The 94,884-nt window shown below is 51.4% G+C and carries 92 protein-coding genes, 1 tRNA gene and 2 pseudogenes (1 of these 95 only partly in view); 82 read left to right on the top strand and 13 right to left on the bottom strand.

Annotated features, from left to right (window positions below; genetic code table 11):
• Positions 1-300 precede the first annotated feature (300 nt).
• Positions 301-1,908 carry a malate synthase A gene (gene aceB, locus BZG72_RS01515; RefSeq protein WP_077665918.1) on the top strand — a complete coding sequence of 536 codons (1,608 nt, stop codon included), beginning with the start codon at positions 301-303 and terminating at the stop codon, positions 1,906-1,908.
• A gap of 78 nt (positions 1,909-1,986) precedes the next feature.
• Positions 1,987-3,291 carry an isocitrate lyase gene (aceA, locus tag BZG72_RS01510; RefSeq protein WP_046075020.1) on the top strand — a complete coding sequence of 435 codons (1,305 nt, stop codon included), beginning with the start codon at positions 1,987-1,989 and terminating at the stop codon, positions 3,289-3,291.
• A 57-nt stretch (positions 3,292-3,348) separates the two neighbouring features.
• Here aceA and BZG72_RS01505 read toward each other — a convergent pair whose 3' ends face one another.
• Complete coding sequence (locus BZG72_RS01505; RefSeq protein WP_077665917.1) at positions 3,349-3,789, bottom strand: CBS domain-containing protein; 441 nt, start codon at positions 3,787-3,789, stop codon at positions 3,349-3,351.
• A gap of 215 nt (positions 3,790-4,004) precedes the next feature.
• Between BZG72_RS01505 and queA the strand changes: the two genes are divergently transcribed.
• From queA to secF, 5 genes are all read left to right on the top strand, one after another.
• The gene (queA, locus tag BZG72_RS01500) at positions 4,005-5,057 is read left to right on the top strand and encodes a tRNA preQ1(34) S-adenosylmethionine ribosyltransferase-isomerase QueA (RefSeq protein WP_077665916.1); all 1,053 of its coding nucleotides are present in this window, start codon (positions 4,005-4,007) and stop codon (positions 5,055-5,057) included.
• 112 nt (positions 5,058-5,169) lie between these two features.
• Complete coding sequence (gene tgt / locus BZG72_RS01495; protein WP_077579559.1) at positions 5,170-6,291, top strand: tRNA guanosine(34) transglycosylase Tgt; 1,122 nt, start codon at positions 5,170-5,172, stop codon at positions 6,289-6,291.
• Positions 6,292-6,327: 36 nt separating this feature from the next.
• Positions 6,328-6,657: a preprotein translocase subunit YajC gene (gene yajC, locus BZG72_RS01490; protein ID WP_046075016.1), complete on the top strand. Its 330-nt coding sequence runs from the start codon at positions 6,328-6,330 to the stop codon at positions 6,655-6,657.
• A 27-nt stretch (positions 6,658-6,684) separates the two neighbouring features.
• Positions 6,685-8,538 carry a protein translocase subunit SecD gene (gene secD, locus BZG72_RS01485; RefSeq protein WP_077665915.1) on the top strand — a complete coding sequence of 618 codons (1,854 nt, stop codon included), beginning with the start codon at positions 6,685-6,687 and terminating at the stop codon, positions 8,536-8,538.
• Between the two features lie 12 nt (positions 8,539-8,550).
• The gene (gene secF / locus BZG72_RS01480; protein WP_046075014.1) at positions 8,551-9,498 is read left to right on the top strand and encodes a protein translocase subunit SecF; all 948 of its coding nucleotides are present in this window, start codon (positions 8,551-8,553) and stop codon (positions 9,496-9,498) included.
• Between the two features lie 154 nt (positions 9,499-9,652).
• Here secF and suhB read toward each other — a convergent pair whose 3' ends face one another.
• Positions 9,653-10,456 carry an inositol-1-monophosphatase gene (suhB, locus tag BZG72_RS01475; RefSeq protein WP_046075013.1) on the bottom strand — a complete coding sequence of 268 codons (804 nt, stop codon included), beginning with the start codon at positions 10,454-10,456 and terminating at the stop codon, positions 9,653-9,655.
• Between the two features lie 222 nt (positions 10,457-10,678).
• On the opposite strand from suhB, the gene trmJ reads away from it, so the two are divergent.
• From trmJ to der, 19 genes are all read left to right on the top strand, one after another.
• Positions 10,679-11,443 (top strand): tRNA (cytosine(32)/uridine(32)-2'-O)-methyltransferase TrmJ, encoded by a 765-nt coding sequence (gene trmJ / locus BZG72_RS01470; protein ID WP_046075012.1) that lies wholly within the window; start codon positions 10,679-10,681, stop codon positions 11,441-11,443.
• 122 nt (positions 11,444-11,565) lie between these two features.
• Positions 11,566-12,087 (top strand): Fe-S cluster assembly transcriptional regulator IscR, encoded by a 522-nt coding sequence (iscR, locus tag BZG72_RS01465; RefSeq protein ID WP_077579558.1) that lies wholly within the window; start codon positions 11,566-11,568, stop codon positions 12,085-12,087.
• A 30-nt stretch (positions 12,088-12,117) separates the two neighbouring features.
• On the top strand, positions 12,118-13,332 hold the full coding sequence (locus tag BZG72_RS01460) for an IscS subfamily cysteine desulfurase (protein ID WP_046075010.1): 1,215 nt from the start codon (positions 12,118-12,120) through the stop codon (positions 13,330-13,332).
• A 53-nt stretch (positions 13,333-13,385) separates the two neighbouring features.
• A complete protein-coding gene (gene iscU / locus BZG72_RS01455; protein ID WP_046075009.1) occupies positions 13,386-13,769 on the top strand; it encodes a Fe-S cluster assembly scaffold IscU in 384 nt (127 codons plus the stop codon).
• A gap of 20 nt (positions 13,770-13,789) precedes the next feature.
• Positions 13,790-14,113, top strand: coding sequence for an iron-sulfur cluster assembly protein IscA (gene iscA / locus BZG72_RS01450; RefSeq protein ID WP_046075008.1), 324 nt, complete (start codon positions 13,790-13,792; stop codon positions 14,111-14,113).
• A 13-nt stretch (positions 14,114-14,126) separates the two neighbouring features.
• A complete protein-coding gene (hscB, locus tag BZG72_RS01445) occupies positions 14,127-14,639 on the top strand; it encodes a co-chaperone HscB (RefSeq protein WP_077665914.1) in 513 nt (170 codons plus the stop codon).
• Between the two features lie 43 nt (positions 14,640-14,682).
• On the top strand, positions 14,683-16,533 hold the full coding sequence (gene hscA / locus BZG72_RS01440; protein WP_077665913.1) for a Fe-S protein assembly chaperone HscA: 1,851 nt from the start codon (positions 14,683-14,685) through the stop codon (positions 16,531-16,533).
• 2 nt (positions 16,534-16,535) lie between these two features.
• Positions 16,536-16,874: an ISC system 2Fe-2S type ferredoxin gene (fdx, locus tag BZG72_RS01435; RefSeq protein ID WP_046075005.1), complete on the top strand. Its 339-nt coding sequence runs from the start codon at positions 16,536-16,538 to the stop codon at positions 16,872-16,874.
• Between the two features lie 29 nt (positions 16,875-16,903).
• Positions 16,904-17,104 (top strand): Fe-S cluster assembly protein IscX, encoded by a 201-nt coding sequence (iscX, locus tag BZG72_RS01430; RefSeq protein WP_046075004.1) that lies wholly within the window; start codon positions 16,904-16,906, stop codon positions 17,102-17,104.
• A 201-nt stretch (positions 17,105-17,305) separates the two neighbouring features.
• Positions 17,306-18,601 (top strand): aminopeptidase PepB, encoded by a 1,296-nt coding sequence (gene pepB, locus BZG72_RS01425; RefSeq protein WP_077665912.1) that lies wholly within the window; start codon positions 17,306-17,308, stop codon positions 18,599-18,601.
• 150 nt (positions 18,602-18,751) lie between these two features.
• A complete protein-coding gene (gene ndk / locus BZG72_RS01420; protein WP_077579555.1) occupies positions 18,752-19,180 on the top strand; it encodes a nucleoside-diphosphate kinase in 429 nt (142 codons plus the stop codon).
• Between the two features lie 248 nt (positions 19,181-19,428).
• Complete coding sequence (locus BZG72_RS01415; protein ID WP_046075001.1) at positions 19,429-20,550, top strand: bifunctional tRNA (adenosine(37)-C2)-methyltransferase TrmG/ribosomal RNA large subunit methyltransferase RlmN; 1,122 nt, start codon at positions 19,429-19,431, stop codon at positions 20,548-20,550.
• A 24-nt stretch (positions 20,551-20,574) separates the two neighbouring features.
• Positions 20,575-21,330, top strand: coding sequence for a type IV pilus biogenesis/stability protein PilW (gene pilW, locus BZG72_RS01410; protein ID WP_077665911.1), 756 nt, complete (start codon positions 20,575-20,577; stop codon positions 21,328-21,330).
• Positions 21,320-22,318: a cytoskeleton protein RodZ gene (gene rodZ, locus BZG72_RS01405; RefSeq protein ID WP_077665910.1), complete on the top strand. Its 999-nt coding sequence runs from the start codon at positions 21,320-21,322 to the stop codon at positions 22,316-22,318. Before pilW ends, rodZ begins: the two co-directional genes overlap by 11 nt.
• A gap of 15 nt (positions 22,319-22,333) precedes the next feature.
• Positions 22,334-23,461 (top strand): flavodoxin-dependent (E)-4-hydroxy-3-methylbut-2-enyl-diphosphate synthase, encoded by a 1,128-nt coding sequence (gene ispG / locus BZG72_RS01400; RefSeq protein ID WP_077579552.1) that lies wholly within the window; start codon positions 22,334-22,336, stop codon positions 23,459-23,461.
• A 52-nt stretch (positions 23,462-23,513) separates the two neighbouring features.
• Positions 23,514-24,782: a histidine--tRNA ligase gene (gene hisS, locus BZG72_RS01395; protein WP_046075050.1), complete on the top strand. Its 1,269-nt coding sequence runs from the start codon at positions 23,514-23,516 to the stop codon at positions 24,780-24,782.
• An 11-nt stretch (positions 24,783-24,793) separates the two neighbouring features.
• Complete coding sequence (locus tag BZG72_RS01390) at positions 24,794-25,387, top strand: YfgM family protein (RefSeq protein WP_046074997.1); 594 nt, start codon at positions 24,794-24,796, stop codon at positions 25,385-25,387.
• 9 nt (positions 25,388-25,396) lie between these two features.
• Complete coding sequence (bamB, locus tag BZG72_RS01385) at positions 25,397-26,554, top strand: outer membrane protein assembly factor BamB (protein WP_077665909.1); 1,158 nt, start codon at positions 25,397-25,399, stop codon at positions 26,552-26,554.
• Between the two features lie 93 nt (positions 26,555-26,647).
• Positions 26,648-28,153, top strand: coding sequence for a ribosome biogenesis GTPase Der (gene der, locus BZG72_RS01380; RefSeq protein ID WP_046074995.1), 1,506 nt, complete (start codon positions 26,648-26,650; stop codon positions 28,151-28,153).
• 403 nt (positions 28,154-28,556) lie between these two features.
• Here the strand turns inward: der and xseA are convergent, their stop codons facing one another.
• Positions 28,557-29,945 (bottom strand): exodeoxyribonuclease VII large subunit, encoded by a 1,389-nt coding sequence (gene xseA, locus BZG72_RS01375; RefSeq protein WP_108743003.1) that lies wholly within the window; start codon positions 29,943-29,945, stop codon positions 28,557-28,559.
• A 214-nt stretch (positions 29,946-30,159) separates the two neighbouring features.
• On the opposite strand from xseA, the gene guaB reads away from it, so the two are divergent.
• From guaB to BZG72_RS01355, 4 genes are all read left to right on the top strand, one after another.
• Entirely contained in the window at positions 30,160-31,623 is a 1,464-nt protein-coding gene (gene guaB, locus BZG72_RS01370) for an IMP dehydrogenase (RefSeq protein WP_046074993.1), read from the top strand.
• 75 nt (positions 31,624-31,698) lie between these two features.
• Positions 31,699-33,276, top strand: a complete 1,578-nt coding sequence (gene guaA / locus BZG72_RS01365) for a glutamine-hydrolyzing GMP synthase (protein ID WP_046074992.1) — start codon at positions 31,699-31,701, stop codon at positions 33,274-33,276.
• Between the two features lie 313 nt (positions 33,277-33,589).
• A complete protein-coding gene (locus BZG72_RS01360) occupies positions 33,590-34,588 on the top strand; it encodes a type IV toxin-antitoxin system AbiEi family antitoxin (RefSeq protein ID WP_077665907.1) in 999 nt (332 codons plus the stop codon).
• The gene (locus BZG72_RS01355; protein ID WP_077665906.1) at positions 34,542-35,375 is read left to right on the top strand and encodes a nucleotidyl transferase AbiEii/AbiGii toxin family protein; all 834 of its coding nucleotides are present in this window, start codon (positions 34,542-34,544) and stop codon (positions 35,373-35,375) included. The genes BZG72_RS01360 and BZG72_RS01355 overlap by 47 nt, the downstream gene beginning before the upstream one ends.
• An 81-nt stretch (positions 35,376-35,456) precedes the next feature.
• Here BZG72_RS01355 and BZG72_RS01350 read toward each other — a convergent pair whose 3' ends face one another.
• Complete coding sequence (locus BZG72_RS01350) at positions 35,457-36,317, bottom strand: pirin family protein (protein ID WP_077665905.1); 861 nt, start codon at positions 36,315-36,317, stop codon at positions 35,457-35,459.
• 349 nt (positions 36,318-36,666) lie between these two features.
• Here BZG72_RS01350 and BZG72_RS01345 point away from each other — a divergent pair, with 349 nt between their 5' ends.
• Together BZG72_RS01345 and tadA are read left to right on the top strand one after the other, a co-directional pair.
• Complete coding sequence (locus BZG72_RS01345) at positions 36,667-38,181, top strand: AbgT family transporter (RefSeq protein WP_046075047.1); 1,515 nt, start codon at positions 36,667-36,669, stop codon at positions 38,179-38,181.
• 98 nt (positions 38,182-38,279) lie between these two features.
• Positions 38,280-38,822, top strand: coding sequence for a tRNA adenosine(34) deaminase TadA (tadA, locus tag BZG72_RS01340; protein ID WP_046074989.1), 543 nt, complete (start codon positions 38,280-38,282; stop codon positions 38,820-38,822).
• On the opposite strand, the gene BZG72_RS16285 is transcribed toward tadA, so the two are convergent.
• Together BZG72_RS16285 and mltF are read right to left on the bottom strand one after the other, a co-directional pair.
• Positions 38,819-38,980 (bottom strand): hypothetical protein, encoded by a 162-nt coding sequence (locus tag BZG72_RS16285; protein ID WP_167369481.1) that lies wholly within the window; start codon positions 38,978-38,980, stop codon positions 38,819-38,821. The genes tadA and BZG72_RS16285 overlap by 4 nt on opposite strands.
• Positions 38,981-38,987: 7 nt before the next feature.
• On the bottom strand, positions 38,988-40,508 hold the full coding sequence (gene mltF / locus BZG72_RS01335; protein WP_227486536.1) for a membrane-bound lytic murein transglycosylase MltF: 1,521 nt from the start codon (positions 40,506-40,508) through the stop codon (positions 38,988-38,990).
• 402 nt (positions 40,509-40,910) lie between these two features.
• Here mltF and purL point away from each other — a divergent pair, with 402 nt between their 5' ends.
• Positions 40,911-44,801: a phosphoribosylformylglycinamidine synthase gene (gene purL, locus BZG72_RS01330; protein WP_077665903.1), complete on the top strand. Its 3,891-nt coding sequence runs from the start codon at positions 40,911-40,913 to the stop codon at positions 44,799-44,801.
• Positions 44,802-44,951: 150 nt separating this feature from the next.
• Complete coding sequence (gene glnB, locus BZG72_RS01325; protein ID WP_046074987.1) at positions 44,952-45,290, top strand: nitrogen regulatory protein P-II; 339 nt, start codon at positions 44,952-44,954, stop codon at positions 45,288-45,290.
• Positions 45,291-45,394: 104 nt separating this feature from the next.
• On the opposite strand, the gene BZG72_RS01320 is transcribed toward glnB, so the two are convergent.
• Positions 45,395-46,012 carry a YitT family protein gene (locus BZG72_RS01320; protein ID WP_046074986.1) on the bottom strand — a complete coding sequence of 206 codons (618 nt, stop codon included), beginning with the start codon at positions 46,010-46,012 and terminating at the stop codon, positions 45,395-45,397.
• A gap of 522 nt (positions 46,013-46,534) precedes the next feature.
• Here BZG72_RS01320 and glyA point away from each other — a divergent pair.
• The 9 genes from glyA to pgpA all read left to right on the top strand — a co-directional run bounded on the left by glyA (position 46,535) and on the right by pgpA (position 53,931).
• The gene (glyA, locus tag BZG72_RS01315; protein WP_046074985.1) at positions 46,535-47,785 is read left to right on the top strand and encodes a serine hydroxymethyltransferase; all 1,251 of its coding nucleotides are present in this window, start codon (positions 46,535-46,537) and stop codon (positions 47,783-47,785) included.
• Between the two features lie 182 nt (positions 47,786-47,967).
• On the top strand, positions 47,968-48,417 hold the full coding sequence (nrdR, locus tag BZG72_RS01310) for a transcriptional regulator NrdR (RefSeq protein ID WP_046074984.1): 450 nt from the start codon (positions 47,968-47,970) through the stop codon (positions 48,415-48,417).
• A complete protein-coding gene (gene ribD, locus BZG72_RS01305) occupies positions 48,414-49,544 on the top strand; it encodes a bifunctional diaminohydroxyphosphoribosylaminopyrimidine deaminase/5-amino-6-(5-phosphoribosylamino)uracil reductase RibD (protein ID WP_077665902.1) in 1,131 nt (376 codons plus the stop codon). The genes nrdR and ribD overlap by 4 nt, the downstream gene beginning before the upstream one ends.
• Positions 49,545-49,549: 5 nt before the next feature.
• Positions 49,550-50,212: a riboflavin synthase gene (locus tag BZG72_RS01300; RefSeq protein ID WP_077606530.1), complete on the top strand. Its 663-nt coding sequence runs from the start codon at positions 49,550-49,552 to the stop codon at positions 50,210-50,212.
• Between the two features lie 10 nt (positions 50,213-50,222).
• Entirely contained in the window at positions 50,223-51,332 is a 1,110-nt protein-coding gene (gene ribBA / locus BZG72_RS01295) for a bifunctional 3,4-dihydroxy-2-butanone-4-phosphate synthase/GTP cyclohydrolase II (RefSeq protein ID WP_046074981.1), read from the top strand.
• Positions 51,333-51,455: 123 nt separating this feature from the next.
• Positions 51,456-51,926: a 6,7-dimethyl-8-ribityllumazine synthase gene (gene ribH, locus BZG72_RS01290; protein ID WP_046074980.1), complete on the top strand. Its 471-nt coding sequence runs from the start codon at positions 51,456-51,458 to the stop codon at positions 51,924-51,926.
• Complete coding sequence (nusB, locus tag BZG72_RS01285; protein ID WP_046074979.1) at positions 51,927-52,391, top strand: transcription antitermination factor NusB; 465 nt, start codon at positions 51,927-51,929, stop codon at positions 52,389-52,391.
• Between the two features lie 63 nt (positions 52,392-52,454).
• Complete coding sequence (gene thiL, locus BZG72_RS01280; protein WP_077665901.1) at positions 52,455-53,444, top strand: thiamine-phosphate kinase; 990 nt, start codon at positions 52,455-52,457, stop codon at positions 53,442-53,444.
• Positions 53,431-53,931, top strand: a complete 501-nt coding sequence (gene pgpA / locus BZG72_RS01275) for a phosphatidylglycerophosphatase A (protein ID WP_046074977.1) — start codon at positions 53,431-53,433, stop codon at positions 53,929-53,931. Before thiL ends, pgpA begins: the two co-directional genes overlap by 14 nt.
• 15 nt (positions 53,932-53,946) lie before the next feature.
• On the opposite strand, the gene BZG72_RS01270 is transcribed toward pgpA, so the two are convergent.
• Positions 53,947-54,022: transfer RNA gene (locus tag BZG72_RS01270), tRNA-Arg, on the bottom strand.
• Between the two features lie 50 nt (positions 54,023-54,072).
• Positions 54,073-55,206 (bottom strand): flagella assembly protein FlgT, encoded by a 1,134-nt coding sequence (locus BZG72_RS01265; protein WP_046074976.1) that lies wholly within the window; start codon positions 55,204-55,206, stop codon positions 54,073-54,075.
• A gap of 210 nt (positions 55,207-55,416) precedes the next feature.
• On the opposite strand from BZG72_RS01265, the gene BZG72_RS01260 reads away from it, so the two are divergent.
• Positions 55,417-56,052: a FlgO family outer membrane protein gene (locus tag BZG72_RS01260; protein WP_046074975.1), complete on the top strand. Its 636-nt coding sequence runs from the start codon at positions 55,417-55,419 to the stop codon at positions 56,050-56,052.
• 24 nt (positions 56,053-56,076) lie between these two features.
• The gene (locus BZG72_RS01255; RefSeq protein ID WP_077665900.1) at positions 56,077-56,511 is read left to right on the top strand and encodes an LPP20 family lipoprotein; all 435 of its coding nucleotides are present in this window, start codon (positions 56,077-56,079) and stop codon (positions 56,509-56,511) included.
• A 301-nt stretch (positions 56,512-56,812) separates the two neighbouring features.
• On the opposite strand, the gene BZG72_RS01250 is transcribed toward BZG72_RS01255, so the two are convergent.
• The 3 genes from BZG72_RS01250 to flgA form a co-directional block, all read right to left on the bottom strand.
• A complete protein-coding gene (locus BZG72_RS01250) occupies positions 56,813-57,247 on the bottom strand; it encodes a flagella synthesis protein FlgN (protein WP_046074973.1) in 435 nt (144 codons plus the stop codon).
• A 16-nt stretch (positions 57,248-57,263) separates the two neighbouring features.
• Entirely contained in the window at positions 57,264-57,587 is a 324-nt protein-coding gene (gene flgM / locus BZG72_RS01245) for a flagellar biosynthesis anti-sigma factor FlgM (RefSeq protein WP_046074972.1), read from the bottom strand.
• A gap of 89 nt (positions 57,588-57,676) precedes the next feature.
• Positions 57,677-58,369, bottom strand: a complete 693-nt coding sequence (gene flgA, locus BZG72_RS01240) for a flagellar basal body P-ring formation chaperone FlgA (protein WP_077665899.1) — start codon at positions 58,367-58,369, stop codon at positions 57,677-57,679.
• A gap of 125 nt (positions 58,370-58,494) precedes the next feature.
• On the opposite strand from flgA, the gene BZG72_RS01235 reads away from it, so the two are divergent.
• The 13 genes from BZG72_RS01235 (at position 58,495) to flgL (ending at position 71,242) form a co-directional block, all read left to right on the top strand.
• A complete protein-coding gene (locus tag BZG72_RS01235; protein ID WP_046074970.1) occupies positions 58,495-59,418 on the top strand; it encodes a chemotaxis protein CheV in 924 nt (307 codons plus the stop codon).
• Between the two features lie 26 nt (positions 59,419-59,444).
• Positions 59,445-60,272, top strand: coding sequence for a protein-glutamate O-methyltransferase (locus BZG72_RS01230; RefSeq protein WP_046074969.1), 828 nt, complete (start codon positions 59,445-59,447; stop codon positions 60,270-60,272).
• Positions 60,273-60,458: 186 nt separating this feature from the next.
• Positions 60,459-60,854, top strand: a complete 396-nt coding sequence (gene flgB / locus BZG72_RS01225; protein ID WP_046074968.1) for a flagellar basal body rod protein FlgB — start codon at positions 60,459-60,461, stop codon at positions 60,852-60,854.
• A 3-nt stretch (positions 60,855-60,857) separates the two neighbouring features.
• Entirely contained in the window at positions 60,858-61,271 is a 414-nt protein-coding gene (flgC, locus tag BZG72_RS01220; RefSeq protein WP_046074967.1) for a flagellar basal body rod protein FlgC, read from the top strand.
• 14 nt (positions 61,272-61,285) lie between these two features.
• A complete protein-coding gene (gene flgD, locus BZG72_RS01215; protein ID WP_046074966.1) occupies positions 61,286-62,029 on the top strand; it encodes a flagellar hook assembly protein FlgD in 744 nt (247 codons plus the stop codon).
• Positions 62,030-62,053: 24 nt separating this feature from the next.
• Positions 62,054-63,367 (top strand): flagellar hook protein FlgE, encoded by a 1,314-nt coding sequence (gene flgE / locus BZG72_RS01210; RefSeq protein WP_046074965.1) that lies wholly within the window; start codon positions 62,054-62,056, stop codon positions 63,365-63,367.
• A gap of 174 nt (positions 63,368-63,541) precedes the next feature.
• A complete protein-coding gene (flgF, locus tag BZG72_RS01205; RefSeq protein ID WP_046074964.1) occupies positions 63,542-64,291 on the top strand; it encodes a flagellar basal-body rod protein FlgF in 750 nt (249 codons plus the stop codon).
• Positions 64,292-64,313: 22 nt separating this feature from the next.
• Positions 64,314-65,102, top strand: coding sequence for a flagellar basal-body rod protein FlgG (gene flgG, locus BZG72_RS01200; RefSeq protein WP_046074963.1), 789 nt, complete (start codon positions 64,314-64,316; stop codon positions 65,100-65,102).
• 20 nt (positions 65,103-65,122) lie between these two features.
• Positions 65,123-65,917, top strand: a complete 795-nt coding sequence (locus tag BZG72_RS01195) for a flagellar basal body L-ring protein FlgH (protein WP_101494468.1) — start codon at positions 65,123-65,125, stop codon at positions 65,915-65,917.
• A 58-nt stretch (positions 65,918-65,975) separates the two neighbouring features.
• Positions 65,976-67,031: a flagellar basal body P-ring protein FlgI gene (locus tag BZG72_RS01190; RefSeq protein WP_369795706.1), complete on the top strand. Its 1,056-nt coding sequence runs from the start codon at positions 65,976-65,978 to the stop codon at positions 67,029-67,031.
• A gap of 8 nt (positions 67,032-67,039) precedes the next feature.
• Entirely contained in the window at positions 67,040-67,990 is a 951-nt protein-coding gene (flgJ, locus tag BZG72_RS01185; protein WP_077665898.1) for a flagellar assembly peptidoglycan hydrolase FlgJ, read from the top strand.
• Positions 67,991-68,159: 169 nt separating this feature from the next.
• Positions 68,160-70,037 carry a flagellar hook-associated protein FlgK gene (gene flgK, locus BZG72_RS01180; RefSeq protein WP_046074960.1) on the top strand — a complete coding sequence of 626 codons (1,878 nt, stop codon included), beginning with the start codon at positions 68,160-68,162 and terminating at the stop codon, positions 70,035-70,037.
• Positions 70,038-70,048: 11 nt separating this feature from the next.
• Positions 70,049-71,242 carry a flagellar hook-associated protein FlgL gene (gene flgL, locus BZG72_RS01175; protein ID WP_046074959.1) on the top strand — a complete coding sequence of 398 codons (1,194 nt, stop codon included), beginning with the start codon at positions 70,049-70,051 and terminating at the stop codon, positions 71,240-71,242.
• Positions 71,243-71,348: 106 nt separating this feature from the next.
• Here the strand turns inward: flgL and BZG72_RS01170 are convergent, their stop codons facing one another.
• Positions 71,349-73,451, bottom strand: a complete 2,103-nt coding sequence (locus tag BZG72_RS01170; RefSeq protein ID WP_077665897.1) for a tetratricopeptide repeat protein — start codon at positions 73,449-73,451, stop codon at positions 71,349-71,351.
• Between the two features lie 445 nt (positions 73,452-73,896).
• Between BZG72_RS01170 and BZG72_RS01165 the strand changes: the two genes are divergently transcribed.
• The 24 genes and pseudogenes from BZG72_RS01165 to fliR all read left to right on the top strand — a co-directional run.
• Positions 73,897-75,039 carry a flagellin gene (locus BZG72_RS01165; RefSeq protein WP_046074957.1) on the top strand — a complete coding sequence of 381 codons (1,143 nt, stop codon included), beginning with the start codon at positions 73,897-73,899 and terminating at the stop codon, positions 75,037-75,039.
• A 268-nt stretch (positions 75,040-75,307) separates the two neighbouring features.
• Positions 75,308-76,432 carry a flagellin gene (locus BZG72_RS01160; RefSeq protein WP_077578001.1) on the top strand — a complete coding sequence of 375 codons (1,125 nt, stop codon included), beginning with the start codon at positions 75,308-75,310 and terminating at the stop codon, positions 76,430-76,432.
• An 86-nt stretch (positions 76,433-76,518) separates the two neighbouring features.
• A complete protein-coding gene (locus tag BZG72_RS01155; RefSeq protein WP_274532472.1) occupies positions 76,519-76,917 on the top strand; it encodes a flagellar protein FlaG in 399 nt (132 codons plus the stop codon).
• Positions 76,918-76,935: 18 nt separating this feature from the next.
• Positions 76,936-78,294 (top strand): flagellar filament capping protein FliD, encoded by a 1,359-nt coding sequence (fliD, locus tag BZG72_RS01150; protein WP_046074954.1) that lies wholly within the window; start codon positions 76,936-76,938, stop codon positions 78,292-78,294.
• The gene (locus BZG72_RS01145) at positions 78,294-78,599 is read left to right on the top strand and encodes a hypothetical protein (RefSeq protein ID WP_077606536.1); all 306 of its coding nucleotides are present in this window, start codon (positions 78,294-78,296) and stop codon (positions 78,597-78,599) included. Before fliD ends, BZG72_RS01145 begins: the two co-directional genes overlap by 1 nt.
• A gap of 12 nt (positions 78,600-78,611) precedes the next feature.
• A complete protein-coding gene (gene fliS / locus BZG72_RS01140; protein WP_046074953.1) occupies positions 78,612-79,016 on the top strand; it encodes a flagellar export chaperone FliS in 405 nt (134 codons plus the stop codon).
• A 163-nt stretch (positions 79,017-79,179) separates the two neighbouring features.
• Positions 79,180-80,664, top strand: coding sequence for a sigma-54 dependent transcriptional regulator (locus BZG72_RS01135; protein ID WP_046074952.1), 1,485 nt, complete (start codon positions 79,180-79,182; stop codon positions 80,662-80,664).
• 138 nt (positions 80,665-80,802) lie between these two features.
• Complete coding sequence (locus BZG72_RS01130) at positions 80,803-81,852, top strand: sensor histidine kinase (protein ID WP_046074951.1); 1,050 nt, start codon at positions 80,803-80,805, stop codon at positions 81,850-81,852.
• A pseudogene (locus tag BZG72_RS01125) lies at positions 81,849-83,006 on the top strand (sigma-54-dependent transcriptional regulator); the annotation flags it as partial. The gene BZG72_RS01130 and the pseudogene BZG72_RS01125, both read left to right, overlap by 4 nt.
• A 78-nt stretch (positions 83,007-83,084) precedes the next feature.
• Positions 83,085-83,258 (top strand): annotated as a pseudogene (locus tag BZG72_RS16575) (helix-turn-helix domain-containing protein); the annotation flags it as partial.
• Between the two features lie 110 nt (positions 83,259-83,368).
• Positions 83,369-83,680, top strand: coding sequence for a flagellar hook-basal body complex protein FliE (fliE, locus tag BZG72_RS01120; RefSeq protein WP_046074949.1), 312 nt, complete (start codon positions 83,369-83,371; stop codon positions 83,678-83,680).
• A gap of 15 nt (positions 83,681-83,695) precedes the next feature.
• The gene (fliF, locus tag BZG72_RS01115) at positions 83,696-85,471 is read left to right on the top strand and encodes a flagellar basal-body MS-ring/collar protein FliF (protein ID WP_077578003.1); all 1,776 of its coding nucleotides are present in this window, start codon (positions 83,696-83,698) and stop codon (positions 85,469-85,471) included.
• Positions 85,461-86,516: a flagellar motor switch protein FliG gene (gene fliG, locus BZG72_RS01110; RefSeq protein ID WP_046074947.1), complete on the top strand. Its 1,056-nt coding sequence runs from the start codon at positions 85,461-85,463 to the stop codon at positions 86,514-86,516. Before fliF ends, fliG begins: the two co-directional genes overlap by 11 nt.
• A gap of 22 nt (positions 86,517-86,538) precedes the next feature.
• Entirely contained in the window at positions 86,539-87,501 is a 963-nt protein-coding gene (locus BZG72_RS01105) for a flagellar assembly protein FliH (protein ID WP_077665895.1), read from the top strand.
• Entirely contained in the window at positions 87,501-88,820 is a 1,320-nt protein-coding gene (gene fliI / locus BZG72_RS01100) for a flagellar protein export ATPase FliI (protein WP_046074945.1), read from the top strand. Before BZG72_RS01105 ends, fliI begins: the two co-directional genes overlap by 1 nt.
• Before the next feature lie 3 nt (positions 88,821-88,823).
• Positions 88,824-89,279 (top strand): flagellar export protein FliJ, encoded by a 456-nt coding sequence (fliJ, locus tag BZG72_RS01095; protein ID WP_046074944.1) that lies wholly within the window; start codon positions 88,824-88,826, stop codon positions 89,277-89,279.
• A gap of 88 nt (positions 89,280-89,367) precedes the next feature.
• Positions 89,368-90,996 carry a flagellar hook-length control protein FliK gene (locus BZG72_RS01090; RefSeq protein ID WP_077665894.1) on the top strand — a complete coding sequence of 543 codons (1,629 nt, stop codon included), beginning with the start codon at positions 89,368-89,370 and terminating at the stop codon, positions 90,994-90,996.
• 22 nt (positions 90,997-91,018) lie between these two features.
• The gene (gene fliL, locus BZG72_RS01085) at positions 91,019-91,510 is read left to right on the top strand and encodes a flagellar basal body-associated protein FliL (protein ID WP_077606541.1); all 492 of its coding nucleotides are present in this window, start codon (positions 91,019-91,021) and stop codon (positions 91,508-91,510) included.
• Positions 91,511-91,518: 8 nt separating this feature from the next.
• The gene (gene fliM, locus BZG72_RS01080) at positions 91,519-92,589 is read left to right on the top strand and encodes a flagellar motor switch protein FliM (protein WP_077578008.1); all 1,071 of its coding nucleotides are present in this window, start codon (positions 91,519-91,521) and stop codon (positions 92,587-92,589) included.
• Positions 92,590-92,618: 29 nt separating this feature from the next.
• Positions 92,619-93,017, top strand: coding sequence for a flagellar motor switch protein FliN (gene fliN, locus BZG72_RS01075; protein WP_046074940.1), 399 nt, complete (start codon positions 92,619-92,621; stop codon positions 93,015-93,017).
• An 8-nt stretch (positions 93,018-93,025) separates the two neighbouring features.
• Positions 93,026-93,409, top strand: a complete 384-nt coding sequence (gene fliO, locus BZG72_RS01070; RefSeq protein WP_158010009.1) for a flagellar biosynthetic protein FliO — start codon at positions 93,026-93,028, stop codon at positions 93,407-93,409.
• Complete coding sequence (gene fliP, locus BZG72_RS01065; RefSeq protein WP_077665893.1) at positions 93,406-94,245, top strand: flagellar type III secretion system pore protein FliP; 840 nt, start codon at positions 93,406-93,408, stop codon at positions 94,243-94,245. Before fliO ends, fliP begins: the two co-directional genes overlap by 4 nt.
• 11 nt (positions 94,246-94,256) lie before the next feature.
• Complete coding sequence (gene fliQ, locus BZG72_RS01060; protein ID WP_046074938.1) at positions 94,257-94,526, top strand: flagellar biosynthesis protein FliQ; 270 nt, start codon at positions 94,257-94,259, stop codon at positions 94,524-94,526.
• A gap of 11 nt (positions 94,527-94,537) precedes the next feature.
• Positions 94,538-94,884, top strand: the beginning of a protein-coding gene (gene fliR / locus BZG72_RS01055) for a flagellar biosynthetic protein FliR (RefSeq protein WP_046074937.1). The gene runs 436 nt beyond the window's last position; only the first 347 of its 783 coding nucleotides appear in the window; its start codon is at positions 94,538-94,540; its stop codon lies off the right edge, out of view.

Raw genomic sequence — 94,884 nt, 5'->3', positions numbered from 1 at the left:
GTGTGTAATTTAATTACGTAACTGATTACAAAGTGGTGACAAAATTATGATCCCCGTAGCAGTGTTATATCATTCTGATAATGGACATAAAAAAGCGCATTCGAGCTTATACTCTAAACTATTTAAGTGATTGTTTTTAAATTGTTTTAATAATTCATCCTTCCGTTTTGGTTTTGTTGTTGGTTGATTTTTACGCGAATGTAAGCCAACGTAAGAACACAAGTGCTGCACGAGAGCCCAAGCGCGTGTAGTAATAATAGTGTTGTGATTGGATTACAAATGATAAGCCAGGGAGGCGATATGACGGAAGCGTGCTCAACCTTACGCGAATCGTTGGTGATTAACGAGACAGTCACCGCAGAGCAGGCAGAAATCTTAACCGATGATGCATTGTGCTTTTTAGCCAGTCTCGCTGAGCGTTATGCGGCGCGCGTACCCACACTGTTAGCGGCGCGTGAGGCGCGTCAACAACGCATTGATGCGGGAGAGCTGCCCGACTTTCTTCCGGAGACGCAATCGATCCGCCAAGCGGATTGGACCATCCGTGGCATTCCCGAGGATTTACAAGATCGGCGGCTAGAAATTACCGGACCGGTAGACCGGAAGATGGTGATCAACGCACTCAACGCTAACGTGAAAGTTTTCATGGCGGACTTTGAAGACTCCTTTGCGCCGGCGTGGCCACAAGTGGTTGAAGGACAGCGTAATTTGCGCGATGCCGTGAATGGCACCATCAGTTATCAGCACCCTGATACAGGCAAACGCTATCAGCTAAATGAGGACCCAGCACGCCTTATTTGTCGTGTGCGTGGCTTGCACCTGACCGAAAAACACGTGACGTGGCAGGGTAAACCAATTCCAGGTGCCCTGTTCGACTTCGCTCTTTACTTTTTCCATAACTACCGTCGTTTACTCGAGACGGGATCGGGGCCTTATTTCTACCTGCCTAAACTTCAAGCATATCAAGAAGCCGCGTGGTGGAGTGAGGTGTTTTCCTTTGCCGAAGACGAGTTTGGGCTAAGCCGTGGCACCATCAAAGCGACCGTGCTGATTGAAACCTTGCCCGCCGTGTTCGAAATGGATGAGATTTTGTATCACCTTCGTGATCACATCGTCGCCCTTAACTGTGGTCGCTGGGATTATATCTTTAGCTATATCAAAACATTGCGTAATCATCCGGACCGCGTGTTGCCGGACCGCCAAGTGGTGACCATGGATAAGCCTTTCCTTAACGCTTACTCGCGTTTACTGGTCAAAACGTGCCATAAGCGTGGCGCGTTGGCGATGGGTGGCATGGCAGCCTTTATTCCCAGTAAAGACCCGGCTGAAAACCAGCAGGTGCTAGAGAAAATTGAAAAGGATAAAACCTTAGAAGCCAATAATGGCCACGATGGCACCTGGATTGCGCATCCAGGGCTGGCTGACACGGCTCGCGCGATTTTCGACCGTGCACTTGGCGATAAGCCGAATCAACTTACGGTGACCCGCGAGCAAGATGCTGAGATTACTGCTGCAGAGTTGCTGGCGCCTTGCGATGGCGAACGCACAGAGGCGGGAATGCGACATAACATTCGCGTGGCGGTGCAGTACATTGAAGCGTGGATTTCAGGTAACGGTTGTGTGCCTATTTATGGCTTGATGGAGGACGCGGCCACGGCTGAAATTTCACGTGCGTCGATTTGGCAATGGATTAAGCATCAAAAACCACTGAGCAACGGCAAGGTGGTGACCAAGGCGTTGTTCTCTCAGTATCTTGCCGAGGAAATGGCGGTGCTTGAAAAAGAGCTAGGGGCAGCGCGCTTTGCGCAAGGACGGTACCGGCAAGCGGCAACCTTGATGGAAACGCTCACTACCAGTGATGAGCTGGTTAACTTTTTAACCTTACCGGGTTATGAGTATTTGCCGTAATGGGCATGGAAGCACAATAACAAACATGGAATGACAGTAAGGGGCTGGTACAGCCCTGCTAACAAAGAGGAATGGAACATGACTTTGACTCGCCAACAACAAATCGCTGAACTGGAAAAGGATTGGGCGGAAAACCCGCGCTGGAAACAGGTTAAGCGCCCCTACACGGCTGAAGAAGTGGTCAACATGCGTGGCTCGTTTGTGCCGGAGAATACCGTCGCTAAGCGGGGAGCTGCCAAACTATGGGATTTGGTCAATGGCAGTGCCAAAAAAGGCTACGTCAACTGCTTGGGCGCATTGACAGGCGGTCAAGCGGTGCAGCAAGCCAAAGCGGGTATTGAGGCGATTTATCTGTCTGGTTGGCAGGTGGCGGCTGACAACAACACAGCCTCGAGTATGTATCCAGACCAGTCGTTGTATCCGGTTGATTCCGTTCCCGCTGTCGTTAAGCGCATTAATAATGCGTTTCGCCGAGCGGACCAAATTCAGTGGTCGAAAGGGGGCTCACCGGAAGAGGGCACCGACTATTTCTTACCGATTGTAGCGGATGCCGAAGCAGGCTTTGGTGGTGTGCTTAACGCCTACGAGCTGATGCGTAACATGATTGAAGCTGGCGCTGCCGGTGTTCACTTTGAAGATCAGCTCGCCTCAGTGAAAAAATGTGGCCACATGGGCGGAAAAGTGTTGGTGCCAACCCAAGAGGCGGTACAAAAATTGGTCGCGGCGCGCTTAGCTGCCGATGTGGCGGGCACCGATACGCTGGTCATTGCGCGTACTGATGCCAACGCGGCCGATCTATTGACCTCAGATTGCGACCCATACGACAAGGACTTCATCGTTGGTGAGCGCACAGCCGAAGGCTTCTATCGCGTGCGTCCTGGGATTGAGCAAGCCATTTCTCGAGGCCTAGCTTATGCGCCGTATGCCGATTTGATTTGGTGCGAGACCGCGAAACCGGACTTGGAAGAAGCACGACAGTTTGCTGAAGCCATTCATGCTCAGTATCCAGACCAGCTTTTGGCTTATAACTGTTCACCGTCTTTCAACTGGGAGAAAAACCTGGACGCCGAGACGATAGCGCGTTTCCAACAAGAACTGTCTGATATGGGCTATAAGTACCAGTTCATTACCTTAGCGGGTATTCATAACATGTGGTACAACATGTTCGACTTGGCGCATGCTTATGCGCAAGGTGAGGGCATGCGTCACTACGTTGAAAAGGTGCAGCGTCCAGAGTTCGCTGCCGCTGAGCGTGGCTATACCTTTGTCGCGCACCAGCAAGAAGTGGGTACTGGGTATTTTGATCAGATGACCAATATTATCCAAGGTGGGCAATCATCGGTCACGGCATTAACGGGCTCGACGGAAGAAGATCAATTCTAATCGCGCGATACCGGTTATCAACCTGATAAAAAGGGAGTCTCACACTCCCTTTTTTATTTATTCTCCCTCTTCAACCGGCTCACTTTCTTCTTGGATCTCCAGCAATGTTGACGCGATGGCGACAAAATCACTGTCGGTGATGATCCCAACCAAACGTTGGTGCTTCACCACCGGTAAGCAGCCTATTTTACGCTCGAGCATGGTTAGCGCTGCAGCCCGTAGTGACGCCCCGGGGTCGACTGTGACCAGTTGCCGCTCGATAAAGTGTGATAGGGGAGTATGGATCTGGTGATCGCCATTGGTCGTTTTGCCTAGTGAAGAGGCTTGTGCTGACAGCACATCTCTTTGTGTGACCAGTCCTAACAAACGCTCATCATTGTCAACGATGGGGAGATGGCGAAAGCGCTCGGCGCGCATTAAACGGTGCGCGTCGTCCAGGGTATGGTCAGGGCTAAGCGTGTGTGGATGCCGGGTCATCATATCATCAACAATAAACATGGCACCTCCTTGTCATCAGTACACAGGGATACTTTTACTGTAGTGCAGTTGTACCGGGTTAGGCGTGATATGCATCAAGATAACCACGCGCATCGAGGCAAATGTTGTGTTCATTGGCGCCTGTGTAAACGATGCCTGAATCAAGCATCCAGCTTGCTTGATCTTCACGGTGGGCTACCTATACTAGCGGCCTGCTTTTTATCTAGGCAAATGTCATGCAATTATCCGATTTTCACTTTGAACTCCCCGATGAGTTAATTGCGCGCTATCCGCAACCGGATCGCAGTGCAAGTCGCTTATTGTCACTCGATGGCACAAGCGGTGAGGTGGTACATCGTCAGTTTAAGGATATCCTCGATCTGGTTGAGCCTGGGGATTTGATGGTGTTCAACAATACGCGTGTTATCCCCGCGCGCGTGTATGGCCGCAAAGCGTCGGGAGGTAAAATAGAGGTGCTGGTGGAGCGCGTGCTCGACGAACGTCGTTTCCTCGCCCATGTGCGCGCCTCTAAAGCACCTAAACCCGGCGCCGAATTATTCCTCGGCGATGACGGACAGGTCCCAGCAAAGATGGTGGCACGCCATGATGCTCTGTTCGAAATCCAGCTACACGGCGATAAAGGCGTGGTAGATACGCTTAACGACATCGGCCATATGCCGTTGCCGCCATACATCGACCGCCCTGATGAAGAGAGCGATAAAGAACGCTATCAAACCGTGTATAACCAAAAGCCTGGGGCCGTCGCTGCGCCAACGGCGGGGTTACACTTTGACGATGCCATTATGGCAGCGCTTAAAGAAAAAGGCGTCAATATTGCTTTTGTCACCTTGCACGTGGGAGCCGGAACGTTCCAACCGGTTCGGGTCGACAACATTGAAGAGCACACCATGCATGCTGAGTATGCTGAAGTGCCGCAAGAGGTGGTCGATGCGGTCAATCAAACGCGAGCACAAGGTAAGCGCGTGATTGCGGTGGGAACCACCTCGGTGCGTTCACTGGAAAGTGCGGCACAGGCGGCCAAGCAAAAAGGTGAGCCACTGTCCCCGTTTTTTAATGACACCCAGATTTTTATCTATCCGGGGTATGAATGGCAGCTAGTGGATGTATTGGTGACCAATTTTCACTTGCCGGAATCTACCTTGATCATGTTGGTAAGCGCGTTTGCCGGTTATCAGCATACCATGGCCGCTTATCGTGCGGCGGTTGAAGAACGCTATCGCTTTTTCAGCTATGGCGATGCCATGTTTATTACCCGTCAGCACCACTGACGACATGATGAGAACACGGGCTCTTATGTCCGTGTGCGCTATGCTTGCGGCAGGGTAAACCTGTTAGCATAAGACACACGCCAGACTGTTTCTCTGGCACTGAGGAGGATTCGTGGAATACGAACTGAAAAAAACCGACGGACGCGCTCGCCGTGGCCGCTTAATCTTTGAACGCGGCACTGTGGAAACGCCGGCTTTTATGCCGGTGGGTACCTATGGCACCGTCAAAGGGATGACGCCTGAAGAAGTGAAAGGGACTGGGGCGGAGATCCTATTAGGGAACACTTTTCATCTATGGCTACGCCCAGGTCAGGAAATTATGCGACTGCACGGGGATTTGCATGACTTTATGCAGTGGCATGGCCCTATTTTGACCGACTCTGGCGGTTTCCAAGTGTTCAGTTTGGGCGATATCCGTAAAATCACCGAAGAAGGGGTGCACTTTCGCAACCCAGTGAACGGCGATCGCATCTTTATGGACGCGGAAAAATCGATGGAGATCCAATATGACTTGGGATCAGACATCGTGATGATTTTTGATGAGTGTACGCCCTATCCTGCCACGCATGACGAAGCGAAAAAGTCGATGGAGATGTCACTACGCTGGGCAAAACGTAGCCGCAATCACTTTGACAAATTAGGTAACAAAAATGCCTTGTTTGGTATTGTACAAGGCGGCGTGTACGAGGACTTGCGTGATGTCTCTGTAGAAGGTCTTACCGAGATCGGTTTTGATGGGTATGCCGTTGGCGGCCTAGCGGTCGGGGAGCCGAAAGAAGACATGCACCGGATCTTGGAGCACACTTGTCCGCAGCTGCCAGAAGATAAACCGCGCTATCTGATGGGCGTGGGGAAACCTGAAGATTTGGTCGAAGGGGTTCGTCGTGGTGTCGACATGTTTGATTGTGTGATGCCGACACGAAACGCACGTAATGGCCACTTGTTTATTACTGGCGGTGTGATCAAGATCCGTAATGCGAAACATAAAAGTGATACCTCGCCTCTGGATCCCGAGTGTGACTGTTACACTTGCCGCCACTACAGCCGTGCTTACCTCTACCATTTAGACCGCTGTAATGAGATCCTAGGCGCGCGACTCAACACCATCCACAACTTACGCTACTATCAGCGCGTGATGGAAGGTTTGCGTAACGCGATTGACGAAGGTAGATTAGATGCCTTTGTAGCGGATTTCTACGCGCGTCGTGGCAAGGAAGTGCCGCCGCTCGATTAATTTCGAATTCAACAACTAGAACGAGGACGTGATTGAATGTTTATCTCACAAGCTCACGCAGCCGCTGAAGCCGCACCACAAGGTGGCGGAATGCAGCTTTTTATCATGCTTGGTCTCTTTGCGGTGATTTTTTACTTTATGATCTACCGCCCGCAATCTAAGCGTGTCAAAGAGCACAAAAACCTTATGGCATCTATGAGCAAAGGAGACGAAGTGCTAACCGGAGGTGGTTTAGTGGGTAAGATCACTCAAATCGCTGAAGACAATGACTTTATTGTGATTGCACTCAACGATAATAACGAAGTGACCATCAAAAAAGACTTCGTGACGGCAGTACTGCCTAAAGGTACTATCCAGTCTCTCTAATTCTCGCAACCATAAAGGATGCATGCTGTGCTAAACCGTTATCCTTTGTGGAAGTACATCATGGTGCTAATAACACTGGTTATTGGCATCGTGTATGCGCTTCCCAATTTATACGGTGAAGATCCAGCAGTACAAATTTCCGGGGCGCGTGGCGCCTCGGTAGATATGACTGCGTTGGACTCCATCAAACAGACCCTCGAATCGAACGACCTTTCCTACCAATCCATTGCGCTCGAAGACGGTACCGTCTTAGCCCGCTTTAAAGACACGGAAGCACAAATCAGTGCCCGTGATGCCTTGATGTCGCGTTTCGACAGTGATGACTATGTGGTTGCCTTAAACTTGGCGCCTGCAACGCCATCGTGGCTGGATACACTGGGTGCTACCCCGATGAAGCTTGGCCTAGACCTACGTGGTGGGGTGCACTTCCTGATGGAAGTGGACATGGATGCAGCATTAGAAAAGCTGATCACCCAGCAAGAAGACAGCTTCCGCACCGACTTACGTGAAGCGCGTATCCGTTATCGTGGTTTACGAATAGAAGATAACACCCGTGTTGTGGTGAATCTGCGTAATGCCGAAGACACCAATAAAGCGCTAGAACTGCTCTCGAACAACTACCTCGACATGAACTTTTCTGTCGATGAAGATGAAGGGCGATTAGCCGCGGTTTACAAAGAAGAGCGCCTCAAAGAAATTCGTAACTACGCGGTGGCGCAAAACATTACGATTCTGCGCAACCGTGTGAATGAACTGGGTGTGGCCGAGCCTTTGGTGCAACGTCAGGGCGCAAGCCGTATTGTGGTTGAACTCCCCGGTGTGCAAGACACGGCACGCGCGAAAGAAATTCTTGGTGCCACCGCGACCTTGGAATTCCGCGAAGTGGATCAGGACGCTGACCTATCTGCCGCCATGGCAGGCCGAGTGCCACCGGGCAGCGAGTTGATGCGTACTCGAGATGGTCGTCCCGCCGTGCTGAAAAAGCGGGTCATTTTGACGGGCTCGCACATTACTGACGCCAGCTCCTCCCGCGATGAATACAGCCGACCACAAGTTAACATCTCTCTCGACAGTGAGGGTGGTGACAAAATGGCTGATTTCAGTAAGCGCAATATTGGTGAGCTGATGGCCACCGTGTTTGCAGAATACAAAGACAGTGGCGAGCGTGACGAAGACGGCAAAGTGATCTTGGAAAAACACGAAGAAGTGATTAACCAAGCCACGATCCAGTCTGCTTTGGGACGTAATTTCCGCATTACCGGCATTGATTCTGCCGCCGAAGCACATAACTTGGCGCTGCTGCTGCGCGCAGGTGCCTTGATTGCGCCTATCTCGATTGTTGAAGAGCGCACCATTGGTCCATCAATGGGTCAGCAAAACATCAATATGGGTGTGCAAGCCTGTATCTGGGGCTTGGTGGCGGTGATGCTCTTCACCTTGATTTACTACCGCCGCTTTGGTCTGTTTGCTAACTGTGCCTTGCTCGCCAATATCATATTGATCATCGGTATTATGTCTCTGATCCCAGGGGCGACCATGACACTGCCTGGTATTGCCGGTATTGTCCTGACGGTGGGGATGGCGGTCGATGCCAACGTGCTGATTTTTGAGCGGATCCGCGAAGAAATCCACGAAGGCCGTAACCCTCAACATGCAATCGACCGTGGTTATTCTAACGCGTTTAGTACCATCGCCGATGCCAATATCACCACGCTGATCACCGCAATCATCTTGTTTGCTGTGGGAACAGGCGCGATAAAAGGCTTCGCGGTGACACTGTCGATCGGTATTTTGACCTCGATGTTTACCGCCATCATTGGTACGCGTGCACTGGTTAATCTGGTGTACGGCGGTAAGCGCGTCAAGAAGCTGTCGATTTAAGGGAGTCCAAGCATGTTTCAAATATTTAAACCGGACATGTCGATCAACTTTATGCGTTGGTCTAAATTGGCCTTCGTGTTGTCCATCGCCATGATTGCCGCGTCTGTCGTCACCCTATCCACTAAGTGGCTTAACTGGGGGCTCGACTTTACCGGTGGTACCTTGATAGAAGTGGGCTTTGAACAGCCTGCTGACTTACCGCAAATTCGTGAGTCACTGGCGGCTGACGGCTTTGGTGACGCCGTGGTACAAAACTTCGGTAGTGCCACTGATGTGATGGTGCGCCTGCGTCCGCGTGATGATATGGAAGGCGAAAACCTCGGTAACGAGGTGCTCAATGCCATCAAAACAGGTACGGGTGACCAGGTAGAAATGCGCCGCATCGAGTTTGTTGGCCCGAATGTGGGTGACGAGCTGACCGAAGCGGGTGGGTTGGCGATTATTATCGCGCTGGTCTGTATCCTGATCTACGTGTCGTTCCGTTTCGAGTGGCGCTTGGCGGCTGGCGCGGTGATGGCACTGGCGCACGATGTGATCATTACCTTGGGTATTTTCTCCTTGTTCCAAGTCGAAGTGGACTTGACCATTGTCGCTGCGTTGCTGACGGTGGTGGGGTACTCGTTGAACGATACCATCGTGGTGTTCGACCGTATTCGTGAAAATTTCCGTAAGCTGCGTAAAGGTGAGTCAGATGAAATCATTAATGCGTCTGTCTCTCAGACCCTCAGTCGAACCACCATTACCTCGGGCACGACTTTGTTTGTGGTGATTGCACTGTTCACCTTGGGTGGAACCATGATCCACGGCTTTGCGATGGCCTTGCTGATTGGTATCACTGTGGGTACCTACTCTTCAATCTACGTGGCGTCTGCTCTGGCATTGAAGCTGGGTATTGCGCGTGAGCACCTGTTGGTGCCAGAAGTGGAAAAAGAAGGGCAAGAGTTTGACGCGATGCCTTGATGCGCTCGCCCCGCGTCTGTTGCGGGGCGAATTGCACACTCGGTGTGCGTCGCAGCCAGTATGGCACTCAGTGTTAAAGAGACAGCCGATGATTTGACGGCATAAAAAAAGCGACGCTCACCGAGCGTCGCTTTTTTATACCCAGAGGGAAGCATTATTTTTTCATCGACTCAGGGGCGTTCTCGCGCACTTTGGCCAGCATGCCTTTTACGACGCGTGGTGCACCGCTTACCACGTTACCGCTACGCATGTAGTCGGTTCCGCCGTTAAAGTCGGTACAAATCGCCCCAGCTTCACGGGCAATCAATTCGCCTGCCGCGATATCCCACGGTTTCAGGCCAAGCTCAAAAAAGCCATCAACACGGCCTGCGGCCACATAGCAAAGATCCAACGCGGCAGAGCCGGTGCGACGGAAATCAGCACAATCAACGAATAACGCGCTCACGACCGCCATAAAGCCTTCAGCGTGTTGCTTTGCTTTGAAGGGGAAGCCCGTCGCTAAGATGGTGCCGTCGAGCTCTTTGGCGCTACCGGTACGAATACGCTTGTTATTGAGTTGTGCGCCAGCACCACGTTGTGCGGTGAATAGCTCATTACGGATAGGGTCGTAAACGCAGCCGATCTCAGTGCGGCCTTTAATACGCACCGCGATAGACACGCTGAAATGGGGAAAGTCGTTAACGAAGTTGGTGGTGCCATCCAGTGGGTCGATGATCCATTGATAGTCGCTATCTTTCCCTTCAGCCACGCCTGACTCTTCGCCAACGATGGTGTGGTCCGGGTAGGACTTTTTGATGATGTCGATGATGATTTGTTCTGCCGCTTTGTCGACATTAGTGACAAAGTCATTACTGCCTTTTTGCGCGGTTTCGATGTTGTCTCTGTTTTCTGCAGATTTGGCGATAAAGTCGCCAGCCTTCCGTGCAGCACGGACGGCGATGTTTAGCATCGGATGCATACGGTTTTCCCAACGGATGTTAAAGAACGAAAGCGGGGCGGAGTATAACAGAGCCAGAGCAAAAGGAAAGTGGGTATTTTTTGACCGCCGCGACGTCCGTGAACTGGCGCGACACGCTTAGCTGAGAAGTATTATCGATTGCACTGTGATAAACTGCGCAGATCTAAAAGACACCTGCCCACCCCACCAAGGGTGCACAGCGTAAGAGACGAAAACAACATCATGCTAGATCAAATCCGCGTCGTATTGGTGGGAACTTCCCATTCCGGTAATATTGGCTCAGCCGCTAGGGCAATGAAAGTCATGGGGCTTAGCAATATGACCCTCGTGGCCCCCGAATGTGAAGTGGATGGCCAAGCCATTGCGTTGGCGGCCGGTGCCAGTGATATCGCCAACAATGCGCGGGTCGTCGGTACCTTAGAAGAGGCAGTGGCAGACTGTGGCCTTGTGGTGGGAACCAGTGCAAGAAGCCGGACACTCGAGTGGCCGATGCTCGATGCGCGCGAATGCGGTAAAAAGGCCGTGGAAGAGGCGAGCACTCACCCGGTGGCGATTGTCTTTGGTCGCGAGCGCACTGGCTTGACCAATGAAGAGCTGCAGACCTGCCATTATCATGTGTCGATTCCGTCCAACCCAGACTATAGCTCGTTGAACTTGGCGATGGCGGTACAAACCCTGTGCTATGAAATGCGCGTCGCTTGGCTAGACAGTCAAGCCTATCAAGGCCCCACGCTGGAACAAACCTACCCTTTAAATGAAGAGCTTTCACGGTTTTATCAGCACCTAGAAACGGTCCTTAGCAAAACCGGATTTATCCGTACTCAGCATCCCGGGATGGTGATGACCAAGTTACGTCGGCTCTTTAACCGAGCGCGACTTGAGAGCCAAGAGTTAAATATTTTACGGGGGGTGCTGTCATCCATCGAAAAAGTGACCCAACAAGCGGCATCGCGCGAGCAAAATACCGATAATCATCGCGCTCAGTGATCCTTTCAACCGAGCATGCGTAACTTAGGGTGAAAACCTGACAAAAATACTCAGGTAAATACTTGACCAAATTACTCGGGTATGTAACTATCTGAGCATCTATTCACCACAGGTAGCGTGTTATGAGATTGACTTCGAAAGGCCGTTATGCGGTTACCGCCATGCTCGATGTGGCGCTTCATGCCGAGCAGGGTCCTGTACCACTGGCGGACATCTCTGAGCGTCAAGGCATTTCCTTGTCTTATCTTGAGCAACTTTTTTCACGGCTCCGCAAGTCGGGGTTGGTGACAAGTGTACGTGGTCCCGGCGGCGGCTATCGCCTCGGTATTGCGGCAAGTGACATTGCCGTGGGGGCCGTGATTGCTGCCGTTGACGAATCTGTCGACGCGACCAAGTGTCAAGGTAAAGCGGATTGCCAAGGCGGCACCCGTTGTTTAACACATACTCTGTGGCACGACTTAAGTGCCCGAATTAGCGGCTTTTTAAACGACATCACGCTCGGTGAGCTGATGCATGATAACGAAGTGAAGCAAGTAGCAGATCGTCAGGACGCTAAACTGGATGCCTCATTGGCGCCCAGAAACACATTTAGCTCGAAGGTCAAACAAGATAGCGCCACCATAGGCGTAAACGTTCGCTCCTGATGACCAATGTCGGTGTAATTGGAGAAAAACATGAAATTGCCCATTTATTTTGATTATTCAGCCACGTGTCCGGTGGATCCGCGCGTTGCTGAAAAAATGAGTCAGTACCTGACCATGGACGGGTTTTTTGGTAACCCGGCCTCTCGTTCACACCGCTTTGGCTGGCAAGCAGAAGAAGCGGTTGATACAGCGCGTGAGAACATTGCCAATTACTGCAATGCCGACCCACGTGAGATCGTGTTTACCTCTGGCGCGACTGAGTCAGACAACTTGGCTATCAAAGGTATTGCTAATTTCTACTCCAAGAAAGGCAAGCACATTATTACCTGCAAAACAGAGCATAAAGCCGTGCTTGACCCTTGCCGTCAACTGGAGCGTGAAGGCTTTGAGGTGACATATCTTGAGCCAGAAGAAAACGGCCTGGTCGATCTGAAGAAGCTCGAAGCGGCGATGCGTGATGACACGATTTTAGTGTCAATCATGCACGTGAATAACGAGATTGGTGTGATTCAAGATATCTCTGCGATTGGCGAGCTTTGTCGTGAACGTAAAATTATGTTCCACGTCGATGCGGCTCAGTCAGTGGGTAAAGTGCCACTGGACGTCAAAGAGATGAAAATCGATTTGATCTCATTCAGCGCACACAAAGCGTACGGCCCTAAAGGCATTGGTGCCTTATACGTTCGCCGTAAGCCACGCGTACGCATTGAAGCGCAAATGCATGGTGGTGGTCACGAGCGTGGTATGCGTTCAGGCACATTGCCTACTCACCAAATTGTGGGCATGGGTGAAGCGTTCCGTATCGCGAAAGAAGAGCGCGAGAAAGACTTCCAACATGCGCTGGCATTGCGCGAGCGTTTTTATGAAGGCGTGAAAGATTTAGAAGAAGTTTACGTCAATGGCGATTTGGAACAGCGTGTTCCACATAACCTAAACGTGAGCTTTGCCTTTGTTGAAGGCGAGTCATTGCTGATGGCACTGAAAGATCTGGCGGTATCGTCAGGGTCTGCGTGTACCTCAGCAAGCCTTGAACCTTCCTATGTGCTTCGTGCGCTTGGACGCGACGATGAGCTCGCACATAGCTCGCTGCGCTTCTCATTTGGTCGCTTTACGACGGAAGAAGAAGTGGATTATGCGATTGAGAAAGTGCGTGAAGCAGTTAACAAGCTGCGTGAAATGTCACCACTTTGGGACATGTACAAAGACGGTATCGATCTAAGTACCGTTGAATGGGCGCACCACTAATTCGAATAACGCGCCAGCTGGCAACAGTGAGCAATCATATTGAGGAAACGATTATGGCTTACAGCGATAAAGTAATTGACCACTACGAAAACCCACGTAACGTTGGCTCGTTTGAGAAAGGCGACCCATCGGTTGGTAATGGCATGGTTGGTGCCCCTGCGTGTGGCGACGTCATGAAACTACAAATCAAGGTGAATGACGAAGGCATCATCGAAGACGCCAAGTTTAAAACATACGGCTGCGGCTCGGCGATTGCCTCGAGCTCACTGGTTACCGAGTGGGTGAAAGGCCGCTCGATTGACGACGCTGCTGCGATCAAAAACTCTGAGATCGCAGAAGAATTAGAGCTACCACCCGTCAAGGTGCACTGCTCTATCTTGGCGGAAGACGCCATTAAAGCGGCGGTCAGTGATTACAAGAAAAAACACCAGCAGTAAAACGAAGGGGTTGTTGATATATGGCTATTACCATGACACAGGCGGCAGCAGATCGCGTCAGAGCGTTTCTCAATAACCGTGGCAAAGGCATTGGCTTGCGCCTGGGCGTGAGAACGTCAGGGTGTTCAGGCATGGCCTATGTACTCGAATTTGCGGATGAGCTGCAAGAAGGCGATCAGGTTTTTGAGTACGATGATGTCAAGGTAATCGTCGATGGTAAGAGCTTGCTCTATCTCGAAGGGACAGAGCTGGATTTTGTTAAAGAAGGCCTGAATGAAGGTTTTCAATTCAACAACCCTAACGTGAGTAGTGAATGTGGTTGTGGCGAAAGCTTCAACGTGTAATCCGTGAGAGCACATGAATCATTTTGAACTTTTCGAGCTACCGTATCAGTTTGAGCTGGACGGTAGCTCGCTTTCTTCAACGTTTCGGGAATTGCAGCGTCAGTACCATCCCGATAATGTTGCTAGCCAAGACGAGAAAACCCGTCTGCAGGCGGTACAGAAAGCATCGCAAGTGAATGACGCGTTTCAGACGTTAAAAGATCCGGTTCGACGCGCTGAGTATATGCTGACGTTGCAAGGTATTGAATTAAAAGACGAACAGCAAACCATGCAGGATCCTGAGTTCCTGATGCAGCAAATGACGTTGCGTGAGGAGCTCGAGTCGATTACCGATAGTCAAGATGAAGCGGCGCTGTTTGATTTTGGTGAAAAAGCCCAGTCACTCTACGACGCATTGATTCTAGAGGTTAAACAGGCATTGGCTGCGTCACAGTGGCAAGAGGCCGCCGTGATTGTGCGTAAACTCAAGTTCGCAGAAAAGCTTCGCCATGAAGTGGAGCGTGTCGAAGATCAGCTGATGAGTTGATCGCCCTTTCGCCTGTCAACGCAGTAAAGTTTAAGGATTAGACATGGCACTGTTACAAATTTCAGAGCCCGGTCAAAGTGCCGCGCCGCATGAGCACAAGCACGCGGTCGGCATCGATTTGGGTACCACCAACACCTTGGTGGCCACGGTACGAAGCGGTACCGCAACCACCTTGAACGACGAACAAGACCGACCACTGATCCCTTCTGTGGTCCATTACGGTGATGATGCCATTTCCGTGGGCTATGACGCCCTCCCACACGTGCAAACGGATAGCGCCAATACCTTGGTGTCTGTCAAACGCATGATGGGGCGTTCATTAGACGATGTGCAAGCCCGTTATCCGCAACTTCCTTATCAGTTTTCACAAACCGAAAATGGCTTGCCACAAGTGGAAACCCGCCGTGGCGCGATTAACCCAGTGCAGGGCTCGTCCGATATCTTACGCACCGTTCGCGAACGTGCGGAAAAAAGTTTGGGCGACGCGCTTGAAGGTGTGGTGATCACCGTACCCGCCTATTTTGATGACGCACAACGTGCGGGGACTAAAGATGCGGCGAAGCTGGCAGGCCTAAACGTGCTGCGTTTGCTTAACGAGCCTACCGCTGCGGCGATTGCTTATGGCCTTGATTCGGGCCAAGAAGGGGTGATTGCGGTCTATGATCTAGGTGGCGGCACCTTTGATATCTCGATTCTACGCTTGTCTCAGGGCGTGTTTGAGGTCATGGCGACCGGCGGCGATTCCGCATTGGGCGGAGACGACTTTGACCATCTACTCGAGCAATGGATCTGTGAGCAAGCCGGGTTTGACACCCTCAGTGGCGATCAGCGCCGTACCGTGCTGCACGCCGCCACGCAGGCGAAAATTGCCCTTTCTTCTGCTGACAGCGCGTCCATCGATGTGCTGGGGTGGCAAGGCGAGTTGAGCCGTGAAACGTTCGATCAATTGGTTGCTCCACTTATTAAGAAAACCTTGATGTCATGCCGCCGCGCATTAAAAGATGCCGGTGTCAGTGCCGATGAGGTGCTGGAAGTCGTGATGGTGGGCGGTTCTACCCGTGTTCCCGCCGTGCGTGAACAGGTTGGTACGTTTTTCGGTCGCGAGCCACTGACCAGCATCGATCCAGATAAAGTGGTTGCCGTTGGCGCCGCGACACAAGCTGATATTTTGGTGGGCAACAAACCAGACTCTGACATGTTGCTGTTGGATGTGATCCCGCTTTCTCTTGGTATCGAAACCATGGGCGGTTTGGTGGAGAAAATTATCCCACGCAACACCACCATTCCTGTGGCAAAAGCGCAAGAATTCACCACGTTTAAAGATGGCCAAACCGGCATGAAAGTGCATGTGGTACAAGGTGAGCGTGAAATGGTAGACGATTGCCGCTCATTAGCACGTTTTAGCCTCAAAGGCATCCCACCGATGACGGCGGGGGCGGCCCATGTTCGCGTGACTTATCAAGTAGATGCTGATGGCTTGTTGTCCGTGACGGCGATGGAAAAATCCACCGAAGTGGAAGCGTCTATCCAAGTGAAGCCCTCTTATGGCTTGAGTGACGATGAGATTGCCACCATGATCAAATCGTCATTTACCCATGCGGAAGAAGACAAAGATGCCCGCTACTTGGCGGAGCAGCGTGTGGAAGCCGATCGTGTGATCGAAGGCTTGCTGGTTGCCATGCAACAAGACGGGGATAACCTGCTCAACGCTGATGAGCAGCAAGCTTTGGTGAAAGAAATAGAAGCCTTGATTGCCTTGCGCAACGGTGATGATGGCGCCGCCATTGAAGCCGGGATCAAAGCATTAGACAAAGCCAGCCAGACCTTTGCGGCACGCCGCATGGATCAATCGATTCGTCATGCGTTGGCCGGCCAATCCATTGATGAGGTGTAATCATGCCTAAGATTATTGTTCTGCCGCACCACGAGTTATGCCCAGAAGGTGCGGAATTGGAAGCGAAAGAAGGGGAAACAGTCCTCGACGTGGCGTTGAAAAATGGCATTGGCATTGAACATGCGTGTGAAAAGTCGTGTGCGTGTACCACCTGCCATGTGGTGATCCGTGAAGGATTCGACTCGTTAGACGAAAGTGATGAGCTAGAAGATGACATGCTCGACAAAGCGTGGGGGCTTGAGCCGGAGTCACGCTTGGGTTGCCAAGCAAAAATTACCGATGAAGATTTGGTGGTTGAGATCCCGCGCTATACCTTGAATCACGCAGCCGAAAACCATTAATCCAAGGCTGTAACGGACGGAGAAGCAAGATGAGCTTAAAATGGACAGACTCGCTCGATATTGCAATCGAGCTTTGTGACGCCTACCCAGATGTCGATCCAACAACGGTTCGTTTTACTGATTTGCATCAGTGGATCACTGAACTGGATGATTTTGACGATGACCCAGAGCGTTCCAATGAGCGCATCCTCGAGGCGATCATCATGTGCTGGATGGATGAGAGAGACTGAGGGCTAGCTCTCGCGAGTGATTGATAATACTTGTGTTATCGTCTCCGGCTCGGCACAGTACCTGTGGCCAATAAAACATACATTCAAAGCGGGCCAATGGGCTCGCTTTTTTCATATCGCTGAGGCGTCCAGGCGTTTGTCTGAGGGCTCAGTGAAACACGCTGTACAGTAAAAGCAGCGAGACAGTACAAGGAGTGCAATATGTCAGATTCATTAAACGTTATCCTGTCGCATCAGCCGGCGGCGCCACAGTGGGGCGATAACGCGCTGGTCTCCTTTGACGCTGACAACGCGGTGATCCATGTGTCGAGCGATGCCAACCCGCGAGACAAGGTGCAACAAGCGGCGCGCAAGCTTGAAGGGCAAGGTATGCCTGCGCTGACACTCACAGGAGAACACTGGGATCTTGAATTAGTCTGGGCGTTCTACCAAGGGCTTCGTGGCCCCAAAAATAAGGTCGCCTTTACGCAGACTGTGTTGAACGATGCCGATACGCAAGAGTTCGAGCTTCGACAGACCGTGGGTGATTGGGTACGCGATATTATCAACCAAACGGCAGAAGAAGTTGGGCCACATCAGTTAGTGGCGCGTGCGGGGGAGTTTGTTAAGTCCATGGCCCCCGACCAGGTCACTTATAAAATCATTTCCGGTACCGACCTGTTAGAAAAAGGCTGGAATGGCATTTATACCGTCGGTCGTGGCTCGGCGCGCAAACCGACCATGTTACAACTCGACTATAACCCTACAGGCGATCCGGACGCGCCTGTGTATGCCTGTTTGGTGGGGAAAGGGATCACCTTTGATTCTGGGGGCTACAGCATTAAAGGCTCCGACTTTATGACCACCATGAAAGCGGACATGGGCGGCTCAGCGACAGCGACCGGGGCGCTGGCGATGGCGATTGCCAAGGGGCTGAATAAACGCGTTAAACTGGTACTCTGCTGTGCCGAGAACATGATCTCAAGCAGTGCTTACAAGTTGGGTGATATTATCACGTACAAAAATGGCGTGACCGTTGAAGTGCTCAATACCGATGCGGAAGGGCGCTTGGTGCTCGCTGATGGCCTGATGTACGCCAGTGAACAAAAACCTGAACTTCTGATTGATTGTGCCACGCTCACCGGATCGGCAAAAGCCGCGTTGGGTAATGACTATCATGCGCTGTTTAGTTTCGACGATGAGCTCGCACACCGTACGCTTGACGCGGCACAAGAAGAAGGCGAGGGCATGTGGCCGTTGCCATTGGCCGAGTTCCATCGCCAGCTGCTGCCTTCCTCGTTTGCGGATATTGCCAATGCATCCATGGGGGCGTACATGCCAGGTGCGAGCACCGCGGCGGCGTTCCTTTCCTACTTTGTTGAGGATTATCAAAAAGGCTGGATGCACATCGATTGCTCTGGCACTTACCGCAAAGCCGCCAATGATAAATGGGCCGTGGGCGCGACCGGTATGGGCGTGAAAACCCTAGCGCGTGTATTGCTCGACCAAGCGAAATAGACCTGTGACACCTTGGGTGAAAGGTTAACAAAAATTTTGTGTGAGTTAACGCTTCACCCGATTGGTCATAGGGACACGCGAGGAAATTTGCTAGGGTAGGCGCGTTGTTGCCCCTAGCGGGCCAGATTCAGACAGTGAAAGGACAAGCGAATGACCATTGAACGCACTTTTTCTATCGTTAAACCTGATGCCGTAGAGCGTAATTTAATTGGCACGCTTTATCAGCGTATCGAAAGTGCAGGTTTGCGTATCGTGGCGGCGAAAATGCTCCATCTTAGCAAAGAGCAGGCAGAAGGATTTTATGCCGAGCACCAAGGGAAGCCTTTCTTTGAATCCCTGGTTGGGTTCATGACGTCAGGCCCTATTATGGTGCAAGTACTAGAAGGCGAGAGCGCGATCAGCCGCTACCGTGAGTTGATGGGAAAAACCAACCCAGAAGAAGCAGCGTGTGGCACATTGCGCGCTGACTATGCGGAAAGCATGCAATATAACTCAGTGCATGGCTCTGATAGCCCTGCGTCTGCAGAGCGCGAAATCGCGTACTTTTTTACCGCGGATGAAATTCATCCTCGCTGCTAAATCAAGCACCTGCTTTTTAATCTTCAAAAAGAGGCGTCAGCCTCTTTTTTTCTGCCTATCGAAATCAGACAACCACATTGAATAACCCCGCTGTTAGAGAGTGGAAACTGTGATCTAAAGCCTGTACAATTTCGCGCCTTAAGCGCGTCCCGAGGAGATATCTTGGCTATGATCAAGGTAAGACATCGGCACGCGTGAGGCGATGATTCAGTCTTACCACCTAGCTAGTTCTTACGAGGCAACCCCCAATGACGACAGAGAAAGTTAATCTGCTTGATTTTGACAGGCAAGGATTGCGTGCCTACTTCGCTGATGAGCTCGGCGAAAAAGCCTTCCGTGCTGACCAAGTCATGAAGTGGATGTATCACTTTGGTTGCGACGACTTCGATGAAATGAACAACATCAACAAGAAGTTGCGTGAGAAGCTCAAGCGGGTGGCAGAAATTAAAGCCCCAGAAGTCAGTGAAGCGCATTACTCCCAAGATGGCACCATCAAATGGGCAATGCGTGTGGGCGGTCAAGACGTGGAAACCGTGTATATCCCCGAAGATGACCGCGCGACACTGTGTGTCTCCTCTCAGGTAGGCTGTGCGCTTGATTGCAAGTTCTGCTCAACCGGGGCACAAGGTTTTAACCGCAACTTGCGTGTGTCTGAGATCATCGGGCAGGTGTGGCGTGCGTCGAAAGAGATCGGCATTGAGAAAGAGACGGGCCGTCGTCCGATCACTAACGTGGTGATGATGGGCATGGGAGAGCCGCTGCTCAACATGAAAAACCTTCTCCCTTCTCTGAATTTGATGCTCGACGACAATGCTTATGGCTTATCTAAGCGCCGAGTCACCGTGTCGACATCGGGCGTGGTCTCCGGCTTGGAGCAAATGATTGGCAAAATCGATGTCGCCTTGGCCATCTCACTGCATGCGCCGAACGATGAGCTGCGTAGCCAAATCATGCCCATTAACGATCGTTGGGATATCGAGGCCTTTTTGGATGCGGTACACCGTTATATTGCAACCTCAAATGCCAACCGCGGCCGTGTGACGGTAGAATATATCTTGCTGGATCATGTCAATGACTACATGGAGCATGCGCGCCAACTCGCAGAGCTATTAAAAGACACCCCAGCGAAGATTAACCTGATCCCATTTAACCCGTATCCTGGATCACCGTTCAACAAACCGAGTAATTCTCGTATTGATAGGTTTATGAAAACCTTGATGGAATACGACTTTACGGTGACGGTACGTAAAACACGAGGCGATGACATTGACGCAGCGTGTGGCCAACTAGCCGGTGACATTGTCGACCGAACTAAGCGTGCCGAGAAGCGACTGGGCGCACAGGAGGTGATCCCTGTTCGACCCGTCTAAATGAGATGGCGATAAGGGGATGGCATGACAAAAACGGTTTGGGTTGTGGGCGTGTTGATGGCGTTGGCTGGCTGTTCAACGCCAAGTTCGCAGCACAGTGAGCCCAAGTTTGATAAGATTCAAGCCGCAGAGGCGCGTATTGCACTGGGATTAGGCTATCTAAACAGTGATCGCTATCAACAAGCGCAGCAAAACTTGCAGCAAGCGCGCCAATATGCACCTAACTACTATCGCACCTCGCTGTCGATGGCGTATTATCAACAACGTGTCGGTGAAAACGACAAAGCGGATCGCTTATATCAACAAGCGTTAGCGCAAGCGTCTGAAAAAGGCGATGTATATAACAATTACGGTGTTTTCTTGTGCGAACAACAGCGGTTTGCCGCGGCAAATGACGCATTTTTGCAAGCAGTCGTACAACCGTATTATCATCGTGTGTCAGACAGTTATGAAAACGCGGCGTTTTGTCAGCTAAAAGCTGGCCACGTAGAACGCGCAAAAGCCTTGTTTAGCAAAGCGGCTGATCACGACCCGCGGAATGTCCGTGCGGGGTTACAACTTGCCAAGTTAGAGATAGAGACTGGGCAAGAGGCAGCAGCCGTCGCACGTATCAAGCGGCTCCACCAACGCGTTGGTGTTCAGCCTGCCGGACTGTTATTGCTAGTGAAAGCTTATCAGCAACAAGGCTACACGGAGCGAGCTGCCCATGACGCTCAGCGATTGGCGCAACGGTTTCCAGAATCCAAAGAATATCAATTGTACCTAGCGAATGAATACTGAACAGACGGAAGAACAAGCGCAATCTGATACCCAACCTGCGCCCGGGGAAGTATTAAAGCAAGCGCGAGAGAAAATGGGCTGGAGTGTTCGTGATGTTGCTGACCGACTTCGGTTGCGGGTCAGTGTCATTGAGGATCTTGAACAAAACAACCCAGACATGGATCAATTGGCCACGTTTACACGTGGCTATTTGCGCTCCTATGCCAAGCTGATGCAAATCGACGCCGATCAGCTGTTGGGTAATAGCAATATGGAAGCGAGCAGTGCGGCTACCGTACAAAAAATGCAAAGCTTCTCGCGCAAAACGCGGCGGCAAAAGAGCGAAAGTCGATTAATGTGGCTGTCTTGGGTGATTATTGCCATTGCGGTCGGGATCACCGGCGTGTGGTATTGGCAGAATCAGCAGGCTATGACGTCCGTGCCAACACAATTGGATAGCCAACAAGCGGATGAACTCGTCACGACCCCATCAGCACAAGATAGCGCGATGGTTGCCGCCGATGCACCGGCAATGGCCGAGCCTGCGATGACAGATTCGGCGGCCTCACAAGGGGCGGAGCCGCAGGTCACTGATGCACAAGATGCCGCGAACGCGCCGGTGTCAGATGAGGTGAGTCCATCAGCATCGACGGCGTCAGAATCGGCCACTGCGGTTGAGTCGGCGCAAGCGGACGAGGCGACAACGCAAACAACACCAGAGGCACAACCAACGGCAGCGTCTGAGGATGAAGCCCCCGCAAGCACGGTCAATAACCGTCTGGTGATGACCTTTAGTGGAGATTGCTGGATAGACGTGCGAGACGCCAATGGTGAGCGACTGGCAACCGGGATAAAATCTGAGGGTGAACAAGTGACCTTAACCGGCGACACCCCGTATCAATTAGTATTGGGTGCCCCCAGTGTGGTGAAAATCACCTTTAATGGCGACAACATTGATCTTGATGGCTTCCCAACCGGCCAAGTGGCTCGGTTGCGCCTTCCGCAGTAATCAGAGAACGTCGATATGCACAACGAAACTCCCATCAAACGCCGTCCCTCAACGCGCATCAATGTCGGCAATGTGCCGATTGGTGATGGCGCGCCGATTGCCGTGCAATCTATGACCAACACGCGAACCACAGATGTGGCAGCCACCGTCGCGCAAATCAAAGCGCTAGAAGGGGTGGGTGCAGATATCGTTCGGGTGTCAGTACCCACCATGGACGCGGCGGAAGCGTTTAAAGAGATTAAAGCGCAAACGTCGATCCCTTTGGTGGCAGACATCCACTTTGACTACCGTATTGCATTAAAAGTGGCGGAGTATGGTGTCGATTGTTTGCGTATCAACCCAGGCAATATTGGTAAAGAAGAGCGCATTCGGGCGGTGGTAGATGCCGCACGTGATAAAAACATTCCAATCCGAATTGGTGTGAATGGCGGCTCACTTGAGCGCGATCTGCAAGAAAAATACGGGGAGCCAACGCCCGATGCTTTGGTCGAGTCGGCCATGCGTCATGTCGATATCTTGGACCGTCTTAACTTCGATCAATTTAAAGTCAGCGTCAAAGCGTCAGATGTCTTCTTGGCGGTTGAGTCTTATCGCAAACTTGCGCAGCAGATTGATCAGCCTTTACACCTTGGCATTACGGAGGCTGGTGGCGCGCGTGCTGGTGCGGTTAAGTCATCCGTTGGTTTGGGAATGCTATTGGCGGAAGGCATTGGTGATACCTTGCGGGTATCGCTCGCCGCCGATCCGGTCGAAGAAATCAAAGTGGGCTTCGATATTCTCAAATCACTTCGCATTCGCTCGCGCGGCGTCAATTTTATTGCGTGTCCGAGCTGTTCGCGTCAAGAGTTTGATGTGATTGGTACAGTCAATGCGCTCGAGCAGCGCGTGGAAGATATACTGACCCCAATGGATGTCTCCGTGATTGGTTGTGTGGTCAATGGCCCGGGTGAAGCCGAAGCGTCGCACCTCGGTTTGGCTGGGGGTAACAAGCGCAGTGCTTATTACCTCGACGGTAAACGCCAAAAAGAGCGCTTTAATAACGACAACTTGGTGGATGAGTTGGAGGCAAAAATCCGCGCCAAAGCGGCGATGATGGATGAACGCAACCGCATCAAGGTGTCACAAATCGATCAAGAAGGCTAAGCCGTTAGGCGGCCTTCTCCCCTTTTCTATCATGTCGGTAACGGAAGTTAACGTGGCTAAAACAATTCAAGCAATTCGAGGCATGAATGACTGCCTCCCGTCTCAATCTCCTTTATGGCAAAAGCTCGAATCTACGATTAAAAAGGTAGTGAGCGCTTACGGCTATAGCGAAGTTCGCATGCCTATTGTGGAAGCAACGCATTTGTTTAGCCGTGCGATTGGCGAAGTGACAGACGTTGTCGAAAAAGAAATGTACACCTTCGATGATCGCAACGGTGACAGCCTCACCTTGCGTCCTGAAGGGACCGCGGGTTGTGTCCGAGCGGGGATCGAAAACGGTCTGCTGTACAACCAAGAGCACCGTTTGTGGTACACCGGGCCTATGTTCCGTCATGAGCGCCCACAAAAAGGTCGTTATCGCCAGTTTCATCAGTTTGGCGTTGAGGTGTTTGGCCTAAATGGCCCAGACGTGGACGCGGAACTTATCATGATGACCGCACGCATGTGGCGTGAGCTGGGCATTGCTGAGCATGTGCGATTGGAGCTTAACTCAATCGGCTCACCACAAGCGCGTGCGAACTATCGTCAAGCGCTGGTGGACTTTTTGATGCAACACGAATCAGTGTTGGATGAAGACAGCAAGCGTCGAATGCAGACCAACCCATTGCGCGTGCTCGATACCAAAAATGCGGACATCCAAGCTGTATTGGTTAATGCGCCTCAGTTGGGTGATTATCTGGATGACGAATCAAAACAGCATTTTGCCCTCTTGTGTGAACTCTTGGACGCGGCAGGTATCGAATACCAAGTTAACCACCGTTTGGTACGTGGCCTCGACTACTACAACCGGACCGTGTTTGAGTGGATCACCGATAGCTTGGGGGCGCAAGGCACGGTGTGCGGTGGTGGCCGTTATGATGGCTTGGTTGAGCAACTCGGGGGGAAAGCGACGCCTGCCGTTGGGTTTGCAATGGGATTAGAGCGTTTGGTTCTGATGCTGGAAAACCTCAACCAAGATGATGTCCGCCCAGCGGTGGATGTTTACATGGTCACTGCGGGTGAAGGCGCGATGATCGCTGGGATGAAACTGGCGGAGCGCTTACGCGAACAGGTGCCCGGACTGCGTGTGATGTCACATTTTGGCGGTGGTAGCTTTAAGAAACAGTTTAAGCGCGCGGATAAAGTCGGCGCCTCTGTGGCGCTCGTGCTAGGCGAGGATGAAGTTGCCAACGGCACAGTGGCGTTAAAAGATTTGAAAGGCGGCGAGCAACAAACACTGAATCAGGATGAGATCGCCGCGTCACTAAAAGCATTGATTTAAGAGGACAGAACGTGGACGTCTACACCACAGAAGAGCAGCAGGTTGAAGCCATTAAGAAGTGGTGGCGAGACAACGGTAAAGCGGTCGTGATCGGCGCCGTTGTCGGTTTGGGGGCGTTATATGGCTGGCGTTATTTTCAGTCACAACAGCTCACCAACCAAGAGCAAGCCTCGCAGCAATACGAACAAGTGCTAAGTGGTATTGAAAGCGGCGATACCGTGTCATTGAGCCAATTAGAAGGCCATGAAGGTTATCGTGCCTTGGCGGCATTGCAGCTGGCACAAAAGCATGTTGCGCAAGGGGAGCTGGAAAGTGCCCGTGAGCAATTGCAAAACGCTCAGCAAGCCGTGAAAGACGAGGCGCTGTATGGGTTGGTGACGACACGCCTGGCGCGCGTTGAAGCGGAGTTAGGTAATTACCCAGCCGCATTGAGCGAACTCGACAAAGTCACCACGCAGAGCTGGACCGCGAAAGTGGAAGAGATCCGCGGTGACGTCTTGCTTCGTCAGGGCGACAAGCAGGCAGCGCGAGACGCGTATGCAGCGTCATTGGCGGCGGCGGAAAGCCCGACCGTTAACATGAAGCTTGATAATCTGAGTCAATAAGGTCGTGGTATGAAAAAACGATTATGGCGCATGGCTGCAATGGCCACGACCATGGCTGTACTGGCTGGCTGTGCCGGTGAAGAAGATGTGGTGCAAATGGCGCCACTGCCTTCTGTGACCAATGAGATATCTTCAACCCAGCATTGGCGAGCACAAGTGGGCGACGGTGTCGGGCAGTATTATTCCGCACTTCAGCCCACAGTGGCCTATGACAAAGTCTTTGCGGCTGATCGACAAGGTTTAGTCGCCGCGTTTGATTTAGAAAGCGGTGAATCTATCTGGCAACAGTCGGTGCAAGACGAGACACCGGCGTTGCTCTCCGGCGGGTTGAGCGCCTCATACGGCAAAGTGTATGTGGGTGGCGAAACGGGTCAAGTGTACGCACTGGATGCGGAAACCGGCGAGCGGGTTTGGCAACAGAACGTGAATGGCGAAGTGCTGGCCAAGCCTTTGGTGGAAGCTGGCTTGGTGATCGTTAACACCAGCCGTGGTGAGTTAGTGGCATTGGACGCAGAATCGGGCGAGCCACAGTGGAACAACACCAATGATGTGCCGAACTTGAGCCTACGCGGTGAAAGTGCGCCGGTGACTATTTCCGGCGGCGTATTCTGGGGGATGGCCAATGGACGCCTAGGCGCGGCAATGATCGAAACCGGACGGTCTATTTGGCAAATTCCTATCTCGACACCAAAAGGGGCGACTGAAATCGACCGCTTAGTGGATGTGGATGCGACCCCAGTGATCGATGGCGACCGTTTGTATGCAGTAGGCTATAATGGCCAATTAGTCTCTATTGATTTGCGCTCCGGAAAAGCGGCGTGGAAGCGGGATTTTTCCTCTGCTAAAGACTTCCTCGTGGCAGGCAATAGTATTTATCTTATTGATGATGAAGACAATGTTGTTGCGTTAGATGCACGCAACGGCTTAGAGAAGTGGCGCAACACACAGTTGGCGTACCGTATCTTAACGGCACCCGCGGCAAGCGGTGGCTATCTGGTGGTCGGTGACAGCCAAGGCTACTTGCATTGGCTTGACCCGCAAACGGGCGATTTTGTCGCGCAGCAATCACTGGAAGGCAACGGGATCGCTGTTGCCCCGGTGCAAACGGATGATGGCTATATCGTGATCACCCGTGATGGTCAACTGAGAAAGCTGAGTATCGAGTAAGCGAAGCCACCCAGTTCTATATTTAGGCTCCTGGCTGCAAAGACAGTCGGGAGCCTTGTTTATTAATAAAGCGAATGAAAAGAAGAGGTCTACATGATTCCTGTTATAGCCCTAGTGGGGCGCCCGAATGTGGGGAAATCGACGCTCTTTAACCGTCTTACCCGCACACGCGATGCATTAGTAGCGGATTTTCCGGGACTGACCAGGGATCGAAAATACGGCAAAGCATTGCTGGATGATCACGAGTTTATCGTGATCGACACCGGCGGCATTGACGGCACCGAAGAAGGTGTAGAAACCAAGATGGCGGAGCAGTCGCTAGCGGCGATTGAAGAAGCCGATGTCGTGCTGTTTATGGTGGATGGTCGAGCCGGTCTTACGCCAGCGGACAAAGACATTGCTCAGCATATTCGTACCCGTGAAAAAACCACCTTCTTGGTGGTGAACAAAGTGGATGGTATTGACCCAGACACGGCAACCGCGGACTTTTGGCAGCTGGGCATGGACAACATGTTCCAAATTGCCGCCGCGCATGGTCGAGGTGTTAGCGGCCTGATTAATCGTGCGTTGACGCCTTTGGTTGAGCAAGTGTCAGCGGACGAGGACGACGAGCAAGCAGGCTTGGTCGATTTGACCGATGAAGCAGATACGCTCGACAGTGGCGAAGACGCGGTTAAAACCGAAGAGCAGGCTGAAAGCGAGTATGAATACTTACAGTCGCTGCCGATTAAAATCGGTATTATCGGCCGTCCCAATGTGGGTAAATCAACCCTGACTAACCGTATGCTGGGCGAAGAGCGCGTGGTGGTTTATGACATGCCAGGCACGACCCGCGACTCGATTTACATTCCCATGGAGCGTGATGGTCGCGAATACGTGATGATTGATACCGCCGGGGTTCGACGTCGTAAACGGGTGACCGATAAAGTGGAAAAATTTTCGGTGATCCAAACCCTCAAGGCGATTGAAGATGCCAACGTCGTATTGTTGGTGATCGACGCACGAGAGAACATCTCGGACCAAGACTTAAGCTTACTTGGTTTTGCGCTGAATGCGGGCCGCTCGATTGTTTTGGCGGTCAACAAGTGGGATGGCTTAGATAGCGAAGTGAAAGAGCGCGTGAAGTCTGAGCTTGACCGCCGCTTAGGGTTTGTCGACTTTGCCCGTGTGCATTTTATTTCTGCTTTGCACGGCACCGGGGTAGGCCACTTGTTCGAGTCGATTCAAGAGGCGTATCAGTCAGCGACAAAACGCGTCGGAACCGCGATGCTCACCCGTATTCTGAAAATGGCGCAAGATGACCATCAACCACCGATGATCCGGGGACGTCGGGTGAAGCTCAAATATGCGCACGCAGGCGGTTACAATCCACCGATTGTGGTCGTTCACGGCAGCCTTGTTAAAGAGTTACCTGATTCGTACAAACGTTATTTGATGAATTACTACCGTCGAACCCTGGATATTATGGGCACGCCGATCAAGATCCAGTTCCAAAACAGCGAAAACCCCTATGAGGGGAAAAAAGAAAAGCTGACATTATCTCAATCCCGTCAGCGTAAACGCTTAATGGATATGGTGAAAAATCGTAATAAGAAGTAATACAAAGCCCAGCAGCGATGCTGGGCTTTTTTTTGATCGCGATGTGGTGGGTTCGACCTCTCTTGGGATCGGTTACTGAATAAAAGTGATCTGACTCACATTAATGAGCGCGATTATCTGTTGTCTTAGATCCTAGTGTGTCACGCTGCCGCTCAGGTTTTGAGCGGTGATAAAATCGACACCCCTTCCCACGTCACACTTTTAGATTGTTCTGGATCCAGGCTTTAATAAAACACAGTTCAGATTTTTATCCTTTTAAAAATCCAAATGCAGAATATGTAACTTATGCTTTCGGGAAGTGTATTGATAAATATTCTTTTCAGGGTAGGAAGCTGATCAAGGGGAATAAACCCCAAGATCGCGCGATCGCTTACTGATCGGTCAGATGTGTGTTGTGCAGAGTTTAATCAGAAGATTGATGCGGGTGTCGCTGCCGAACCACGCTGGTGACATCGCCGTTGCTGAGCTGAGTGTGTAAGGTATCGCCCTCTTTTAGCTGGTTGATGTTAGTGACGATATGCCCATCACTATCACGGCTAATTGAATAGCCGCGAGAAAGGGTGGCAAGTGGGCTGACCGCATCTAAGGTGGCGACCAAGGTGGCGAGTCGCTGTTGCGCATGTGACAGGTGTGAGTCCATCGCGTGGGTGAGGCGTTGATGGTATTGCGCCAATTGAGCCTGATGTTGCTGAATACGACGGTCAGGCGTCATGCGCTGCAATCGATTATCTAGCGTGTTCAGTTGGCTGCTGTACCGTGAAAACTGCTTAGTGAGTGCCTGGTGCATCCGTCTTTGCAGCTCATCAATATGCTGACTTTGCTGTTGTAGACGACGGCGAGGGTGCTGATGAGACAAACGGTGTTCGTGCTGCGTCAGTGCCCGTTGCTGGCGATACAGGAGGGTGCCAATCGCGTTTTTGAGCGCTTGCTCGCGCTGCTGATATTGCTGCAAGCGATAACTGAGGTCACGGCTCACTAATTCTGCGGCGGCTGATGGCGTCGGCGCGCGCACGTCGGCAACAAAGTCAGCAATGGTAACATCCACTTCATGGCCCACGGCACTGACAATAGGGATCTGACTGGCGGCGATAGTACGGGCGACGATTTCTTCATTAAAGCACCATAAATCTTCGAGTGAGCCTCCGCCACGGCCAACAATCAGCACATCACATTCGTTGCGACTGTTGGCACGTCCAATGGCTTGGGCAATAGAGACCGCTGCCTCTTGTCCTTGTACCAGCGTTGGATAGATAACCACGGGTAGGCTCGGATCGCGCCGTTTCAACACATTTAGAATATCGTGCAAGGCAGCGCCTGTTTTGGAGGTGATTATGCCAACGCGTTTGGGTTGGTCGGGCAAGGCCTGTTTGGCGCTTTGTGCGAATAAGCCTTCAGCGGCTAACGCTTGTTTGCGTTGCTCAAACGCCTGTTGCAGTCGTCCATCGCCTTCGGGCTGCATGCTTTCTAAGATCAGTTGATAGTCGCCGCGAGGCTCGTACATAGAGACACGCGCACGCACCAACACTTGATCGCCGTTTTTAGGTTTGAACATCACGCGGCGATTGTTACCACGGAACATCGCACATTTAACTTGGCTTTGGTTATCTTTCAACGATAAATACCAGTGACCGGATGTCGCAGCGGTAAAATTAGAGATTTCACCCGTGAGCCAGACGATACCGATGTTTTTCTCCAAGCAAAGACGCACTTCGGCATTTAAGCGAGAGACGGAAAGAATGTTTCGGTTGTTAGCGGTCACGATCACGGATCCTTTCAATAAGCCTGAGGGCATACTACCTGCCGCACCCCAGTATGCCAAATAGATCTTGAGCAATCGGTTGCGAAAAAGTCGCGTTGATATCTGGTGATAAATCAACCGACTAAAAATCCGTTGCCCACCAAACAGCGATTCTTAATAAAAATCGATAGCCAAACGTTTGCGCTGCCCGTATAATGCTGCGGCAATATTTTGTTCCCCTTCACAAATTTTGGTGTGAGATATTGCAATGCTGAGAATCGCGAAAGAAGCGCTAACCTTTGACGATGTACTCCTCGTCCCTGCCCACTCAAATGTTCTTCCTAACCATGCCGATCTGCGTACAAAACTGACACGCTCGATCAGCTTAAACATTCCTGTTCTATCCGCCGCGATGGACACGGTGACCGAAGCCCGTTTGGCGATTGCCTTGGCGCAAGAAGGTGGTCTTGGCTTTATCCATAAGAACATGACTATCGAGCAACAAGCCGAACAAGTACGCTTGGTCAAAATCTATGAAGCAGGCATGGTCACCAATCCAGTGACTGTAACCCCAGAAATGACCATTGCTGACGTGAAGGCACTGACTGAGCGTAACGGCTTTGCCGGTTACCCTGTTGTCAATGCACAAAAAGAGCTGGTGGGGATCATCACAGGCCGTGACGTGCGCTTTGTGTCTGACTTAAGCAAGCGCGTCGAAGACGTGATGACACCAAAATCTCGCCTCGCCACTGTGCAAGAAGGCGCAGAACGTGAGCAGGTACAACAGCTCATGCAACAGCACCGCGTCGAGAAGATTTTGGTGGTCAACCCAAGTCATCATCTCACCGGTATGATCACCGCCAAAGATTTCCAAAAAGCGGAAAGCAAGCCCAATGCCTGTAAAGACGAGCAAGGCCGCTTGCGTGTCGGTGGCGCGGTTGGTGCCGGTGCGGGCAACGAGGAGCGCATTGCCGCCTTGGTTGAAGCGGGCGTGGATGTGCTGCTGATTGACTCATCACATGGCCACTCTGAAGGGGTTCTGCAACGTATTCGTGATGCACGTGCCGCGTATCCGAACCTGCAGATTGTGGGCGGCAATGTCGCCACCGCTGAAGGCGCACGCGCCCTGATTGAAGCCGGTGTCGATGCCGTCAAGGTTGGAATTGGCCCAGGCTCGATTTGTACCACGCGTATCGTTACCGGCGTAGGCGTCCCGCAGATCACTGCGATCAGTGATGCAGCCGCTGTAGCGCAAGAGTACGGCATTCCCGTGATTGCCGATGGGGGTATCCGCTTCTCAGGGGATTTGTGTAAAGCGATTGCAGCGGGCGCGTCGTGCGTGATGGTGGGCTCAATGCTCGCTGGTACCGAAGAGTCTCCGGGTGAAGTCGAACTTTACCAAGGCCGTGCATATAAATCATATCGCGGTATGGGCTCGGTGGGCGCGATGTCAAAAGGCTCGTCTGACCGTTACTTCCAAAGCGACAACGCCGCAGACAAGCTGGTACCTGAAGGGATTGAAGGGCGTGTCGATTACAAAGGCATGATGAAAGAGATCATTCATCAGCAAATGGGTGGCCTGCGCTCCAGCATGGGTCTCACCGGCTCTGCCACCATTGAAGAGATGCGTACCCAAGCGCAATTTGTTCGCGTCACTGGCGCGGGCATGAAAGAGTCACACGCGCATGATGTCACCATTACTAAAGAAGCGCCGAACTACCGTCTCGGCTAAAGACATCACCACCGCGATGCATTTGAGAGGGGAGCGCGGCTCCCCTTTGTTCCACTTAATTGAGAAAGCCAGATAATGACCCAGAACATTCATGCTCAACGTATTTTGATCCTTGATTTTGGCTCCCAGTACACCCAACTGATTGCGCGCCGTGTCCGTGAAATCGGTGTGTATTGTGAGCTTTGGAGCTGGGATGTGGATGAGCAAGACATTCGTGATTTTGCGCCCAACGGCATCATCCTATCCGGTGGCCCAGAGAGCGTGGCAGAGGAGAACTCGCCGCGTGCACCGCAGTATGTCTTTAATGCCGGCGTACCTGTGTTAGGGGTTTGTTATGGTATGCAGACCATGGCCGAGCAGCTTGGTGGTAAGGTGGCCGGCTCTGAGCACCGTGAGTTTGGCTATGCGCAAGTGAAGCGCGTTGGGCAAAGTGCACTGTTTGATGGCATTGAAGATGCCATCGCCGATGACGGGCATGCGCTCCTCGATGTATGGATGAGCCATGGTGATAAAGTGGTCGCCATTCCAGAAGATTTTGTCAAAGTGGCCGAGACGGACACTTGCCCCTTCGCGGCCATGGCCAATGAAGACAAACGTTTTTATGGCGTGCAATTCCATCCAGAAGTCACTCACACGCGCCAAGGCCAACGTATGTTGGAGCAGTTTGTGATGCAAATCTGCCAATGCGAGCGCTTGTGGACACCAGCCACCATTATTGACGATGCGATTGAGCGTATTCGTGAGCAAGTCGGGGATGATGAAGTGATCCTTGGCCTGTCTGGCGGCGTCGACTCTTCTGTGGTCGCCATGCTGGTTCACCGCGCAATTGGCGATAAGCTTACGTGTGTATTCGTCGATAACGGCCTATTGCGTCTTAATGAAGGTGAGCAAGTACTGGAAATGTTCGGTGACCACTTTGGTTTGAACATTGTCCATGTCAACGCCGAAGACCGTTTCCTCGATGCTCTTAAAGGCGAAGCGGATCCGGAAGCCAAGCGTAAAATCATTGGCCGCGTGTTTGTCGAGGTATTCGATGAGCAAGCGAGCAAAATGAAAAATGCTAAGTGGCTGGCACAAGGCACCATCTACCCGGATGTAATTGAGTCAGCAGCCTCGAAAACCGGTAAAGCGCATGTGATCAAATCACACCACAACGTCGGTGGCCTGCCGGAAGAAATGGAAATGGGTCTGGTTGAGCCACTCAAAGAGTTGTTCAAAGACGAAGTGCGTAAAATTGGCCTTGAGCTAGGCTTACCGTACCACATGCTTTATCGCCACCCCTTCCCAGGGCCAGGCCTTGGTGTGCGCGTGCTGGGCGAGATTCAAAAAGAATACTGCGATCTGCTTCGTCGCGCCGATGCGATCTTTATCGAAGAGCTGCGCAACGCCGATCTCTACGAGAAAGTCTCGCAAGCCTTTGCGGTATTCCTACCGGTTCGTTCGGTAGGCGTGATGGGCGATGGCCGTAAATACGATTGGATCATTGCCCTGCGTGCTGTTGAAACCATCGACTTTATGACCGCACATTGGGCACACCTGCCATACGATTTTCTGGGTAAGGTATCAAACCGCATCATCAACGAAGTCGACGGCATCTCCCGCGTGGTTTACGACGTCTCCGGCAAACCGCCAGCGACAATTGAGTGGGAATAAGACTCGCTAGGTAGCGCATTAAGCCTTGCCAACTAACAACAATGCCAGTCAGTTTTCTGACTGGCATTTTTTGTCGCACAATACCATAACGTTTATTACTCAAGTAACGCTGTTACTCGTATCTAACTCAGCGATAACATCTTTACGCAGCATTCACTGGGGGCTGAATATGTATCATCGTGGTTTTTATCTATGGCGATATGTTACACAGTCTATGTTAACCGGTGCCTGCTTAATTCAAGCTCGCCGCCTATCTTGCGGAATGCGCTGTTCACGGCTACTATTTGTTCATGATTCATGAACGGTATTTGGTGTGAACGAGAACGCGATACTACTAAAGCTAGCTTTGGATAATCTGCCTGCGCAGATTCAAGGGGAGTACTCTTTCGATCCTAAGCCGGATGGTGAGCCTTACACCGATGCTGAGGTGACTCTGACAGTGCACGGCGAACGCTATTTGTTTAGCACTGAAATAAAGCGTATCCATCGTAAAGATAGCCTATCAGCATTGCTAGGCGCTGCTCGCTCAGACAATCTGTTGGTGTGTAACAGACTGACGACTCATCTCGCCGATTTTTGTACCGAGAACGCGATCAATTTTATTGATGAGGCCGGTAATGCTCGCGTGAGCTATAACGGGCTGAATCTATGGATTGAGGGCAAAAATCTCACTGAAAACCACCTTGCAATTCCACAGCCGGCAAAGCCAGGGTTAGGTTTTATGAAGCTTCTGTTTGCTTTGTTGGCTCAAGAAGATGTGTTACATCTGCCGTTTCGAGCCATAGCCGAGATGGCAAATATCTCATTAGGTATGGTGAGTAAGGGGTTTAAATACTTAGAAGCCGAGAAGCTTGTCAGTCTTGGTCGTACCCGTCGCATTCTGGATAAAGAGGCCCTTTATCAGCTCTGGATTGAACACTATCGTACCGTGCTTAGACCAAAGCTCGGAGGGCTAAAATTAGTTGCGCCGGATGATTGGCGAGACATTCCTTTAGCATCCAAGGATTGCTGGGGAGGAGAAGTCGCTGCCGATGAACTAACACGCTATTTGCAGCCTTATGAGTTACAGCTCTTTACCTTTGAGCCACTGCAAAAAAAGCTTGCGCTGCTCAAAGCAAAGCCAGACGCTTCGGGCAGGCTCTGGTTGGTGCCTGCATTCTGGGGAAAGGCGCTGGATATTAATATCAATGCCAAGGCATTGCTGGCTGTCGCTGAGCTACTTGCAAGCAGAGATAGCCGAAACAAGGAGGTTGCCGAACTTATCAATGAGCAATATCTACACCTTAAAACACTCCCTGAACCCCGGGTTTGAGCCTGTACTGACACTGATCACCCGCACAACTCAGCAAACTGGCGTACCATTTTTTGTTGCTGGGGCAACGGCAAGAGATCTCGTTTTGTATCATGTGTTTGGCCGTGATCCCGGCCGTCAGACTCGGGATATTGATACTGGCATTCTGATACCGGATTGGGACGCGTTCGCCAGTGTAAAGCAGGCTTTGCTGGATGCCGGATTAAGCGCAACCAATAAAGCGCATCGGCTTAAAGATCCTGACAGTGGTTTGCCAATTGATATTATTCCCTTTGGTGCCATCGCCGATGACGCAGGTGAAATACAATGGCCACCGGAGCATGCTGTCACTATGACGGTAGCTGGATTTCAGGAAGCTTACGATGCCGCTCTATCAATAGAACTAGGGCAAGGCGATACCATCAAAGTTGCGTCTTTGGCTGGGCTGACTTTGCTAAAACTGATTGCTTGGCAGGAGCGGGGTGACGAGAGCAGTAAAGACGCATCTGACTTTCTAACTATTCTTCTTGAGTATCAGCATGTTCAGGCGGATCGTTTGTGGGAGCCTTATATCCCGGCAGAGCACTTAGAGTATGATACCGAGCGGCAAGGGGCCTTCTTGCTTGGATATGATTTGAAAATGATTTTGTCTGAGCCTGCTACCAATCCGGAGACTATCAGCCGTATTACCACATTGGCAGCTGATATTGATGGACTGGTCAGGGCTCAGTTCAGAAGTCAGAACTTTTGTAGTTATGAGAGGGTAGAGCAGCTGCAAAATGACTTTTGGGCAGGGCTAGCGTTGTAAGAACAGTTTCAAAAAACAAAGCCCGCCAAATGCCGGACTTTTTTATTGGTATTCGCGGATGACAGCGTCTTGGCTCAGTCCTTATAACTGTCCGAATTTACCTGCTTGCAGATCGTTGAACGCTTGCAAAATCTCTTGCTTGGTATTCATTACAAAAGGGCCATGACCAACGATGGGATCGGTGATGGGCTCGCCACTGAGTAGCAAAATCACGCTATCTTGTGAGGCGTGCAATGCGACCTCGCGGCCTTGGCGGCTAAGCAGTGCCATATCGGCGTCGCCAATTGGGTCGGCGCCGTTGATACTGACATTGCCCTCCAATACTACCACCGCGGTGGTCCAGTCTTGGGGGAGTGCCAGCTGCGTTTTCCCACCAGCGTTTAGCCGTATATCCCAAACCTGCATAGGGCTGAAGGTTTTGGCCGGCCCCTGTTGGCCCTCAAACTCACCGGCTATGAGCCGTAATGTGCCCGCCTTATCGGCCAAGGGAACATCGGGAATATCGGCTTTGCGAATGCCTTGATAGTTCGGGTCGGTCATTTTGTCTTTTTTGGGGAGGTTAACCCACAGTTGCGCCATTTGCAGCTCGCCGCCAGTGTGGCTGAACGCACTGGAATGAAACTCCTCGTGCATAATGCCGCTGCCTGCGGTCATCCACTGCACATCCCCGGGGCCAATCACGCCGCCTTTACCGGTGGAGTCACGATGCGCCACCTCACCTTGATACACAATGGTCACGGTTTCAAAGCCGCGATGGGGATGCTCACCCACGCCTCGCTTCACGCCATCCGCCGGAAAGTGCATTGGGCCAGCATAGTCCAGCAGTAAAAAGGGGCTCATTTCCGCCGCTTGATTGTGGTAGGAAAACAGCGAGCGGGCGGGGAAACCATTACCGACCCAGTGCGGTGCAGGGGCTTTTATGACACGCGAAATGGATTTCATGATGCTCTCCTCGAGTGGGTTTACCTCCATCATATATTTGATGACATAGATTGCTAGGGGTTAAAACACGACTTCCACGCCATACAGGTTTTTTGTTTCTAAATGTTTCAGTGTCCTCAGTAAGCATCCGTTTTTTGTGCTGCTTTTCTAACTACAAATCAATTTAACATTTGGTTAACTGGCTTGCTTATGGCTAACTATGCTGTTTTTTGCTTTACTGGCGATGGATTGTCATTTTAATGTCGCTAAAGCCTGGTGGATCAGGTAAGCAAAGACACAACATCGAAAAATGGAGTAAACAGTGAGCCAACACATAAGCGACTCAACCGATGCTGGCCAGCCGCGCGGCATGGATCGGTTTTTGAACATGATAGAGCGGGCAGGGAACCGAATTCCGGATCCCGCGCTCTTGTTTTTTTGGGGGCTGATCACCGTGTGGGTATTATCAGCCATTCTCTCTCAGGTTTCTTTTGACTCAGTCCACCCTTTGACCGGTGACGCTGTCCAAGTGAAAAACCTGCTCACCGGTAGTGCGCTCGCCCACTTTTTAGCCAATATGGTTGACACCTTTACTGGATTTGCGCCGCTGGGGATTGTTTTGGTGGCGATGCTCGGTGTGGGGGTGGCTGACCAGTCCGGCTTTATTACCACTGGCCTTAAGAAAATGCTGAGTGTGACGCCAAAGCAAGCGCTTACGCCGATGCTGATTCTGGTGGCGATCGTTTCCCATACCGCCGCAGATGCAGGCTATGTGCTGGTGATCCCGCTGGGTGGGATTATCTTCCACGCCGCGGGTCGTCATCCGTTGGCAGGTATTGCTGCCGCCTTTGCCGGGGTATCCGGCGGCTTCTCCGCGAACTTTATTCCGTCAGGGATTGACCCTTTGCTGGCCGGTTTTACTGAATCTGCCGCGCATGTGTTGGACGATAGCTATCAGGTAAACCCGCTTGCGAACCTCTATTTCACTGGTCTGTCATCGATTTTGATTGTGGCGCTGGGCTGGTTTGTGACTGAGAAAATAGTCGAGCCACGTCTAAATCGCACGCCGATTGATGAGGATGCAGAAGACGCACCGGATTTAGGCTCTTTTACGGCGATTGAAGGGAAGGCGTTTAATCGAGCTGGGCTGGCGATGCTGCTAGGAATTGCCGCGCTAGTGGCGGCCTCATGGCCGGAAACGTCACCGCTCCGCTCACCGGCGGGCGAGTTGACCGCCTTTGATGCACCGATTATGCAATCGATCGTGCCGCTGATTTTTGTGCTGTTTATTATTCCAGGCATTGTTTATGGCAAAACCGCGGGTACCTTTAAAACCAGCCAAGACGTGATCAAATCCATGTCTGACACCATGGCGACCATGGGCGCTTATATGGTGATGGCGTTTTTCTGCGCGCAATTCTTGGCCGCATTTACCCAATCAAACATTGGTACTTTGTTGGCGCTCAACGGCGCGGAGCTGTTGCAGTCAATGAACCTGCCAGGTGAGATGACGATTGTGGGGATGATTTTGCTGACGGCAATGGTGAACTTATTGATTGGTTCCGCGTCGGCGAAATGGGGGCTGATTGGGCCGATTCTCGTGCCGATGTTAATGGTCGTGGGCATTTCCCCTGAATTGTCGCAAGCGGCTTATCGTGTGGGTGATTCTGTGTCGAACATTATCTCGCCATTGATGGTGTTCTTCCCGCTAGTGGTGGTGTACTGCCAGCGTTACGTGAAGACCACGGGGATTGGTACCGTGGCTTCAATGATGATCCCTTATTCTCTGACCATGCTGGTGGGCTGGACCTTATTCTTACTCGCCTACTGGGCGCTAGGATTGCCTCTGGGCATTCAAGCCAGTTACCAATACTTAGTGCAGTAATACGCTGTTGTGCGTTGAGTGTCTTAAGCCGGCCTTCGAGCCGGCTTATTTGTATCGTATACTGAGGGCGTATTAGGTTGTTAGTCACAGAGGTTGGGATGAAAGATCCACACGCGTCGGGTAGCGAGCACGACGTTTATATGCGCCACGCGATCCAGCTAGCAGACAAAGCGGAGCAAGAGGGTGAAGTGCCTGTCGGCGCTGTCGTGGTGTATCAAGGTGAGGTTGTGGGCACGGGGTGGAACCGAACCATTACCCAGCATGATGCGACGGCCCATGCCGAAGTGATGGCATTACGCCAAGCCGGCCAAGTGCTGGGTAATTATCGTTTATTAGACGCGGATCTTTATGTGACATTAGAGCCTTGTCCCATGTGTGCGGCGGCGATGGTGCATGGCCGTGTCAGAAAGGTTTTCTTTGGCGCGCCTGATCCCAAAACCGGGGCCGCTGGCTCGGTAATGAACTTACTCAGCTATGACGGTGTTAATCATCATGTGCAAAGTGAGGGAGGGGTGCTAGAAGCGGAATGCCGTGCGCAACTGCAAGCCTTTTTCCGCCGTCGTCGTGCCGAAAAAAAGGCCGCTAAAAAAGCAGCCTGTCAATCTCAATCTTGCTTACCTGACTCAGGCAAGGTGTCCTAAAACGCGTCATCAAAGGCCGCAAATTCACGAATCGCAAAGGCACGTTGTCGCCAAAGTACCTTCTTGTGCATATTTTGGCGCATACGCTTACGCCGGTTAGCGGATGAAATGTTGTTTTTGCGAAAGCTTTGTTTCACCAGCCGTTTTCTTGGAACCATGCTGTCCTCATTGCGGTTGCGTGTCTGATTGCGGTGTCGAGTTATCCTCTGACTGTGATGACGCCGGGTCAGGCGCTTGCTCGGTTGTTTGCTCGGGGGCATTTTCCGACGGCTCGTCAGGGGCGACGATCGTCTGCAGACCACCGAGATCTTCAACTTGTTGGCTGTCGAGTGACTCTATGTGCGCTTTCTCATAGCCTAGAATACTTTGGTAATAGCGGCGAATATTTTCGACGTAGCTAAGCGCTTCGTAGCCACGCGCGTAGCCGTAGCGTGTTTGGGTGTAATACTGGCGCTTGGCTAACAATGGCAGACGCTGTTTTACATCACTCCAAGAGTTAGGATCGGCGCCTTGCGCCTCCGTCAGTCGGCGCGCATCCATCATATGGCCAAAACCAATATTGTAAGACGCGAGAGCAAACCAAATGCGCTCGTGTGGATTAACACTGTCTGGTACACGGTCAAGTACACGTTGCAGGTAGAGCGAACCGCCTTTAATGCTTTGCTCGGGGTCGAGGCGATTGCGCACGCCCACGGATTTGGCCGTCGGCAGGGTAAGCATCATCATGCCGCGCACCCCAGTGGGCGAGATCGCCCGTGGGTTCCAATGTGACTCTTGATACGATAGGGCCGCCAGTAAGCGCCAATCAAAATCGTTCGCATGCTTTTTGAAAAGCGGCTCCCACTTGGGTAGTTTGCTCTCTAGTGCCCGCAAAAAGGCGCGGGTATCGACGTAATCGAATTGGTCGACGTGACCAAAATACTTCTCTTCTAAAATAGCTAATTCGCCAGTTTGGTTTATCTCACCAAAGAAGTTGACCATTAAGGCATAGGCGCTGCTGTCGCCTTGTTTTTTCATAAACCAGGCCACGGGTTCGTCCTCACTGAGGGCCATGGCGACGGCAATATCTGGGTGGGTGCGTTGCATCAAGGCAATATCGACGGAGTCGGCAATGGTAAAGTCAATCTCACCGTCTGCGACTTGTTTAAGCAGCTCATCATCGTCGGCGTCCTGCACGACTTTCCAGCTGAGATCAGGGTGGTCTTGTTTTAACGCTTGCAAGGTGAGGTCGTGGCTAGAGTCTTCCACTACCGCCATGATGGCATCTTCACGATTAAAATCATCAACATCCCGCGGGCGCCAATGCCCTTTTTTATAGACCACTTGTTGGCTGACAAAGTAGTAGGCAGGGCCTGGGCGAAACTGAGCTAAACGTTGGTCGGTAATGGTAAGGCCTGCCGCAATCAGATCCACGTCGCCGCGTTCAAGGGCTGGAAAGAGGCCGGAAAGCGTATAAGTGGGCACCATTTCTAGCTTGACCCCGAGCTTGTCAGCAAACCGAGCGGCGAGCTCGTAATCTAGTCCGGTAGGGCCGTCCGGGCCGATGTAGTAAGAGAGTTCGTTGTTGAGTGTCCCGACTCTTAAGACACCACGGTCTCGAATTTTTTCTAGAACGGTACGATCGTCGAACGTCCAATCACAGCCTGTGACGGTGAGGCTAAGCACAAGCACCGTTAGGCTAATCATCCATGATCGCAAAGAAAAGTCACGCTGTGTCAAAGGCTGTCGCTCACTGTTGCATGCCAGCATCAAACGGCTAGCGATGATCGATAGACGCGCCATTCTACGTGAATAGACGTCAGACCGATAGAGGGAAAATTTTTTGCGCAAACGGTTGCGTCAGGTGTGTTGTCGGTGACAGTTTTCCCCTATAATGGCGGCCGCTTAGGCAAAACGCCAGTCTTAAAGCGCGTGTGGCGTGGCGACACCTCCGAGCAATGTGGGAGGACTGCCCTGGGAGTCAGCGTTAACGATAACGGAGAGAGCAACCATTGCGGCAATGCCGGTGGTGATACCCAAGTTATGGTGCCAAGATGCGATAACTTGGGTATACCCCTTTCATTTACCGCTAACGAGAGACGTACGCACATGGATATTTTGCGTGGTTCCCCCGCACTGTCTGAGTTTCGTGTCAACAAATTACTGGCGAGCTGCCAAGCACACCAGTTACCTGTCACGGCACTGTATGCTGAGTTTATTCATTTCGCCGACTTGTATCATCCTTTGGATAGCGCGAGTCGCGAAAAGCTCGAAAAGCTGCTGACTTATGGACCAACCTTATCGCCGCACGCGCCGGAAGGCGTATTGTTTCTTGTGACGCCTCGCCCTGGCACCTTGTCGCCGTGGTCCTCCAAGGCAACCGATATTGCCCATAACTGCGGCTTGGATGCGGTCAAACGCTTGGAGCGCGGGACGGCGTACTATATTCAGTTATCTGCACCTTTGACCAATGAGCAACACGCGACCTTAGTCGGATTGTTGCACGATCGGATGATGGAAGCGGTGTTCAGTGAGCTTGAGGCCGCCGCGGTGCTGTTTGAGCAAGCGGAACCTGCGCCGATGCATAGCGTAGACATTCTCTCCGGTGGCCGAGCCGCCTTAGTTGAGGCGAACCAAGCCTTAGGGTTGGCACTGGCAGAAGACGAAATTGACTATCTGGTCGAGAACTTCACCCAGCTGGGGCGTAACCCAAACGACATCGAACTGATGATGTTTGCGCAAGCTAACTCAGAGCATTGCCGACACAAAATCTTTAACGCCGACTGGACTATTGATGGTGAAAAGCAGCCTAAATCGCTGTTTAAGATGATCAAAAACACCTATGAGCAAACCCCAGATAACGTGCTGTCGGCGTATAAAGACAACGCAGCCGTGATGACTGGCTCAAACGTTGGACGCTTTTTCCCCACTCCAGAGAGCCACACTTATCAATATCATCATGAGCCGGCTCATATTTTGATGAAGGTGGAAACCCATAACCATCCCACCGCGATTTCACCGTGGCCAGGCGCAGCGACCGGCTCAGGCGGTGAAATTCGTGACGAGGGGGCGACCGGTGTCGGGGGCAAACCTAAGGCGGGATTGGTCGGTTTTTCTGTCTCTAACCTTAAAATTCCGGGCTTTATTCAGCCGTGGGAGCGCGATTATGGCAAGCCTGAGCGCATTGCCACTGCGCTCGATATTATGCTGGAAGGCCCGTTGGGCGGCGCGGCGTTTAACAACGAATTCGGTCGCCCCAACTTGCTGGGCTACTTCCGTACCTATGAGCAATGGGTGACCTCACATGCCGGTGAGGAAGTGCGTGGCTACCACAAACCCATCATGATCGCCGGTGGTATGGGTAACATCCGCGATGGCCATGTGCAAAAAGGCGAGATAGATGTGGGCGCCAAACTGATTGTGTTAGGTGGTCCGGCGATGAACATCGGCCTTGGCGGCGGGGCGGCATCGTCGATGGCATCAGGCCAGTCGGCGGAAGACTTAGACTTTGCCTCGGTACAGCGTGAGAACCCAGAAATGGAGCGTCGCTGCCAAGAGGTGATTGATCGTTGCTGGCAGCTTGGCGACGATAACCCAATTGCCTTTATCCACGATGTGGGCGCGGGTGGCTTGTCCAATGCCATGCCAGAGCTGGTCGATGATGGCGGCCGCGGTGGACGCTTTAATTTGCGTGACATTCCTAATGATGAGCCGGGAATGAGCCCGCTTGCCATTTGGTGTAACGAGTCACAAGAGCGCTACGTCTTGGCGGTCAAACCCGAAAATATGGCGCATTTTGAAGCCTTGTGCGAGCGTGAACGGGCGCCATACGCAGTGATTGGTGAGGCCTCCGATGCGCGTCACTTGTCGCTTGAAGATAGCCACTTCGACAATACCCCCATCGACATGCCGATGGACATCTTGCTGGGTAAAGCGCCCAAAATGCACCGAGATGTGACGCGTCAGCAAGTGACAGGTGTTGCGCTTAACACCCAAGGCATTGAGCTGGAGGAGGCCTGTGAGCGTGTTTTACGCTTGCCGGCGGTGGCGGAGAAAACCTTCTTGATCACCATCGGTGACCGTTCGGTGACCGGATTGGTTGCGCGTGACCAAATGGTCGGCCCGTGGCAGGTACCGGTCGCCAACTGTGCGGTGACGGCGGCCAGCTATGACAGTTATCACGGTGAAGCGATGGCGATGGGTGAGCGTACTCCAGCTGCCTTGCTTGACTTTGCTGCCTCTGCCCGTATGGCGGTGGGAGAAGCACTCACCAATATTGCCTGTGCTGATATTGGTAGCCTGACTAACATTAAACTGTCTGCGAACTGGATGTCCGCGGCAGGTCATCCGGGCGAAGACGCCGGCTTGTACGAAGCGGTTAAAGCCGTTGGCGAGGAGCTGTGTCCTGAGCTGTCACTGACCATTCCGGTGGGTAAAGACTCGATGTCGATGAAAACCCAGTGGCAGCAAGACGGTGAAAACAAAACCGTCACCGCGCCGATGTCGCTGATTATCACCGCCTTTGGCCGCGTGGAAGATGTGCGTCGTACCGTGACCCCACAACTGCGTACCGATAAAGGTGATAGCCACTTGATTGCGATTGACCTCGGTGAGGGCGCGCAGCGTCTGGGCGCAACCGCGTTGGCTCAGGTTTACCACCAATTGGGCGATAAGCCTGCCGATGTCACCAGCAGCGCCCGCCTAAAAGGCTTTTTCAATGCGATGCAAACCTTGGTAGCAGAGCAAAAGCTGCTGGCGTATCACGACCGAGCCGACGGCGGACTGTTCGTCACCTTGGCAGAAATGGCGTTTGCCGGTCATACCGGTATTGACGTGGATATCGCCCGCTTAGGCGATGATTCCTTGTCGGTACTGTTTAACGAAGAGCTGGGAGCGGTGATCCAAGTGGCGGCGCAAGATCTCGAGCGCGTCAATGCGGTGTTGGATGAGCATCAATTAACCGCATGCAGTCACTTGATTGGCGGCTTAAGCGATAGCGATGAGATTATCTTGCGTCATGGTGAGGCACCTATCTATCAAGCCAGTCGCCAGCACCTGCGTCAGATTTGGGCTGAAACCACCTACCAAATGCAAGCGCGTCGCGATAATCCGGACTGTGCTCGCCAAGAATTTGACGCTAAGCAGGCGGTCGATCCCGGTTTACACGCTAGCCTGAGCTTTGATGTGCACGAAGACATCGCTGCGCCTTATATCGCCACCGGTCAACAACCGACCATGGCTATTTTGCGTGAGCAAGGGGTGAACTCGCATGTGGAAATGGCAGCTGCCTTCGATCGCGCTGGATTTAACGCCGTGGACGTTCACATGAGTGACATTCTCTCAGGACGTGTCAGTTTGGACGGCTTCCAAGGGCTGGTGGCCTGTGGCGGCTTCTCTTACGGTGACGTGTTGGGCGCCGGTGAAGGCTGGGCAAAATCAATTTTGTTTAACAGCCGCGCGCGCGATCAATTTAGTGCCTTCTTTACGCGTGAAGACACCTTGGCACTTGGTGTGTGTAATGGCTGTCAGATGCTTTCGAACCTGCATGAATTGATCCCTGGGGCCGCACACTGGCCACGATTTGTTCGTAACGAGTCGGAGCGCTTTGAAGCCCGCTTTAGTATGGTGGAAGTGCAATCCAGCCCCTCCGCCTTCTTTGCCGGGATGGCAGGGTCACGGATGCCTATTGCGGTATCGCATGGTGAGGGGCGCGTTGAGGTGCGTGATGCTAAGCATCTGGCGGCCATTGAAGCGTCAGGCACGGTGGCGCTGCGTTACACCGATAATCACGGCCAGCCAACACAAGCGTATCCTGCCAACCCGAATGGCTCACCGAATGGCATTACCGCGCTGACCACAGAGTCGGGTCGCGTCACCATTATGATGCCGCACCCTGAGCGGGTATTCCGTACAGTCGCCAACTCTTGGCACCCAGATGATTGGGGCGAAGACAGTGCGTGGATGCGTATGTTCCGCAATGCGCGGGTGACCTTGGGGTAACCCTTAAATGTGATACAAGCCGCCATCGTTTGGCGGCTTTTTCGTGTTATGCGTGAATCGATGGATGATTTTTTATCCTGCTGCGATACAATTTGAGCTAAACACTTGATCCATCAGGACCGGCCAGCGGCCAACGAGAGGGATAACGGAATGAAAAAAATTGAAGCCATCATCAAGCCATTTAAACTCGATGACGTACGCGAGGCGCTCGCCGACGTGGGGATTACGGGGATGACCGTCTCAGAGGTAAAAGGCTTTGGTCGTCAAAAAGGCCACACTGAGCTTTATCGCGGCGCCGAATATATGGTCGATTTTTTACCCAAAGTGAAGCTTGAAGTGATCGTCAGTAACGATGTGGCTGAGCAGTGTGTGGATACCATTATTGATACCGCTCAAACCGGTAAAATCGGTGATGGCAAAATCTTTGTCTTTGATGTTGAGCGCGTGGTGCGCATCCGTACCGGTGAGGAAGACGAAGAAGCGATTTAATCACGCGTCTGAGTGCAATCGAGTCACTACGAAAAAGCCAAGCATCATGCTTGGCTTTGTTGTTCTGCACCGTGTTGTCGGATTGATTAGCGTTGAGAGGCCGCTCAAGCGCCGGGGTTAGCAGGATGCGCCTGATAGCGCCCGGGCTTATGATTCATCGCCAAGACTAAGTTGAGCACAATCGCGCCAACCACCGACCACATCAAGAGGTTGAGGTCGATGAGGAAGAAAGATAACGCGAGGATGGTGCAGTCGATGCCCATTTGTAGCTTTCCTGCCGAGATCCCAAACTTGTCCTGACAATAGAGCACCAAGACGTTAAAGCCGCCTAAGCTGGCGTTGTGACGGAAGATCATCAACATGCCGACGCCCATTAGCAACCCACCAATGACGGCACAGTACGCAGGTGCCAGCCAGGTAATTTCAAAGAAATAGGCAATATGGTCAGCCATCACCGATACCGCGCCCCCCGCAAGTAAGCTGCGCAGTGCGAAGCGTGGGCTCATGCGAAACCATGCCATCAAATAAAACGGGCAATTACACAGAAAGTACAGGGTACCGAAGGACAAGTCTGTAAATTGGCTGACCAACAGAGCCAGCCCTGTGGTTCCGCCCGTTAAAAGTCCGGCTTGTTGCAAGAAAAACACCCCTTGGGCGACTAAGAACGCGCCAGAGGCGATAGCAATAATGTCTTCTTTAAAGCTGTGTTGATACTGACTCACACGGCTTCTCCCTACTTATTAGCGTGACAACAACAAAAACGTGATAACAACAAAAAGCCCGCCAAAACCCAAAGGGCTGGCGGTAAAAAGTTAATGGGATAATCGGGCGCGGATTTTATCGCCAATTAGGACGAAGAGAAAGGCGGGGAGGTAAATCACTTGAATGTAGAATGTCAGCATTATGATACTCAGCTGTAAAACCTTTACACCGACTATGTTCGTTGACGCCCGACCATTACGATTGCCATGAGCAATAAAAAATTGTGACGCAGGCTACCTGATAGGTTGGATTTTTTGTAGAATAGCAAACGCAGTCATAGCGGTAACGAAAACGTTTGCGTAGTGCTGGTGTGGCGAACGATTTTCCTTGGCTTAATCGCTTTGATTTGTCATCTTAAGGCGACTAAGCCAAGGCGTGATCTAAGCCATCGCCCCTGCGCCGGTTTTTGCTAGGTGAGCTGAAAAAGCCCTAGCGTTTGCTTTATGGGTAATTGCCCGCCAATGTTAAGTCAGGAGAGACAAATGCTAAAGCGTGACATGAAGATTGCGGATTACGATCCCGCCCTGTTCGCCGCCATTGAAGAAGAAACGGCACGTCAGGAAGAACACATTGAGCTGATCGCATCAGAAAACTACACCAGCCCACGCGTCATGGAAGCGCAAGGCTCTCAACTGACCAACAAGTACGCGGAAGGCTACCCCGGCAAGCGCTATTACGGTGGGTGTGAGTATGTCGATAAAGCCGAAGCGCTGGCGATTGAGCGCGCGTGTGAACTGTTTGGTTGTGAGTATGCGAATGTGCAGCCTCACTCAGGTTCACAAGCAAATAGCGCGGTATATATGGCCCTGCTCAACCCTGGAGATACGGTTCTGGGAATGAGCTTGGCGCATGGTGGTCACCTGACTCATGGCTCGCCGGTCAACTTTTCTGGTAAGCATTACCATGTCATCCCTTACGGTATCGATGAAGCGGGTAAAATTGACTATGAGCAAATGGAACAGCTTGCGCTGGAGCACAAGCCCAAAATGCTCATCGGTGGCTTTTCTGCTTATTCACAAGTGGTGGATTGGAAGCGCATGCGTGAAATCGCCGATAAAGTGGGCGCATGGCTGTTGGTCGATATGGCGCACGTCGCGGGTTTAATTGCGGCAGGCGTATATCCAGATCCATTGCCACACGCGCATGTGGTAACGACCACTACCCACAAAACGCTTGCGGGCCCTCGCGGTGGTTTGATCTTGTCGAATGCGGGTGAAGACCTTTATAAAAAGCTCAACTCCGCCGTGTTCCCAGGTGGCCAGGGTGGCCCTTTGATGCATGTGATTGCGGGTAAAGCGGTGGCGTTTAAAGAGGCGATGGAGCCTGAGTTTAAGGCTTACCAAGCGCGTGTGATTGATAATGCTCGCGCGATGGTCAAAGGCTTCCAAGCGCGTGGCTACAAAATAGTATCAGGCTCAACCGATAATCATTTGTTGCTGGTTGATCTTATCGATAAAGACATTACCGGAAAAGAAGCAGACGCAGCACTGGGCGCGGCTAATATCACTGTGAACAAAAACAGTGTGCCGAACGATCCACGCAGCCCGTTTGTCACCTCTGGTATTCGTGTGGGCACCCCAGCCATTACACGTCGTGGCTTTACTGAGCAAGATGCTGAGCAGCTTGCGCATTGGATGTGTGATGTCTTGGATAATATCGATAATGAGCAAGTGATTGCCGAGACCAAAGAAAAAGTCCAAGCGATTTGCCGTCGTCTGCCTGTGTATGCCTAATTAATGACACGGAAATGAATAGGTTATAAGGCGCCTTCGGGCGTCTTTTTTGTTTTTATCGACACGATGTGCCTCACTGGCTTTGTTTAGCACACAAAACCACCATAAAGTCCTCTTCGATAGGCTTTTTCATCGCTACAAATCGGTTACACTAGCAAGACGATATTGAGGAGGCGACACTCATGCACTGTCCATTCTGTGGTGCTACCGACACCAAAGTGATCGATTCTCGTCTTGTGGCTGATGGTCACCAAGTTCGCCGTCGCCGCCAGTGTTTGGCGTGCGCAGAGCGTTATACCACGTTCGAAACGGCGGAATTAGTGATGCCACGGGTGATTAAGACCAACGGTAACCGAGAGCCGTTTGACGAAGAGAAACTGCGTGGCGGCATTCAACGCGCATTAGAAAAGCGTCCAGTGAGCGCGGATGATATTGAAAAAGCGATCAACAGTATAAAGTCACGTTTGCGTGCCACCGGAGAGCGCGAAATTGGCTCTGCCATGGTAGGGAACTTGGTCATGGAAGCGCTCAAGGAGCTCGATAAAGTGGCTTATATTCGCTTTGCCTCTGTGTATCACAGTTTTGAGGACATTCGTGAATTTGGCGAAGAAATCGCACGGTTGCAAAAATGAGTCAAAGCGATCGGGATACAACCATGATGATGCGCGCGTTAGCGCTCGCGGCCCAAGGCTGTTATACCACCACGCCTAATCCTAATGTCGGTTGTGTGATTGCACAGGGCGACGAAGTGGTCGGTGAAGGGTTTCATATTGCCCCCGGCGGCCCGCACGCTGAAGTACATGCATTAAAGGCTGCGGGAGCACGCGCACAAGGGGCGACAGCTTACGTCACCTTAGAGCCTTGCTCTCACTATGGTCGCACGCCGCCGTGTTGCGATGCGTTGATTGCTGCCAACGTTAGCCGCGTTGTGTGCGCGATGCAAGACCCAAACCCGCAAGTAGCTGGACGTGGTATCGCACGGTTACAAGAAGCCGGCATTGAGGTGGTTGTGGGCGTGATGGCCGAGCGCGCCAACGCGCTGAACCCCGGTTTTATCAAACGTATGCAAACTAAAATGCCCTATGTGCAGCTCAAACTGGCAGGGAGCCTCGATGGGCGCACCGCCTTGGCGAATGGGCACAGTAAATGGATCACTGGGGAACCCGCGCGCGCTGATGTGCAAGCATTTCGCGCGCAAGCGAGTGCGATTCTATCGACCAGTGCCACGGTGATTGCGGATAACCCGAGCCTCAATATCCGTGACAACCAACTTCCTCGTGCTGTCCTCGACCATTATCCTCAATCGACGCGACGCCAACCGACACGTGTGATCTTGGATAAACACAACCAAACCGTGCCGGAAGCGAGTGTCTATCAACTTGAGGGCAACGTGATCCGTATTGTTGATACGCCGAGTAATAAAGCGTGGCCAGATAACGTGCAAGAATGGGTGATGCCCGATGCATCGCTCACCACTATCCTTCGCGCATTGGCGGAACATGATATTGACAAAGTATGGGTGGAAGCAGGCGCGAGGCTGGCAAGCCAGCTGCTGAGTGAATCCTTGGTGGATGAGCTGATTGTCTACCAAGCGCCGGTATTATTAGGGGCCGATAGCCGTCCTTTGGTCGCATTAGGCGGATTAGAGTCGATGGATGACGCGCCACGTTTCCACTTTAACCAGGTAAAGACTGTCGGTGACGATGTCCGCTTACGGGCGAGCCTCTCTGAGCATGCCGTAATTACGCAAGAGTATTAAGAACAATGTTTACTGGAATTATTGAAGCGATAGGGCGCGTACAAACCCTGAGTCGTCGGGGACAAGACGTTACTCTGACGATCGACAGCGGTGCGCTTGATCTCTCGGACGTCAAACTGGGTGACAGCATTGCCACCAACGGGGTGTGCTTGACTGTCGTCGCATTGACCGCAACGGGCTATAGCGCGGATGTCTCCTCTGAGACTTTGGCGCGTTCATCGCTGGGCGCCTTGTCGGTAGGAGATAGCGTTAACCTTGAAAAAGCCATGCTACCTACCACCCGTTTTGGCGGTCATATGGTTTCGGGGCATGTTGATGGCTTGGGAGAAGTAACGTCCGTTAGCCAAACTGGCCGCGCCTGGGAGTACTGGATTGCACTACCGCCTGAACTCGCCAAGTATGTGGCATTGAAAGGCTCTATCACGGTGGATGGTATCAGTTTGACGGTGAACGAGGTGAACGGCAGTGCGTTTAAACTCACCATCGTGCCGCATACGGCTGAGCAAACCACTATTCAGCACTTTGCGCCTGGGCGCAAGGTAAACATCGAAGTCGATGTCATTGCCCGTTACCTTGAGCGATTGATGCTCGGTGACAAGGCCGCTGAACCGACACAATCAACGGGTGTCAGTCTAGACACATTGGCCCGTTCCGGCTTTTTGAAATAAGGATCCCAAGATGGCAATTAGTAGCGCTCAAGAAATCATTGACGATATCCGCCAAGGCAAAATGGTGGTGTTGATGGATGACGAAGATCGCGAGAATGAAGGTGATTTGATCATCGCGGCAGAAGCAGTGACCCCAGAAGCGATCAACTTTATGGCCACGCATGGCCGAGGGTTGATTTGTTTGACGCTGACCCAGCAGCGCTGCCAGCAACTTGGGTTGCCTTTGATGGTGTCGGACAATAATGCGCAATTTTCCACCGCGTTTACCGTGTCGATTGAAGCGGCAGAGGGTGTTACCACCGGGATATCGGCGGCTGACCGCGCACGCACCGTGCAAGCCGCGGTTACCCCCGACGCTAAAGCGGCTGACTTGGTGCAGCCGGGCCACGTCTTCCCCTTGATGGCGCAAGAAGGAGGGGTGCTCACCCGTGCTGGCCACACCGAAGCGGGGTGCGATCTGGCCCGTTTAGGTGGCTATAGTCCTGCCTCCGTGATCGTTGAGATCTTAAATGAAGACGGCACCATGGCGCGTCGCCCAGACTTGGAAGTATTCTGTGACAAACACGGCATCAAGCTGGGCACCATTGCCGATTTGATTGAATACCGTAATCTCAACGAGACGACCATTGAACGGGTGGCGTCTTGTAAATTGCCGACGGAATTTGGTGAGTTTGATTTAGTTACCTACCGCGACACCATTGATAACCAAATCCATTATGCGATGTGTAAAGGCGAGGTGACCGCCGATCCCACCCTAGTGCGTGTGCATCTGCAAGACACTTTTACCGATGTGCTCCAATCTGATCGGACGGCTGAGCGCAGCTGGAGCCTGACCCGCGCGATGCAAAGGGTTAGCGATGAAGGCGGGGTGTTGGTGATTCTGGGTAAAGAAGAAACCAGCGATGCCATTATCAACAAAGTGAAAGCGTTTGAAGCGCAAGATAAAGGTGAAAAACCCGCCGGCGCTAAATGGCAGGGGACCTCTCGCCGAGTAGGGATTGGGTCGCAAATATTGGCAGATCTTGGCGTCAAGCAAATGCGCCTGCTGTCGTCGTCGACCAAGCGTTATCATGCCTTGTCAGGCTTTGGCCTGAACGTGGTGGAATACGTCACCGAATAAGATAGATAAACGGGGCGCGCGATTTGCACCATCATCGACTGGCACGGAACATGGTGCCATCGGATAAAAATGTGGTAGAATCGCGCGGTTTCTCATTCCGGAAAGCAAGTCACAGGAAGGCTCATGAACGTAATCGAAGGGGCATTTGCCGCGCCCAACGCGCAGGTTGCTATTGTTATCTCTCGCTTTAATAGCTTTATCAACGAGAGTTTGCTGGATGGTGCGGTTGACGCACTGAAGCGCCAAGGCCAAGTCAACGACGATAATATCACCGTGGTGCGTTGCCCAGGTGCCTACGAGTTGCCTGTGGTGACCCAAAAGCTCGCCAAGAGCGGTCGCTATGACGCGATTGTGGCACTCGGATCGGTGATCCGTGGTGGCACACCGCATTTTGACTATGTCGCCGGAGAATGTAATAAAGGGTTAGCACAAGTTGCACTGGAGTTTGAAACCCCAGTCGCATTTGGTGTGCTGACGGTAGACACCATTGAGCAAGCGATCGAACGCGCAGGTACCAAGGCTGGTAACAAAGGGGCAGAGGCTGCACTGAGCGCGCTTGAAATGGTGAATGTTCTGTCCCAAATTGAATCCTAAATGGGGGTTAAAGTGAAACCAGCCGCACGACGTAATGCACGTCAGTTTGCATTGCAAGCCATCTATTCATGGCAGCTAGCGCAAGGCAATGTCGCTGATATTGAAGCCGCGTTTCTTGCCGCAGATAAATACGAAGAAGAAGACGAGCATCAGAAAACAGAGCCGCTTCTACGTGAACCAGAAACGGATGTTGCTTATTTTCGTAATCTGTTTAGCGGTGTAGCGCTTAGCCATCAAGAGCTTGATAGTAAGATGCGCCCGTACCTATCCCGTCCTTTGCAGGATTTAGATGATATGGAGCACGCCTTACTACGCCTTGCAATGTATGAGCTGATGAAGTGCGACGATGTCCCCTACAAAGTGGTTATCAATGAGGCCGTGGAACTGGCCAAACGCTTTGGCGCAGAAGACAGCCATAAGTTTGTTAATGGCGTCTTGGATAAAGCGTACCCTCGGCTGCGCTAATCCCTTCCTGACTAGGCCAGCACTGCTGGCCTTTTTATTATTCTTATCCAACACATACGAGTTATGACACGCAACGAATTTGATTTGATTCGCGACTACTTCGCTCGTCAGCCGGTCAAGCGTCGTGATGTCGCTTTAGGTATTGGTGATGACTGTGCGTTGGTCGAGGTCCCTGAAGGCTGTCAGTTAGTGGTGACCACAGATACGCTGGTGGAGGGCACCCATTTTCTTCCGACTGCGAGTGCCTCTGATGTGGCGCATAAAGCGTTAGCCTCTAACTTAAGCGATTTGGCTGCAATGGGCGCAATGCCAGCGTGGTGTTCTCTGGCGCTCACATTACCAGAGCCCGATGATGCTTGGGTGGCAGGGTTTTGCCAAGGCTTTACCGCCCTTGCCGAGCATTTTCAAGTCCAACTCATTGGCGGCGATACCACGCGTGGTCCTAAAAGTATCACCATTACCTTACACGGTCATGTTCCTAAAGGGCAGGCGCTGACTCGTGCGGGTGCGAAACCGGGAGACTGGCTTTTCGTGACCGGCACACTGGGTGAGAGCCAAGCCGGGCTCGATTATATTCTCGGCAAGCCAGTGGTTGATAAGGCCCGCGCAACCACATTGATCAATCGTCATTATCGGGCTCAGCCACGAGTGACCGCTGGACAGGCATTGCGAGGTATCGCGTCAGCGGCGATTGATATTTCTGATGGTTTACACGCAGACTTAACCCACATCCTCACCGCTAGTGGTGTCGGTGCAAAAGTTGATGTGACGCAACTGCCGCTTTCTGAGTCTTTGTTAGCGGAGATCGGCGATACTGAGCAGGCACAAAAACTCGCCCTCACCAGTGGCGAGGAGTACGAGCTTTGTTTTACGGTACCGGAAATGTATCGGGGGATGCTAGATACGACGCTTAAGCACAGCGGAGTCAATGTGCAATGCATCGGGCAAATAACCGGCAACCACCGCCTTGAACTTGTGGCAGACAGTCAGCCTCTCGATTGGGTGCTGTCTGGATGGGATCATTTTAAGGAGCCACGTCGTGACAGATCCTAAGCATCGTTTATCCTTGACCAATCCATATCATCTATTGGCACTTGGCTTTGGCAGTGGCTTATCACCGATAGTGCCGGGGACCGTCGGTACCTTGTTTGCGGTGCCATTCTACCTGGTGCTGGTGAACGTTGGGGGAACGCTTGCACTGTGGTTGGCGATTATTGTCGGTAGCTTAGCGGGCATTGCTATCTGTGGTCGGGCATCGAAAGACATGCAAGTGCATGATCATGGAGCGATTGTTTGGGATGAGTTTGTTGGTTTTTGGCTGACAATGGCGTTGGTGCCTACCACCGACTGGCAAACCGTTTTAGCAGGCTTTGTGTTATTCCGCCTCTTCGATATGGTTAAGCCATGGCCGATAAGCTGGCTGGATAAACATGTTCACGGTGGCTTAGGGATCATGCTGGATGATATTGTCGCTGGTGTGATGGCGATGGCCAGCCTCTGGCTACTGGCAACCTATACACAGGCCTTGACTTGGTTTTAGCCATACAGAAAGGAATGGCGCTCCCACAGGGACTCGAACCCCGATCGATCGCTTAGGAGGCGACTGCTCTATCCTGTTGAGCTATGAGAGCGTGTCGACATTATACGTAAAAACAGGCGCGATTTAAGCGCCTGTTTTCATTTAATTTACCCCTTTGGTCACTATGTCGCCGATTTGTATGCTGCCGCTGAGGTTATTGGGCTGAACCACGGCTTCCGCGCTGCTTTCATAAACGCGTGCAACGGTCAGTGTGATGCCGCTTTTTCGACGTTGAGTACGTACGATACCTAAATCATCGGTGAACGAGGCAATGTGCCACAGGTTCAGTTGATCGCCTTGTTTAACCCCATTGATACGCCCGACATTTATTTGTGCAATATTGTCTTTGAGGGCGACGATTTCTGGCTTACTGGCGCGACAAGACAATGATGACTCCAAGTCTAACAATATATTTCGACTCATTCGGCGTGCCATTTGCCCATAAGGAGATTGCCAAAAGCGCGCGGTCTGGGTATCGACTTGGCTATGGCGTTCAAACGGCCATTGGGCAACATCGCGATAGCGGCGTTGAAATATGACTTCACCACTCTCACTGTCCATTGCCTGGACATTGACGGCCAATTGGCGGTTATTTTGTGCCTCACCAAAGCCACTGGCGTCCGTCGTGGCAGACAGATCAGTGATTGCGCCGGTGATCACAAACTGCGCGTCTTTGTCTTCAGCTAACATGGCCACCGTGCGGGGCGCATTAGGAGAGACATCAACATTGGCGATACCACGCCCGACAAAGCTCTGTGCGTGTTGTTTTATCTCACGGTTGAGGAGTACCGAAAAGTCATCGCCAAATTGATAAATGCCCCCTAACGCGGCTTGTTGGGGTGAAACAATCGGAAAACGTGTTAACACCATGCCTTTTTTATACTGGGTTTTGTGGCAAGCGTTTGCCGATGGATAGATATCTAAGCGCAGATTGACAACATAATTGCCGCCTTGAGTGCCTTCTTCTAACACTTGTACCTCGCGTACCGCATTGCCGCTAAACTGATAACCAGGTTTAGCTTGCGAGTAAAAACGCTTGAGTTGCTGCAAGCTACCTACATCGGCACCGGCAAAGCGCATAGCATCAAAGGTCGCGGCTTCAAGTGCCCGAACACGGGCGGCTTGCTGGCTTTCGAGTATGGGGGAACTGGCCGATACTTCATACCACGCCGCGTGTGTCCAAGGAGCGACACTCAGGCTGACAATGAGCGTTAACCGCGCCAAAAGGGTTTTCATAGTCAAGATCTCACTTAGTGGGTATGGAAATTGCTTTCAATCTATTAGTGCGTAGGGTTAAGCCCTACCAAAAAGATGACGCAAAGACGCTGATGCAAGTTGTGTACCTAAATAGAGCCAGCAATCAAAGGTAAAGGTTTCATCAAATCAACCGATACCCTTAATGACACACTTGTCTCACATCGATGACTGAGCGCGGAGCATGATACGATGAAAAAGTGGATAGTGGCGATAGTAGCGCTATTGGTAACAGGCTGTGCTTACACGCCAATTTATAACGGCAAAGAGCCGTATTCGGGCAGTGAGTTTTTCCTTAAGCAGCGGCCACGTCACACGCTTGATTACTTTCTAAACAGTATGGCCGATGAGCTGTTAGCCACCAATGCGTATTTGACAGCGCGAACGCCCTTGGCGGTCACCTCGTTTGTTGATTTGCAAAAAATGGATGAGACCAACTGGTTAGGTAATACCGTCACCGAGGGACTGATTTATCAAATGCAGCGCCGCGGCTTTACGGTGATTGACTTTAAATCGACGGGCGCGATTCGGGTGACGGAAGATGGTGATTTTACCATTAGCCGAGACTGGAAAGAACTTAACCCTGAACAACAAATCGATTATGTATTGACGGGGACTATGTTGCGTCAAGGCGGCGGGGTATTAGTTAATGCCCGGGTAATCGGTATGGAATCTCGCGTGGTGGTTGCTTCGGCGCAAGGCTTCTTGCCGGCCGATCGTATTGGGCGTGATATTGATAGTTTATACAAGGTTCGCAAACGCGATGGCGTGATTATTCGAGACGATCAAAACCGCGTGAAGCGAGAGACAGTGGTGCTAAAACCTTAGTACAGGAAAGAGTAAGGTAGATAAATGTTTACGAAACACGGATTTGTCATCGCAATCTTGCTGATGCTGTCAGCCTGTCAGCCATTAACTAAGATGAAAGAAGAAAACATCATCTCGGCGGTGGGAATGGCGTCAATTAGTGCACAACAAGGCGCAACCCAAGAAGAAAAAGAAACCCGGGCCATGCGTGCCTCTAAAGTGGATGCGTACAAAGAATTGAGTGAACAAGTATATGGCTTGCGGGTTAGCAGCCGTGCACGCGTTGATGATCAAAGTTTAGGCCGCGACACGACCCAGGGCGCGGTGGATGGTATTATTCGCGGCGCAGAAGTGGTGGCCAGTTATAAAGTGGGTGACAGTTACGTCACTGAACTCCAACTCGATCTCGATACCATGCAGAAAATGAAACGCTATGGCGAATCGCAGCCTGTACCGAATAACAATAATATTATTTTCTAGCCACTAGGGCGTCTTGCTTTGATCAAATGAGAAGGATGACGCCAACATCTTGGCACTTAAGCAGGCAGGGTGTAAAAACGACGTATGCCTTTAGACGGAGAGCGAGCACTATGCTCGCTTTTTTGTGCTTGAGTCAGGCACCATCGTGGCGCGATAGCGCGTTAGGCCATCTTAGGGAGCAAGCCAGAGTCGACAAAAAACAGGCAGACGATTGTGCGCCGATAAGATAGGCAAGAAAAGCGAGACAAATAGGTGGCCGGTGTGGTGGCTTGGAGCGTGGTCGTTGTTCGTAGGAAAGACGTTATGCTTTAACGTTAGTGCCTAGGGTTTTTCTCCCCGACGCATTGCCGTCTTGATTATAGGTCAATTCTGACTTACCACCGCTTTCTTGGAACAGGTTGCGCAGGCGATGAATACTCAGACTCGCGCGCTGAAGCGCGATGCCATTGGTTTCATTTTGCTGTTTGCAGGCTGAGAGGGTGGCTTGAATGGCATTCACGTGTTCACTTAACGTTTCATCATGGTTAAGTAAATCGCGTTCTGGGTGACGGCTAATTTGCGCATCATTACGTTGAATTTCGTTGATAAGCGACTGTTTTTGCTTGGCTATTGCTTCGATATCTTCAGAGGAGCGGCTGGCAATGACACCGGCTTCTTGCTCGAGCACGCTTTGTAGCGCTTGGACTCGCTCGAGTTGCTGTTCAACCAAGGTTGTTAAAGGCGCAGTAGGGGTCATAACCACTCCAATCAGCTTAGCTGTCGTTGAGATCGTTCTCGAAACGCATCATGTTTGCGGCGAGCTTATCAGGATCTACTTTGTAAGAGCCGTTTGATATCGCTTGCTTGATTTGATCAACCTTGGCGCTATCAAAGTAGGGCTCAGATGCCATTTTCTGATTCATTTTATCGATCACTTGGCTTTGTTGGCTGAGCGAAACAGCGTCGTCTTGGGGTTTTACCCCTTGCTGTTCACGGACTGAGCCGCTTTGCGTTTCTTGTGTTTTGGTCTGGTTACTCGTATTACGAGTTGTGGTCAGGGGTTGCTGATTACCACGTAGTTGGTCAATACTCGCCATAACATCGCCTTACTGTCAGTCGCTTTTTGAGTCCGTTGCTCAGCATATCGGCACACCTTGCTGTTACTTTAGCATTGTGACGTAAAAAGTTAGAAATTAACCGTTACTTCGCCGACCGCTGAGATTGTAGCATCGACAATCCGGTTAGATTTATTGTTCTTCACTTTTATTTGCTCACCTAGAGCGCCATCACTTAATGCCGTGCCTTTTGCAACAATGTTCAGTCCGTTTCCTTGCGCAGTGATCAAAACGTCATCATTTCGACACACGGCGCAGACATCGTTACTGCTGATCGGTTCACCTATTCCCACGGTTCGTTTGACTTTAGAGCCAATTAAACGCGCGGGTTGCGTATAGGTATGCCCGCGTTGAAACCGACTATTTACCATTTGAACGGCTAGATCATTCGAAGCAATAGTCATGCCACGATTGAGTGGTCGCTTGGCGACAACCGAGGGGGTCATCAACTCGATTTTAACCGGAATATACACTTGCCAGTTGTCTCGATCACAAGACACCATTACGGTGACCGAGGTATTAATCTGTTGACGACCTGGCACTTTGGTATCGAGTGGCAAGGGGCAATCGGTTAGGCGCATGCGCGAATCAAGGTTTCCCGCCGCGATGTTGAGTTCGCCATTTTCAGGCAGCGAAATAATACCGGCGACATGCGCCTCCGCGGCTTCTTGCACCGCTTCAATTTGACTTACTGTCGCAGCAGCTATACTTAGGCTAAAGCTTGTAAGCCAAACGACGATAAATAAACGTAATATCTTGGACATAGTTCAATCCATCAGTAGCGGACGTTAAGAAAAAAAATCCCTTCTTTTCTCGAGAGTCATGTGATTACCCACTATGATTACCATGCTACTCTACAAAAAAAACGGGGCAATATGGAGTTTATCTTATGACAGGTGGTGTTCTTGATTCGGTCAACCAGCGTACACAGCTGGTAGGACAAAACCGGTTAGAGCTGTTGACTTTCCGCCTGATGAGAAAACAGCGCTTTGGCATTAATGTTTTTAAAGTCAAAGAAGTGTTGCAGTGCCCACGGCTCACCGCAATGGCAAATTTGCATCCTTTGGTGAAAGGAGTGGCCCACATCCGCGGTCAAACCGTCTCTGTCATCGACATGAGCCTAGCAACTGGCGGGCCAGCTATTCCCGATCCAGAGAACCGCTTTGTGATTATTGCCGAGTTTAACCGTTCCATGCAGGGCTTTTTAGTCGGCTCGGTCGAGCGTATCGTCAATATGAACTGGGAAAAAATTCTTCCTCCCCCGCAAGGGACAGGGCGATCGCACTACCTCACCGCGGTCACCGAAATTGATAACGAGTTGGTGGAAGTGCTCGACGTTGAAAAAATTCTCAATGAAATCGCGCCCGTGAATGAAGATGTGAGTGAGGAAGTACTCTCGAAACGGCAAGAGCGGGAAGAAAGTGCGCCTAGCCAAGTGTTAGTGGCCGATGACTCCAGCGTCGCACGCCGTCAGGTGAAGCGCGCGGTTGAAAGCGTCGGGTATGACGTTATCTTGGTACAAGATGGCAAAGAAGCGTTAGAAAAACTGAAAGAAATGGCCGCCGAGGGAAGCATCTACAGTCAACTTGCCTTGGTGATATCCGATATCGAAATGCCTGAAATGGATGGGTATACCCTCACAACCGAGATTAGAAAAGATTCGAGTCTCAAGGATCTTCATGTAGTATTGCATTCATCATTGAGTGGGGTATTTAACGAGGCCATGGTTCAGCGTGTCGGGGCTAACTCGTTTATTGCGAAGTTCGACCCTGATGAATTGGGCTCTGCCGTACTCGAGGCGGTTAAGTCGTAACCCAACCAGAGCGATTGAGTTAATTAATGACAAATGTAGCAATCAGTGACCAAGAATATCGAGACTTTTGCAAACATCTCGAAGCCAAGTGTGGGATCGTACTGGGAGATAGCAAGCAGTACCTGGTACGTAGCCGCTTGAGCCCGCTGGTGAATAAATTTGGCTTGGGGTCGCTGTCAGAGTTGATAAAGTCAGTCACCACTGGACGTAATCGCGAGCTGGCAGTCGCTGCGATAGATGCGATGACCACCAATGAAACCTTATGGTTTCGCGATACTTATCCGTATGAAGTGCTGGCACATCGTTTGTTACCCGAGCTAGCCAAATCTCGTAAGCCGATAAAAATCTGGTCTTCAGCAAGCTCCTCAGGGCAGGAGCCCTACTCCATTGCCATGACGGTGGCGGAAACCCAGCAACGCAAACCTGGCATGCTTGGAAGCGTGAGTATCACCGCGACTGATATATCGACATCCATGCTGGAGGCGTGTCGCCAGGGGATATACGACAACTTGGCACTGGGACGCGGACTGTCGCCGGAACGTCGACGTACCTTTTTCGAGGACGTGGGAGATGGCAAAATGCGGGTGAAAGAAAATATCAAGCGCATGGTGACGTTCCGCCCGCAAAACTTGATGGAAAGCTATAGTCTGTTAGGCAAGTTCGACATCATTTTTTGTCGTAATGTACTGATCTACTTTTCACCTGATATGAAAGCCAAAGTGTTGAATCAGATGGCGGGGGCATTGAATCCTGGCGGTTACTTGATCTTGGGCGCGTCGGAGTCACTCACGGGGTTAACCGACAAGTTTGAAATGATCCGCTGTAACCCCGGCATTATCTATAAGCTTAAATAGCAGGCGGCAAAGCGGCACATGGTTTGCCGCTTTTTACATCTCTCTGCCGCTCTCTCACTTTTTATCGATAGACATTCCTGTCTCTCACCCCGCGTCCCACCTGAGCTGAAGACAAAAACAAGGCCTTGTTGAAAACTTGGCACCCTGTTTGCTTTATTACATGCAGTAAGAACTCGGAGGTTGTCCATGGCGATCACATTTGACAATGCACTTGGTGTGCACCAGCACACAGTTGGCGTTAGAGGCAAGCGGGCAGAAACCCTGTCTAGCAACATTGCTAATGCCAACACGCCAGGTTACAAGGCGCAAGACATCGACTTTCAACGCGCCTTAAAAGCGGCAACATCCGAGGCAAGTATTGGCCTAAGCCGCACCAATGAGCGGCACATTGCTGCCTCTAGCCAGGTGATGGGGGAAAAGAAATACCGTATCCCCACGCAACCAGACACTGGCGATGGCAACACGGTTGATGCGCAATTAGAAAAGAATTTGTTCATGCAGAACGCACTAGAATACCAAGCCTCACTGGACTTTCTTGGCTCTAAGTTCAAGAACATGAAGAAGGCATTGAATGGGAAATAATCGATGAGTTTGTTTAATATTTTTAACGTGTCGGGATCGGCGATGAGTGCCGAGTCAGTACGATTGAACACCACATCAAGCAACCTGGCCAATGCCAACTCGGTGAGCAGTTCTGCGGAAGAAACGTATCGAGCTCGGCATCCGATTTTCTCTGCGGAGCTTAACCGCTTCAAACAGCAAGGGGAAAGTGTGCCGGTCAACATTGACGGTATTGTGGAAAGCCAAAAGCCATTACGGGCGGAATATAACCCTGATCATCCAATGTCGAATGAAGAAGGGTATATCTTCAAACCGAACGTCAATGTCATGGAAGAAATGGCGAACATGATTTCGGCATCGCGGGCCTACCAGACCAACGTGCAGGTTGCCGATGCCAGTAAACAAATGCTGATGCGTACGCTTCAGATGGGGCAGTAATGTAGGAGGCGAAGATGGCCGGAATCGACGGTACAGGTTCGAGTAACGGACTGTCCTACATTGACCAGCTAAAGGCGCAGCAAGAGAAAAAACTGCAAGAGAGCCAAGATAGTACAACAGGCAAACAGGCACTCAAGCAAGAAGACTTTCTTTCTCTGCTCACCAAACAGCTGTCACAACAGGATCCGTTCAAACCTGTCGATAATGACAAGATGATCTCGCAGATGGCGTCTTTTGCGACGGTAGAAGGCATCGGCAAAATGAACAATCAGTTTGATACGTTCAACGAGTCGATTACTTCCAACCAAGCATTGCAAGCGTCATCCTTGGTCGGACGTGATGTCCTTGTGCCTGGATCGACAGGTGTTAAAGGAGAGACTGGCGGTGTGGCTGGTATGGTGAAGTTGCCGCGTGCGCTCGATAACGTCAGTGTCCGAGTTGAAAACGAACAAGGACAGCTATTACGAACGTTCAGTATGGGTGCCAAACCGCCGGGCGATCACCGTGTGGAATGGGATGGGCTCGACGATAACGGCAATCCTATGCCGGAAGGGACCTATAAGCTCAAAGTTAGCGGCTTGGTTGATGGCCAAACTCAAGAGTTTGATGTGTCGACCTATGCCAATGTAAACAGTGTCTTGCTGGGGAATGGCGATGGCAACGTGATGCTAAATCTTGCCGGCTTCTCCTCACCGTTTAAGCTTGCTGAAGTGCTAGAGGTCGGTAATGCCGACGTCGGAAATGTGACGAAAGGCTAACCGATTTATTAGGAGTGAAAAGCAATGGGTTTTAATATTGCGTTAAGTGGCCTTGGTGCGGCCCAGAAAGACATGAACACCACCAGTAACAACATCTCGAATGCCAATACGTATGGCTTTAAGGAGTCACGTGCTGAGTTTGGTGATGTCTACTCAACCTCCATCTTCTCTAATTCGAAGACCACGAACGGGACCGGTGTACAAACGTCGACCGTGGCACAGCAGTTCCACGAAGGCTCGAGTATCTACACCAACAACCCGCTTGATTTGCGGATTAGCGGTAATGGTTTTTTCGGCGTGTCAAATGACAAGCTGCAAAACAACGATTACCACTTAACGCGCAACGGTGCCTTCCACCTTGATAAAAATAACGACATTATCAACTCTGAAGGCCAGTATCTGCTCGGTTATAATGTCGACCCTGATACTCAGCAGGTTTCGTCGTATGAGCCGCAGTCGCTCAACGTCCCGGATCAGTTTGGCCAGCCTCGTGCGTCACAAAATGTTGATATTGGCTTGAACTTGCCTGCTGGCGGGGAAGAGAAAGATCCCGCGCAGTTCAATTTTGAAGATCCAGAAACTTACAATAAGCAAACCTCTGCCACAGTCTATGACTCCCTCGGTCAGCCATATAAGTTGTCGACGTACTATGTAAAAGGCAACGATCCGGCGAACCCGAACAGCTGGTCAGTGTACTACACCATGACAGATCCTGAAGGCGAGAAGCCGGTGAATATCCAAGGGGGTAATTCAACCAATGCCGCTGGACAGGTTGGCCACACCATCGACTTTAACTCTGATGGTTCAGTGAACAATATCAATGGTGGTAACCCGATCGTGACCGATGCCCTAGGGCCTGCGGGGGCAGGATTGGAAATGAACGGCGCGAATGGTGATCAGCAGCTTACGCTCAACTTCGATAATCCGACCCAGTATGCGGCACCGTTTGAGATGCGAAAATTCACCGATGATGGCGCAACCACGGGGTATCTCACCAAAGTCGACATTGATCCTAAAGGCACTATCATGGCGACATACAGTAACGGTGAAAATGTCGCGCTAGGACGAGTGGCGATGGTGCGTGTTGCCAACCAGCAAGGCTTGGCACAAGTGGGCAATACGCAATGGGATGTGACGCAAGACTCGGGTGATCCCATTTTTGGTGAAGCCATGCAAGGCGCCTTTGGGCAGGTAAAAAGTGGCACGATCGAACAGTCCAATATCGATATGACCCAAGAGTTGGTTGATTTGATCACCGCGCAGCGAAATTTCCAAGCAAACTCGCGTGCCTTGGAAGTGAGCAACCAGATGCAACAAAATATCCTACAGATCCGCTAGCGATGATACGCCTTGCCGCTTAGTCATAGGGCGGCAAGGCTTTTCCATTCTCCCCCTTTTTTCTTTCTTTTTAACCACACCACATCCCTGTTAAAGTTCTGATATTGAACGATTTAAATTACTGGCACGCTCTTTGCTTTCTTCTCTGTAGAACGATTGTGGAGGCAACCAATTATGGATCGCTCGTTATACCTAGCCATGAGTGGCGCAAAGCAAGATATGCAGGCCATGCAACTGCGCGCCAATAACCTGGCCAATGTCAGCACCACAGGCTTTCGAGCAGATTTAGAGCAATCTCGCTCCATGCAGGCCTATGGTGAAGGACTACCCAGCCGTGTGTTTAACATGACTGAGCGACCTGGATATAGCTTTGAACAAGGCTCGACGATCACCACTGGCCGAAACCTCGATGTGGCGGTGCAAGGTGAAGGCTGGATGTCAGTGCTAGACAGCCAAGGGCAAGAAGGCTATACCCGTGCGGGCCATCTCAAAGTGGATCAAACCGGCTTACTCCAAAACAGTAATGGTAACCTCATTGTCGGAGAGAGTGGGGGCCCGATATTTATTCCCCTCCCTGCAGCCAAAATTGAAGTGGGCAAAGACGGCGGTGTCTCTGTACTCCCCCAAGGTGCGCCAGCTGATGCGATGGAAGTGGTGGATAGAATCAAACTGGTTCGCCCAGATAATCAAGATCTCTTTAAAGACAAAGACGGCGTGTTCAAACCCAAAGAGCCCGGCACTGTGTTTCCGGCCGATGCGGGTGTGACGTTGCAAACGGGCGCGTTAGAAGGCAGTAATGTCAACGCTGTGGGTGAAATGACTGGGTTAATCGACTTGCAACGTCATTTTGAAATGCAAGTGAAGTTAATGAAAACCGCGGAAAAAATGGACGAGTCGTCTTCATCGTTATTACGGCTTGGCTAAGGTTTATTAAGAGGAAGTAATTATGCATCCAGCATTATGGGTCAGTAAAACCGGACTTGATGCGCAGCAGACCAATATCTCGACGATTTCGAATAACCTAGCCAACGCATCCACGGTCGGGTTTAAAAAATCACGCGCGGTGTTTGAAGATCTCTTCTACCAGAACATCAACCAACCAGGTGGGCAATCCTCACAGAACACTGAGTTGCCCAGTGGATTGATGCTCGGTGCTGGTTCAAAAGTGGTGGCCACTCAGCGCGTGCACACCAATGGTAATGTGCAAACCACAGACAATGCCCTTGATATGATGATTGAAGGGGATGGCTTTTTCCAAGTATTACTGCCTGATGGCAACATTGGCTATCAGCGTAACGGCCAATTTACCCTGAATGACGAAGGCACGATAGTGACATCAGGTGCGGGCTATACGCTAGAGCCAGAAATTACTGTTCCTGAAGACGCGGTACAAATTACGGTCGGAACGGATGGTGAAGTGTCTGTGCGATTACGTGGTCAACAAGAGAACCAAGTACTCGGGCAAATAACCACGGTTGATTTTATTAACCCAGGTGGGTTGGAGCCTATCGGCCAGAATATTTACCTGCCCACTGGTGCGAGTGGTGATCCTCAAGAGGGGGTGCCTGGACTCGATGGGTTCGGTGAAGTGAAGCAATCGATGCTGGAAACCTCTAACGTGAATGTCACCGAAGAGCTGGTGAATATGATTGAGGCTCAGCGCGTCTACGAAATGAACTCCAAAGTGATCTCGTCGGTCGACCAGATGCTCAGCTACGTCAATCAGCAGCTGTAATAAGGGTTAAGGAGGCAATGATGACGGTGCAACGTATATTAATCCCAGGCCTTTTCCTTGCCACCTTGTTGGGGCTAGGTGGCTGTTCATTGCCGGGGCAACAAGACACAGGCAGTGATCTTGACCAAGCGACCTCGACCACCGACGCGGTCGAAGGGGACACCACACCGGACAGCGAAGGCTTGATTGGCTTATTGCGTCAACGTGAAGACCCCAAAGCGGATGATCCAGCGTGGTCGCCAATCCGGCCGCAACAAGCGCCCGAGCATTACGCCACGGCGACAGGATCCTTATTCAACGTGAATGACCAGCGTGACCTGTACGATGGTTCAAAACCACGTAGTCTGGGTGACATTGTGACCGTGATGCTGGAAGAAAACACCCAAGCGCAAAAAAGTGCCAGTTCTGACTTGGCTAAATCCAATGATCTCAGTATGGATCCCTTATCACTAGGCGGTGAGGAGATCACCATTGGCGAGCGAACACTGTCGTACGAGGTCAGTAACGACAACTCGGTAACCGGCTCCACCTCGGCGGATCAGAGCAACAGCCTGCAAGGCTCTATCTCTGTACAGGTGGTGGATGTACTCGCGAATGGGAATTTGATGGTACGCGGTGAAAAGTGGCTTACCTTGAATTCAGGGGATGAATATATCCGCCTCAGCGGTACAATTCGCCCGGCCGATATTGGCCCTGACAACACCATTGCTTCGACCCGTATTTCCAACGCTAGAATTCAGTATTCAGGGACAGGTGAGCGACAAGATACCCAAGAGCAAGGCTGGTTGGCACGATTCTTTAATGTCACCTTGTAGCCCTACAATGTGTCGGAGAGTTGACGTGAAAAAGTGGTTGTTATCGATAGTCTTGCTGATGGTGGCGATGCCAAGCCTCGCCGCGCGCATCAAAGATGTGGCGGAGGTCGCAGGGGTACGCAGTAACACCCTAACCGGCTATGGCTTGGTGGTGGGGTTACCCGGTACAGGTGAAAGCACGCCCTTTACCGATCAAAGCTTTAAGTCGATGCTGGAAAACTTTGGCATCCAATTGCCGCCAGATATCAATCCTCAATCAGCTAACATTGCCGCCGTTGCCGTCACCGCTGACTTGCCCGCGTTTGCAAAACAAGGTCAAAAACTTGACGTTACCGTGTCGTCGATTGGTTCGGCAGAGAGCTTACGTGGTGGCACCTTGTTACAAACTTTTCTCAAAGGCTTGGATGGTAATGTCTATGCGACCGCACAAGGAAACTTGATTGTGGGCGGTTTTAGCGCCACCGGTGCTGATGGCTCTCAGTTGGTGGGCAACACCCCAACCGTTGGACGGATCACTAATGGCGCGTCCGTTGAGCGGGAAGTTCCTAATCCTTTTGGTCGTGGTGATTACCTGACTTTCAACTTATTCCAATCCGACTTTACTACCGCACAGCGTATGGCGGATGCGGTTAATCGCTTTCTTGGTCCGTCAACCGCATCAGCTATGGATGCAACCTCAGTGAGAGTCAGAGCGCCGCGTGATGTTAGCCAGCGTGTGGCTTTCTTATCAACGGTTGAAAATATTGAGTTTCAGCCGGGTGATGCGGCAGCGAAAATAATCGTTAATTCTCGCACTGGCACGATTGTGGTCGGGCAAAATGTGCGCCTTCGCCCTGCGGCGATCACCCATGGCGGCATGACGGTCTCGATCCAAGAAGACTTCAATGTTGATCAGCCTAATCCATTAGGTGGCGGTGAAGCTGTGGTCACGCCTGATACCGAGATCAATGTTGAGGAAGAGCAAGGGCGGATGTTCCACTTTAAACCTGGCGTGACATTAGACGACTTAGTCCGCGCCGTGAATGGCGTTGGTGCTGCACCCTCCGATCTCATGGCGATTCTGCAAGCGCTGAAACAAGCTGGGGCCATTGATGGCCAATTGATAGTGATATAGGGCAACGCATGAAATCTCCTGTTGATAGTCAATTTGTACACGATATAAGCCAGCTCGACTCACTACGTCGCCAAGCCGTGAAAGGGGAAGAAGGGGATGAGCAAGCGGCGTTGCGTTCAGCCGCCGAGCAGTTCGAGTCCTTATTTACCCAGATGCTGTTCAAGTCAATGCGTGATGCCAATGAGGCGTTTGAGTCTGACTTAATCGACGATCGCACCTCGAAGTTTTATGAGCAGATGGCCGATGAACAAATGGCCAGTGAACTAAGCCGAGAGGGTTCACTGGGCCTCGCCGATATGATTGTTGAACAATTAGGCAAAGCGCAAGGCGACAGCCAGCCAGATATGAATGAAGCGGCTCGCGCGTCGGCGCAATCTTTGCCGTTGGATCAAAACCGTAGTCGAGAGGCAGCAGAAAAAGCGATTGCGGCACTCGATAGTCAGTCTATCGCGCCGCCAGTCGCTAGCACCCCTACGCCCCAACGTTCAGAAGGCTTCGATTCGCCTGACTCCTTTGTGAACACGCTGGCACCGCATGCTCGTCGCGCGGCTCGCGCGTTAGGCACGGATCCGGCGATTATTCTTGCTCAAGCAGCACTAGAAACCGGTTGGGGGAAAAAGGTTATCGCCAATGCCCGCGATAACAGTCATAACTTGTTTAATATAAAAGCGGATCAACGTTGGGGAGGCGATAAAGTCGCCACACAAACCCTGGAAGTGTATGACGGGATCCCGGTCAAAGAAACGGCAAGCTTTCGGTCGTACCCCTCCTATCAAGAGAGTTTTGACGATTTCGTCTCATTTTTGCGTGACAACCCGCGCTATGAGCAAGCTTTATCGCAATCTGCGCAACCTGAACAGTTTATTCGGGCGCTTCATCAAGCCGGATATGCCACCGATCCGGAATATGCCGATAAAGTCATTCGTGTGCTCGACCAAGTGCGTGGCATGATGGACTAAGGCGGCGGCAGGCAAGAGCTTGCCGTTTTTACTTCATCTTGCTTCAATTGTACTCTTGAACTCCTTAATACATTGTTTTAATGAGACAATAACTCAAATTCACTCCTTGGCTCAATTTTTGCTTAACCCCTAGTATCTCGTTTTAATTGCCGGGTTATTTGGAGGCACAATGGGCTTGGACCTGCTTTCCCTTGGGTCGCAAGGCGTACTGACTGCGCAGCGACAGCTGAATACAACAGGTCACAATATCTCTAACGTGAATACGGAGGGATATAGTCGTCAGTCGGTTGAGCAAAAAACCAATGATGTCCAGTTTTGGGGCGGCAATAACTACGGCACCGGTGTCCATGCCGCGGCAATACGCCGCAACTATGACAAGTTTGCGGTCAACGAGTTAAATGTCTCGACGTCAAACCTTTCTCATGCTGCTGCCCGCAATGAGCAGCTTGGGCGGCTTGACGATATGATGGCGCATTCGGCCAAAAAAATACCCGAGAATATGAACGAATTTTATGGGGCGGTCAAAGGGCTGGCAGATAGCCCCAGCGACATGGGCGCTCGTAAAGTCGTGCTCGAGAAAGCGCGTATGGTCGCTTCTGGTATGAACGATGTTTATGGTGTGTTGCAGCAGCAATCAATTGATACGTCCTCGCAAATTGATGCCACCGTCAAACGAATGAATGACATTGGTCAAGAGTTGGTGGATGTGCATAAAGCCATACTGAAAACGCCCGCCGAAGCCAATGACTTGCTAGACCGGCATGACAAGCTGATCCGAGAGCTCTCTGAATATACCCAAGTGAGCGTAAACGCGCGAGAAGATGGGCTATTCAACGTGATTATCGGCAGTGGCCATATGTTGGTGTCTGGCATGAATAGCAGTGAATTGACCACCTTGCCGGGTAAGCCTGACCATCAAGAGCGTCGTTTGGCGTTGGTGGAAGGGAAGACAGTGAAAGCGATTTCTAATCAAGACATCCGCGGCAAACTCGGGGCATTGTTTGAATATCGTGATGATACCTTAGGACAAGCGCGAGACGAATTAGGTCGGATGGCCATTGGCTTCTCTCAATCCCTCAATGACTTACAGAGTCAGGGTTTTGATCTGAATGGGGAAGTGGGAAAGAATATTTTCACTGACTTTAATAATGACCGTATTGCCAGCGCCCGAGTGATCCAAAACGGCGACTCTACCGCTGACTTAAAAGTCTATATCGATGATCTTCAGCAGCTCAAACGGGGCGATTATCAACTGAAATTTGATGGCACCCAATATACCCTGACATCACCGGATGGAAAGCAATCGACGGTGACACCGAGTGGCACCCCGCCTAGTTTTAATGTTGACGGAATGCGAGTGCAAGTGGATGCCGGCTTGGCGGCCAATGAACGCGTATTGATTCGTCCCGCTCGCTCAGCGGCAGGGCAAATGCGTGTGACCATGGAGGATCCGGCAGATATCGCGGCGCAAAGTTATGTCAGTGCAAGTTCGGTGAGCCATGGCGACGGTGATGTGCGAATTCTACAAGCCGGTGGACAAAAAGAGTTTCAAGTGCGGATCTCCCCCGATGGTAGCCAATTTGCGGTGACCGACCCTAAGGGGCAAGTCTTGGTCGCGCCACAGGCCTACCCACCGGGTGGGCCGGTTGATGTCAATGGCACCATCATTGAGGTCAACGATAAAGCGGCACCGGATGATGTGCTGGCTATCAGCCTTATCCCGGCTGATGGTGACAATAGTAATCTTATCCGTATGCAGGAGCTGCAAACGGAAAAACTAATGGATAACGGTCGCTCGACGGTGCTCGATGTCTATGAGGGACTAAGTACCGATCTTGGGGTGCAAAAAGCCTCTTATGAGCGTCTGCAAGATGTGAGTATGGTTGAACACGATGCCGCAGAAAGTCGTGTGGCGGAAGTGTCTGGGGTGAACCTGGATGAAGAAGCGGCCAATATGATGAAGTTTCAGCGCGCGTACATGGCGGCGTCACGGATTATGACCGCCGCTAACGAAACATTTGACTCTCTGCTCAATGCAACGCGATAAGGTAGGACAGTATGATTAGTCGTATTGCCAGCTTTCACAATTACCAGTCGGTCTCCAACGACATTATGCGTCAGAATGTGAAGGTGCAGGATAACCAAGAGCAGATGGCGACGGGGAAACGTGTTATTACATCCGGTGATGATCCGGTGTCGTCTATCTACATTCAAAACTTTCGCCAGCAAGATGAGCAGATTGACCAATTTATTGACTCGATAACGTTAGCGCGAAACCGACAAACTCGCGAAGAAATCGCGATTGATGAGTCCGAACAGCTCATGGACGGCGCGAAACGCAAAGTGATGGCGATGATCAACGGCTCGTTATCGGTGGAAGACCGCACCGCGCATCGGCAAGATTTGCAAGGGATGTTTGATAACTTTATGGACTTGGTGAATACCAAGGATGAGTCAGGCAATTTCTTGTTTTCTGGTACCCAAACCAGTACGCAGCCTTTTTATCGTGATAGCCAAGGCAACGTGCGTTATGCGGGGGATAGTTACTTTCGTACGGCCCAAGTAGCCCCAGCGGTAGAAGTGCCGACGTCTGATCCAGGCGATAAACTGTTTATGGAAATTGATAACCCTTTTGGTGATTATCAGCCTGAATACGATCTTGAAGACGGGTCTTTACTGCTGATGGCGAAAGCGGAAAATACCAATGATGCGGATACCTCTAACTATTCGGTGTCTTTTGACGTTAATGCGAGTGGAGACACCACCTACTCGTTGATGCAAGATGGTACTGAGGTCAGTGCCGGGCTCTATGATCCTCAAAACGGCGTTGAGTGGAACACGCTGAAAATGACTTTCGAGGGTGAGATGAAGCCAGGTGATACCATTAATCTTGAAAGGCAAGACAGTTTTAACGTTTTTGATTCGTTTAAAAATGGTGCCGCGCTGTCTTATGCCGATATTGACGATGCGTCTGCCACAGCAGAACTCCACCAAGTGACCGAACAGTTTGCAGCAGCCTTCAAGCATTTGAACAAGGCTCGTTCAGAAGTGGGAACACGACTGACCACCTTAGATCGGCAAGAAAGTATGCACAAAGACTTCAAGTTGGTACTCAACCGCTCACTGGGCACCATGGAAGACTTGGACTATACCCAGGCGGCCATCGATATGAACGAGGACATGCTCGCGCTGCAAGCGTCCCAACAGGCCTTTGCCAAAACGAAAGATCTCTCGCTGTTTAATTATATCTAACCCAAAGCGTAAGCCTTTGGTGGCCACAAGATGCCGAGGATAAGAGAAAAACGGGGTCGCATCAGCGGCCCCGTTTTGTATCCGTTTAGACTTGCAGTCTCATCCTTTAGGGGCAGAGGTCACTCACCATACGGTGTGCCATGGCATCGAGCAGGGGTTGCTTATCTTTGAGCATGGGCGGATAACTGAACGCGTACTCATGGTTCCCCGGCATCGCGTCAGGGGTTTGCATATCACTGTGCTGATGGCCGGCAAAAAACACATAACATGGGGTGCCAACGGCGACGGTCAGCCTGTGTACCGCTGTCCCTGCGGTAAACACACCAGACAATTGTTTGATTGTGTGCGCCGTCCCCATAAAGTCATTTTTAAGATCCAGTCCCGGCAAGGAGACGATCTCGATCCCCGTTTGTTTCTTAATTTTACTGAGTTCTTTATCACACTCACCATATTGCAAATTGACAAACTGGGCATTGGGGCAAAGCTGGCGCATGGTTTTTATCCAGCCAGCCAATTCATCCGCGACCAAATAGTGAATATTACGGGTGGCGGCGGCGAGGCCACTTCGCCAACACACGCCAAACACGGGCCCGTGTTGATGTAGCTCGGCTAACGGGGCGATCCAAGGCGCATCGGCGGTGACATCTGGGACAATGTAGGTTTGGTGATACAAATGGCGCCCAAAGTGTTGGTAGCACAGGCCCGCCAACGAGCCACCGGCAATCCAACTATCAATATCGGCTAGGACATGCTCTGGCACAAAAATGTCTTTCCCGTCAGTACGAGAAATGGGCACAATTTCCGTGCTGGGGAAAGCTTGGCGTAGTAGGGGCTCTAAGCGGGGATCACAGCCGACATACACTTTCCGAGCGCGTTCAACCACCATGGCAACATTGTGAAAATAAGCCAGTTCATCCCCAACCCCTTGCTCGGGCATGATAAGCACGGCATCGGTTTTTGGCCGAGATAAATCCCAACGGGGTAAGTTGCCGTGATATTTGAGGCGGCGACCGCATTCAATCCCAGCTTCATTGGCTTGGTAGAATTTCTCCCAGGCCATTTGCGTACGATAGACAAACGCCAGGTTAAATCGCAGTGCCTGATCATCCGGCTGCGCCGATAGCAATGCTTCTAGACGATGCTGTGCTTGCTCAATATCGCCCATATACCAATCAAGCTCGCCCAGTTGTGCTTGTAACGTATTGGCTTGCTTATCCTTGACATGATTGAGTGCCTTGAGGTGGATCTGGTAGCAATCGGTTAATTTATCTTGGGTAAATTGATGGTGCTGCTTGAGCAGTTCGAAGGTCGCACGGGCATAGGCATAGTGTAATTCACCGCGCTCAGGTTCATCACGCAAACATTGTTTGGCCAGTTTACTTGCTTCTAGCCAGTTAGCTTCATTGAGATAAACCACCAGGAGTTGACGTAAAAATGCCGTGTCTTGCGTTTGCTTATAGGTCGTTAAACAGCGCTGGCGCGCGCTGGCATACTCCCCCAGTCCGGCTTCTGCGCGGATGAGTAGCAGTTGCCAAACTGGATGAGCCTGTGCTTTTTCACTGCCACGTAGTAGCAATTGTTGTGCTTTGCCGAACGCTTTCTGATCCAATGCTTGTTGCGCCAATGCCATCAGCGCCGGTGGGTAATCCGGCTCCAGCGTGAGTATGGTTTGGTAAAGCTGCTCAGCTTGGTCACTATGCCCATCAGCGACCAAATCAGCCGCCACTGACAAGGTTTTGTTAATTTCATCGGCCAGCCCTTGGTTTTTTAGCTGGTGGAGCTCGTCACGCAAAGCATGCGTTCGACGACTTTCTCCCTGTAGGCCGAGCTTGGCCGTTAACTGCTCACGCAAATTAAGGATGTCTTGGTTCGTCGGAGCGGCGGCAAACAATGTCTCAACAAGTTCCATGGCCGCGTGATTATGCCCTTGTTGCGTCAATAGCTGTGCCTTATCGAACAACAAAGACAGATCGTCAGGGGCATGCTCAAGCGCGTGGTCAAGGTGAGCCATTGCTTGCGTGTGTTGCCCCGCTTCCGCATCCAATACGGCCAGCACTTGCCGCACTTGCACGGTATCGGGTGCGTGGCTCAGTATTTGCTCGAACACTTGCCGCGCGTCGGTTTTCTTCCCTTCTTGGTAAAGACGAATCCCGAGCTGGAAGGCGTCATCTAGCGTCATATTAGTGTGGCCGTCATTGTCTTGCGTCATCGGTTACATCGTCCTGTTATCCGTGAGAGCCTCGCGTATTACCGCAAGAGGCTGGCGAGAATCGATAAGCCAATAATTTAGCAAAAAATATGCCTCGCGTCCGGCTGTTGAGCGAAGTTGGCCGCTAACTTGCAGGCTAACGCTCACATAGACGGCAAAAAGCTAGGCGAGGCATTGCCGCACCTTGCCGCCAAGCACAGAAAAGCGGCAGCGTTTTTTGAATCAATTTTGGCTATCAGGACAACGAAAAGCATTTAACATTATGATTTTTAATGATTTATAAAAGTTGGCACACATATTGTATTTATTCGAACAAGCGGCCAGTTTTTGAACGGGCTGATTTTGAAACTGATTAACAAGCTGTTCCCGCAGCACCGCCAAACACAGTGCAACACGTCGCGGGTAGGCTGTTTCGCAAAGCAAGCGAAAGTCAAAGGAGAGCAAAATGGGTGTAACAGTTAACACCAACGTGTCTGCGATGACTGCGCAGCGTTACCTGAATAAAGCGACCGATGAGTTGAATAATTCAATGGAACGTCTGTCGTCAGGTAGCCGAATTAACAGTGCTAAAGACGACGCGGCGGGTTTGCAGATCTCTAACCGTTTGGTTGCCCAAACACGAGGCCTTGATGTGGCAATGCGAAACGCCAATGATGGTATTTCTATTGCGCAGACTGCCGAAGGGGCAATGCAGGAATCGACCAACATTTTGCAGCGTATGCGGGATCTTTCCCTCCAGTCTGCAAACGGTGCCAATGGTAAATCTGAGCGTGTCGCTATCCAAGAAGAGGTAGAAGCACTGAAAGATGAGCTTAACCGGATTGCTGAAACCACGGCGTTTGGTGGCCGTCGATTGCTTAATGGCTCGTTTGGTGAAGCCTCGTTCCAAATTGGTGCGGATGCCGGTGAGGCGATCATCATGGGACTATCGAGTATTCGCGCTGATGATTTCCGCATGGGTGGGGTCGAGTTCACGGGTACTCAGCCAAAATCGGCAGGGTGGGAAGTCGATCCTGCGGCGGCAACGTTGCAGCTGCAGTTTACTACTAAAGATGGCCAAAACGTGAGCATGGCCATCGCCGCGAAAGCGGGTGATGATGTCGAGGAGCTGGCCAGTTACATTAATGGTCAGTCTGGCGAAATGTTAACCGCCTCAGTCGATGAAGAGGGTCAACTACAAGTCTTTATCGAAGAGCACAAAGTTGAAGGTGCGGTGACCTTTGGTGGCGGACTGGCGACCTCGTTGGGGATGGTGTCTGGCAATGGTGATTTGGTCACCGCCGCCGACCTCGATGTGTCGGATGTTGGTGGCGCGCAAATGGCCGTTGGGGTGATTGATTCGGCTATGCGCTATATTGACAGCCAACGTGCGGACTTGGGTGCCAAGCAAAACCGACTCAGCCACACCATTAGCAACTTGTCGAATATTCAGGAAAACGTGGCGGCATCGAATAGCCGGATCCGCGATACCGACTTTGCCCGAGAGACCACGGCAATGACCAAAGGGCAGATCTTGCAGCAGGCGGGCACCTCCATGTTGGCGCAAGCGAAACAGATGCCACAAGCGGCACTGAACCTTCTGCAATAATTCTCTTTATATCAACACACTAAAAGCGGCAATGGGTTGCCGCTTTTTTTTGTGCCATTTTTTCGCAAAATCTTGCTAAAGATATTTCTCCTTTGGGCGTTAACCTTCATAGCGCCTTACGGCAGTGGTGTAAATGCACCGCCAAGCACCGACAAAAAAAGCTAAAGCTTTCTCAACGTGCGCCGCTAAATGGGTTGTGAACAATTTTGATACTGGTTTTCCCTGGTCAGCTGGGCGAAGCCGGACCTAGAACCAAAGGAGAATAGTTATGGCTATTACTGTTAACACTAACGTCCCTGCGATGACTGCTCAGCGTTATTTGAATAACTCAACGGATGCGCTGAACAACTCGATGGAGCGTTTGTCATCCGGTTCTCGCATTAACAGTGCTAAAGACGACGCGGCAGGCCTTCAGATTTCTAACCGTTTGATGGCACAAAGCAGTGGTTTGGGCGTGGCTGTACGAAATGCGAATGACGGCATCTCAATGGCGCAAACCGCTGAAGGTGCGATGGAAGAGTCAAGCAACATCTTGCAACGTATGCGTGACTTGTCACTGCAATCAGCTAACGGTGCGAACGGTGACTCTGAACGTGCTGCAATCCAAGAAGAGGTTGTTGCGCTGAAAGACGAACTGAACCGTATCGCAGAAACCACCTCGTTTGGTGGGGCGAAACTGCTTAACGGTACCTTCGGTACGCGCTCTTTCCAAGTGGGTGCAGACGCCGGTGAAGCTGTGATGATGGAGTTTAAAAACATCCGTGCAGACCACAGTGAAATGGGTGGGGCAAGCTTTACGGCGGCTAACGCAAAATCAGCAGGTTGGACGGCGACTGCCGGTGCCACCATGGCAATCAATATCACTAACGCTGACGGCACGTCTACGTCTATCAACGTGACGGCCAAAGGCGGAGATGATATTGAAGAGATCGCTACTTACATCAATGGTCAATCTCAAGACAAGCTGAGCGCGTCTGTGACTGAAGATGGCGAGCTGCAAATCGTAACCGGTGCTGGATCAGATGCTACCTTCACCGGCGCCTTGGCAACATCGCTAGCCATGGGTACCAAAGTAGATGAAACCATTAAAGATGTTGATGTTTCGTCTATGGGTGGTGCGCAAAAAGCCGTGGGTATGATTGATAATGCAATGCAGTTTATCGACTCTCACCGTGCGGAATTGGGTGCGAAGCAAAACCGCTTGAGCCACACCATTGCCAACTTGGATAACGTTAATGAAAACGTCTCGGCCTCTAACAGCCGTATCCGTGATGTTGACTTTGCCAAAGAAACAACCAACTTGACCAAGTCACAAATCTTGCAGCAATCTGGTACCTCTATTTTGGCGCAAGCCAAGCAGGCACCACAAGCCGCACTGAGCTTGCTCGGTTAAACCATTCACGAGTGGCGGCCTAATCGCCGCCGCTACGTTTTGGGAGGTGAATAGCGATGGACATTTCATCCGTTACAAATTCATCCCTGCCGCACTCAGCTCATTCTGATGGCACAAAGGTTGCTAGAGATGTAAGAGTTGGAAAAGTACGCCCAGATCCGGTCAGCCAGCACCAGCAGGCAGAGCGTCGTGAGGCGAGAGAGTCAATGCAACAACGCCGTGTAGAGCAGTCACAGCGCATTGAGGAAAATCGCCAGCTACAACGCAAACAACTGGAGAAGTTGGTAGAGCGGCTCGATGAGTTTATGTCCGACTTTAACAAGGGGCTCGCATTCCGTTTGGATGAAGACACAGGACGCAGTGTGATCACCGTTTATGAAATGAACAGTGGTGACATCATCCGTCAGATCCCAGAGCAGGAAATGTTAGAGCTTGCTAAGCAATTGTCGCAACACGCGCGAGGGCTTGTCACAGAAAAGGTATAACGAGGTGAGAGAGTCGTTATGAGTGTTAAGGCAGCAGGCATGGGCGGTGGCATGGATATCAACTCCATGGTCACTAAAATCGTGGATGCTGAGCGTGCACCTAAACAAGAGCGTATCGTCAAACGCATGAATGATGTCGAAACCGACATCAGTGCGTTTGGCCGCTTAAAAGAATCTCTCGATAAACTCAAAACCCAAATGTACGATTTTCGTCGCAATGAAGGTTTTGCGGCGAGAACCACATCAGTTAGCAATCCAGACGCACTTGGCGCCAGCGCGACGCCAGATGCCATCCCCGGTCGTTATCAAATCGATGTTCAGCAACTCGCGGGTGCACACAAGCTTGTGTCACCGGGCGTTGATGCTGATGCGTCTTTAGGTAGTGGCAAGCTCACTATTACCATGGGTAATCGCACCAGTGTGATTGATGTTCCCCAAGGCAAAGACAGCTTGGCAGACATCGTGCGTGCGATTAATAGCGATCCGAAAAATCCCGGTGTACAAGCGTCGCTTATCCAAGATGATAGCGGCGCACGCATGGTGTTGAATGGCAATAAAACGGGGGCGGATAATCAGGTGGAAGTCAGTGTTGATGCGCAAGTGGGGAGTGCGCTTCATCAGTTAGGCTTCAAAGCGGGACAAGCTAATAACGGCATGGCACAAATGCAAGCTGCACAAGATGCCAAGATACTAATTGATGGTATCGCGTCAGTCTCCAGTGCCACGAACACCTTTGATAATGCCATCGAAGGCGTATCACTGGAAGTCGCGCAAACCAGTGATAAGCCGTTGGCACTCGCCGTTGAACATGACCGAGAGTCTGTACGTTCGACCATTACGTCGTTCGTCGATAATTACAATGCGTTTTTCCGTGTCTCGCAAGCGGTCAGTAAGTATGACCCTGAGACCCAGCAAGGTGGCCCTTTGGTGGGGGAAAGTGTCATTCGAACGGCAACCAGTCGATTGCGCAATCTTTTCTCGTCACCGATTGAGCAAGCCCCGGAGGGAATGAAAACCCTGAGCGAGCTTGGTGTCACTACCACTATGGACGGTCGTCTAGAAGTCGACAACAAGGTGCTTGATCGGCAACTGCGTCAAAACTTTAACGCATTGGAAGGTTTTTTTGGTGGTAATGATGGTTTTGCGCGTCAGCTTGAACAAGTCGTCGGCGGCTTTACCGGCGCGGGTGGTGCGATCAGTAATCGTGAAAGCACATTGTCAGAGCAAAAACTTCGCCTTCGTGATGATCAACGAGAGTTAGACCGCCGCATGGAAAACTTAGAGTCGCGCACCATGCAGCGCTTTTCTGCGATGGAAGAAGCCACCTCGCAAATGCGTTCACAGTTACAAGCTATGCAAAACATTATGCCGGGTTAATGATGACCCAGGTATCCGAATGGCTCGACGCACTCGAGCAGATTGATGAAGCAATTGCGCAGCAATTGAACATGAGTGACATTGATTCAGAAAAACTGGCTCAGCAATTGCATGACAGACAAGCGTTGCTTGAGCAGATTGCAGCGTCGCCACAAGCGCCGAATCAACAGCAATGGTCTCAGGCGTTAGCAAGAACAGAAACGCTCATTGATGCACTCGAGGGGCAGAAAGCCGATGCTGCCAAGCGCTTGTTACAGCAGCGCAAGGGGAAGCAGTCTGTGCAGCTGTATAAGAAATTTCAATAAGTGAGGAAGACTATGAGAGGCTCACTACAGGCCTACAAGAAGGTCTCGGTTGACAGTCAATTAAGCGCTGCGTCGCCTCATAAGGTTATCCAAATGCTGATGGCCGGCGCGATTGAGCGCTTAATTCAAGGCAAAGCTGCCATGGCACAAGGCGACTTATCCGTCAAAGGTGAGCGGTTAGGTAAAGCGTTAGATATCATTATTAATCTACGTGCATGTCTATCAATGGATGATGGCGGCGATATTGCTGATAACTTAGACGCCATCTATGACTTTATGATTCGTCAGGTGAGTACCGCGAATTTGGAAAACAAACCGGAACCCATCGACGATGTGATTGAGCTGTTAAGAGAGATAAAATCCGCTTGGGACCAGATCCCTTCCGAATACCATAATATGACTCAAGCGACCAGTTAAACTGCCTATCAAACCACTGACATGGCACTGGAGTCACAGGTTTACTGTGTCTCCGGTTGCCTTATGCGCGTTCTCTATTACAATGTCTTGATTAAAATTGAGATTGTTGTTGCTTAAAAGCGACACAATTATAAAAAGTTATCAGGGCAGACGTATCTCACACATGCAAGATTTAGCAAAGATCCTCGTTATCGATGACGATGACCAGTTTCGTCACGATCTCGGCGTGATACTCGACTTTATCGGCGAGCGTTACGCGCTTCACTCGACCACAGATGTCAGTGATGCACTTTGGGAGCAAAACTGGGGCGCATGTTTTCTTGGCCACGTCCGCTCGACACCGTTACTTGAAAAAGTACTTGAGCAGCTTGCTACCTATCATCACGTGCCTGTGATTGCGATTCGACGCCACGATCGTGAGCTTTCAGGGTTACCTAACTATGTGGGTGAACTTGGGCTACCTTTGAACTACCCGCAATTATTCGATGCACTCCATCATTGCCGCGAGTTTGCCGGTAAACAGGCTTTCAGTATTCCACAGTTGTCTGGCGATAATACCGCCTTTCATAATATGGTGGGCAAAAGCGATGCCATCGAACAGGTTCGTCATCTTATTGAACAGGTCGCTTTTACCGAAGCCAGTGTTTTGATCCTCGGTGAATCCGGTACCGGAAAAGAAGTGGTGGCGCGTCATATTCACCATGCCTCATCGCGCGCGTCTGGCCCCTTTGTGCCCGTCAATTGTGGGGCGATTCCAGGAGAGCTGTTAGAAAGCGAACTCTTCGGTCACGAGAAAGGTGCCTTTACGGGCGCGATTTCAGCGCGTAAAGGGCGCTTCGAACTGGCGGAAGGCGGAACGCTGTTTTTGGATGAAATCGGGGACATGCCGATGCCAATGCAAGTCAAATTGTTACGTGTGTTGCAAGAACGCACGTTTGAGCGAGTGGGAGGCAACAAAAGCATTCGCGCCAATGTTCGCGTCGTTGCCGCGACCCACCGTACGCTAGAAACCATGATCAAAGAAGGTGAGTTTCGAGAAGATTTGTATTATCGACTCAATGTCTTTCCTATCGAAATGCCAGCGCTGCGCGAGCGAATTGATGATATTCCGCTATTGATCCATGAGCTCATGTCTCGTCTTGATGTGGAAGGTAATGGTCGGATCCATATTTCACCTCGCGCGATTAATTCGCTGATGGAGCATGAGTGGCCAGGCAATGTGCGCGAGCTGGCTAATCTCATCGAACGTTTGGTTATCTTGTATCCTGGGCAAATGGTCGATGTGAACCATTTGCCAGCTAAATATCGCTACAGTGATATCCCTGAATTCCAGCCTGAGGCCTATTCGGTCGAAGATACTGAAATGGCGGAGCGTGATGCGCTAACGGCGATGTTTCATGAGCCGGACGAACCTGCTTTCGAAGAGGATATGCCAGGCTTTGCAGATAGCCCAGGGCTCACAAGCTTGCCGCCTGAGGGGGTTAACTTGAAAGAAACCCTCGCCGAGGTTGAGATTGATTTGATTAAGCAGGCGTTAGAGGCGCAGTCTGGTGTGGTTGCTAGGGCGGCTGACATGCTGAGTATGCGGCGAACGACACTGGTAGAAAAGATGCGAAAGTACGGATTGAATAAGGAAGAATTAATCTAGAACGACGAGGCGTCAAAAAGCGGAGTCAAAAAAATGACTTCGCTTTTTTGTCTTCAACTGGCTGATAATATTAGTTATTTTTATGGCATAATCTCTGCTTAAGTGAGTAAAACCTTGATCGAAATGTGTGTTGCCTAAATGGAAACCCAATCTTCGCCACTGGGATCAGTGGATCAACAAGTCACTCGGTATAAGCAAGTTCTCGATGTGATGCCAGCAGGCGTTATTTTGCTTGATGCGAATGGCCGTGTCGCTGAAGCCAATCCAGAGGCACATCGCCTTCTTGGGGAACCGCTTACTCAGCAGCGATGGTTTGATGTGATTCAACGCGCATTCTCGCCGCGAGATGATGATGGACACGAAGTCTCTCTCAAAGATGGTCGTCGGGTGAAGCTTGCCATTTCTGCGTCCGATTCAGGGCAACTTATCTTGATCACCGACATGACAGAAACCCGTTTATTGCAGTCGCGCGTCAGTGATCTGCAACGGCTATCGTCGTTGGGGAAAATGGTGGCGTCGCTGGCACACCAAGTGCGTACGCCGCTATCTAGCGCGATTTTATATGCGTCGAATCTTGGCGCGCCTAACCTCAACGATGCGACACGGCAGCGGTTTCAATTCAAACTGTTAGACCGGCTACATGACTTGGAAAAACAAGTGAATGATATGTTGTTGTTTGCGAAGGGTGGCGACAATAAAGTGGTTAAAGTGTTTACCGTTGAGCAGTTGTTTAACGAGTTCGAGCCGATGGTGGATGCGGTGATTCAAGGTCACGATGTTGACTTTGCCATCAACAGTGATGATGAGAGTCTTGCGTTGCTCGGTAACCCCAATGCATTGGCCAGCGCGCTGAGTAACTTGGTCGTCAATGCCGTTCAAGTGGCAGGCAAGGGCTGCCAAGTTGTGGTTGATTCGCGCCAACAAGGCGATAATTTATTGCTGTCTGTTGCGGACAATGGTCCTGGGATTGCGCCTGAACTGCAAGCGAAAGTTTTAGAGCCTTTTTTTACTACACGACAGCAAGGTACAGGTCTTGGCCTCGCCGTTGTGCAAATGGTGTGTCATGCCCATGATGGCAAGCTCACCTTACAATCGGAGCCTGAAAAAGGGGCCTGTTTTACATTGTGTTTGCCGCTCGCCAAGGGTGTAGCGGCAGAGCAGGGTAAGAGCGTAGGAGAAACACAATGAGCCAAACCACAGTGCTAATCGTTGAAGATGATGAAGGTTTGCGCGAGGCGCTGGTCGATACCCTAGCCTTGGCGGGATACCATTGGCGTGAGGCGGACAGTGCAGAGCAAGCCCTAGTGACACTCAAAGCCGAGCCGATTGATATTGTTGTTTCAGATGTACAGATGGCGGGTATGGATGGCTTGGCGCTTTTGCGCTCAATCAAAACACATATGCCGAATTTACCCGTTTTGCTCATGACGGCTTATGCCAACATTGAGGATGCGGTCGCTGCCATGAAAGAGGGGGCGATCGACTATATGGCCAAACCCTTTGCGCCTGAAGTGCTACTTAATATGGTCAGTCGCTACGCCCCGGTTAAAAGTGACGACTCGGATGCCATTGCAGAGGATCCTAAAAGCGTCGCCTTGTTAGCCTTGGCCGATAAGGTTGCCAACACTGATGCCAACGTGATGATCCTTGGACCCTCAGGGTCGGGTAAAGAAGTGATGGCGCGCTATATCCATGACCATTCTACCCGCGCGAGTGCCCCGTTTGTCGCGATTAACTGTGCCGCGATTCCAGAAAACATGCTGGAAGCAACCCTTTTTGGCTATGAAAAAGGGGCGTTTACCGGTGCTGTGCAAGCGTGTCCGGGAAAATTTGAGCAAGCCCAAGGTGGCACTATCTTATTGGATGAAATCAGTGAGATGGATTTGGGGCTACAAGCCAAACTGCTCCGTGTGTTACAAGAGCGAGAGGTGGAACGCCTCGGGGGTCGCAAAAGCATTCAGCTTGACTTGCGCGTGCTTGCTACTAGCAACCGCGATCTAAAAGACTATGTTGCCCAAGGACACTTTCGTGAAGACTTATATTACCGTCTGAATGTGTTTCCCATCACGTGGCCCGCGTTATATGAACGCCCAGGTGACATCATCCCGCTGGCAAACTATTTATTATCACGGCATTGTCAAAAACAAGGTCTCCCTTGCCCAAGCATACAGCCTGACGCTGAGCAAAAGTTGTTGAATTACACCTGGCCGGGCAATGTCAGGGAGCTTGATAACGTGATGCAGCGTGCCTTGATACTGGCAACCCAATCTCATATTCAAGCGACAGATATTTTACTTGAAGGGCAAGACTGGCAAGATGCCTCGAGTTTACAAAGTAAGGTGATGGATAGCCAATCAACCGTTTCGGCGACAACGTCATCCTCAGTACCGAGTCATGATGCGATGGAAGCGCAGTCTAATGGTGCAGGGTTAGGCAATGAATTACGCGATCAGGAGTTTTCCATCATACTGGAGACCATTCGAGCCTGTGAGGGGCGGCGTAAAGATGTGGCAGAGCGCTTAGGGATCAGCCCCAGGACACTGCGCTATAAGCTCGCCAAAATGCGCGACGCCGGGATTGATATTCCCCAGTAATCACCCAAAGTCGTCAGCCTTTGCGAAAGTGGTCTCAAAGTTGCACATGGTAAGATGACTGATGAAAATCTGACTGAATTGACAAAATATTGACACAGGAAGGATCGACGATGAAAGCGAATGCCTTGACGCAAGAGATGCAAGCCATGGCGGCAGCGGCGAAGAATGTCTCTCAGCCTGCAACTGGTCAACAAGTCAGCCAAGAATTTGGCGATATGCTTGCCAGTGCGATTAACCATGTAAATGGATTGCAAAAGACGTCGGGTGAGCTTGCCACACGGTTCGATGAAGGTGACCGCAATGTAAGCTTATCGGATGTCATGATTGCTCGAAACAAGTCGAGTGTGGCGTTTGATGCCACCGTGCAAACGCGCAACAAGTTAGTTGAGGCGTATAAAGAACTCATGAATATGCCTGTTTAATGTAGGAATTAATCAGTGGCTGAAGAGAACCAAAACACCGATCTGGCGGTTTCAGATGGCGCAGCAGCACTGCCATCAACCGATGCGGCATTAGACGCAGAGCAAAGCACGCAAGATCCGGACGCATCAGAGCAGTCAGCATCGTCAAACTCGATATTTGGCGATCTCGACATGGTGCGCCAGTTGATCTTGGTGTTAGCGGTTGCGATTTGTGTTGCGCTGATCATGATGCTGTTTTTTTGGGTGCAGGAACCCGAAATGCGGCCACTGGGTACGTACGAAACAGAAGAACTGATCCCTGTTTTGGATCACCTTGACCAAAACAAAGTAGAATACCAACTGGATGGTAATACCATCCGCGTCCCCTCAAGCGATTATTCCTCGATTCGTCTCGGTTTAACCCGGGTGGGGCTGAATACCAGCACGGCCGAGGGCGATGAAATTTTGCTCAATGACATGGGTTTTGGCGTCTCGCAAAAACTCGAGCAAGAACGTTTAAAACTCAGCCGTGAGCGACAGCTCGCCGCCGCGATTGAAGAAGTACGGCAAGTGCGAAAAGCACGTGTCTTGTTAGCGATGCCCAAACAGAGTGTCTTTGTGCGCCACAATCAAGAGGCATCGGCCACGGTATTCTTAACCTTGGGAGGGACGAACACCTTGGGTCAAGAGGAAGTGGACTCCATTGTTGATATGGTTGCCTCTGCCGTCCCCTCGCTAAAACCCACGCGCGTCACCGTTACCGACCAACATGGTCGCTTGCTAAATTCTGGCAGTGAAGATCCTGCGTCAGCGGCGCGGCGCAAAGAGTACGAATTGGAGCGTAAACAAGAACGTCAATTGCGCGAAAAAATCGACTCAATACTGATCCCCGTACTAGGGCTGGGCAACTATACCTCGCAAGTCGATGTGTCACTGGATTTCAGTTCGCTAGAAGAAACGCAGCGTCAGTTTAACCCCAACACACCGGCAACACGCAGCGAATATACGCGCGAAGATTATAATGGCTCGGATCGTGTAGCGGGTATTCCAGGGGCGTTAAGCAACCAACCGCCGGCCGATGCCTCCATCCCGGAAGACGTCAGGGATCTTAAAAATGGTGCAGGCGGTACCGGGTCAGTGAGCCGTGAAGCCACCCGCAACTTTGAACTCGACACCACCATTCGCCACCGCCGCGCACAGTCAGGCGTTATTGATCGGCAAACTGTTTCTGTGGCGGTGAACTTTAAACAAAGTGTCGATCCTGAAACCGGGGATACGGTCAAGCAGCCGTTGTCAGACGATGAATTGGCCAAAATCCGCCGTCTCCTAATGGGCGGGGTGGGCTTTAGCGAACAACGTGGGGATGTACTTGAAGTCATCGCCGTCCCGTTTGTTGAGCCAGAGCAAGCGGCAGAGCAAGATGTGCCGATTTGGGATCATCCCAACTTTAATGACTGGGTACGGTGGTTAGCGGCCGCCTTGGTGATCATTGTCATTATCGTGGTCTTGGTGCGTCCAGCGATGAAAAAGCTGCTTTATCCAAATACCGACGAAGATGGCAATACCGTGGGGCCCAATGGCGAAATCCTTGGCCCAGATGGCTTACCTATCACCCCAGATGGGGATGATGTTGGCTTGATAGGCTCTGAGCTTGACGGTTCTAGCAACTTTGCGATGTCAGCGTCGGATGTGGAGCTGCCAAACTTACATAAAGATGAAGACTTGTTAAAAGCGGTGCGGGCGCTGGTGGCCAATGAGCCAGACTTGGCCGCACAAGCGGTGAAAAATTGGGTAACCGAAGATGGCAAATGAAGTCGCAACCACAGGCGGTGATGAGCAAGCTGGCTCAAACTTCGATATCAGCTCGTTGAGTGGGATTGAAAAAGCCGCCATTTTGCTGCTCAGTTTAAGTGAACAAGACGCCGCGAGTATCATTCGCCACCTTGAGCCGAAACAGGTTCAACGGGTGGGCGCGGCCATGACCTCGATGACTGACCTTAATTCGGACAAAGTGGCTGCCGTCCATCGTGCTTTTTTGGAGGAAATCCAAAAATACACCTCGATTGGGATGGGGAGTGAAGACTTTGTGCGCAACGCCCTGGTGGCAGCCTTGGGTGAGGACAAAGCGAATAACTTGGTCGATCAGATCTTGTTGGGTAGCGGCTCGAAAGGCTTAGACTCACTGAAATGGATGGATCCGCGCCAAGTGGCCAGCATTATTATCAACGAGCACCCGCAAATCCAAACTATCGTCTTATCCTATTTGGATCCCGAGCACTCGGCAGAGATCCTCTCGCAATTTGTAGAGCGTGACCGTCTCGATTTAATGATGCGGATTGCCAACCTTGAAGAAGTGCAACCAGCCGCGCTCCATGAGCTGAATGAGATCATGGAGAAACAGTTTGCAGGTCAAGCAGGGGCACAAGCGGCCAAAATTGGTGGCTTGAAAGCGGCAGCGGAAATCATGAACTACATGGACAACAGCGTCGAAGGGGTGTTGATGGACTCGATTCGCGATCAAGACGAAGAGATGGCCTCACAAATCCAAGACTTGATGTTCGTGTTTGATAACTTGATTGATGTGGACGATCGCGGCGTACAAACCTTACTACGTGATGTACCACAAGAAGTGCTGCAAAAAGCGCTCAAAGGGGCGGAAGATAACTTGCGCGAGAAAATCTATCGCAACATGTCTAAACGTGCAGCAGAAATGTTGCAAGATGATATCGAAGCCATGGGGCCAATCCGGGTTTCAGACGTGGAAGGGGCGCAGAAAGAGATTCTATCTGTCGCACGCCGTCTCGCTGATGCAGGTGAAATCATGCTTACCGGAGGCGGCGGCGATGAATTCGTCTAAGTCGTTTTTGTAAGGGGCAACGATGAGTTTAGAAAAACGCCGTGGCTATATCCGCGTCGATGAGGCCGATGCCGAAAGCATTGATAGGTGGGCACTGCCCCCTTACAACGAAGGCGAAAACCTGCCCAAAGAGACCGCACTCAATTACGACCCCAGTTGGGAGCCGGACGTTGAGGTGGAGCCGGAGGAAAACGAGCCAGCCCCCGAACCTTTAACCGCCGATGCCCTCGATGCTATTCGCCAGCAGGGCTATGACGAAGGGTATGAAGAAGGCAAGCAGCTGGGGCATGCTGAGGGGCTCGAAGCCGGTTTAGAACAAGGGCATGAGAAAGGCCATGAAGAAGGAAAAAAGGCGGGGTTTGAGCAAGGCCTCGCCGATGGCCAAGCGCTGATTGAAGCGCGTTGCCAGCAGCTTGACAGTATTCTCAATCAGCTAAGTCATCCATTAGAAAAGCTGGATATCGATGTCGAGCAACAACTGTTGGTGATGGTCCAGACCTTGACGAAATCATTGACAGGCGTGGAGCTAGACACGAATCCTCAGGTGATTCTACACACTTTACGGGCCGCCATTGCCGCTTTGCCAGTGGCCGACCACCCGGTTACTGCTGCTTTGCATCCAGATGACTATGCCATTGTCACCGACGCGTATGACGACGATATGCTGGCTGCCCGCGACTGGACTTTGCAATCAGAGCCCGCACTTTCGCGCGGAGACGTCCATGTAAAAGCCAAAGATTCAGTCGTTGACTATCGCTATGCTGACCGCGTGGACGCGTTATTAAGAGAGTTTCAAGGGCAGAATCAACCCCGGCAATCTACGCCATCAGACGGCGCAACGGTAGAGCCTGTTGATACCGGCGCCTATGCCAACGAATCGGCGACCGCTGAGCGCGAGCCGTCGAGTGACGAACCCGTTGAGCAAGACACCACGGCCACGACGCAGGATGAACCCACATCGACTGAGGATCCAGGGCAATCATAATGAGCCAACTCGCTGAGCGGTTAAAACAATGTCAGCTTGATAATTTAGCCCCCAAGCCAGTGGCGTCGGGCAAATTGGTGCGTATGGTTGGGCTGACACTTGAAGCGATAGGCTGTCGCGCGCCCATTGGGTCTGTTTGTTCGGTTGAAACCCTTAATGGCACTATTGAAGCCGAAGTCGTGGGATTTGCCGACGAACTTTTATATCTGATGCCCAATGAGCAAGTATCAGGCGTATTGCCAGGTGCAAGAGTGACGCCTTTGTCTGAACGTAGTCAACTCTCGGTGGGTATGGAGCTGTTGGGACGTGTTATTGATGGCATGGGCAATCCACTGGACGGTAAAGGCGACATCTACACGGATAAACAGGCGAGCTTGGAGGGCATGCCCATTAACCCCTTATCACGTCAACCCATCCGTGAGCCGCTTGATGTTGGCATCAAAGCGATCAATGGCCTTTTGACGGTGGGGAAAGGGCAGCGTATCGGCTTGTTTGCTGGTTCTGGGGTGGGTAAATCTGTCACCTTGGGGATGATGACACGCGGTACCACTGCACAAGTGGTGGTCGTGGGGTTGATTGGTGAGCGTGGCCGAGAAGTGAAAGAGTTTATCGATGATATCCTCGGAGAAGAAGGCCGTGCCCGAGCGGTAGTGGTTGCCGCGCCTGCCGACGCCTCACCGCTGGTGCGGCTAAAAGGCTGCCAAACGGCGTTGACCATTGCTGAGTATTTTCGCGATCTGGGTCTTGATGTTCTCTTATTGATGGACTCGTTAACGCGGTTTGCGCAGGCTCAGCGCGAAATTGCTTTGTCGGTGGGCGAGCCACCCGCGACCAAAGGGTATCCGCCTTCGGTGTTTGCGCGCTTACCCTCACTGGTTGAGCGCGCGGGGAACGGTGCCGTTGGGCAAGGGTCGATCACGGCCTTTTTTACCGTGCTGACCGAGGGGGATGATTTACAAGACCCTATTGCCGATGCAGCACGAGCGATACTCGATGGTCATATTGTGCTATCGCGCGAGTTAGCAGATAGCGGTCATTATCCTGCCATTGATGTTGAGCGTTCAGTGAGTCGAGTGATGCCCAATATTACCAGCGATGAGCAAATTCTGATGTCGAAAGCGGTGCGGCAAGTGTTGTCCGTGTGCCGTAAAAATCAAGATCTGGTCTCGATAGGCGCCTACAAACCTGGCAGTGATGCGGCGGTTGATCAGGCGTTTAGCTTGAAGCCCAAGCTCGACAATTACCTGCAGCAAGGGATCAAAGAAGTGGTTCCTTTTGATATGTGTGTCAACATGTTGCGTTCAACCTTACAGGGGTAACCGATGGCCGATCACGCACTTCAGTTGCTGTTAGACAAGGCGCAAGAAGATGAAAAGCAGGCCCAGCTCAGTGTGAGCGCGGCTCAGCAATCACTTGATGATTACTATCGCCAGTTGGAGCAAATTGAACAGTACCGGCTTGAGTATTGCCGTCAGATGTCTGAGCGTGGTCAGTCAGGCCTATCGGCCAGCGCCTTTGGTCATTTAAATAAATTCATTGTTCAGCTTGATGAAACCTTGGCAAAACAAAGAGATGCAGAGCATCAATTTAAAGATCATTTAGAGCAGTGCCGTCAGACATGGCAACAAACCCGCCAGCACCGGCAATCACTAGAGTGGCTGATAGAAAAACGAGAACGTGAGGAAGCAGAGCGTGCTCGTTACCAAGAACAACGACAAATGGATGAAATGGCAGCGATTATTGCACGTCGACGCCCCTCGCCCTTCTCTTCACAATAAAATGGCGCGATAATTGCTTTCTCATTACCGACGCGCCAGCTGATGCCAAGCTGACGCATAGGTAACCATAGGTAATGATGAGAAACTTATGACGCAGTCAATGCTGACACTTTCCAATGTTTCGAGTAAAACCCTGTCTGCGCCGAGTGAGGGCGCGTCCAGCGAGGTGAAAGGAGAGCAAAGTGCCGGCTTTTTGTCCGCTTTGCATCAATCCCTCGATGGAAGTGAAGGACAAGGGGAGTCTATCAAGCTAACCCCTGATGGCAAAACCTTACTCGTCGATGGTCAGGCCATTGATGCGGAAGCCATGTTGGCTGACGGTGTTTTCAGCGAGGCGGAGATGGAAAAAATTGCCGATATGACGGCAATGGAAGAAAGCCAATCTTTATTAATGCGTTTGAATCAAGCGGCGGACATGCTTACTGGCAAAACCTTGCCTGCCGGTGGGGATACCACGGCATTATCTGCCGATGCATTACCGATGAGCGACGCTGACAGTAACGCGCGAGTAGACCTACAGGGTCAAGAGGGTGAAGTAGACAAACAAGCACTGCTTGCCGAACTCTCTAAAGCGCTGCCAGATGAGGTTTCCGCGGAGGAGGTATTGGCACAGTTATCGCCCGAACAACTCGCCGCGTTAGTCGCCCAGGTTAAAGCCACGCAAGATCGTGGCGCCGCATTGGAACAAGGTGCTGGGCGCCAAGTGGCGCTTGATAGCAGTGGTGAGATGCCTAAAGGGGGGCAATCTCTCCCAGTGGATGGGCCGGCGATCAAATGGGCGGCCATGAAGGCGCAGCAGGAGAGTCAACATGGGGCTGCCGCCGCTAAGATGGCGCCCGGTGAGTCTGCCTTAGGCGATGCTGCGTCAGCCAACAAAGAGTCTGCGCTCAAAGATTTGTTAGCCAAAGAAGGGGCGACGACGAAAACGAACGAGCTGGCTGATAAGCTGCGACAGGCGACTGGCCTACCACAAAATATGGCAAACCCTGACGTAAAAGGTGGCGCAACAGGCAACCCGAATGCCGCTTCTATGTTAGCCGGGCAAAATGAACGGTCAGACCATGTCAGTAAAGTGGCACTGAAAGCGATGGCAGAACAGGCGGTTCAAACTGACGCCGCATTAGCTGCAGGCAGCGCTGCAAGCGCGGCGGAAGGGGCCTCACGAGGCGAGAACTTGGCCCAGCAATTGGCAAGCAGTCTAGGCACACCAAGCGCGAACGCAGCGACAGCACGACAAGATATTCAGGTCGCTCAAACTGCGCAGGCCCCGCTACCTTTGGGGCAAACACCTAGCGACGCGGGCGCGGCACTGACTGAGCGAATCAATGTCATGTTGTCTAAAAACCTCAAGCAAGTGGATATTCGTCTCGACCCACCCGAGCTTGGACGCATGCAAATTAAGTTGGGGATAAACAACGACCAAGCCTCTGTGCATATCACGGTGGCGAACCAGCAAGCGCGTGATGCTGTCGAGCAAGCGATGCCAAGATTGCGCGATATGTTGCAGCAACAAGGGCTACAGTTAGCCCAGGGGTCGGTTCAACAGCAAGACAGTGGTGCACAACAGATGGCCTCTGGCCAGCATGGCGATGGTGCTGGCAATGCAGGTGGGGCACCACGTGGCACAACAGGGCCGGATGATGGCGATGATGCCATGCTAGCCGGGCAAACGCTGAACGTCTCACACAGTGATCGCGCCGTCGATTACTACGCTTAAATAACAAGGAGCAAGACCAGCCATGGCAGATGATAACGCAACCCCAGAGCAAGGTGGGAGCAAGAAAAAGCTGATTATTATCATTGTCGCCGCCGTTGTATTGCTCGCGGCGGTAGGCGGTGCGGCGTTCTTTTTCCTATCTGGTGATGACGGCAGCCAAGAAGACATTGTCCTCGAGGAACAAAGCAATGCTCTGCCTGCGATTTATGTCACCTTACCCAAGCCATTCGTCTTTAATGTCACCGGTGATGAGCAACAACGACTGGTGCAAGTCAATACCCAGTTGTTAGTGCGTGGCAGTGAAATGGAAACCCTAGCGAAGGAAAACTTACCGCTGATTGAGCACGCGCTTCTTAATACGTTTGGTGCGGCCACGGTGGAGCAACTGCGCACACCACAAGGCCAACTCGAAATTCGTCGCCAGTCGGCAGAAAATGTGCGCGCGGCCTTAATCAAAGTAACGGGCGAGCCGGTGGTAGAGCGTGTGCTCTTTACTGGATTTGTGATGCAATAGGTGATGACGTGACTGACTTACTCAGCCAAGACGAAATTGATGCGCTGCTTCACGGTGTTGATGACGTCGAAGAGGAAGACAACGAGCCCGAAGCGGATCAAGAGGGGGCCGTCTCCTTTGACTTCTCGTCACAAGACAGAATTGTGCGTGGGCGGATGCCGACGCTCGAGCTTATTAATGAGCGCTTTGCCCGTCATATGCGCATTAGCTTGTTTAACATGCTGCGTAAAACCGCCGAAGTATCGATCAACGGCGTGCAGATGATGAAGTTTGGCGAGTATCAAAACACCTTGTACGTGCCGACCAGTTTGAATATGGTGCGTTTTCGCCCACTAAAAGGCACCAGCTTGATCACCATGGAAGCCCGTCTGGTGTTCATATTGGTGGAAAACTTTTTTGGTGGCGATGGGCGCTTTCATGCTCGTATTGAAGGGCGGGAGTTTACCCCGACAGAGCGGCGTGTGATCCAGATGCTGCTGAAGTTGATGTTTGAGGATTACAAAGACGCGTGGGCGCCCGTGATGGAAGTGGCCTTTGAGTATTTAGACTCAGAGGTTAATCCGGCAATGGCCAACATTGTCAGCCCTTCAGAAGTGATTGTGGTGAGCTCATTCCATATCGAGCTTGATGGTGGTGGCGGTGACATTCATATGGTCATGCCCTACTCAATGCTGGAGCCGATTCGCGAGCTACTTGATGCAGGGGTACAAAGTGACAAGATGGATACCGATGTGCGCTGGAGTAAAGCGCTACGGGATGAAATCTTGGATGTGAATGTTGAATTGAGTGCCAAGCTTTTAGATGTCACTTTATCCTTGCGCGACCTGATGGAGCTGCAAAAAGGCGATGTGATTCCGGTTGATATGCCGGATGCGTGTACGGTGTTCGTGGAAGACTTGCCCACCTATCGCGCGAAGATGGGACAATCTAACGATAAGCTGGCACTGAAAATTGTGGAAAAACTTAAGCGTCCTGAAATGGCGAAATCGGATATTTCGTTGTTGCAGGATAAACCTGAGCTACTCGATGATCTCGAGGAAGATTTACCCATCGATGATAAACAAGGTAATGCTCAGTGATCAGAATCTGTAAACAAGGGTGAGACGTCATGGATCAAAATGATGTAGACGATGATTGGGCTGCAGCCCTGGCTGAGCAATCTGATGCCGAGGGCTCTGATGATGTACAAGCGGCACCACTTGAAGAGCTCACTGATGACAGCGAGCAAAAAATGGGGGCGGATGAACAGCGCAAACTGGACGCGATCCTCGATATTCCAGTGACCATTTCTATGGAAGTGGGGCATACGCAAATTAACATCCGTAACCTGCTTCAGCTCAACCAAGGCTCGGTGGTTGAGTTAGATAGGTTGGCCGGGGAGTCGCTCGATGTGCTGGTCAATGGCACGCTTATCGCACACGGTGAAGTGGTGGTCGTTAACGACAAGTTTGGTATCCGCCTCACGGATGTGATTAGCCAAACTGAACGGATTAAGAAACTACGATAGGGATGACGGTGAACCGACGCGTTTGGGGTGTACTCTTGGTGCCAATGCCCGTGTGGGCGGCGGCGCCCGAGGTCAGTATAGTGACAATGCTGTTGTCGCTGGGGTTGGTGCTTGGGCTTATCTTTGCTCTGGCCTGGTTGCTGCGACGATTAAAAGTGCCGGGGCTGGCACAGCAAAGTGACGGAATCACGATCGTCAGCCAATTGGCAGTGGGTCAAAAGGAGCGCATTCTGGTGGTCGATATCCACGGCGAGCAGCTGGTTGTCGGCGTAACGGCTACCAGCGTGAACGTGTTAAAAACACTGGATAACCCCATTCCAACGGCGACGCCAGCGTCTGACAAGCCTTCTCGCTTTGCCAATCAGCTTAGCCAACTGTTGAATCGAAAATGACGATACGAATGTTATTGGCCGCTTGGGTCTGGGTGGCAGCTACCTTATTTACACCGTTTGCTGCTGCCGAACAAGAAGCCGCGCCAGCACAAGAAAGCATCACCACCGAATCGACTAGCGAAAGCGGTGAGGCGGCACGTTTAGAAGTGGGTCGCAATACGGGAGGCGGGATCCCAGCGGTCACGATGCGTGTCAACCCGGATGGTAGTGAAGACTACTCCGTTACGTTGCAAATTCTGGCAATAATGACCGCGCTGGGCTTTTTGCCAGCGGTTGTCATTTTAATGACGTCGTTCACTCGGATCGTGGTGGTGATGGCCATTTTGCGTCAAGCCATGGGGTTACAGCAAACGCCATCGAACCAAGTGATCATTGGCATCGCGATGTTTTTGACCTTATTTATTATGTCACCTGTGATTGACCGAATGAACACAGAGGCGATTCAGCCTTATATCAATGAACAAGTCACAGCAAGGGAAGCCTTTGATCGGGTACAGGTGCCGCTGCGTGAGTTTATGCTCCGGCAAACGCGGGTTAAAGATTTGGAAACCTTCGTCAATATGTCTGGGTCGCAAGTCGATGAGCCTGAACAAGTCCCGATGACGGTGCTGATCCCCGCGTTTGTAACGTCTGAGCTCAAAACCGCGTTCCAAATTGGCTTTATGCTGTTCTTGCCGTTTTTGGTGATTGATTTGGTCGTGGCGTCGGTATTGATGGCAATGGGTATGATGATGCTATCGCCCATGATAGTGTCGTTACCCTTTAAGTTGATGCTATTTGTTCTGGTTGACGGGTGGAACTTGATCCTCTCCACCTTAGCCGCCAGTTTTGGCTAAAGGAGGCAGCGATGGCCCCAGAAGCGTTTGTCGAGCTTTTCCAAGATGCGCTCTATTTGGTGTTACTCCTCGTCTCAGCGATTGTGGTACCTGGTTTGTTGGTTGGCCTGATTGTCGCCATCTTTCAAGCGGCAACCTCGATTAACGAGCAAACGCTGAGCTTTTTACCGCGTTTGATCGCGACCTTTATTGCGCTGATGTTTTTTGGCCACTGGATGACGCGAATGCTGATGGAGTATTTCTATCGCTTGATTGATCACATCCCCAACATTCTCTACTGACGAGGCAAGCCATGGAATATCCAGCCTCGGTGATTTTATCTTGGATGGCTAACTACTTTTGGCCCTTTACCCGTATTTCGTCAATGATGATGGCGATGACCTTCTTTGGCGCGCGGTTTGTGCCAGTGAGGATCCGCCTCTACCTCTCTTTAGCGATTACCTTTGCCGTGATGCCCGCGTTACCGGCCGCCCCCGAGAATATCGAGCTGGTCTCTTTTGCGGGGTTTACCGTGCTTGCGCAGCAAGTGATCATTGGTGTGGCGATGGGGATGGTCACCCAATTTATCACCCAAACCTTTGTGGTGTTAGGGCAAATTTTGGGGATGCAGTCGAGCTTGGGTTTCGCATCCATGGTCGA

The organism is Salinivibrio sp. PR6, assembly GCF_001995955.1.
GTDB classification, from domain to species: Bacteria; Pseudomonadota; Gammaproteobacteria; order Enterobacterales; family Vibrionaceae; genus Salinivibrio; species Salinivibrio siamensis.
The sequence above is the reverse complement of the archived record's forward strand: the minus strand, read 5'-3'. Positions and strand labels throughout refer to the sequence as shown.

Bases quoted from the DNA above. Each gene is read 5' to 3' on its own strand.
- mltF (WP_227486536.1), bottom strand. From the start codon at position 40,508: ATGATTAGCCTAACGGTGCTTGTGCTTAGCCTCACCGTCACAGGCTGT.
- hscA (WP_077665913.1), top strand. From the start codon at position 14,683: ATGGCACTGTTACAAATTTCAGAGCCCGGTCAAAGTGCCGCGCCGCAT.
- BZG72_RS01135 (WP_046074952.1), top strand. From the start codon at position 79,180: ATGCAAGATTTAGCAAAGATCCTCGTTATCGATGACGATGACCAGTTT.
- BZG72_RS01250 (WP_046074973.1), bottom strand. From the start codon at position 57,247: ATGACCCCTACTGCGCCTTTAACAACCTTGGTTGAACAGCAACTCGAG.
- iscR (WP_077579558.1), top strand. From the start codon at position 11,566: ATGAGATTGACTTCGAAAGGCCGTTATGCGGTTACCGCCATGCTCGAT.
- flgC (WP_046074967.1), top strand. From the start codon at position 60,858: ATGAGTTTGTTTAATATTTTTAACGTGTCGGGATCGGCGATGAGTGCC.
- BZG72_RS01505 (WP_077665917.1), bottom strand. From the start codon at position 3,789: ATGTTTATTGTTGATGATATGATGACCCGGCATCCACACACGCTTAGC.
- fliN (WP_046074940.1), top strand. From the start codon at position 92,619: ATGGATCAAAATGATGTAGACGATGATTGGGCTGCAGCCCTGGCTGAG.
- aceA (WP_046075020.1), top strand. From the start codon at position 1,987: ATGACTTTGACTCGCCAACAACAAATCGCTGAACTGGAAAAGGATTGG.
- BZG72_RS01170 (WP_077665897.1), bottom strand. From the start codon at position 73,451: ATGACGCAAGACAATGACGGCCACACTAATATGACGCTAGATGACGCC.
- fliD (WP_046074954.1), top strand. From the start codon at position 76,936: ATGAGTGTTAAGGCAGCAGGCATGGGCGGTGGCATGGATATCAACTCC.
- BZG72_RS01255 (WP_077665900.1), top strand. From the start codon at position 56,077: ATGTTTACGAAACACGGATTTGTCATCGCAATCTTGCTGATGCTGTCA.
- BZG72_RS16285 (WP_167369481.1), bottom strand. From the start codon at position 38,980: ATGGTTCCAAGAAAACGGCTGGTGAAACAAAGCTTTCGCAAAAACAAC.
- fliI (WP_046074945.1), top strand. From the start codon at position 87,501: ATGAGCCAACTCGCTGAGCGGTTAAAACAATGTCAGCTTGATAATTTA.
- flgF (WP_046074964.1), top strand. From the start codon at position 63,542: ATGGATCGCTCGTTATACCTAGCCATGAGTGGCGCAAAGCAAGATATG.
- fliQ (WP_046074938.1), top strand. From the start codon at position 94,257: ATGGCCCCAGAAGCGTTTGTCGAGCTTTTCCAAGATGCGCTCTATTTG.
- flgJ (WP_077665898.1), top strand. From the start codon at position 67,040: ATGAAATCTCCTGTTGATAGTCAATTTGTACACGATATAAGCCAGCTC.
- fdx (WP_046075005.1), top strand. From the start codon at position 16,536: ATGCCTAAGATTATTGTTCTGCCGCACCACGAGTTATGCCCAGAAGGT.
- secF (WP_046075014.1), top strand. From the start codon at position 8,551: ATGTTTCAAATATTTAAACCGGACATGTCGATCAACTTTATGCGTTGG.
- der (WP_046074995.1), top strand. From the start codon at position 26,648: ATGATTCCTGTTATAGCCCTAGTGGGGCGCCCGAATGTGGGGAAATCG.
- flgG (WP_046074963.1), top strand. From the start codon at position 64,314: ATGCATCCAGCATTATGGGTCAGTAAAACCGGACTTGATGCGCAGCAG.
- flgA (WP_077665899.1), bottom strand. From the start codon at position 58,369: ATGTCCAAGATATTACGTTTATTTATCGTCGTTTGGCTTACAAGCTTT.
- guaB (WP_046074993.1), top strand. From the start codon at position 30,160: ATGCTGAGAATCGCGAAAGAAGCGCTAACCTTTGACGATGTACTCCTC.
- flgB (WP_046074968.1), top strand. From the start codon at position 60,459: ATGGCGATCACATTTGACAATGCACTTGGTGTGCACCAGCACACAGTT.
- BZG72_RS01230 (WP_046074969.1), top strand. From the start codon at position 59,445: ATGACAAATGTAGCAATCAGTGACCAAGAATATCGAGACTTTTGCAAA.
- BZG72_RS01460 (WP_046075010.1), top strand. From the start codon at position 12,118: ATGAAATTGCCCATTTATTTTGATTATTCAGCCACGTGTCCGGTGGAT.
- ribD (WP_077665902.1), top strand. From the start codon at position 48,414: ATGAGTCAAAGCGATCGGGATACAACCATGATGATGCGCGCGTTAGCG.
- rodZ (WP_077665910.1), top strand. From the start codon at position 21,320: ATGAATACTGAACAGACGGAAGAACAAGCGCAATCTGATACCCAACCT.
- purL (WP_077665903.1), top strand. From the start codon at position 40,911: ATGGATATTTTGCGTGGTTCCCCCGCACTGTCTGAGTTTCGTGTCAAC.
- BZG72_RS01265 (WP_046074976.1), bottom strand. From the start codon at position 55,206: ATGAAAACCCTTTTGGCGCGGTTAACGCTCATTGTCAGCCTGAGTGTC.
- flgM (WP_046074972.1), bottom strand. From the start codon at position 57,587: ATGGCGAGTATTGACCAACTACGTGGTAATCAGCAACCCCTGACCACA.
- glnB (WP_046074987.1), top strand. From the start codon at position 44,952: ATGAAAAAAATTGAAGCCATCATCAAGCCATTTAAACTCGATGACGTA.
- BZG72_RS01090 (WP_077665894.1), top strand. From the start codon at position 89,368: ATGACGCAGTCAATGCTGACACTTTCCAATGTTTCGAGTAAAACCCTG.
- glyA (WP_046074985.1), top strand. From the start codon at position 46,535: ATGCTAAAGCGTGACATGAAGATTGCGGATTACGATCCCGCCCTGTTC.
- tadA (WP_046074989.1), top strand. From the start codon at position 38,280: ATGAAAGATCCACACGCGTCGGGTAGCGAGCACGACGTTTATATGCGC.
- BZG72_RS01415 (WP_046075001.1), top strand. From the start codon at position 19,429: ATGACGACAGAGAAAGTTAATCTGCTTGATTTTGACAGGCAAGGATTG.
- fliL (WP_077606541.1), top strand. From the start codon at position 91,019: ATGGCAGATGATAACGCAACCCCAGAGCAAGGTGGGAGCAAGAAAAAG.
- flgE (WP_046074965.1), top strand. From the start codon at position 62,054: ATGGGTTTTAATATTGCGTTAAGTGGCCTTGGTGCGGCCCAGAAAGAC.
- ndk (WP_077579555.1), top strand. From the start codon at position 18,752: ATGACCATTGAACGCACTTTTTCTATCGTTAAACCTGATGCCGTAGAG.
- hscB (WP_077665914.1), top strand. From the start codon at position 14,127: ATGAATCATTTTGAACTTTTCGAGCTACCGTATCAGTTTGAGCTGGAC.
- iscX (WP_046075004.1), top strand. From the start codon at position 16,904: ATGAGCTTAAAATGGACAGACTCGCTCGATATTGCAATCGAGCTTTGT.
- pilW (WP_077665911.1), top strand. From the start codon at position 20,575: ATGACAAAAACGGTTTGGGTTGTGGGCGTGTTGATGGCGTTGGCTGGC.
- flgL (WP_046074959.1), top strand. From the start codon at position 70,049: ATGATTAGTCGTATTGCCAGCTTTCACAATTACCAGTCGGTCTCCAAC.
- iscU (WP_046075009.1), top strand. From the start codon at position 13,386: ATGGCTTACAGCGATAAAGTAATTGACCACTACGAAAACCCACGTAAC.
- BZG72_RS01350 (WP_077665905.1), bottom strand. From the start codon at position 36,317: ATGAAATCCATTTCGCGTGTCATAAAAGCCCCTGCACCGCACTGGGTC.
- yajC (WP_046075016.1), top strand. From the start codon at position 6,328: ATGTTTATCTCACAAGCTCACGCAGCCGCTGAAGCCGCACCACAAGGT.
- BZG72_RS01190 (WP_369795706.1), top strand. From the start codon at position 65,976: ATGGTGGCGATGCCAAGCCTCGCCGCGCGCATCAAAGATGTGGCGGAG.
- pepB (WP_077665912.1), top strand. From the start codon at position 17,306: ATGTCAGATTCATTAAACGTTATCCTGTCGCATCAGCCGGCGGCGCCA.
- BZG72_RS01355 (WP_077665906.1), top strand. From the start codon at position 34,542: ATGAGCAATATCTACACCTTAAAACACTCCCTGAACCCCGGGTTTGAG.
- ribH (WP_046074980.1), top strand. From the start codon at position 51,456: ATGAACGTAATCGAAGGGGCATTTGCCGCGCCCAACGCGCAGGTTGCT.
- BZG72_RS01345 (WP_046075047.1), top strand. From the start codon at position 36,667: ATGGATCGGTTTTTGAACATGATAGAGCGGGCAGGGAACCGAATTCCG.
- aceB (WP_077665918.1), top strand. From the start codon at position 301: ATGACGGAAGCGTGCTCAACCTTACGCGAATCGTTGGTGATTAACGAG.
- flgD (WP_046074966.1), top strand. From the start codon at position 61,286: ATGGCCGGAATCGACGGTACAGGTTCGAGTAACGGACTGTCCTACATT.
- BZG72_RS01195 (WP_101494468.1), top strand. From the start codon at position 65,123: ATGACGGTGCAACGTATATTAATCCCAGGCCTTTTCCTTGCCACCTTG.
- BZG72_RS01130 (WP_046074951.1), top strand. From the start codon at position 80,803: ATGGAAACCCAATCTTCGCCACTGGGATCAGTGGATCAACAAGTCACT.
- BZG72_RS01160 (WP_077578001.1), top strand. From the start codon at position 75,308: ATGGCTATTACTGTTAACACTAACGTCCCTGCGATGACTGCTCAGCGT.
- BZG72_RS01300 (WP_077606530.1), top strand. From the start codon at position 49,550: ATGTTTACTGGAATTATTGAAGCGATAGGGCGCGTACAAACCCTGAGT.
- bamB (WP_077665909.1), top strand. From the start codon at position 25,397: ATGAAAAAACGATTATGGCGCATGGCTGCAATGGCCACGACCATGGCT.
- nusB (WP_046074979.1), top strand. From the start codon at position 51,927: ATGGGGGTTAAAGTGAAACCAGCCGCACGACGTAATGCACGTCAGTTT.
- trmJ (WP_046075012.1), top strand. From the start codon at position 10,679: ATGCTAGATCAAATCCGCGTCGTATTGGTGGGAACTTCCCATTCCGGT.
- fliS (WP_046074953.1), top strand. From the start codon at position 78,612: ATGAGAGGCTCACTACAGGCCTACAAGAAGGTCTCGGTTGACAGTCAA.
- fliP (WP_077665893.1), top strand. From the start codon at position 93,406: ATGACGATACGAATGTTATTGGCCGCTTGGGTCTGGGTGGCAGCTACC.
- ispG (WP_077579552.1), top strand. From the start codon at position 22,334: ATGCACAACGAAACTCCCATCAAACGCCGTCCCTCAACGCGCATCAAT.
- BZG72_RS01260 (WP_046074975.1), top strand. From the start codon at position 55,417: ATGAAAAAGTGGATAGTGGCGATAGTAGCGCTATTGGTAACAGGCTGT.
- flgK (WP_046074960.1), top strand. From the start codon at position 68,160: ATGGGCTTGGACCTGCTTTCCCTTGGGTCGCAAGGCGTACTGACTGCG.
- fliG (WP_046074947.1), top strand. From the start codon at position 85,461: ATGGCAAATGAAGTCGCAACCACAGGCGGTGATGAGCAAGCTGGCTCA.
- xseA (WP_108743003.1), bottom strand. From the start codon at position 29,945: ATGCCCTCAGGCTTATTGAAAGGATCCGTGATCGTGACCGCTAACAAC.
- fliJ (WP_046074944.1), top strand. From the start codon at position 88,824: ATGGCCGATCACGCACTTCAGTTGCTGTTAGACAAGGCGCAAGAAGAT.
- queA (WP_077665916.1), top strand. From the start codon at position 4,005: ATGCAATTATCCGATTTTCACTTTGAACTCCCCGATGAGTTAATTGCG.
- iscA (WP_046075008.1), top strand. From the start codon at position 13,790: ATGGCTATTACCATGACACAGGCGGCAGCAGATCGCGTCAGAGCGTTT.
- BZG72_RS01235 (WP_046074970.1), top strand. From the start codon at position 58,495: ATGACAGGTGGTGTTCTTGATTCGGTCAACCAGCGTACACAGCTGGTA.
- guaA (WP_046074992.1), top strand. From the start codon at position 31,699: ATGACCCAGAACATTCATGCTCAACGTATTTTGATCCTTGATTTTGGC.
- BZG72_RS01145 (WP_077606536.1), top strand. From the start codon at position 78,294: ATGATGACCCAGGTATCCGAATGGCTCGACGCACTCGAGCAGATTGAT.
- suhB (WP_046075013.1), bottom strand. From the start codon at position 10,456: ATGCATCCGATGCTAAACATCGCCGTCCGTGCTGCACGGAAGGCTGGC.
- ribBA (WP_046074981.1), top strand. From the start codon at position 50,223: ATGGCAATTAGTAGCGCTCAAGAAATCATTGACGATATCCGCCAAGGC.
- thiL (WP_077665901.1), top strand. From the start codon at position 52,455: ATGACACGCAACGAATTTGATTTGATTCGCGACTACTTCGCTCGTCAG.
- BZG72_RS01105 (WP_077665895.1), top strand. From the start codon at position 86,539: ATGAGTTTAGAAAAACGCCGTGGCTATATCCGCGTCGATGAGGCCGAT.
- BZG72_RS01165 (WP_046074957.1), top strand. From the start codon at position 73,897: ATGGGTGTAACAGTTAACACCAACGTGTCTGCGATGACTGCGCAGCGT.
- fliE (WP_046074949.1), top strand. From the start codon at position 83,369: ATGAAAGCGAATGCCTTGACGCAAGAGATGCAAGCCATGGCGGCAGCG.
- nrdR (WP_046074984.1), top strand. From the start codon at position 47,968: ATGCACTGTCCATTCTGTGGTGCTACCGACACCAAAGTGATCGATTCT.